Below are 115,343 nucleotides of genomic sequence, written 5' to 3' on the forward strand. Positions count from 1 at the left end.
TTTAAAATTTTTAAATTGTTAGGCTTTTTTGGTGTGCCCTTTTTTGCTTCACCTACAAAAATCCGAATTTAGAATTCTTTCTTTGTTTAAAACTCCCTGTCTAAATTCCTGTTTTTTTAAAGAAGGCTAATTTTTCAGCTAAAATTTTAATGAGTTTTGCAATTGCCTAATATAAATAATTCTCAAGAATCCTTTATCCTGTGTGGAATAACATTTTCATCAGTACCATCTTAGGGAGGCATTGGAATATTGCTTTTAATCTCTGATAGTTTTTAATAGATATTATTATTTCTGTAATTCCTCCTTTCATTTTTGTTTTATAAATTTAAAAGTTTTTTATTGATAATTTTTATTATCAAACCATTGATTTGTATAGATATATTTCATTAAAAAGAAAATCGAATTCTTGTTTTTTGATGGTTAAAGTAAAGTGTTTAATTGTAACCACTCCTGTTAACACTTTTCGTTGCAACAATATCTATACCAGTATTTAAAATATTACTCACAACTACATCGCCAAGTTTAATTGGAGCCCTAACGACTACCTTTTTTAAAACTTTCATACATTCTCCGAGCAATTCCTTTGGGATTGGCTTCTCTGATCTAACAGGTAAAGGTATTTTAACTCCATTTTCAATCAATACAGTTGTTGTTAATATCCTTTTAGGATGCTTAATTTCATCTTCAGCAAAGTTTTTACCTCTCGCACATTTATTTCCGGTTATTTCACTAATAATGTTTTCTTTAAAGATAACATCAATTTCACATTCGTTAGGACAAATTGTACATACCACTACATTATTATCCAATTAAATCCCCTCCTCAACATCTATGTATAGTTCTTCTGAAACCTTTGATATTATTTTCGGAGGTAAATTGAATTTAACCATTTTATTTGGCCTAAAATTCTCGGGTTTACCTTTAAATATTAAACCTTTAGAGGATTTTATGGTTAAACATCCATTATTCATAGGTCTGCTAACCCTAAAATAAACATTAACCAGGTTATCAATCGTATTCGTTATATATTTTGGAACTGTATATACCAAATTTTTCCCACACTTTAGTATAATCTCATTGCCACGCTCTTTTTTATTTTTTATAAATTCCACTGCTTTTTGTCCTGCAAGTTCACCTTCTCTACTAACATGATCTACTAAATCATGGACATGAAGAACATTTCCACAGGCGAATATTCCCGGTATGTTAGTTTGAAGATCATTGTCCACTAAAGGTCCATTTGTTCTTGTATTTAATTCCACTCCTGCCTTTAGGGAGAGTTCATTTTCAGGAATCAAGCCAACTGAAAGAAGAAGAGTATCGCAGTCTATCCTCTCCTCTGTGCCTTCAATTGGATTGAGTTTTTCATCTACCCTGGACACAACAACCCCCTCAATTCTGTCTTTTCCTATAATTCTTGTAACAGTAGTAGACAGATAAAGAGGAATATTAAAATCTTCAAGGCACTGCTTTATATTTCTCAATAACCCGTTGGGATAGGGCATTAATTCAAATACTCCAACGACTTCTATCCCTTCCAGTGTAAGCCTCCTTGCCATAATCAGCCCTATATCTCCTGAACCAAGTATTACAGCTTTATTTCCTATTTTCTGATTTTCCATATTTATATATCTTTGAGCTTGTCCTGCCATAAACACCCCAGCCGGCCTCGCTCCAGGTATCATTATGGCTCCTCTTGTTCTTTCCCTGCAGCCCATGGCCAGGATAACAGCGCCGGACTCAATTTTTAATAACCCTTTATCGTTAACAGCAGTAATCGCCCTGTCCTTTGAAATATTTATTACCATTGTATTTAAAAGGACATCGATATTCATTTCATTAACTTTATTAATAAACCTCTCAGCATATTCCGGTCCCGTTAATTCTTCCTTAAAATACTGAAGCCCAAAACCGGGATGTATGCACTGATTTAATATTCCCCCGAGTTCTTCATTTCTCTCAAGTATCAATACGCTACAATCTCCTTTTTTAGCCTCAATTGCTGCTGCAAGACCTGCCGGTCCACCGCCTATCACCGTAACATCATATTTCAGTTTCATTCTCTACTCTCCTCCTGTCCTTTCATTTTGCCAAAAATAAGTTTGGACTTTTCATTCTCCAGCAGTACCTCATCTTTAGGTATTCCAAGCTCTCTGGAGAGTATGGATACTATCCTGTGCTGGCAAAAACCGCCCTGGCATCTTCCCATGCCCGCTCTTGTCCTTCTTTTTACTCCGTCAACCGTTACTGCACCAACAGGCCTGTTGATTGCGCTTAATATTTCGCCCTCAGTTACTGTTTCACATCTACATATTACCCTGCCGTAACTTGGCTTCTTTCTTATGAGCTCATCCTTTTCCTCATCGGTAAGCTCACTGAAATCCAAAATCGGTGTCCTGTAGGGATTAAACGATTTCTTTTCCTTTAAATCAAGCCCTTCATTTGATAAGATATCTCTAACCATTTCAGCTATAGCCGGTGCTGATGCTACACCAGGTGACTGTATACCTATGGCATTTATAAAGCCCTTTACTTTTTTGGATGCTTCTATTACAAAATCATTAGTGTTTGTTTCTACAGGTCTAAGTCCTGCAAATTGTCTGATTAAAAACCTTTTTTCTATATCAGGCACTAAATGTTTGGCTCCATTTAAAAGCTCTTCAATTCCTTCTTTTGTCACTGAAATATCTTCCTTATCCTCCGTCATCCTTGCAGTTGAACCAACAATTATATTCCCGTGTACTGTTGGTATTACAACGATACCCTTAGTACGATTTCCTGGCAGTGGAAATAAAACCGTATTTAATTCAAATCCTATAGCTTTATCCATTACAAGCAGCTCTCCGAATCTTGGCTTAATTTCATAATCTTCAATACCAACAAGCTTTGCTATATAATCTCCGTAAACTCCTGCTGCATTTACTATAAACCTCGCCTGATATTCCCTGTTCTGTGTAGTAATGTTAAAAAATTCATCGTTTTTCGTAATGCCAACAACTTTTTGATTTCTATAAATTTTTACGTCATTTTCTGAAGCATTTTCAGCAAAGGCAATTGCAACCTCAAATGGATCTGCTATACCTGCAGTCGGCGCATAAAGAGCGTATTTTGCAGCTCTATTTACTCTTGGCTCGATTTTAAATATCTCATCCCTTTCTATTATCCTGAGGCCGGGAACTCCATTTTTTTTACCATTTTCATAGAGTTTATTCAAAACCTCAGTATCCTTATCCTCAAATCCCACTACCATAGAACCCGTGTTTTTATATTCAAATCCAAGTTCTTTAGCAAGTTTTGGATACATAAGTGCACCCTTACAATTAACCTTTGCCTTCATGGTAGACGGGTTTGGGTCATATCCGGAGTGAATTACTCCCCCATTACCCTTTGTTGTTCCGGAAGCAATATCCATATTTGCCTCTAAGAGCGCTGCCTTTAAGTCAAATTTTGAAAGCTCCCTTGCTATTGCAGTTCCTGTAATACCTCCACCAATGATAACAACATCAAATTTAAGCATTAGCCATCACCTACCCCATTCATCATAACCAGACCTGGGATGTTTTCCCTTCCCAGACTTGATAAATTTATATATTATATCGTGCTATTTTTTAAGCCATCCCTTTGAAAATTGAACCGCCTTAACCCAGTTGCTATAGAGCTCATCTCTCATTGAGTTATCCATTTGAGGATAGAATTCCCTGTCAACTTTCCAAAGTGACTTTATTTCATCCTCGTTTTTCCATATTCCAGAGCCTATTCCTGCAAGGTATGCTGCCCCCAGGGAGGTGGTTTCAACATCCTTTGGCCTAATAACAGTGCAGTTTAATATATCCGCCTGGAATTGCATCAGGAAGTTATTATTAGCTGCTCCACCATCAACCTTTAAAAACTTCAATTTGATACCGGATTTATTTTCCATTTCGTCAAGAAGGTCCCTTGTCTGATATGCCAGAGATTCAAGAGTAGCTCTTATTATATGTGCCTTTGTTGCGTTAGAAGTCAATCCTATTATCATCCCCCTTGCGTACATATCCCAGTGAGGTGCTCCAAGCCCTGTAAATGCCGGTACAAAGTAAACACCAGCATTGTCCTTAACGCTTTCCGCAATACTTTCAGTTTCACTTGATGCTTTTATCATATTTAAAGAATCTCTTAGCCACTGTATAGCTGAGCCCGCTGTAAAAATGCTGGCTCCCATCGAATACTTGACCTTATTGTTTATTCCCCAGGCTAATGTTAAAAGGCCTTTATCCGTGAAAACCGGCTTATCACCAGTAAACATAAGAGGAACACAGCTTGTTCCATATGTGTTTTTAGCTGTCCCTTCCTCAAAGCAAGCCTGTCCAAAGAGAGCTGCCTGTTGATCCCCAGCAATACCTGTTATAGGAATTTCATATCCAAACAAGCTTTTATCCGTGTATCCGAACAACCCAACAGATGGTTTAGCCTCAGGAAGAATATTTTCTGGAACCCCTAGTATTTGAAGCAATTCCTTATCCCATTCTATTGTATTTACATTAAATAACATTGTTCTTGAAGCGTTGGAATAATCTGTGGCATGGACTCTACCACCTGTTAAATTCCAGAGTATCCATGTATCTATTGTTCCAAAAAGCAATTCACCTTTTTCTGCTCTTCTTCTAACACCGAGAACGTTATCGAGTATCCATTTAATCTTAGATGCAGAATATACAGGATCTATAACAAGTCCGGTTTTTTTATTAAAAATTTCTGTATACCCTTTGTCTATAAGATCTGAGCATATTTCTGTTGTTCTTCTGCATGCCCATACAATTGAATTATATACGGGTTCTCCAGTTCTCTTGTCCCATATGGTTGTTGTTTCCCTTTGATTTGTAATACCAATTGAAGCAATATCCTTTCCTGTCATATTGGCTTTAGAAAGTGCCCTTTGAGCAACCTCTAGGGTTATTGTCCAAATTTCCTTTGGATCATGCTCAACCCAGCCTGGTCTCGGATAATGTTGAGTAAACTCCTTATATTCCATTGCTACTCTATCTCCATTGTCATCAAAAATTATGGCTCTTGACCCTGTTGTCCCCTGGTCGATTACAAGGATATGTCCTGGCATGTAATATATTCCCCCTTTTTAAATTAAAATAAATCCGTACAACCGCTAAAACTATTGTTCTTTATAGATTTCTATCGTACTCATAAATTATATTATGCAATTAATGTGCCATAATCATAAAAAAATGCAGCTATATTGAAGCCCTCAATTTTCAATATAGCCGCTTTTTTCATATTAATCGTTTTACAACTTCTTGGTACTAATTACCAACATAATGCTATATCTTACCATGGATAATAAACTATTTTATTCCTCCTCTTCATTTCTGCAAATTCCGTATTTTCTTGCCTTTGCCGCCACAGTTTTATGAGTAAGTCCAAGTGCTTTTCCTGCTGAATTAAAGCTTCCATATCTCTCCAGTGCCATTCTAATGATTTCTTTTTCGTAATCATCCCAAGTAAGAATCTCTTTATTTAAAATTGAGCTTAATAAATTTTCCTCATTTTCAGCTGCTTTATCACTTATGTACATTGGTAAATCTTCAATCCCAATTAGTGTCCCGTCGGCCAAAGTAACTACTCTTTCAATAATATTTTCAAGCTCCCTGACATTACCAGGCCACCTGTATGCAATCAATGCATTCTGAGCCTCAGAGGTAAATCCTTTTACATTTTTACCTAATTTATTATTTACCTTATTCAAGAAAAACTCTGTAAGAATGGGTATATCCTCTTTCCTCTCCCTTAACGGAGGAAGTAAAATAGGTATTACATTTAACCTATAATATAAATCCTCTCTAAACTCTCCATCAAGTACCATTTTCTCAAGATCTCTGTTAGTTGCTGCAATTACTCTTACATCAACTTTTATGGTTTCTTCTCCTCCAACTCTTTCAAACTCCATTGTTTGAAGTACTCTTAGTAGCTTTGCCTGCATACTCTTTTCCATTTCACCTATCTCATCTAAAAACAAAGTACCTTTATTGGCAAGTTCAAATTTGCCAAGCTTCTTCTTAAATGCCCCTGTAAATGAACCCTTTTCATGGCCAAAAAGCTCACTTTCCAGGAGGTTTGAAGGTATAGCAGCACAGTTTATCCTTATAAATGGTCCATTTGCTCTATCGCTGCAATAATGAATTCCTTCTGCAATTAACTCTTTGCCGGTACCACTCTCTCCCCTTATAATAACGGTTGCTGTACTCTTCGCTGCCTTTTGAGCTATAGCAAGTGCATCAAGAACTTTGCCACTTTTTCCAATAAATTTTTCATAAAACTGGTAAGGAGTTTTAGTCCTATGTAATTCCTGTTCAAGATATTCCGCCTTTGCTGTGACTTGATTCAATTTTTCAAGTAAAATTTGAACCTCATCAACGCTCTTAATCGCTGAAACTACTCCTGTCACTTCACCATCAACTATTATGGGACTTACATTTGCAACTATCTTTCGCCCATTTTCTTTTGTACATATGCTATCAGATATTCGTTTTCCTTCTCTAAGTGCTCTTATCCTTACCCCATTAGGAGATATGTCCTTTAAATTTTTTCCGATTAAATTGGTTTCTTTTTCATTTAGTATCATTAAATAAGCTGGATTAACATATGTTATATACCCTTCTCTATCGACAACACAAATGCCATCCTGTACATTTTCTAAAACAAGTTGAAGCCTTTGATGAAGCTCCTTCATCTCTCTTAACCTGTCGGTCATAGTTTCAATTGTTGATATATCCTCAAATACAGCTATGGCACCTTTAACATGCCCATCTATTACAATAGGAGTTCGGTTTGTAATAATAACTGATTCCCCTATTACCTGCTTGCATCCTATTTCCGGTGTTTTTTTTTGTCTTACTATATGCAATCTAGAATTGGGAATAACATCATATATTTTTTTGCCAATTGCATCCTTTGCTTTGACTTTCATTATTCTTTCGGCTGATGTATTAAAAATATTAATAATATCATTTTCATCTATCACAATTAAGCCATTTGCTATATTATTATAAATTTGATCAAAGGTAAAAGTATTATACTGTATTAGGTTGTCAACCTCGTTAATATCATCATCATTCCTCATCTGAAAGTCACTTTCTAAAAAGTCAATCATCTCCTCAACTGCCGCATCTGCTTTTTCTCCATCAGCAGAAATTATGATTTCATCTCCTTTTTTTATTTTTAGCAAAGCAAGAGGCATTAGTATTGTACCTGGTACATTATATTGGTTTTTGTATTTAAAAAACAAGGTTGTATTATATTTGTTTTGTAATTCATGAGCCTTTTGTACAACCATTGCTGCTGCACGTACATGAATTCCCTTTTCATGTTTTATTATTGCACTCCTCATGGAAATTCCCCCTATATTCCAAAATATTATTAAAATATATTAATCCTTATATATTTCAAATATATAAATAACAAACATCTACTACTGGAAATATAAGTTTATATACTTTATTTGAAATGCATATCAACAATTGAATCTTAAAGCTAATACATCATTCTATTTGAGATTCACTTTAATTAAGAAAATAATTTTGAAATGAAATTAAAAATATTTAAAATACTGGATACAGTGAACTTAGATTTATATATTTAAACTTACTTATACAAATTTTATATACAAAATTAAATGAAATATCTTTTCTTTTCATATGTTATATTAAAAATAAATTTATTACAAATCCTACCTTATTTGATTAAAACTAAAAACAGTAGCAAAATTTGATTTTTGCTACTGTTTTTAGTTTAATTTCAATATTTTATAGAATTTTATGAAAATTCATTTTTGTTTTTGCTAAACCTATCTTAAATACGACAACGGATTTACCGGAACACTATTAAACCTTATTTCAAAATGTAGGTGAGGACCCGTTACTCTTCCGGTTGCACCTACCTTTGCAATTGCCTGACCTCTCTTAACGTTTTGCCCTACACTTACAAGGCTTTTTGAAAGGTGTGCATAATATGTCTCCATTCCATTCCCATGATCTACTATTATCAGTCTGCCGTAGGTACCTCTGTAACCCGAAAAAACTACCTTGCCGCTAAGGGCAGCACTTACAGTTGTCCCAACAGGTGCAGCTAAGTCTATTCCTTTATGGAACTCTCCCCACCTCTGTCCGAAGGCTGAGGTAAAACGCCCCGATAGAGGCCATATAATCCCTGCGTACGCTGCATTACTTAAGGCCGACTTTGTAGAAGCGCTTCCTCTAGAAGTTGCTGTCCTAACGGATGTATCTCTATTTTGGACCTCGGAAGCCAACAGTTTGGCTTCACCTGGCAGTATTATTTCCTTTCCAAATTTCACATCATTTAAGGATGTAATGGAATTTATCCTTGCTATATCCTCCAGTTTAATTTTATACCTTGATGCTATATCCCAGAGAGCATCTCCCTTTTTTATTTTATATACAACACCATTTATTGATGGAAATTTTAGTTCCTGACCCACTTTAATGATATCATTTTTATCTATTAAGTTTGATTCAGCAATTGAATCTACACTAATGCCATATCTTTTTGCAATGGCTTCCAGTGTATCCCCCGATTTAACAGTATATCTGATGATCTCAGCCTTTTTACTTTTCTGATTTTGTGTGGACTCTTCCTTTGAACCTAGCTCTAATTCAGTTTTCGGCTGTGGTATTAAAGCTAACATTTGACTATTAAGATATACCTCAGATGTTTTTTTTGAAGAACTTATGGCAAATGCTAATGCTGTCACGGCTGCTAAAATTGCAGATATAAGCACAACTTTTTTAACACTTTTCATTTGTTTTCCTCCTCTATTCTGCTTACGAGGTTAGTTGACGGGTTAGGCCATAGAGTGTAGCCCTCTTTACGATTCACCCCAAAGGTAGGTCCCCCGTTCCAGTTTCCTGGATTCAGCGTTATCACCAATTCATAATTATTGGTATATGTAGCTTTAAAATTGAATTTTGTATACGTATAACTGTAAAGTAATGTTTTACAAACATCTCCTTTCTTTATATCATTAGCTACAAAATATAAAATACTACAAAATATTATAATACGCAAATATGTTATCCTATACTAACAATAAATATAAAATGAGTTATATTATTCCTGAAATAAAAAAGGATGGTTAAAGTTGTTTTGATTTAGAACAAATTTAACCACCTCTGGTATAGAATAGTTAATGACGCCCAATAGATATATTTCCATATATCTATTGGGCATTACTCTTTTGACTTTGACTGATTTTTAAATTTTTCTATTTATAATCATACTGGAAATCGTCGTATTCAAACTTTCCATTCTTAATTACTTCCTTAATCCAGTGACCAGACTTCTTAATTCTTCTGTTTCTATTATCCTTAAGATCAATTTCTACAAATCCATATCTGTTTCTGAAGGCATTCATAGGGGATACGTTATCAGTAAAGTTCCACATATGGTATGCGACACAATTTGCTCCCTCTTCAACTGCCTTAAAGAGCCATCTCAAATGGTCAGCAACATAGTCGATTCTATAGTCGTCCTGAATCACGCCATTTGCATCCTTGTGGGCTTCTTCTCCCATTACTCCCATTCCGTTTTCCATAACCATCCATTCTATGTTGTTATATCTATACTTTATGGTCATTGCTAAATCATAAAGTCCTCTGGCGTAGATTTCCCATCCCCTCGAAACGTTCATCTTGGCACCTGGCATTGACCAGTTTTCAAAGTAGTACTCTGCGCTAAACGGGATTTCTTCATTCCATTTGGAAGTTCTAGCCTTTACTCTTCTTGGGGCATAGTAGTTAATTCCAAGAATATCTATAGTATTATTCTTTATTAAGGCCAGTTCATCTGCAGTATAGTCAAACAGGCAGTTGTGCTTCTTTAATGTTTCTATAAGCTTTCCAGGGAAAGTTCCAAGTATGCATGGATCCATATAAATTCTATCTGTAAGAAGTTCTGCCATTTCAGCAGCTGCCTTATCCGCTTCGTTATCTGAGCGCGGATATGTAGGAGAGGCATTTATTATAATTCCTATTTTACCTCCATCATTATGGTATCCCTTTTCCCTAAAGAGCTTAACTGCCTTTGCAGTTGCCAAAACCTTGTTGTAGTTCCACTGCATAAATTCCTTGTAGTCTGACTTGAATGGATACCACATGGCTTCGGATATTCCAAGCATTGGAACTACTATTGGTTCGTTAAAGGTATACCATATTTTAACTCTGTCGCTGAAGGCTTCAAATACCTTTTCAACATACTTTAAGTAAAACTCTATAACCTTCTTGCTTCCCCAGCCCCCGTAATTTTTTATGAGGTAATCTGGAAGCTCCCAGTGTTCAAGGCAAATTATTGGCTGAATCCCCTTGTCTATAAGCTCATTTATAACATCATTATAGAATCTCAGGGCATCTTCGCTAACTTCAGCAGTTTCATAGTTAGTTATAAATCTGGACCAGTCAATTGAAGTTCTGTAGGATTGCAGTCCAAGTTCCTTCATTATCGCAATATCTTCCTTGTATCTTGAATAAAAATCAGTGGCAACGGCAGTTCCATATCCTTCATACCATCTTTCGGGTACAGCTTTATAAAAAGCATCTGCCCAGCTTATCTGATTTTCCAGCTTTCCCTTCCATCCCTCAGTTTGCCATGCTGAAGCAGAAGTACCTATCTTAAAATTTTTTGGAATGTTAAACGTTCTTTTTGCCATATATAATACCTCCTGATCAACTAACATTTCACATAATATTCTGCCCAGAATTTATTTTTATACTATTTTAAATAGTACACCCTTTTCAATGGATATTTCAAGCTTTTTATTTGAAATTTTACATATTTCATCTAAAAAGATATTGATTAGACATTATTTATCAACATACCATCTGCGATTTAAATCAACAATGAGCATAATAAAAACAAAGAATTCTTTAAGAGCGATGGATATACCTAATAATTCCCTGGGAAGAAATGAGTGGGAAATTAAAAAAGGAAATCATCCACATATCTGCATTCTTTCATCAAGAATGCAGATGCTCAAAAGAAGCCTTTTAACACCCCATTTCTCAAAATCTATTGCAACCACATCCTTTTCAATATATTTTACACGGCCATACCCAAAGGTTTTATGAAACACTCTGGTTCCAATTGAGATATTGATGTGCTGGCCCATGTTGTTGGTCTCTCTACTTTTACTTACTACCTTACCAATTTCTTCATTCGCTTTGATTATTTCCTTAACCACATTTATAAATTCAGAGCTTCGTATTCGCTTACTTCCACTTCCTTTAATATCAAAAAGATAAAGATTGTTTTTAGCCCTTGTTATTCCAACATAAAACAGCCTTTTCTCCTCCTCATACAGGCTGCTGTCCTTTTCTATACCTTGTTTTCTCATGCTTTCCTGGGTTGGAAATTGGCCGTCTATAACATCTATTAAATAGCACGTATCAAACTCCAGCCCCTTACTGCCGTGAATTGTGGTCACTGTAACTGCATTTTTATTTTTATTGTATTTCGATCTATCCATTATATTTTCAAGCTCACCGAGCCTTGCTATAAATTGCACTATAGATGTGGTATTTCCTGCAATATATTCAAGGATTGAAATTATCGTTTCAAGGCTTTGGAGTGAATATCCTTCCTCGGAAGCTCTTTTTAGATAATCTTTATACTCAAGCTCATTATATATAAAGTCTATTGCTGCACCCGGAGATTTATTCGATAGCTCTGAAAACTTACCCCTCAGGCTGTGGACCTTCCCTCTCTGACCAGGGGTTAAAAAAGGAACCATTAAGAGCCTTTGAAATATGGACAAATCATCTTCTGAATTTTTTATGTGATCAATTGCTGCTTTCGGAAGGTATGAATTAACCTTGTAATATATTCTTTCAAAGGAATCAACATCATGCTTATTAAGTGCAACATTGAGCATAGCTATGATGTCCTGTGCCACCCAGTGCCTGGACAGGGATACCTTGCTGTCCTTCATATAAAACTTAATGTTGTTTCTATCAAGGGCATCTATAAGCGGTATGGAGGACAAATTGTTTCTAAACAGAACAGCGTAATCATTTAGATTAGAGGCATTCTTAAATGAATCTATTATGTATTTTAACTGTTCCACCACACTTCCCACTTCTATTATTTGTACAGGGCTTTCATCCTCCCTCTCCGCCTTCATGTTTTTATCATATCTTTTTGTATTGCTCTTAATGAAATTGTTAGCAAGATTTACTATGTTTTTAGTCGATCTATAGTTCTTCTCCATAAAATATATTTTTGCATCGGGATATACTGTTTTAAAGTTCAGCATATAATCAGGTTCTGCCGCTCTGAAGCCATATATGCTCTGATCATCATCACCCACCATATAAAGATTGTTTGACGGGCTTACAACAAGCTGAACCAGTTTATTTTGAATCAGGCTTGAATCCTGCGATTCATCAACGGTAACATACCTGTACTGTCTTCTATAAAATTGAAGAATTCTGTCGTTTTTATTGAGTATTTCATAGGACATAGACAGCATGTCATCGTAATCTATATAATTATACCTCTCTTTAATCCTTTTATATCTATTGTAAATTTCCCTGAAATTGCTTATTTTAATCTGACTTTCACTTATCTCATCGATGTTCAGCATGGCGTTTTTAACATACCCTATGCTGTTTATAAGCTCATCCAGCCTGTCTTCGCCAATATACTCATTGTTTATTTCCCTGTATATGTTTTTTAATATTGAAACCTTGTTTATGGGCTGCGTTGTATCTTCTATTATATTGTACCTTCGGCCGCTAATTCTTTCATAGTTTCTAATTACCGATAGGGCAAAGCTGTGAATTGTTGAAAAGGTTATTCCTGCTGACACAGTATCCCCAAAAAGGTAGTTGAACCTCTCTTTCATATCTATCGCCGAGGCCTTGCTGAAGGTTAAAGAAAGGATGTTTTTAGGGTTGATGCCGTAAATTGACGTAAGTATACCAAGCCTCACTATAAGGGTTGTTGTTTTTCCAGCACCGGGCACTGCAAGCACAAGACATGGCCCATCCTTATGAAGGGCTGCTGCTTTTTGCTGTTCGTTTAAGTTTATATTAAATTTTTCACTTATGTATTTAAAGAACTTTTCGTACACAATATCACCTGTAAACAATATGTATAGTATTTTCATATCATATATTGTATTCTATCCTTGCTTTCTTCCTTTGTACTATATCAAAAAACGATTGAAAAATCCACTGCCATTACTTAAATACCATCTTTTATTTGTCTATAGAATTATGCTAATATAGTCTCGTAAACTGACAAAATTCTCTAGGATAGGAGTGTTAAATTGGACAATATTGTAAACAACCAGGAACACAGAAAGATACCCGTTATTGATAAAATAGGCTACGGCTCAGGGAACTTCAGTGTTGGCGTTTCCATGCAGGTTGTAGGCGCCTATTTAGTATTTTATTGCACTGCAATTCTTGGCATACCGGGAAGTCTTGTTGGTTTAGCGGTTAGTCTCAGCATCGTATGGGATGCTGTTACAGATCCCCTTATGGGATACTTTTCAGACATTACAAGATCTAAAACCTTTGGAAGGAGGCATCTTTACCTGCTTATTGGAGGTATTGGAATAGCCCTGACTAATTTCTTTTTATGGAACATCGATGCTTCTTTACCGGATCATATAAAATTTACTTTTATTTTTATAGATATACTGGCTGTTAAAACCTTTATGACTATTTTTACAACTCCCTATACAGCCCTGGGTGCTGAACTGTCTAACGACTACAATGAAAGAACCACAATACAGGGGATTAAAACTATATTCTTCCTATTGGGATTATCCTTAGTTTCTGTTATAGGCATGTATATTTTCTTTCAGCCAACCCATGAATACCCTGTAGGTCAATTAAATCCTAAAGCCTACAACCACATGGGCCTGTTTTCTTCAATAATAGTTGTGATTTTTGCGCTGATATGCTATTTATCGACTAAAAAATATATACCCCTGCTTAACCAGCCTGAAATTAAGAGCGACAACAGGCTGTGGATTTTAAACCTTGTTGCATCCTTTAAGTCAATATTTTCAAATAGCACCTTTAGATATGTAGCCTTTACATACATGTTTACAAACATCTCATCTGCCCTTCTAAGCAATATAGGGCTGCATGTTTTTACCTATACCTTCTTGCTTAGCAGCCAGCAGATTGCTGTTATCGTGGGAATTCAGCTTTTAGTAAGCATTCTGTCGCAGCCAGCATGGACGATTATATCTAAAAAATTAGATAAAAAGCCTGCCATGAACTTAGGCCTTTTCATTTGTATAGCTGCAAGCTTCATATTTCTTATAATGGTACTGCTAAAGGACTTTATAAAGGGAAGTGCAGGCTACTTCATACCCTTTGCAGCAATTGGGGGATTCGGTACCGGAGGATTATTTACTCTGCCCCTTTCAATGATAGCAGATATAATAGATCAGGATGAGCTAAAAACTGGCAAACGCTCCGAGGGCACTTATTATGGCTGCCTCACACTGCTATATAAATTCACCCAGTCGATTACCCTGCTTTTAATTGGATTCCTGCTGGATATTGTAAATTTTGATGCCAGCCTTCTGGTTCAATCTGAAGGCACCGTTGTAATTTTGGGGTTAATATTGGGAATTGGATCAATATTAAGCTTTGCAGCAGCATTTATGAGCCTTGCTGGATACAAGCTTAATAGAGAAAAGGTTGAACAGATTCAAATGCAGATCATGGAGGTAAAAAAAGCGAAAAGTATGAACATATAAAATACGAATATTACAATTGGCACTTTTTGTGCATAACCCCTTAAAGTGAACATGTTTAATGACTGCCTGTTTCACTTTAAGGGGTTATTTAAATGTTTGCCTTACCTTTATAAAATAATATATTCCATCTACTACAGCCTTTGCTCTGTTCTACTTATTATGTCCTCCTGGGTTGTCGGGTCCAGGGTTACAAACTGTGCGCAGTAGCCCGCTACCCTTACTATTATATCTCTGTATTTTTCAGGCTCCCTTTGAGCAGCCCTCAGGGTTTCTGTTGATATTATATTAAACTGCACATGCCATCCCTTCATGGCGATAAAGCTCTTAAGAAGTATTATAAACTTCTCAAAGCCTACTTCATCTGACAGAAGGTCTGGGGAGAATTTAATATTTAACAACTGTCCTCCTGTCATAAGGATAGTTGGAAGCTTTGTAACTGATTTAAACACAGAAGTCGGGCCCTTATAGTCAGTACCCTGTACCGGTGATGCCCCTTCAGCAGCGGGAGTATATGCCTTTCTTCCATCGGGTGTAGCACCTGTTACAGCTCCCATAGGCACATTGGAGGATATTCCTGATGTGGACAGTCCATAGTTTCCGCCTATAGGTCCCTTTCCATATCTTGTGTTTTTATATTTTGTTATTTCCTTTATATATGAGTTATATATATCCACTGCGATGCTGTCAACATAGTCTATATCATTGCCATACTTTGGAGCCTTTAGCATCAACTTTCTTATTCTTTCTCCCTCTACCCCTTCGAAGTTGGTATCAAGGGCCCTTTCGACTTCCTCTAGTGTTAAGATCTTATCCTCATATACCAGCTTTTTAAGTGCTGCAAAGGAGTTAGCTGCATTGGCAAGCCCAACCTGAAGTCCGGAAACGATATCGTATACCGCTCCTCCTTCCTTTGCAGTTTTTGCCCTTTCTATACAGTTGTCTATAAGGGAAGAGCAGAATATATCAGGATACTCGAGAAGATTTGTATCTGCAATTTTATCAAGGGCAACAGAAAGCTTTGTATAATATGCTATATTCTTTTCCCATGCCCTCCAGAGGCTTTCATAGTCCTTAAAATCCCTGAGCCTTCCATTTCCACTTAACAGTGTATGTCCGGTTCTTTTATCATAACCGTCATTTAAAGTTAGCTCAAAGACTTTAATTAAGTTCAAAAAACTCATTCCTGTACATCTGTAGCCCCACTTGCCTGGAACAGCCACCTCTACGCAGCCTACCATCGTGTAGTTAAATGCATCCCTGTATTCTACTCCCCTGTTTAGAAGGGCAGGTATTATTATTTCATCGTTGTGTATTGCAGGCATTCCAAAGCCCGTTGCTATGACCTCCCCACACTCCCTTATAAACTTCTCGGAGGTGTTAGAATGTACCCTGGCGGAAAGGTTAGGCTGGGTAAGCTTGGCCTCTCCAACGCTTTCAAGTATTAGGAAGCTAAGGTCGTTTACAGCATCTGAGTAATCAGGATTTGTACCCCCAATGGTTACGTTTTGGTAGGTCGGGTACCCTGCACCATAGCCAGAGTGGGAAGTTGGCCTTATTTTAAGTATTGAATAGAGCTTTATCCACAGACACTGAAGAAGTTCCTTGGCAAAGTCCCTGTCTATTATACCCTTTTCTATATCGTTTTTATAATAGGGATATAAATATTGGTCAACCCTTCCGAGGGAAGCTGAATGCCCGTTGCTTTCAATTTGTATAACTAAATGTATAAACCATACCATCTGCACAGCCTCATAGAAGCTTGTTGGGGGCTTTTCAGGAATTCTTTCGCATATTTTGGAAATGTTTAAAAGCTCTTCCCTTCTCCTTTCATCCTCTTCCTTTATGGATAACTCACGAGCTAGCTTTGAATATCTCTTTGCAAAATTTATTACACTTTTATTTGCTATTATCACAGACTCTAAAAAGGCCTTTTCCCTTAATGCATCGTTTTCACTTATGTCAACCCTTGAAAGTCGCTCTTCAGCCTCCTTGATTATACCCTCTAACCCTACTTTCAGGGCCTTTTCAAAATCAGGCACTATGTGGCCATCCCCCGATGTCATGTTACCCTCTCCGTGGATTACCTTGACCTCAGAGGCTTTTCTGATTTCCTCTGGCATTACGGCATCGCATTTATCCCTCAAGGTTTTTCCCTTCCAGTAACTTATAATATCCATTAGCTCATCTATATGCTCTTCTGGAAGATAAAAGTTGTCCCCTTCTCTTTTATCGAAGTTTCCCTTTTCCTTTAGCTCCTTCTCCATCCATTCCACTGCATATTCGGGAAAAATAGGAGCGGTCCTTTCTTCACATGCCTGATTTCCAACAATGAGTTCTCCATCTTTAATATAGATACTCATGTTTTCAAGTGTCTTTTCAAGTGCCCTTGCCCTTTTTATATACACAGGCTGGGCTTCATTTTCCTTATAGGCCTGGGTTACATATCTTGCCCTTTCAATACAGACCATTGGCCTCTGTGACATCACCGATTCTCTTAGTTTTTTTATTCTTTCACTTTTAATTTCGTAGGTTTTCATAATCTTTCCCCCCTTATCCACCTATTACACATTTAATTCCAGACTCTTCAACAATTTTCTTTAACCTTTCAATATATGCCTTATCCTGTTTTTCGATATCCTTAAGTTCATATTTTTTTTGCAGCCTTCTGTATTTATCAGCTCCCAGAGAATGATAGGGAAGAAGGTGTATCTCTTTTATGGAACACTCCGCTGCGAGTTTTATGGTGTTTTTAATGTTTCCCTCACTGTCATTTATATTAGTAATCAGCGGAACTCTTAATATTATATTTCCATGAACTGTCGAAAGCTTTCTCAAGTTTTCTAATATGAGTTTATTAGAAACTCCTGTAAACCTTTCATGCATTTCATTATCAGTGTGCTTTACATCAAAAAGTATGGTATTTGTATAAAGGCCTATTTTCTTAAGCTCCACAAAACTTCCATATCCACTTGTCTCTATAGCTGTGTTTATATAGTTATCCCTGCAGAGCTTAAGGAGCTCGAGCACAAAGCCAGAGTTCATCAACACCTCCCCTCCCGATACCGTTACCCCTCCCCCTGACTGCCTGTAAAATATAGTATCCTTTATGATCTCTTCAAACACCTCTTCAACAGTCATGATTTTCCCAGCGAGTTCCAGAGCTGACATAGGGCAGGCACTGGTGCATAACCCACATCCGTCGCACAGCTCCTTATTTATCTTGATACCTGTCTCTGTTTTCGTTAGGGCATTCTTTAGACAAGCCCTTACGCAGCTTCCGCATAGAATACATTTTTCGCTGCTGTAGAATAGCTCATTTTCTCTCCTCTGTGTTTCGGGGTTGCTGCACCACTTGCACCTTAAAGGACAGCCTTTAATGAACACTACAGTTCTTATGCCGGGGCCGTCATGTATTGCATAGTGTTCAATTTCACAGATTACAGTTTTCATGGATGGATCCCCCCCCCGCTGCCTGATTAGTCCTTACAGGCATGTTTTTATAAATTCAAGCAAAATTTATATTATTATTTATTATCATTTGTTTTCGTTTAATTTTATTTTATACCTCAAACTTTAACCAGTCAATATGATTTACATATAATTTAACGCGCTGCGCTACTCTGAAAATCCCATTGGAATAAAAGCAGAAAAAATATACAGATCGACGCTGCAATAAAAAATATATGTAATGAACAACTATAGGCTATTAATTAACCTGTACAGCGATTGGATTTTATAATTATTTACTATGTCGAAAATATGGTGTACAATAAAGTTAGTTGTATTTATTTTCTTTTATTATTAATTATTATCGTTTAAGGTGATTTAAATGTTTGCAGAAGAAAGACTCAATCAAATTTTAGATATCCTAAAAAGGGATGGAAGGGTTTTTGTTAAGGACCTCAGCGCCAGGTTCAACGTGTCTGAAGCCATGATAAGAAAGGACCTTCAGCGCCTTGAGAGGGAAGGGAAGCTTAAAAGAACCTACGGTGGTGCCATACTGGAAAGGAAAAAGGCGGAAAGTACAAGCATAGATGCCAGGTTGATAAAAAATATGGATATAAAGCTTAAGATAGCCGAAAAGGCCTACGAACAGCTTGAGGATATGGACATTATATTTCTCGACATATCAAGCATAAATTATCTTATAGCAAAACTTGTGGCATCAAGGGATAAGAAAATAACTATTGTAACTAACATGGTTGAAATAACCTCTCTTTTTACAAAAAATATCTATACCAGCCTTATTTGCATTGGTGGAGTGTATAATAAAATGCTTGGTGGGGTGGTTGGTTCTGCCGCCATTGAAAGCATTTCAAAACACAGGTATGATAAGGCCTTTATTGGAAGCTGCGGAGTTAACATATATGACTGCAGCATAAGCAACTTTGACCTTGAGGAGGGCAACACCAAAAAAGCCATTATTAAGGCTTCAAAGAAGGTTTATTTGGTCATGGAAAATGAGAAGTTTTTCTTTGACGGTTCCTATCGATTTGCAAACCTCAAGGATGCAGATTTCATCATCACCGAAGATAGACCCGAGGAAAAGATAATTGAATTCCTCGAAAAGAATAATATAGGAATAATTTAACTTCTTTTACTGGTTTTGGTTTTTAAATGCAAATATATAAATGAAAGGATGATTAAAATGCTTTATTTATTGGACACTGCTAATTTAGATGCAATTAAAAGGGCCTTTGATCTATATCCCTTAGGCGGTGTAACCACGAACCCCACTATTATATCAAAGGAAAAGAAAAATTTTCTCGATATATTAAGGGACATAAGGGAAGTAATAGGGAAAGATAGCATGCTCCATGTTCAAGCCCTTGGTACAAAGGCAGATGAAATTGTGAGGGAAGCAGAATACCTCTGTGAAGCTGTAGGGGGAAATCTGTACATAAAGATACCGGTAATACCTGAAGGCATAAAAGCAGTGAAGATGTTAAAGAAAAAGGGTATTAAAACTACAGCTACGGCAATTTTTACAGCTGAGCAGGCTCTTATGGCTGCTTCTGCCGGTGCTGAATTTGTTGCCCCCTACGTAAATAGAATTGACAACATAGGAGGCAACGGGGTGGGCGTTGTATCAGAAATAGTTCATCTATTCGATACCTTTGGAATGGATGCAAAGGTACTTGCAGCCTCCTTCAAAAACGTCCAGCAGGTTCACGAAGTTGCCCTCAATGGGGGACATGCTGTGACCGTAAGTGCAGATATAATGGACGGACTCCTTTATCATCCTCTAACCGACTGGAGCGTAAATCAATTTATAAAGGACTGGGAAGGAGCCTACGGAGAAGGGAAATTAACCTTCGATGTAAAATAAACCTTTCTATACATGTCAAAAGATGTCCAACTAATCAGTTAAAATAAAGGGGCTGTATCAATCAACCCCTTTATTTTATACATACATCCGTATCAAATGCAGAACTATTTAATTAACTGTACCTATTCAAATGTTCCTATTCTATATCCTCAAAGGGATTGAAATCTTTAACGGTCATTTCATCCTTTAGCTCTACTTTGTCACAATAAGGAATAAATACCTGTTGATCCTGTAATAATTTTATCTTCAGGTATAGTACAACCTTCTCAGTCAAGGTCTGGAATGTGTGTTCATCCGGGTTTTTGTTAACTTTAGTTTGATCCCTTTCAATGTCCTCTTCACAGATTTTGGCGAAAACTAATTCGCAGCGTACTTCTTCATTGAAGAATTCGAAATCCTGAAAATCCTGCTCAGTGCTTTTTTTGCCTAAAAGCTCAGGATCAAATATTTCTACCTCAGTTTGAGGGAATCTTTTAACAAATTGTGGGTATACTACGAATGGCACCTCTGTTACACATTCAAAAGGAACTTTTACTGTTGTATGTTTTATTCTTCCATTAATACCATTTTCATCAGCACATTCTACCGTAGAATACTCGATATTTTTTCTAAGAAATCCTCTAAGGAACAGTTTATTGGTTTTTGGTATGAGCTTACACTGCGTTAAAAATACATTCTTTTTTATTCTCTTAATATCTAAAGCTGGTTCCTCCAGTTTAATTGATGATTCAAAGTCAATCTGTACAGTAAATTCAGATAATACTACAGGAACTTTGACAACTGCCGGTCCTTTTATCGGGCATGGATACTGAGGCCAGTTCTTGCACTCTCCAAGAGTTCTTGGTTTTATAATTTTTGCATCACATGAAACAGGCTTATGGCAAGATTCATTAGCGACAGCAAACTCCCCCATTGTTCTTTCTGGCTCTGAAGCCTTTGAACTGGATGCAGCAGGACAGGAGCGATCATTGGTGCTCTCAGTTTCATCGAAATTTTTTTGGCCCATTATTTTCACACTGAGTATATCGGATTTACCAATATAGTCATTGGTGCTGGCTATTTCATTCATGTTTTCCATAATAACATCCTCCTATTATTATGATATTTATCTCTTTAATATTAATATATTTCTTTTCCGACAAAATGTTCCAATAACATTGAAGATATTTTTATTTTTAAGTAATTTAGTCGAATTATGCTATCCAGATTTCAATTAAAGATTTTTTTCATACCCATATTTTTAATACTTAAGCTTTAATAGCACTGCACATTAAGTAATTTCCATAATTTATGCATAAAAAGCAGGGCGGTTCATTCTTCCACCCTTTTAACAGGATAAGTGGAGGATAATCCGCCCCAAATGAATTAGCTATTCTTCATTGGCTTCTTTAACATCTTCCATTGGGTCATATTCTTTAAATGTCATGGCATCCTTATTATCTTTTAAATCGCAGTAAGGAATGAAAACCTGCTGATCCTGTAATAATTTAATCTTTAACAACAAAACAACTTTTTCGGTAAAGGTCTGGAAGGTATTTTCAAATGAATCACCTGATACAGGAGTTTGCCTGCCTTCTTCTTCCTCTTCGGCAATTTTAGCCCATACTAATTCACAGCGAACTTCTTCATTGAAGGGCTCGAAATCCAGGAAAGTCTGCTCATCTGTTCTCTTACCTAAAAGCTCAGGATCAAATATTTCTACTTCTTTTTGTGGTTCCCTTTTTGTAAATTCTGGGTAGCGAAGGAACTTTACATCTGTGCAGCATTCGAATGGAACTTTGCAAGTTGAATGCCTTATAGCTCCACTGATGCAAGAATTATCAGGCCTGCATTCTACCGTAGAATATTCAATATTTTTTCTAATAAATCCTTCAATCAAGAGCTTGTTAGTTTTGGGTATAAGCTTGCATTGTGTTAAATATACATGCTTTTTAATTCTCTTGATGTCGAGGGCAGGTTCTTCCAGCCTAACATCTGATTTAATACAGATCTGAACAACAAATTCAGAAAGCACTACGGGAATCTTTGCTACTAATGGTCCGTAATTTGGTCTTGGGTACTTCGGCCAGTTTCTGCATTCCCCAAGGGTTCTGTTGTCTATAACATCCGCCTCGCATTCTGGCAAAGGATTTATTTTATCAGGTTTTGAGCACATATTCGACATATTTGAAACCTCCTATTTTTGCATATTAGGGGGGATTTTTTCTTACACATCCCTATTCCTAGTAACATTATATTTGTTTTTCTTAAAATGGTTACAAATATTGTAGAATATTTATATTTTTTGTTGAATTATGTCAAATTTCATAATATAACTAAATATATCTAACTTGTGGCTTAGTTGTATTTATTTTTGTTAATAGTTATACCGTTCTGAGTTAATAAATAAACAGGATATTTTATTCCCCCCTTCTTTATAGAAAGGTAAGAATACAATATCCTGTTTCATCATTCTTTCCATCAATCTTAAATTAACCTGTTGTGCTAGCTCAGGAGCTGAACGGAGATAAAAAATATATGAAATTCACATTTTTCAAATCCCGAGCCTTAGAACTTCTTTGCTAAGCGTGCCGGTGAATGAAATATATTTTTTATCGCAGCGTCGATCTGTAAATTTATCTAGCGCAACGAGTTAAATTAACCTATTGTATCAGCTTTTTTAAAGCGGACAATTAGAACTCCTGAACATATATTTCCTAAAATATGTTCATAGCCGATAAAACTATGTGCTATTGGATAAACTGGATTTATCTTTATCTAAAGGAGTGCTGCAAATCCCGTATATGTTTACCTGCTGATTCTGCAATAGCTTTAACTTTAAAAACAATACCATTTTCTCAACAATGGTCTGAAAAGTATGTTCATGTGCAAGCTCATCATTAACCTGCGCTTCATCCTGCTTTATGTCCGATTCAAAAATTTTTACCTTCTCTATTTCACAAAACACTTTTTCTGTAAAATATTCACAATCAACAAATTCTTCCATCGAAATATTTTTATCGATAAAGTCACTCTTAAGCAGTTCTTCCTCTATGCGGGGATTTTTATTAGGTACATCGGGATAAACGTTAAAGTTCACCTTTGTAACACAATCAAAGGGAATATGCACCGTTGTATGTTTTATATTCCCACTTATGCTTTTTTCGCCTATACATTTAACAGCAGCATATTCTATATTCTTTCTGATAATTCCACTTATAAACAGTTTGCTGGCTTCAGTTACAAGCTTACATTGAGTTAAATGTACATTCTTCTTAACACGCTTAATTTCAAGTGCCGGCTCCTCCAATTTTATTATGGATTCAATGTTAATTTGAACCCAAAACTCCGCCAGGACAACAGGAATTTTAGCTACCAAAAAGCCATCCTTTCCAAGGGGCTTAACTGAAACGTTGCCGCATTCTACAAGGGTTTTTGCTTCACATACCTTTCCTTTATATTCATTTTTCTCCTCACTACCCTGATTATCTTCGCTTTTATTATCCGTTAAAAGAACCTCACTTTTTAAACCATCAATACCGATTTCATCAAGATCATCTACTTTTTCAATTCTTTCCTTCTCATTATCAATTGATTTAGAACGGGTCTGTTCATTAATAAGACTTTTCTTGTCATTATGTTTTCTATGCTTATGTTTTCCCATCCTTATTTCCCCCTACCATTTTTAAACCAAGGCATCAATAGTTTGCTGCAAAATTCTACTATTACTATAATATGCATAATATATACCATATGAAACTAATTTTTATAAGTATTTAAGTAATTCCTATATTAAAATACAAAAAAAACTCAAATCCTTCTATATAGATTTGAGTTTTTATAAATTTTAATCTCTATTTATGCCCCAATTCAGATATTAAATAGCTTCACTCTAATTATATCTATTCCTTATTTACTTCGTCTATATCCTCAAAGGGATTAAACTCCTTTACAAAATCACCTTCCTGCATATCAGAATCAACTGCATCATACCCGCTAACCTTTACCTGTTGATCCTGCAATAATTTTAGCTTTAAATAAAGAACAACCTTTTCCGTTAGTATTTGGAAGGTATGCTCATCAGGGCTATCCTTAATAGCTGTCTGGTCTTCTTCGATATCTTCTTCGCATATTTTGGCATAAACAAGCTCGCATCGAACCTCTTCGTTAAATATCTCAAAATCCTGAAAATCCTGTTCGGTGGCTTTTCTACCGAGCAGCTCCGGGTCAAACATCTCTATCTCTGATTGAGGCATTCTCGGATCAAACTTTGGATAAATCATAAAGGGTACCCGCGTAACACATTCAAAGGGGACCTTTACTGTTGTATGTTTTATTTCACCATTAATTCCATTCTTGTCAGCACACTGTACTGTGGAATATTCAATATTCTTTCTTATAAATCCTCTAATAAAGAGTTTATCGGTCTTCGGTATAAGCTTACATTGGGTGAGGTACACATTTTTTTTAATTCTTTTAATCTCCAGGGCAGGCTCTTCCAGCTTAATTACTGATTCAAAGTCAATTTGAACTGTGAATTCTGATAAAACTACTGGAACCTTGATTACTACAGGTCCTTTTGTAGCCCGGGGATATTTAGGCCAGTTTTTGCATTCTCCAAGGGTTCTTGGTTTGATGAGCTTTGCATTACATGAAGAAGAGCTATACTTTAAATCATTTACGTCAGTGCAATCATTAACATTTCCCATATTTGCAACCTCCTATTCAGTTATTCTAAAAAGCGATCTCTAATTACAATATATTCCCTCATATATCATTTTGTTCCATGATGCGTATGATTTTTTTATTTTTTGAACATTACCATCGAAGTATGTTATATCCATGAAATTAATAGTTTTAATTATATAGTATTATTATATTGTTAATACCCCATAGTGTTACAAAGCATCCCTAATGGCAGACATTGCAGCAACACTTTCTTCAAACTGGTATAAAAATTAATAATAATTGTTATCAAGAACTTTTTCCCATCTAAAACCTTGTATTTCATATACCTTAAGTATTGTTGTTTTAAGGAATATTGTGTCTAAAATGATAACAAGTTTGAGTAATATTTCATAAATTATAATTAGGTATAATTTTTTTCAGAAACTGTCAGCAGCACAATGCGCTACTTATATAGATAATTTTTTAAAAAGGAGTTGATTATAAGTGACACGCCGTCATAACATAAAAAAAAGATTTTATAACCCGTGGCTTGATGATAGAGATTACTCATCAGAAGAATTTTCTAAAGTAGATGATCTGGAAAATAAATCTAAAACAAGTAATAGCTCAAGCGGCTTAAATAAATCCCTGGAGTATATACCCTATAACGAACCTATTGAGCCAAATGACTTTCAAGGTTTCAACATCATTAAAGTTAATCAGTCCGACATAATATCGCATGAGACTGAAACCATAAATGATGAAACTCCGCCTGCAGCAGACTCCCGCGATGACTTAGTAGAGAATGAAAATGAAGCCGGGCCGGCAAATGTAGAGGAAATAGAAGATACACCCGATACCGCAGAAGTAGTTGAAGAAAAACTGATAGATGAACCAATGAACCTGATACAGGAAGATGTCAGTGAAGAGGTTGAAGAGAAAATAGTCAAAGAGGATTCAGAGGAGGCCCACGAGGATGTTGATATTATAATGGATAAAAATAATGATGACAGCGATTTAAAAGGGACAGAAATGCACTGTCTCATTGATAATACAGGTTATGCAGAAATGTTTGAAACGGTGGATGGAAGAGGGATTGCCCCTGGATACTTTGTAACCCTTGATGGAATAAAAGTAAGGAGATTTAGATATGGAGATAACTATGTACTTGGTGTTACAAGCGCTGCGCCTGGGGTGCTGTGCAATAGTGGAGAATATAGATGGAAAAACAAGTTCTTGACAGATGAATGGGGAAGAATCCAATATGAAGAAATAACCATCTCCGAAGAATTAAATGGGGATATTAAAGCATCTGAAAGGGTAGAAAGGAGGCCACTAATAAACAATAACTGGAACAGGAACACAAAATATGTTCCAAGGTCTAAAAGATCAGAATGGGTTTCAGTGGTTATAACAGGCAGAGTTCTCGTAAGGGATGATGGTACCTGCAGAGTAAATGGATACTGTCTGCCAAACGGAGAAGGAATTGCAACTTCCTGGTATTCTGGATTTAGAGTTTTAGAGCGCAGGGGAGCCAATCAAATAGTAATTTTAATTAAATAGATACGAAAATCAGAATATGATTCCATTTTAAAAAGGGGCAGTCAATAACCAATAATTTATTTATGTTATTAACCGTCCCCTTGTTAAATTATATCAAGTTTATCTTTATTTTCCTGAATTACTTCTATAAAAGCCTGAGCAATAACCGGATCGAATTGTCCACCACTGCACCTTTTTAGCTCTTCTACAGCCTCATCATATGTTTTCCTTGTATTGTAAGGCCTGTTTGAGGTCATTGCATCAAAGCTGTCAACCACCGTAAGAATTCTTGCAAGATATGGTATTTCATCACCCTTTAATCCACCGGGATATCCCCTTCCATCATATCTTTCATGATGATGTAAAATTAGAGGTATTACCTTCTTCAGGGAATCAACGTTTTTAATTATTTCTACCCCATTGGCAGGGTGCTGCTTGAGTGTTTCCCATTCATCCTTTGTAAGGGGCATCCTTTTAATTAGTATTTCCTTTGCAATATTTATTTTTCCTATATCGTGGAGATATGCACCATACTTTAACGTTTTCTTGTCCACATCGTTTAAGCCCAGTTTATCAGAAATCAGCCTGCAGTACATTACAACCCTTTCGGTATGCCCGTAGGTATATCTATCCTTTGCATTGATTACACTTATAAGGGTTTTTATGGATGTTATAAGATCGATATGCTCTGCTTCAATATCTTTCTTTAATTCCTCCAGAATAGAGTAGTAGCTCTCTACCCTGTTTTTGTTGAAGAATTTAGCTCTATAAAGGGCATCATCCGCACTTTTTATTAGCTCAACTTCGTTCTGGGCCTTGTGCGGAAAAGTAGATATACCAATGGATGCTGTAATCCTTCCGTTTGGTTGATTTTCCTCCCCAGGAAATTTCGTTTGCTCAACATCCCTTCTGATGACCTCAGCTATTGAAACAGCTTCCTTTTCAGTGGTATTTGGTAATATTACGGCAAACTCCTCCCCGCCATATCTAGCTACAATATCTTCTTTTCTAACATTTCTCTTTAAAATCATAGCGATGTTTTTAAGTATCTCATCTCCTGCCTGATGTCCGTAAAGATCATTGTAATGCTTAAAATAATCGATATCCATTAATATAATCGAAAGGGGATATCCTGAGCTTCTAGCCTTCTTCAGTTCATTTTTAAGGGAATCGTGAAAATATCTATGATTATATACTTGAGTTAGCCCATCTATATTAGCTAGATGAGAAAGTTTTTCCCTGTACTCATTTTCAACTTTAACATAATATCCTAGTGGCCATGCCGTCAGCATAAAGACTCCTATAAGAATTAAATCGTTTTCAAAATTTTTGTTTACGCTTTCACTTCCAGCATACGCCAGATCTATTGATAATACTATTAATGAAGATACAGATGCTAAAATTATTCCTTGTTTGATGCCTGCCTGTATTGTGGAGGTTATAATAATGAATAAAAACAGGAATTTATACTGGCTAGTATTTGCTCCAGATATAACTATTAATATTGAGAATATCAATATGAAGACTAAATTCTCTATCGTCTGGGCCGACTTAAAATGTTTCATTAGAAGATTTCTCTTGGATGAAAACGACCATAAACCAAATATAAGTACCATTATGCAAATTGATAGTCCAACAGAAAGAGAACTAAAATATTTTTCATTGGAATAAATTATGGTAGTACCATCATTAAAAAAGTGTGCGAAGATGATTATTCCACTAAAAAGTAAGGAAGCTAGTCTTACAATCGATACTATTTCATATATCTTTTGTTGTCTTTTATCCTCAATATGCATCATATTTTCACACCTGTTTCATGAATATTAAAAAGTAAGTAAAGGCCGGAAAATCGGCCCCTACTTTACTCTTCTCTTAAGGCTTTTGGCTCTTCAGGCTGGTAATAACCAAATACACATGCTGAAGCTGATGTTGAGAGAGCGAAAAGTGTAAACAATCCTGCTCCTAAAGTTACCATCAGCTTAGTAAATCTTTTTCCCATTCTTCTCCCTCCCCATAAACAAAAATGCTTTTCTAAAAAGCTCATCTATTGCTCCAAGCATTAAATGCCCTGTTTTCGTAAGGGTAAAAGCCTGCCAGATTACACCTATGTATATACAAAGGGCACAGGCTAATACAATTTGTATATCGTATATGTAATAAAGGGCATTTAATACTGCGGCAGCCAAGAACAAAAGATTAAGCATACATAAAGATTTTCTTTTCAATCTTCTCCTAGTTTCAGCTTTTTTTATTGGCTTTGCCGCACTATCCACCGGTGCCAATTTACTAACTATAAAATAGGATAGTGCAAAGCTTATTATTCCTGCTAAAGCAATTTGATAGAAATCCATAAAGCTAACTGCTGTATTTACAAGTATCCCAAGCAAGGTGGAAATTACTGCTCCAATGAGGGCACACCGATTGGGTGAGCTTGAATGGGCTCCTCCAGAATACTTTCTTAAAAGGCTTATCGATAGGGATATGACAAGCGCCTGTACAAGTACATTAAATATAATTCCAAAGGTAATTACCAATAATATGGACCAAACTGTTTGTATAAAAGCAAAGGCACCGTAGGCAATGATTTCCTCTCGTTCCTTATCCATGTTTAAAGTTGAAGATATTCCATATGCAAGTGCCTTTGAGACTCTTTCAATTAGAAACATGACTTTGTCCCCTCTTTGGTTTATTGAATACCCTGTAAAGCACAATAGTGGTTAAAGCAAAAAATATTAGGGAAGGTGAACTATATAAAAGTTTCATGCCAGGATCCTTAAAAACGTCTTCAAGCCTTATATTAAGGAAACTATTCAGTATAAAAACATTGAGCCATTCCGATAAAAACATAATTATAGTTGAAACCAATGCAGCTGATACGGCTTTAATAGTTTCAATTTTATTAATTGCTGAAGTTAATAAAATATGGATCATAATGATTATTATTGTGTGAACCCCAAAATGTATTGGCAGCATCCTGACTAAATAAATGGTTATCCCGAGAAGTAAAGCCGATATACAATATCTATCCCTATCAATGGCTTTCCTGCCTAATGCGTAGGAGGCAAGAATGAAGGCAAAGCCCTCAGGTATAGTTCTCAAGAAAAGCTCCAGCATCGACAATTTCAACATACAATTAATCCCTTTCTACATTTTCTTGTTTTTTTAGACTTCATATTAAATTATATCATCTAATTATACAAAACAAATATTAAAATTATTTTAATATTTGATATTTTAATACCGCGTTCAGCTGCATTAAGTTAAAAAAGCCAGATAGTCTGGATTTTCATTCTCCAGGCTAGATAGCATAAAAATTAAGCCTTATGCACTTCCCTTCTAAACGCATGCCTTTACATAGTTATTCCGCTAAATACACAAAGAATAGGGGACGGCTGCAACAATTGCTTTTTATGCAAAAGTTGTGAACCGTCCCTGGTTTATTTCCTCTTGATATACGTGTAAACAGGAAGCCCGAGCAGCGTTATTATTATTCCATATACTGCATGTGCAGTATTTGTAAACAGCATGCTGATTATAATATACAACCCCCCTGCTATTCCTATGATAGGAACGATGGGATATAGTGGCACTACATAAGGCCTTTCTAAATGCCTGTGCTTTGACCTTAAAATAAATATGCCTGCCACTGTCATAACGAAGAATATCCACATAACAAATACAGAAAGATTTGTTAGCGTATCAAAGGAACCGCTTAGAATATATGTTGATGCAATTATTACCTCAAATAAAAACATATTTAAAGGGGTTTCAAACCTATCATTGACTTTTCCAAAGAATTTATAAAAGGGGAATAATCTATTCTGAGCCATTGCAAAGGGTATTCTAACGCCAGTCATTAAATAACCGTTCAGTGCTCCGAATATTGAAACCATTATTCCCGCTGCTATTATGCCTGCTCCTACATTTCCAAATAAAATCACTGCAGCATCTGATGCTGGCTTGCTGGAGCCTATAACGTCCTGTAACGGCATAATGTTTACAATGGCAATATTGATTAAAATGTATACTGCTATAGTAATTGCAAGACCTAATATGATTGCCCGTGGAAGATCCCTTTTAGGGTTTTTAAGCTCCCCCGCCATGTTGCCTACGCCAATCCATCCGTCATATGCCCACAGGGTTCCAAGTACAGCTGCACCAAAGCCTGCTGCCCCTGCAGAACCAGTGGATACAGTATTTGAAAAGCTATGGGCCTGTCCTTTAACTAAACCAAAAACTATAATTGCAAAAATAGGTATGAGCTTTCCAACGGTAGAGATAAACTGAACCTTACTTCCAATCTTTGTTGATATAATATTCAGAAGCATTATGAAAAACATAATAAATATTGCCAGTATTTTTTGATAAATCCCTGTAATTGGAATAAAATACGTTGATTGAGTAACAAACACAATTGCAAGGGCTGCAGCTACTCCTGGAACATATATGAGGGCCTGAACCCATCCAAACAGAAATGCCCACCTCTCACCATAAAGCTCTTTTAAATATACAAATACCCCACCTGTTTTGGGTATTGCAGCTGCGATTTCTGCTGCTGTAAGAGCTGATGCCATTGTAATTAAACCGCCAATTACCCAGGCTAAAACTCCGGGTATAGGTGCTCCTGCATTTTTAAATACTGTAGATGCTTTAAAAAATATGCCTGCCCCTATAACCACTCCTATAACCATAGTTATAGCTTCCGGCAATCCTACTTCTCTTTTAAGGCTTTTAGAGACACTAACATTACTATTCTTCTCTTTTACTGCTTCCAAAGTTATACCATCCCTTCATTAAATTTTCCTTTCAATCTACTTAAAAAAACTACATAACTGATGTGTTTTATCAGTAAGCCGCTTCCAACCTCCTTGCGTTCTCCAAGTAAACATTTATACTCATATATACGAAAAGGACATTGAGTAAAATAACGTAAAGAAAGCATAGCCGCTACCTTACTCACTGCCCTGTCATTTGAAATTTTCATAAATACATATTAAACATATAACTTTATTTTATTAGCATTTAATGCACCAGTCAATGAAATTTTCATCCATTATGGTTATAGGTTCCAAATTATAATATTGCGTTTGTAAAAAATAAAATCTCATATATAATTTAATTAGAAATATTTAATGGAGGGGATAATATGATTCCAACGCCTCATATCAACGTTAAGGAAAAGGGCATAATTGCCGAAACAATACTCCTTCCAGGAGACCCATTGCGCGCAAAATTTATCGCAGATAACTATCTGGAAAACGCCGTTCAATTTAATGAAGTTAGAAATATGTTGGGCTTCACCGGTATATATAAGGGTAAAAGGATTTCGGTTATGGGTACAGGAATGGGCATGCCCTCGATAGGCATTTATTCCTATGAATTGATTCACTTTTATGGAGTTAAAAATTTGATACGCATAGGCTCCTGCGGCTCACTACAGGAAAACGTAAAAATCCGTGACATTGTAATAGGCATGTCCTCATCTACCGACTCAAATTTTGCACAACAGTACAATTTACCAGGTACCTATGCACCTACAGCATCCTGGGAGTTGTTAAAGAAAGCCGTTGATGTGGCAGAAAGAAAGGGAATTGAAGTTAAAGTAGGGAACATTCTCTCATCCGATGTATTCTACGGAGATGACCCTGAATCATGGAAAAAATGGGCTAAAATGGGGGTTCTGGCTGTAGAAATGGAAGCAGCTGCTCTTTACATGAATGCAGCACGTGCAGGCGCTAACGCCCTATGTATTTTGACCGTATCAGATTCGCTCGTTACACACGAGGCAACCTCCTCGGAAGAAAGGCAAAAGTCCTTTACCCAGATGATGGAGATAGCTTTAGAGCTGGCATAGCTAAGTGGTTATTTCTTAGTTAATCGCTATACATAAAAACTTTTGCAGGAATGGTGATACATATGAAGCAGGTAATTATGTTCACTATGAAGTCCTGTCCTTACTGCAGGCAGGCTTTTACGTGGATGGAGGAACTAAAAAAGGAAAATCCAGAATATTCCAATATTGATATCAATATAATAGATGAAACCCTTAATCCAGATGTAGCAAGCCAATATGACTACTATTATGTACCAACCTACTATGTCGACGGCGTTAAGATTCATGAAGGAGCCGCCACTAAAGAGATAATCCGCACAGTGTTTGAAAAGGCTTTGAGATAAAAGAAACATAAGGCTGGAGATACAGTAAATGTTGTAATAATTAGGAATAAAAGTAGAATAAACTTAAAATTGACCTTTTCTGAGGATAAATAAATTCCCAAAATTAAAAGAAGGGCTGAAGATAAGTTCAAAAATATGCAAGCTTATCTTCAGCCCTATTTAACTTTTATCATAATTCTAATCACATAAAGACTTACTTACATCAAGATTAAAATTGTAAATGAAATTAATAATTTTATATATTGCATTAATAGCTTTACAATGTTAAAATTAGTTCGCATAAATATTCTAGATAATTTGTAATTATGCGTATTGATAACAACAAAAAGGAGGTATTAATGTGTCTAGTAATGTAGAAATCCCAAAAAGAAAGTTTAATGTTCCACATACTTTCGTCATCATATTTACCATACTTATTATCGTTGCCCTTGCAACATGGGTAATTCCCAGTGGCGAATATGATAGAGTAAAAAACGCTCAGGGAAGAACAGTAGTTGTTGCAAATTCATTCCATTTTATTAAAAGCGTCCCAGCCGGCATCGGTGACCTCTTTATGGCACCACTTAAGGGATTTACATCAAAGGCTGAAGTTGCAGGATTTATACTTATAGTTGGCGGTGCCTTTGCCGTAATACAAAGAACAAATGCAATTAATTCAGGAATTTTAAAAGTTGTAAAAGTCCTTAAGGGAAGAGAAATACTTCTTATCCCGATTGTTATGACACTATTTTCAATTGGCGGCGCAGTTATAGGTATGGCCGAAGAAACAATACCCTTTGCTGTAATATTCGTTCCACTGGCTTTAGCCCTTGGCTATGATTCTATTGTAGGAATGAGCCTTGCCTTCGTTGGCGCAACCGTTGGATTTTCATCCGCAATGTTCAATCCTTTCACAGTAGGTATTGCTAAAGGAATTGCAGAAACCCCAATAAAGGCAGGACTTATGTATAGAACAGTGACATGGGCTATATTCACTATTATAGCCATAGCCTTTGTAATGTGGTATGCAAACAGGGTTAAGAAAAATCCAAAGCTCAGTGTTATGTATGAACTAGATCAGAAAAGAAGGGAAGAGCTTCATCTAGAAAACAGTATGGAAGAAGAATTTAAATCCTCCCATGCTGCGGTGCTTACAACTCTTCTTCTAGGTATTGGACTTATAATTTATGGAGTATTGAAGTATGAATGGTATATAGGTGAAATTGCAGCAGTATTCCTTGGAATTGGAATAGCTGCAGGTTTAATAGGAGGCCTTTCCTTAAACGATATCGCCGAAACCTTCATACTTGGCGCAAAGGATTTAATTGGGGCTGCAATGGTTGTAGGACTTGCAAACGCAATTGTTACTCTTGCAAACGAAGCCAAGATTATGGACACAATACTCTATGGACTTGCAAAGTTTATAGAGCCTCTTCCAACACTTCTATCAGGATACGCAATGCTTATAGTTCAATCCATTATCAACTTCTTCGTTGGTTCAGGAACTGGACAGGCTGCCCTAACTATACCTATCATGTATCCTCTTGGAGAACTTGTTGGAATAAGCAGAGAGACATCCATTTTAATATATCAGTTTGGTAATGGATTTACTGATCTTATTTTCCCAACCTCAGGAACATTAATTGCAACACTTGGTCTTGCAAGAATACCATTTGAAAAATGGGCAAAATGGGTATCTAAGGTATTAGTAATGCTATTCATACTTCAGATTTTATTCATAACACCTGTTATACTTTTCCCATCCCTTTTGAATTAAAAATTAACATCAAAGGAATAAGAAGTTTTTTCTTACTCCTTTAAATAAAGGAGGACATAAGATGGATTTAAAGAAGGTTATTCAAGATAAATTGGATACTATTAAGTCTTTAAGGATTAAGCTCCATGAAAATGCTGAGCTTTCATATCAGGAGTTTAAAACACAAAAGATAATTATGGATTTTCTAAATGAGCTTAATATTCCAGCCGTTAAAATGGCGGAAACAGGTGTTGTTGGAGTTCTAAACGAAGGAAAAAGCTGTATAGGAATAAGGGCCGATATGGATGCTCTTCCGGTAAATGGAGTTTCCCACGCCTGCGGGCATGATTACCATATGGCTGTTGCCCTTGGCACAGCACTGGTTCTTAAAGAATTGGGCTTTGAAAAATGCGTTAAGTTTGTATTTCAGCCTGCTGAAGAAGCAGAAGGTGGCGCTCTCCCTATGATCAATGAAGGGGTTCTCGAAAACCCCACAGTAAAATATATGATCGGGTACCACGTATGGCCAGGCCTTCCTGTTGGAAAGATAGAGGTTGGAAAGGGCGCTTCAATGGCATCGGTGGATGATTTTAACATAACCTTTAAGGGTATAGGCGGCCATGCAGCAATGCCCCATATCTGTAAAAACCCTATTTTCCCTGCTATGGATTTAATCCAGGCTATAACAATGAAGTCCAGAATAGAAACTGATCCCCTAAACAGCCACGTAATAACCTTCTCTTCCTTTAACGCAGGAACTACCAACAACGTAATACCCGCTGAGGCTGTGGTTAAGGGAACAGCACGTACCTTTGACAACAAGCTTAGAAAAAAAATACATGAGGATATCGTTGCCCAGGCAAAGCTGTCTGCAGAAAAGTACGGCTGTGAAGCAGTTGTTGACTATATAGTTCAATATCCACCTGTTATAAGCGATGATGCCCTTACAGAGGAATTTATAGAGGTATCAAATAAAACCCTTGGAAGTGAAAATGTACTGCCTCTCATTAAAACCTTTGGTGCAGAGGATTTTGCTTTCTTCGCAGAAAGGGTTCCATCAGTGCACTTTAGACTTGGAATATCAAATGGTATAAAGGGCAACCACCCACTTCACTCACCCTACTTTGATGTTGATGATGATGCAATTTTCTATGGTATATACACTGTGGCAAGCTTCGTTTTACACCTTGCAGATAGAGTATAAAGGATAATTTCTGTTTGTTATTCAATATTTAACCCCCGGTTATTAGTTTTACCGGGGCTTTTTTAAATTCCTATAATCTATTTGGAAATTACATAATCTTTTATTAACTAGCCCTGGAACTAACGTGCATCTTTGGCTTCAGACTGCATGACATGGATTTTAAGGGTATGATGGTTATGTCAATATATCAATCACTTTTTCCCTAATGCATTTTGTAATTCCATAGTATTGGTGGCACCTTACCACATATTTACCAAGGGCACCATCAATGCATCTTGAATCATCTATAATTACAAATTTTTCTACATTCTTGTCTGAATTTTCCTTGAGCCACATCATTATTTCTTCTTCCCGGGTAAGCCAGACTGAACCTCCATGATCGAAGGGAGTTACACCAATGACCCTATTATCAAGATTGTATTTTCCCAAGTTTTTCATAAGATTTGACCAGTATTCATCTCCCTCTTCTCCACAACCATATCTCCACGTTGATGAGATAACAATATATGCATCAGTCTTGTCAATTATCTCCTTCAGGTTCTCCATTGCTGCGGGATCAAAATTAAACTGCATTCCATATTCAAACTCTCCATTGTTTCGTTTGATCTGTTCCTCCATATATCTTTCAGTATTTAGTACACCGTTTATATCTAAAAATATGATTTTCAATTTAGGCACCCCCTTAAAGTGTATTCTTCTTTTAAAATCGCAATTATTTAAAAATTTTTATATAATGTTTCTGAAGATGATATTCGCTTACTAATATTTTATTATCACAGCTTATTATAAAAGAGAACTAGCATAACAAATTAATTATATAATAGCTCCGTATGAAACAAAATTCACCACAATATTATGAAAACAGTTTCTAAATTAATCTGTCGTTCCAGTTCAAGAACTAAAGCGGAGATAAAAAATATATGAAATTCACATAAAGCGGGCAACTAGAAGTTCTTGGCGAAGGGATGCAGAAAAATCCTAGAACTTTCGTTTGTTTGAGTTGGGCGAGTTTAACGAAAGTTCTTGATTTTTCAAATCCCGAGCCTTAGAACTTCTTTGTTAAGCGTACTAGTGAATGAAATATATTTTTTATCGCAGCGTCGGTCTGTATATGCTTTCCACTTATAATCCAATGAACTTTTCAGAGTAGCATATCTCCAAAATACAAATGAGGCAGGAAAATCCTGCCTTTTAACCTAATACAACTTCAACGCTGTGGAATTTTTCATCATCCACAAGCTTTATCGTCTTATCACCTAGGACAACTCCATCCATTTTAACTTCCTTAACACCACGGTTTACCCCAGCCGGGTTGCTTACATTTATTATATAATCAGTCTTGTTGTATTTATATCTTATCTTAAATTCCTTCCAGTAGGATGGAATGCATGGGTCTATTATGAGCGAACTTCCCTTCTTTTTAAATCCCAGTATTTCTTCAAGACCTACTTTATACATCCAGCCGGAGGATCCGGTGTACCAGGTCCATCCACCCCTTCCAACGTGGGGTTCTACAGCATATACATCTGCCGCCATAACATAGGGCTCAACCTTGTACCTTGCACAATCAAGATCAGTCATAGTGTGATTTATCGGATTTATTAAACTGAAAAGGCTGTAGGCCTTATTGCCATAACCCATCCTGGCGAAGGCATATACTACCCATGTTGCTGCATGGGTATATTGTCCTCCATTCTCCCTTACTCCAGGAACATAGCCTTTAATATATCCAGGGGAAAGATCCCCTTTGTCAAAGGGAGGTGTAAACAGTTTTATTAGACCCTCATCCTCCATAACAAGATAGTTTTCAACGGAATTCATAGCCTTTTCAGCCCTCTTATGATTTCCAGCACCGGAAATAACTGCCCAGCTCTGTGCAATGGAATCTATTTTACATTCGCTGTTTATTGATGAACCAAGGGGCTTTCCATCATCAAAGTAGGCCCTTAGATACCATTCTCCATCCCATGCGTTTTTCTCAATTGAATCAGCAATATATTGAACTATTTCTTCATATCTTTCGGCCTTTTCTTTATCATTTGCTATTTTGCATAGTGGAATAAATTTCTTTAATGTATGGCAAATAAACCATCCAAGCCATATGCTCTCACCTCTGCCTTTATTGCCAACGGTATTCATACCATCGTTCCAGTCCCCTGATCCCATAAGAGGAATTCCATGTTCACCAAACTTTAATCCCCTCTCCAGGGCTCTTATACAATGCTCATAAACAGTTGATTTTTGTTCCGATACTTTAGGGACACCATACCTTTCATCCTCCTTTTCACCAAGGGGGGCATCCTCAAGGTATGGAACCTCAAGGTACAATATATCTGTATCGCCAGTTTTTTCTACATACTCTGCAGTAACATAGGGAAGCCAGAGCAAATCATCGGAAAACTTTGTTCTTATTCCTTTTTCACCTGCACCTGGGTGCCACCAGTGTTGCACATCCCCCTCAACAAATTGATGAGCGCAGTGGAGGATGATCTGGTTTTTAGCTATTTCAGGATAGATATTCAAAAGGCTCATTACATCCTGAAGCTGATCCCTAAAACCATAGGCACCGCCTGATTGATAGAAGGCGGATCTCGCCCATATTCTACATGATAGGGTCTGGTATAAAAGCCATGTATTCATTATAATGTTAAACCTATCATCGGGGGTTGCTATCTGCAGCCTGTTAAGAAGCTCATCCCAGACACCCTTAGCCTCTTCAAGGGCAGCTTTACACTTGGTTAAATCTTTATACTTCATAATAAGCTGAGTTAGATTATCCATGCTTTTAACCTGGCCCAACATGAACACTAATTCCTGCTCATCATCCTCCTTTATACTAAGGGATGTTTGAATAACGCAGCATGGATCAAAACCTGTTCCGTATTGTTTACTAAGGCCTTCATACCCTAGTGCCTTAGGGCTTTTAAAGTCTCCAGCGTTTCCTACAAATTCAAGCCTGTTTCCTGTAAAGCTTTTAACCTCAAGGGATGAGGAGATAAAGGCAATTCTGCCAGGAAAATCTGAATTATAGGAATTTTGTACTATAAAGGCGCCCAGGTTTTCATCAAATTGTGTTATAATATGTTGCTGAGTAATCTGGTCTGTAACTCCAAGAACAGGCCTTATGTAGTAATATAGTGAAAGCCTTCTCTCTGTACCCGAAACGTTTTTAAGCTTTACGAGTGAGAGCTTGACAGGTTCATCCCTTGTAACAAAAACAGTAAGCTGCTGCTCTATCCCATGGCTTGAATGTAAAAACCTCGAGTAGCCCAATCCATGGCTTATGACATAACCTTCCTTTTCACGCACTGGAAGGGGAGTAATTGTCCATATCTCTCCAGTTTCATCGTCCCTTATGTATATTATTTCGCCTGGAGGGTCAGATACAGGGTCATTTGACCATGGAGTAAGCTTGTTTTCCCTGCTGTTTTCAGACCAGGTAAACCCACCACCTGTATCAGTTACTGTAAAACCAAAGTTTTTGTTTGATATAACGTTGATCCATGGTGCAGGGGTAAAAATATTATCTTTAAGGATAATTGTATATTCCTTATTGTCATTGTCAAACCCACCATAACCGTTGTAATATAAGAGCGGCGAATACATAAGGTTATCCGGGTAATGGCAGGGTATTTTACTTGCCTTAAGTATATTTTGGGCCTCCTTCGCTTCAAAATAGGTTAATTGTTTTTTAATGCTCCCCTCATCAGCGTTTATAATAATTCTCGATGCTGAATAGAGTAAAATTCTATCCTCTTCAGGCATTAAAGCTGCATTTCTTACGAATATACCTCCAGCCCTGTCAATAAGCTCCCTTCCATGGCCTGCTGAAACTAAATCCCTTATGAGGTTTAGAAGTGGTTCAAAATAATCGCTTTCATCTTGATTTAATATCACAAGGTCCACCTTTAATCCCCTTGAACGCCAGTATTCATGGGCCCTTAGCATGGTTTTTACACCCTCTATACTCTCAGCTTTGCTTATAGTTACCAGAACAATAGGTAAGTCTCCTGATATTCCATATGCCCATAGGCCAGGCTGACCCTTTCTATTCCTCATGATATATTCTTCATACCTTTTCTTAACCGGACTTATAAAAAGTATGTGTGATATTAAAGAGTTAAATATTTTAGCGTCGGACTCCTTAAAGTTAAAGTAGGAATTATCTATATTTCCCCTTAGATAAGCGAGTTCAAAACTTCTCTCAGCATTTAAAGGGTCTGAGTATTTTTTGCACAGCTCTATTATAGAATTTCTATTTTCAGCAGCTCCTGTGGTATAGTATAAAACTGATGATTTTCCGGGAGCTATTTTAACTTTTTTTCTTATACTGAATATAGGATCCAGCACTGCCCCAACGGTATCCGTAAGTGGATGGGACATTCCCCTGGGATCCTTAAGGTTTTGCCCTCTTCCTATAAACTTATACCTGTCCGTTTCAAAATCCAGATCGCCTATGCTTTCCACATCAGCGGAAAGGGTATGAAACGCCCATAGTGTTTTTTTACCTTCTTCCCTCGGCCTCCTCGATGCAATGATGCTGCTAAAATCTCTTAAGGCTTCAGTTCTTACAAAAAGATTGTTGAAGGCAGGGTGTGCTATATCCGCCATATGTGGTGAAAGTACGGGCTCCAAATAGCTGGTACATTCAATTGTTGCATCTTCAGAACCATGATTGAATATAGTAAGCTTCCTGACCTCGCAGTTATCCTCAGGTGATACACACACCTCCATATGGGTTTCTATCGAACCATCAATCCGTTCAAACTTGGCTTTATCGCTGGAGAAAATAACCTTATATCTATCAGGTATGGCGTTTACAGGTTCAATGGTTGACGACCACACTTTATTTGAATTTACATCCCTTAAATATATAAAGGTTCCATATTTTTTAGATGATAAATCCTCTCGCCATCTGGTAACCATGATATCCCCAAGTTTGCTGTAGGAATAGCCAAAATTGGAAACCATGATGGAGTACGTTCCATTTGAGAGTAAATGGCAGACAGGGATAGGAGACTCGGGCAAACCTAATTCCCTTACATAATTAAACCCTTCGTATTCCTCAGTCTTAAATGGAACAACATCCTCTTTGATTTCCTTTGTTATTATGGCTCTTACAGGTATCCTTTCCTGAAGTAAAAACTCACCTGCACGTACTGCCGGGTCGGAATGAAATCTTTTTACCAGTATATTGTTGTTAAAATAGTTATTAAGGGCTGTTATAATCATACCCTGGTGATGGGCCATGAAGCTTTTTACAACCGCATATTTCTGACTGCGGGGCATTCTTTCCGGTGTAAAATCAACGGATTCATAAAATCCATACTTTCCCTCAAGATTATATTCTGTAAGCTTATGCAGGTTTAATAGAGCATCCTTTGGACTAAATGGCAGAGCGAGTATGGTTGAATATGGTGATATAACCATATCCTTTACAAGCCCTCTTTTAAGCCCTAAATCAGGCACTCCAAAGGCTTTATACTGATAATTTAAAATGTGGTCAAAACCATGGTAGCCTGACTCCGAGGTTCCCCATGGCACTTTTCTGCTTCTGCCATATTTGATCTGTGCATTTATAACTGTAGAGTAAGTTTCACCTAACAGAGTATTTTTGTAAGTTCTCATTATTATAGGCGGCATCAGATATTCAAACATCGTTCCGGTCCATGAGACAAGGCTTCTATAGCCATCAATATCAACCAGAGACCTTCCAAGCCTTGACCAGTGTGAAGGTGAAACCTCCCTTTTTGCTATGGCAAGATAGCTTGTAATCCTGGCCTCTGAGGCAAGAAGGTCATAATATGAATTTATAAGTTTGTCATTTGAAACATCATATCCGATTGAAAAAAGTTCTCTCTTTTTGTCATAGAGGGACTCAAATTTCATGTCAGCGATTAGTTTCTCTATTCTAAATATCAATGAATCTATAAGGCTTATCTGATTTTGAACTTTCTCAACATCATCATCTGCATTATTTTTATGCAGTAGTTTTTCATGGTGTTCCTTTAACCCTTCCTTTAAAGTTATGTAATACCCCATTAAATTGCCGCTGTCAACTGTTGATATAAATTTCGGCATTAATACTTCAAGGGTTCTTGTATCATACCAGTTATACAGATGCCCGTTCCATTTTTCCATCCTTTCAATGGTACCTATGGTTTTATCAAGTTTTTCAAGCATTTCTGATGTCGTTATATACCCAAGATCCCTTGCAGATAGAATAGCCATAAGTAGAAACCCTATATTTGTAGGGGAAGTTCTATGTGCAACCCTCTCAACGGGCTCCTCCTGATAATTATCAACCGGCAAATAGTTGTTCTCCTCATTTGCAAACTCCTCATAAAAATTCCACGTTTTCCTCGAAATTCTTCTGAGGAATTCGTTATCTTCATCGGACAATTCAATTTTAGGTTCTGCTGCAGGCTGGCTTATATAATATGCAACAGCTGGAGACAGGGCCCAGACGATTAATAGGGGTATAATCGCAATAAGGTTTTCCCTTCTAAATACAAAGGCTACAGCATATAAAACAGCTGATTCGATTAAAACAGGATACATCCTGTTAATATAACCTTTAAAATCATTAGACATATTTTTTTCAACTTCTGCAGCGGTAACCCATTCCAGCAAGTTGCGTTTTGATACAAAAACCCTGTATAAAGACTTTAAAGCTGCATCCATCATAATATAGCTGTGATAGGGTAAAAAAATGAAGTTAAGCAGGCATTGATAGAACGCAGCTTTAAACCCATAAATAAGGTCTCCATTTACCCTTATTCCAGGACAGTTGTAATATTTTAATGCAAGATAATCAGCAAGGTTTAAAAGTATAGGTAAAAAAACAGTTAAAACAGCAAAACTGAGCCACAACGAAGGTGTTCCGGGAAGGAATAGAATTCCTGATATTATTACCAGCATTAACGATGTTGAAACAAGGCTTCTTCTAAGGTTATCAAAAAGCTTCCACCTTGAAAGGAGGCTTATGGGATTTTTTATTCTTTTGCCATATCTGTTCTTTATATATGGGAAAAGCCAGCGTATTGTCTGCCAGTCTCCCCTTACCCACCTGTGAAGTCTCATAATGTAGGAACTGTATTTTTCTGGATAGCCATCAATGAGCTCTATATCAGTTGCAAGCCCTGTTCTTAAATAGCTTCCCTCAATAAGATCATGGCTTAAAAGGGTATTTTCAGGAATAGCTTCATCAAGGGCCTTTATGAATATATCGATGTCGTAAATTCCTTTCCCTGTAAAAATGCCTTCATGGAACAAATCCTGATACACATCTGATACAGCAGCTGTATATGGGTCAATGCCGCCTGAACCCGCAAATATCCTTGTGAACAGGGATTTATTTGTGCTTACTATATTGATTCCGATTCTGGGCTGAATTAACCCATACCCTTCTATGACTATTCCCTTTTTATCATCAAATACAGCTTTATTAAGGGGGTGAGATATGGCCCCAATTAAAGACCTGGCCCTGCCTATTGGAAGAATGGTGTCTGCATCAAGGGTAATTACATATTTAGCCCTCTTCAGGTTTTCAATATTTCCAGTGATTGTTGAGAAAGTAGTGTTTTTATCACCCTTAATGAGCCTGTTAAACTCTAATACTGCACCTCTTTTTCTGTCCCATCCCATCCATCTTCCCTGCCTGTCGTTATAAATCCTTCTCCTGCATAAAAAGTAAAATTTATTGTCCCCATATTTTCTATTGAGTTCCTCAATCATATCCCTTGCCGTATTTAGAATATCCTCATCTTCATCATTAAATTCACTGCCGCTGTCCTTTAAATCGCCTACAAGTGCAAAATATATATTATCTTCATTGTTTGCCATGTAAGTTACTTCAAGGTTTCTTATAAGCTCTATGACTCTTTTCACATTTGGAAGTATTGTAGGAACTATTATTATAGTAGTACATTCTTCAGGTATTCCATTTCTAAGCTCAAGTTTAGGTATAAAATCGGGCGTTTTTAAATGGGTGATAATCCAGTTTGTAATTGTTACAGCTATCTCACTTGAAGGAATCAGGGCTATAATCAAAGTCAACGCTGCAATCAACAAAGGGGCCTTAACAGCACTTGTATACGAATATAAAGCCAATCCCAGGGATAGAATAGCTGTAATTATGGCTACAGGTAAAACGTACACAGCAAGAACATTCTTCTTTAATCCCGAAGGATTTTTTTCAATGTCCCTTATCAGATAAGTCCTGCCCTTTCCAGCAAGATAATATCCAACATGGGATGAAGCCTTGGAGATATCCTCATATTTTAACGTACAATCAAGTGCGGTTCTTGCAACCTGAATTTCAGAAACTTTATACCTTTCAGCGATTTTTTCTACCTGCCTCCTGTAATAGTTTCTTGATTCAAAATCCTGTTCCATGTAATAACCGGAAGGGTCTTTGCGCAGAATTCCTTCCACATGGGATAGTGACTCAAAAATCTCATTAAAATCAAGTGCCGATATAAGCCTGAGGCTCGTTATGCAGTTGCCTATGGAGATTTTCAGGGCGGCCTGTTCATTATGCTCATGTTTTATTACTTCTTCCATAGAAGTATTAAACTCGTGAAGCCTGTCATCTATATATCTAAAAAGTTCTTCTTCATTAACCTCAAGGCTCTTGATAAATCTTGAAAGCCTCTCAATATATGCATAATTTATCGAATCCATGCTGGTAAAGGTTTTTTTAATTTCGTTGAAAATTTCATTATGATCTTTACCTTTAAATCTTTCAACGTTACTCCATTCCTTATGAATGTCACTAATGACCTGGCAAATGTCTGCTATTTTTTCAACAAGGGCTATTCTAAGCATTGTTGATATGGACCACAGCTCAGCCATGGAAAGGGGCTCTATGGTCTGATATGCTTTTATAAACTCGATAATCTGCTTTTTATCTAATTTACCATCCGTATGATTTATAAGCTCAAGGCAAATTGCAAAGGTTCTTGGATAACCCTTAAGAGAACCGCTTTGAATCGTCCTGAGTTTTTTTAAAAATCTTCTGCTGCAATTTGCCATTATCCATTTAACCTGTTCTTCAATAATGTAGTAGTTGTCAAGAAGCCACTCTGAGGCAGGGCAGAGGGACTTGTTATTTTTTGCTCTATCTTTGAGAAATCTGTATACTCGTGATATCCTAATAAAATTATTATCCAATCTATTAAGAATTAGTTTATTATACTCTCCCTGCTTTGATACAATATGGTCTTTAGCTATATTTTTTCCATGGAGATAAAGTTCATGGGAGTTTAGAATCATATGCTCTGCCACCTCTTAAATCATTTATTATTTATTATAAAGTTTAGTTTTTCCTTTACCTGGGCTGATAGCTCCTCTGCAAACTCCTGACAATAGCCCTCCACAAATATATTAAGAACCGGGCGGCTATTGTCTGGAAGAATTAATGTCCAGCCCTTTTCGGTATTTAGTTTAATGCCCTCAAAAAGCTCAAGTACATCATTATTATTCTCATCTATTAACTGCCTTATAACCCTTCCCCTTTCTTCAAAGCTGCAGTTAACTTCTTCCTTACACATATAAAACTCTGGAAGTTCATCAACAACGTCGAAAAGGGATAGAGAATTTTCTATCAAAAATTCAGTAATTTTACCTAATGCAAGTGCAGGATCGAAGTAAAGCAAATACTGAAGGTATACATACTCGTTTGTATCACTCAAATAAAGTAGCTCGTTTATAAAATCAGAATTCGATGCTTTTGTCCTCTTTACCCTTGCATTAAAGGTCTTGGCCATTTCATCTATTATCATTGTAGATGTATGTGGTATCACCAGGGTATTGGCATTTTGTTTAAGGGCAATTAAGGATGATAGTACTGAATACTTATCCCTGTCTATAACCCTCCCTTTATTATCGATTAAAACAATACCATCGGTGTCAATAATGGAACAAATAAGATAGGGCTTATCTTTGATGTCATTGACAATTTTTTTAGCATATTCCTCAAGGCTGGAGTGTTCTTTAAAGGTATAATCACAATGAACCCTGCAGCCAATATCTTTAAGGAATAAAGATACTATATCCAAAGCCCTATCATCAGCTGAAGCTAGAAATATATCAGGAGATTTTGATTTTATCCTTTCTATATTCTTTATTTGTAATAAATTATTGAGCACATAAAGGGATGAGAAATTTTCAACCCTTATAATATTTCCAAGTTCAGAGGCATTACATCTTTCAAAATCCTGTCTGGTAAAAAGATGTTCAATTTTCTTTTCTTTATTACGCTCTATATCCCCACCCTTAATATTTAAGAATTGTATATAAACCTTGTTACCGTTGTCACTGTCACTTGAGATGTGAATACCACCTCCGGCTTTATAAAACCTTGTGGCATATCTACTTACAAATAGGGGTATGTCATCTATGTTTATAACCTTAACTCCAGAGGACAATATTCCTGATGCCAGTGATTCCTTAATAATGCCTGCCGGCTTTGATCCATCTGAGCTTATAACCAGTGGAAGATCTTTACCCATAACAGACGCAAAGGCCGAACCTAAAAGGGATGCAAATTCGGGAGTGACATCTATGTTGATTTCCCCACTAATTCCTCTATCATCAAATGTTAGTCTTGAATATTTTGTCCCCCATACAAGATTTTTATCAACGATTGAATGTTCCTTTATATATTTATTGGGCCAGATTTTTATATCAGGCTTCACTATAACACAGCTTGATATGTTGGTTTCACTGCCGGTTACAGAACCTTCAAAAAAGTTTACAAGTTCCTTTGTAACCACCTTGCTGCAAATTATTGAACCTCTGATCTGGTTGTTTCCACCAATTCTATTAAAGTCCCACAAAACGCTGTGTTTTATTGAGGTATTTTCGGATACAACAGTGTTATTTCCAATGATTGAATATGGGCCTATGCTACTGCCGCTCTTGATTAAACAATTGCTGCCAATGTAACAGGGGCCCTTTAATACAGCATCATCGCTTATTATGGTATTTCTTCCAACCCATATACCCTTCATCTTTTTTACAGCATCAAGTTCTACATCTACCTTTCCGTCAAGTACATCAAAATTAGTTTGCAAGTAGGAATTTAAATCGCCTATATCACACCAGTATTCATCAGTTATGTATCCAAACATAGGAACGTTGTCATTTAATAGCCGTGGAAACAGGTCTCTGCTGAAATCGAAATTGTCACCCTTTTTATAGTAATTGAACACCTCCGGTTCAAGTATATATATGCCTGTATTTATAGTGTCGCTAAAGACCTCTCCCCATCCTGGCTTTTCAAGGAATCTAATGATCCGTCCCTCACTGTTTGTTATTACAATTCCGAATTCAAGGGGAATGGATTCTCTCTTAAGTACAAGGGTAGCCTTTGAACCCTTGGATATATGATATTTGATGGCTTTTTTCAGATTAATATCGGTCAAAGCATCCCCGCTTATAACAATAAAAGTATCGTCTAAAAACTCCTTTGCATTTAAAACGCTTCCACCGGTTCCAAGGGGTTTTTCTTCTATGAAATAGGTTAAGTTAACTCCAAACCTTTTTCCATCTAAAAAGTAATCTACAATGGAATCAGGAAGGTAATAAAGCGTTGAAGCGATGTCTTTTATATCATGTTTTTTTAAAAGATTAATAATATGTTCCATCGTAGGTTTTCCGGCTACAGGAACCATTGGCTTTGGAATAGAGCATGTAAGGGGCCTTAGCCTTGTTCCTTCCCCACCGGCCATTATAACTGCCTTCATATTCGTCACCTCTCTTAAATTAGTTTTTATAAGTACAAACTGTTTTATGCAATTTTGATATAGAATAAAATAAGAGTTCTTCCTAAGCGATGTTCAAAGGGTTCCTGTGAAGGGTAGGAAATGTTATTAAAAAAGGTGGAAGACAAAACTGTCTTTCACCTTTTTGACTTTATTAAATTGGGGACATATCTTCTTTTTAGAAATGTCCCCTTTTCCTTTACAATTTCCAATCTATAAACTAACTTTCTATCTTACTATCCTTTTAAGAGCTTCTATGTCCTTAATCTTTACCGATTCCCTATGGAATTCTATTATCCCTTCATCTCTCATCCTGCACATCTCCCGCGATAATGATGGACGGGATACATTTAAAAAATCAGCTAGTTCGTTACGATTTAGCGGCATCCTAATTACAGCTGTGCCAGCCTTTTTATATTGTTCAAGAAAATATGCGCTTATCTTGCCCCTAATGCTCCTAATTGTCAGATATTCAACCTTTCTGTTTAACATATATGCCTTTTCAGATATTATGCTTAACATATTTGAGATAAGGATGCTATGACTTGCGCACGATGTCTCACACCTTTTCGCAATCTTTTCATGTGGTATAAACATAACTTCACATTGCCCCTGTGCCATAACAGTTGCCGGCCAAACTCCTATCCCTGAAAATGCAGCTATCTCCCCAAACATCTCACCTGGTCCGATCACAGACATAATAACCCTGTCTCCTGCAGCGTTCTCCTTAAACACAGTCGCCTGGCCGAATAGAATTATCCCAATTTCCTCAAGCTTTTCTCCAGAAATAACTATATTGTCATTTTTTCGGTAGCATTTCACCTTTGGATTCATGCAGTGGAATATAGCATTTATATCATCAGCGCTCATTTCCTTAAACAGTATGCATGAAGACAACTTCTTCAACCATTTTTCAAACATTTTTATCCACCACCACTATGGTAACATAGGTTACAGACTTTCTCATAAGATTTTATTATAATATTTATTAAAACGCAATACAGGTCGGATTTAATTGGGGAGGTTATATACTATGAAAAGAAAAATTGTAAAGATCGACGAAGAAAAATGTACTGGCTGTGGTATCTGCATCGACGCCTGCCATGAGGGAGCGCTTCAACTAGTAGATGGAAAGGCAAAGCTTGTATCCGAGTCATACTGCGATGGACTAGGAGCATGCCTTCCTGAATGCCCTGCAAATGCAATAACGCTTGAAGAGCGCGATGCTGCCGAATATGACGAGGAGGCAGTTAAAAAGCATATGGAATCAAAGAACAACCATACACATCAGAAGCTTGCATGTGGATGTCCTGGCACCCTTGCAGTGTCGATTAGGAAAAGTTCTGATAAATCAAGCAGGCCAGAGGCAAATACCATTCCTACCAAATCACAGCTTAGGCAGTGGCCCTGCCAGATAAGACTTGTACCGCCGAATGCTTCATATTTTGAAAATGCCCATCTGTTAGTGGCTGCTGACTGCACGGCATATGCATATGCAAACATTCACAATGATTTCATGGTCAATAGGATAACCATAATAGGGTGTCCAAAATTGGATGATACAAATTATGCTGAAAAATTTACAGAAATATTAGAAGCCCATGAAATAAAGAGCATCACTGTGCTTCGAATGGAGGTGCCCTGTTGTGGAGGCATCGTGAATGCAGTTAATCAGGCCCTTTTAAACAGCAGCCGGATGATCCCCTTGCAGGTTGTTACAATAGGCGTTGACGGAAACATCATGGAAAAATAATAAAAAATATTGATCTCTCCCCATCCTTCATGCATTTATATCCTGAAACGTATTCAACGTGAAGGCGGGAGAGTTTATCCTTCAACCTATATTTACAACTGAAAACATCTAAAATCAACTTGTTGTGCTACTCTGAAAAGCCCATTGGAATAAAAGCAGAAAATATCTACAGGCCGACGCTGCGATAAAAAATATATTTCATTCACCAGCACGCTTAGCAAAGAAGTTCTAAGGCTTGAGATTTGAAAAATCAAGAACTTTCGTTAAACTCGCTTCTCTCAAACAAACGAAAGTTCTAGGATTTTTCTGCATCCCTTCGCCTAGAACTTCTAGTTGCACGCCTAATGTGAATTTCATATATTTTTTATCTCCGCTTAGGTACTGCAAAACGTTAAGGTAAATACAAAAGCTTTCTTGGCTTAAATTTAGATTATTACTATTGAAACTGTTTTCATAATCTTGTGGTGAATTTTGTTTCATGCCGAGCGAGTTTTGTTGTTTATAAAGAACTAGCACAACAATTTCTATTTATGTATAACTATGATAATTTTCATATATATAACAAAATAGAAATTCCCTCTTCATTTTTTAGCAAATCTATTTCTAATCATAATAATAATGCATAATATTAAAGGAATACCTATCTGAAATGGCAGATGGAGATAAATCGGAACTAATTTTAATCCTATCTCAAGGTGTTCAGGTACGTTGCTTGCAATGTTTAGGGAGGCTACAAAAACGGTTATACCTACAAAGATAATAATAAATCTTTTTTTTATATTCAATATATCCTGCATTCCACATATGGCTGCAAAAGTAAAAACTGCAATTTTAAAGAATCCTCCAACTATCAACAAAGTAATTGCAATGGAGTCCAGCCTTTGAATAAAGTTACCTATGCTCACCTTGCCCAAACTTTTCAATAGGGGAAAGGTTGCATTTTCAATAATTGTCGGACCGAGAATGCTGATGTTTAATGCGATTATAGAACTTAAAATCAATCCACTCAGCATTATGGCTGCTTCTCCAACTTTTAACACCTTCCCAGGGCTGCCTAAATTCGAGAAAAACATCATAAAAACCACAGTTTCCCCGAAGGGAAATGTCAGCGTTACAGGAAATGCTGTTGTTAAAACAGGCTTCCATCCCTGCTCAAGAATAGGCAGGAGGTTTTCTCCCTTTGGCAAGCCTGCTGCAAATGCTAATAAAGGGAAAAGAAATCCAAGAAACATAAAAACAACGAAAAAAATTTCTCCTGACCTTCCCAGCACCTCAATACCTAGATAACTGCCATATGCAACAACCAGCATGATAAATAAATTCGCTGCAGCAATAGGTGTTTCCGGAAGTGCAGTAGTTACAAGCAGCTCCCCAAAGTCCCTTAAAACTCTTGCAGCTATATACATGAAATAAAATATATATAAAAGTGCCAATGCCTTGCCCGGTATCTTTCCCAAGCTCCTTTGCAGTAAAATAGAAAAGGAAAGCTCAGGATAATTTTTATAAATATAATGATAACTCAAAAATAGGAAGCTGCCGCCAACCATTCCAAGAAGGATTGCCAGCCAGGCATCCTGCTTTGCTTTTGTCCCTACCCCTATAACAATTGCGCTGCCTAATTCAAATAAAACCATAAGTGAAAAAAGCTGAGATGAAGTAATCTTTGGTTTATGTGTCATAAATAGCCCTACCTCCATTCAGCGTCGAAGCTATCCAGTAAAAATGATGGATGAAGACAATCTTTGATTAATACATATAAAACCAGGTAGTTATATCCTATTTGGCAGCATAGACCATAGAAAATGCTTCCCTTTAAGCAATTATTGCTATGACAACAGGAGTTATCTGCTTCATTCTAATTTACTTCTTACTTTTTGTCTGCTCGGGTGAGTTGGTTATGGTACCTGTTCGCCTGATTTTTGCATCTACGCTGACATCTACAGATAGCCTTTCGAATTCTTCATTCCATTTTTCCTTTAACTCCTTCCAAGCCTTTGGGTTTTCTCTGCGGATGGTTTCTCCGAACCCAAATATATCGCTTCCCAAATTCTGTGCCTTTCCTATGGCCAATTTCTTTTTCTCTTTTACAACCTCCTCTAAAGCATCTTCTATTTGCCTGATGTTTTCAGGTTTTGTTAAGTCTAAATCACATTCCGATTCCCCTATATTTCCCTCCATACTGAGCTCCACCTTTGCCTTCGGCTTTCCATTTTCTATCTTACCCTTTATATTGGATTTTGTTCGTAAAACCTCAACACTTAATTTACCGCCCCCGGGACATTCTACGGTTGTAATTGTGCTCTTAACATTCCCCATAACATAGTTATATCCCAAACTCTCTTCCTCGCTAAGCCAGCCAACCAGCCTATCCTTCTTAAATACAGCTAAATTACCAATTCTCTGAATAGATGAAAGCTTGGAGCTTTTCAAGTTTTCAAGAGTCATTCCTGTGTCCGCATTTCCTGATAATGTTATTCCAGTAAGAACTGGATTTTTACCGTCACTTGTAAAATCATTAGTTAGTTCGTCTAGCTTCACTGCGTGTGTGGATGACCATGATTTTTCTGATATCTCAAGGCCCTGGGCAATTTTATTGGCTGGTATTTTTTCCAGTTGAGTCAATACTTTCAATACTGATTCTGCTTTCGTATTTTTAGCTGCTAATATATAAAAATCTATTCGGAACTCTGAATCCCTTGAAAGAAAATCTATTATTTTTGCAATCCCATCCCTTGCTAATTCTTCTCCCAGTACAACGACTCTAATATGAGATAAATAAACCCTTCTTGGAGATTCAAGGGTTATGCGGCGCAGCGCCTCAAAAACCGTTTTTCCTGTAGCGCTAAAAATCACAACAGGAGAACGCTGACCAGTTCCTTTTTCTGCAGAGATTTCGCTGGGATTTATTACCTCAACCGTGACCTGGTACCCATCGCCACTCTTATCAATACCTATTGCCGATGCAATGGCAAGCTCATTTAATTCTCTCTTGCTCCAGCAGCCGGTAAGAAAATTTGTAAGCATAATTAACGTTATTATTAGAGCCATCCCTTTCTTCATACGTAAAACTTCCTTTATTTAAAGATACCAATCATCATTTCTACTTTCTATTCCCAGGATTTCTCCCTCGTACAGCATCATTGCCTCTAATAAAGTTAGGACGCTTGAAAACCCCAAAGCGAGGCAGACGAACCATTGCATCCTTTTGATCCTGCATTATTAAAGGAGCCATTGGAGACATATAAGGCACTCCAAAGGAGCTAAGGCCGCATAGATGAAGAACCATTGCGATTAAACCAAGGACAATTCCAAATAATCCAAATGTTGAAGCTAATATCAAAAACAAAAATCTGAGAATTCTTATTGACATCGCCATATTGAAGGCCGGAGAAACAAAGTTGCTAATTGCAGTAACAGAAACAACGATAACCATAGCAGGTGAAACAATTCCCGCCCTAACCGCCGCTTCTCCAAGAACCAGTGCCCCTACAATGGAAATAGCCGATCCAACGGCCCTTGGAAGCCTTATTCCTGCCTCACGCAATATTTCAAAGGAGATCTCCATAAGCAAAGCTTCTACGGCTGCAGGAAATGGCACCCCCTCCCTCTGGGCAGCTATGCTTACCAAAAGGGTGGTAGGTATCATTTCCTGATGAAAGGTTGTAGCTGCAACATAAAAAGAAGGTACCAGCAAAGCAAGAAAAAAACACATAAATCTCAATAGACGGATTAGGGTGCTTATATCAAAACGATGATAGTAGTCCTCAGATGCCTGAAAAAACTGTATGAAGACAACGGGAACCAACAAAACGAAGGGAGTGCCATCCACTAAAATCGCAACGCGGCCCTCAAGTATTGCCGATACAACCTTATCCGGACGTTCTGTGTTATATATCGTAGGAAAGAGGCTATAGGGTGCATCTTGAACAAACTCTTCAATATATCCGCTTTCCAGTACTGCATCTATGTCAATGCTGTCCAGGCGCCTGTGTACTTCCTGAACTACCCTGTCACTGGCAACTCCCTTTATATATGCAATAGAAACGTCTGTTTTTGTTCTACGTCCTAATCTCCTTGTTTCTATCCAGAAGTTAGGATCCCTTATTCTTCTTCTTAAAAGCGCCGTGTTAGTTCTTAATGTTTCTGTAAAACCGTCCCTTGGACCCCTTACCACACTTTCTGAGCCTGGTTCCTCGATTCCGCGATCGGTCCATCCCTTCGTGCCAATGGCCATCCCACGCGAAACTCCATTTATAATCACAATGGTATCTCCCGATAGCAGATGGAGGAAAAGTTCATTAAAATCCACGATTTCCTTAACCTCGCCAGCTGGAAGAACTGCCTTTTTTAATACTTGAAGTTCATTTTCCTGCAAAAATACAGTCGAATCCAGCTCCGCTTCTCTTAAATTCAACATCAGGGCTTCAAGTATAAATCTTTGCACAATGTTTTTATCTATTAGACCATCAACATAAACGATGCCTATGTGCATCTGACCGTATTTCCCCGCATAAAATTCCCTGACAACGATATCCGAGCTATTACCAAGGGTTTCCTGGATTCTCTCCAGGTTTTCCTTAAGATCCTGAGTTAATGAATTACCCGAACTTTTTATAACTTCATTTTTTTGATTCGAATTAGGCTGTTTTTTCTTATAAGAAAGCTTTTTATAACTCATAATAAAAACACCTGCATTTGTTTTTTATAGTTTTTACTGATACTTTGATATTTATTCAAAAATAAGTGATCTGGAAATCTCTGAAAAAGTACATGCTTCAGATTGGACATATGTAATATATCAGATATAAAAAGCAGAATTTTTATGTTGATTTTCAATCCCCTCTCTCCACATTGCCGAGGAGTAATATAATCTATTATTTTCCGTTATTCCAGGATTCAAGGTAAATCCAGCGGCTCTACTTTTTGCTGTCGAATTTATTTTTGCTTTAATACAATTTGATAACTTCTATTTTTCGTACAGTCCCCTTGAAAAACCCTCTAAAATATTGTATAAATTTTGTATACTGACCAGTCAGTTTAGAATAAGGAGGAATTTTTATGACGCTACTTCAAATTCCCAAGGATGAGCTTAAAACATTATGGAATAACAAAATTAAAATAGTGGCCATAGTTGCTATAATAGCAATTCCGTTATTATATAGTTTTCTATATTTAAAGGCCTATTGGGACCCATACGGAAATCTTAAAGACTACCACATAGCTGTGGTCAATATGGATAAAGGTGCTGTCATGGAGGATAAAACTGAAAACTTCGGTAAAGACATTATTGATAAACTTAAAGAAAGGCAGGATATTGGCTTCGAATTTGTAGACAGTAAAACCGCCCAGGCTGGTCTTGAAAATGGCAAATATTTTGCCGTCATTGAGATACCAGAGGATTTTTCCAAAAGGATTGTTAGTGCCAAGGATGGAAATGTAGTATATCCTTCCATTAATTATTATTCAAACAATAAGAAGAATTATATAGGAACTAAGATTTCAGACAGTATTAAAGATCAGATATTAAAGGAAGTAAGGGAAAGTATATCAAAACAGTACGGAGAGATTGCTTTTAGCACCATAAATGACCTGAAAGATGGTTTAAAGGATGCATCCTCTGGAAGTGACAAGCTTCTAGAGGGAAGTAATACGCTTCATAATGGAATTGAGACTCTCTCAAAGGGATTAAAAGATTTTGAGAGCCAGGTTCCTGGCCTTCAAAGTGGCACTTCATCCCTCTCTGAAGGAGCAGACAGCTTAAATAAAGGGTTAAATGAGTTCAATTTAAAGCTTCCTGCCTTATCGGATGCAATTGATCAGCTTCATAGTGGGGCCGATTCCCTTAATGAAGGGTTATCGTCCACAAATGAAGGAGCCACCCATCTTGTTGAAAAGGCAAAAAGCTTAAAAGATGGAGGCTCTGCTTTAATCAATAACTATGAAAATAATTTACTTCCTGGATACTTACAGCTGTCCCAGGGTCTTAAGTACGAAGCAGATAATTTAAATGCTGGAGCGCTTCAGGTTCAAGCGGGAGTAAACTCTCTGATTTCATCAGTTGTCCAGACTCAAGCTGCCCTGGATGAGGCTCAGAAGTATCTGCAGTTATATTTAAAATCTCCCGGCGGAGCCCAAGCTATGGCTGATCCAAATATGCAGGCTTTTTTATCAGTCATGCAAAATATATCAAACAGCAATAGTGACGATAAGATAAAGGACCTTCAAAATGAGTTAGATGATTTGATTAAGGGAACTTCAAATTTATCAAACCAGCTTGATATGAACAGGGCTGACTCTGCAGTATCAACCTATTATGCAGGGCTTAAGGATTTAAAAGTAAAGGGCATTTTACCATATACCTTTGGAGTTAACCAATATGTAGATGGTGTTAACAAACTTGCCTCTGGTATTGGTACTCTTTCGCAGGGGGCCTCAAGGTTAGCATCCGGGTTAGACAGTCTAAATGAGAATATGTTCTCCCTGTTAGACGCATCAAACAGTTTATATACCGGCTCATCCATCTTAAGTAAAGGTATCCATGAATTAACCTCCAAAATGCCCTCTTTAGCCTCAGGGGTAGGGCAGTTGTCTCAGGGTTCGCAGGATCTTACCCGGGGCATAAGCACTCTGAGGGATGGTATAAAGGAGCTTAATTACGGTTTAAAGGATGGGGTAAAGAATGTTGAGAACAATATTAAGTCCTCAAGCAAGGACCTGGGAGAATTTATAGGAAATCCCGTAAAGGTATCCGAAACTAATGTAAACCCTGTAGATAACTACGGTTCAGGCCTTGCGCCATATTTTCTCCCCATATCCTTGTGGTTGGGTGCAGTGTTTATGCTTCTTATAATTAAAATTAAAAACGAAAACTATAAAACCTTAAACAACCTGCAATTAACAATTGGAAAATATATCCTCTATGCTCTTATAGGTATTATACAAGCTGTTTTATTGGGAGGAATAGTTTTATTACTCGGGATAAAGCCCTCAAATTTACCGCTACTTTTTGCCTTCCTGATGTTAATGGCCCTGTCCTTTGATTCCATAATATACTGCTTCATAAGCCTGTTTGGGCTGGCCGGGGAAGGAATAGCCGTAATACTTCTGGTTCTACAGCTTTGTTCAGATGCAGGTACCTTCCCAATAGAAACTCTGCCCCAATTCTTCCAGAATATAAGTCCCTATCTGCCATTTACCTATGCCGTTGAGGCAATAAGGGAAATACTCTTTGCTAGTACATTAAATGCCTCAATAATAGTTAAGGACTCGGTAATTACAATGCTCTTTGGATTGGTGTTTATGGTTATAAATATTATTTTCATAAGAAAAGGTGAAGCGATAAATAAATCTATAGAAGACAGGCTTGCCGCATAATGATATTTTAAAGGGTGACTCCTATTGAAGAAGTCACCCTTTATATGTTTATTGTTAAACGTCAAAATAAAACATGTTAATTTTACATGAAAACAGCATGGATATTTTTTCTCCCTTTGGCCGTGCCCGGCACCTTTATTTATGTATTAAAATTTCTTATATAACTATCCTATACTATGCACCAAGATTATATTCAGCTATTATTTCTATAGGTTTTAATTGAGGAAATTCATAATTATCCAGCGGTATATCCTTAAGAACGCCGATAATTTCATGGAAGTTGTTTACAAGATTTAATCCCCTCTCTTCAAGCAAGTGTTCAAGTGAGCGGTTTTCCCATTCAACCCATTTTACATAGCTGGATCGCTCCTTTAGGTAAGCCTCAAACCCATCATATTTACAAGCCTCACTAAGTATTTCATCACAAATATAAAAATTACATACATAGCTTCTATATTTTACTGGTAAAGTGCAGCCTGAACCTGGTTTGATAAATGGGCATGCTCTAAAGAAAATGGACTTATCTTGCACAGCATACTGGTTCGACTGCCTGCTTTCCATATACTTTTTATAGCCTATTTCATCAAAATAACCTTTTGCATGAATATAATAGTTATAAACCTTTACCTCAGGAAGGGTAAGTATTTTGTCAAGTATCTTCAATCCTTCTTCACTTTTTGTCATTTTATGAATATCATGAAGTGTAAACTTTGGAAAATACCAACAGCATCCTCTATCCTTTATGCTGCAAAGACTCTTTCCAAAAACGCTGCTGCAATTGCTGCATGAACTACAAGCATATTGAGGAATATCCTGATCAAATTTTAAATAAATTTTAACCATATTATTCCTCCTGTTCCATATATAAAGATATTTATATATCTTTAATTATAGACGTGTTTACAGTTAGAATATAAATGGTAAAAATAGTAATATTACATCAAAAAGAAGCCCTATGTTGAGTATAATGTCAAAAATGTTTTAATATCTTAATGCTATTTCATAATTTATCTACTTTTTCATAGGTATATGATTTTGTCAATTAATGATATTATTTTACTTAAAATGAATTTTGCTTCCCAAAACCGCTACAAACTGGTTGAATGGAGCAAACTCTCCTTTATTCCACCTTAAATATGTCTCAACAAACCCCAATGTATCCGCATTAGATCTTCCTATAACCCTTTGTACTGCAATAAGTTCATATACTTCATCCCTCTGAATATCAATCGGATACAATCCCCCAATAGAAAGCACCCATCCCACAAAGGGGGCTTTTAGCCTGCCATTTTCGTTATAACTCTCTGCAAGATTCTTTCTTTCATGACAGGATATGTCTATCGTGTATTTCTTATTTAGATTTTTACTTACGATATCTACCTTATAGTAATCCCTGTATATTACATTATACTTATACTCTTCATTAAATTTTTCAAAGTCAAAGAGTTTCTCCCACCTGTTATTTAGAAAGGAAAATACATAGTTGAAAGTAAATCCACCACTTCCTCCGGAGTCTATGCTTATTAAAATGTCATCAACCTTATCCCCTGTAAAATCTCCAAGAAAAAGGGTTGGTCTATAGCCTGCATTTATATTTAGAGGTATTTTGATATAGGCATTGGTTTTGGTATCGTACAATGCAATTGCTATGTTATTCGAAAATGCGCTTTCCTCACCGTAAGGTTTGTCCCCTACAATGTAAACATCTTCAATTATCCCGTCTCCATTTATATCTCCCTGCTTAAAGTCAAGTATATAGTAACCTCTCCCATTAAAATACATCATCTGCCTGAGGTTGTGGAAAGGATAGTGCATATATTCCACCTTCAAATAACATCCTATACTTATATAATATGCTGCATCTTAAAATATGGGCTTACTAATATGGCAGAGGTTTCACATTACAAAAAGAATTCATACATGCCGTATTTCACATCATTGAACAGATCTGTGTCATCTGTAAGAATTACTTCAATATTAAGGGGTTTTGTTATATCCTCAAGGGCTAAAAGTACATCCTGCTTTTCAACGTATATTGTTTTTGGAATAATCTTTAAATTTTCCATTGTCTCTATAAATTTGTCCTGTATCTTTTCCAAATATTCGTCCTTTGTTGATATGTCAAAACCTATAACCTGGCCTGTTTGGCCTTCAATTACAACGACAACAGCGGGGTAATATGGCCTGTCACCTTCTGCCACAGGTTGAGGGGAGTAAAACCAATCCACTGCCCACAAACCTTGTTTTGATTTTGCCTGTTTCTTTAATCTCTTTAATTTAATTTCGTTATCATATATTGGAACCATCACAGGTTTTCCTTCAACCTTTAACTCTATGATTTCATTTTTCCAAGTTAAATTTCCATTATTTTCTTCAGGCACTCTAATTAAACACTCTGTTTCATTATTCATAAGAAAATGCGGATTGTCTTTACACTCCAGTGCAACTTCCATCGCCTGATGAAGTATAACCGTCAAGAATCTTACCTGATAGGAGTTTAAAAACCATGGGAAGTATCCCGGCTCAAAGGTTCTAAATGCTGGCCATTCATTTTTACCTCTAAATTTATATCCAATATCCTTTATTACCTTTAAATCCTGTTTATCAAGGTATTCCCTGTTTTCAAAGGATGCCATGAGGCACTTTTGCACATGCATGGCCTCCGGGTTTCCTTCGTACATCCCGCTCTGAATTGCTAAATAGCTATCCAGTCCCTCGGAACCAATATATGCAGCAAGGGCATATACCTGCCCAAGTTCCCCCATTATGGAGCAGTAAGCAACCTCCCCATCTTCAGGGTTTTTAACAGCAAATAGATCGGCACTGCTCATCCAGTTCCAGGGCTTTAAAGTTTTAAATTCCATTGCTGCATCATACAACTTTCTCCACTCATCGCTTAATACCTTAGGAATATCCATGTTAACTCATCCTTCCATTTTTATTATATTTACCATTATTTACATTTAGCAAATAGATTATACCATGTTAAATTAACGTGATGTGCTGGTTATTGAAGGGTTTCATAACCTAACTATAGTTTTCAACAAACCAATCAATTAGCTTCCTTGCAGCACTTCCTTTAGCAGGTATGCAGGGAAGTTCATCTGCCCTATACCATCCTGCATCGCTTATTTCAACTCCATCTACTTCAATTTCTCCGCCGTCATATTCTGCTGTAAAGGCAACCATAAAGGAATTTGGAAAGGGCCATGGCTGACTTCCAAAGTATTTTATATTTTTAACTCTTATTCCCACTTCCTCTGCAACTTCCCTTCTTACACAGTCTTCAAACACTTCGCCGTATTCCAAAAATCCAGCTATTACGCTGTACATGTTTGAAGAAAAATTTCTATTGTGGGCAAGCAATATCTGATCATCCTTGACAATTGCCACTATTATCGCTGGGGAGATGCTGGGGTATGTAGTAAACCCACAGTTTGGGCATATTTTTGCCCTTTCATCGGATTTTCTTTCATTCAGGCTGCCGCACCTTCCGCAGTATTTATGTGTTCTATCCCAGTTTATTATCTGCATTGCCCTGCTGCATACCGAGAAAGTTTGCTGATCTAATATACTTAAAAGAAATCTTGGTTCCTTAAATACAAATTTTCCATATTCAGCATTTCCTCCTGATGCATCTGCCGCAAAGCATTTTATACTATCGAAGGTTCCAATATACTCACTTTCTGTATACTCAATATTAAGCTTACAAACATCTTCGTAATTTGGAAACACTACTTTACTATCTATAATTTTAACAAGTATCTTATCTCCATTTAAAATAAACCACATGTCTTCACTATTTTTATTTAAATCAGGATTAAAACCAGGTACAAATCTTAAGTAATCGCCGCTTTCAATCATAAAAACTCCCCCTCGTATTAAATATTCTTATGGGAATCATTCCCTGTACTACAAAATTTTTTCATATCTATTCTACCATCTTCTTTAAAAGTTACCCCTTTTCTCGAGAAAAACTCTCTGGATATCGATACTTCCAAATTCATGACATGGACTAAGTTCAAAAACTATTCAAAATGTTTCCCTTAGTATATAGTAATAATCTTATAATAACTATTATATCAGACTTATCCTTCATGAAAACAACACAATAATAAAAATACATTTTAGTTAAAAAATTCATCTTCATAAATATTCCTTCCATATTTGTAGAAAATATATATATATGATAGTGAGATTTTTAGCATATGGATTTGCAGGCTGGTGCATTGAAATATTATGGACAGGGCTCGGCTCCCTTCTAAGTGGGGATATAAACTTAACGGGATATACTTATCTATGGATGTTTCCAATATATGGGCTTGGGATTTGTCTGGAACCTGTTCATGATAGAGTACGGAATTTGCCGGTTTTCATAAGGGGAGGTGTCTACACCATAATAATTTTGATTATTGAATACTCAACCGGCGCCCTTCTGAGAGAATTACTTGGGGCCTGCCCCTGGGATTACAGCGGCACCCCCTTTTCTGTAAACGGTCTTATAAGGCTGGATTATGCACCGGCATGGTTTGTTACTGGGCTGCTTTTTGAAAAGTTTCACGACGCATTGATTTCCATGCAGTATTTAAGAAGAATATAAGTTCCTGCAACACCCAGCTTTTTAATTTAACTTGTTGTGTCAGTTCCTTTACAAACAAGCTAAGATAAAAAATATATGAATTTCACATTTTCAAATCCCGAGCCTTAGAACTTCTTTGCGCAAGCGTAGTTGTGAGAGCAATATATTTTTATCACAGCGTCTTTTGAAAATAAAACTAGCTCCGTATGAAACAAAATTCACCACAATATTATGAAAACAGTTTCTAAATTAATCTGTCGTTCCAGTTCAAGAACTAAGCGGAGATAAAAAATATATGAAATTCACATAAAGCGGGCAACTAGAAGTTCTTGGCGAAGGGATGCAGAAAAATCCTAGAACTTTCGTTTGTTTGAGCTGGGCGAGTTTAACGAAAGTTCTTGATTTTCAAATCCCGAGCCTTAGAACTTCTTTGCAAAGCGTGCTGGTGAATGAAATATATTTTTTATCGCAGCGTCGACCTGTAAATTTATCTGCTTTTATTCCAACGGGCTTTTCAGAGTAGCACAACACGTTAATTTAAAATCAGGATTTTTTATTTAAACATTAAGTAATTAAGTAATAAGCTCCGGTTCTGTGTGTTTTACAGAATCAGAGCTTAAAATGTTCACACTGTAATTAGTCTTTATAGAAGTTATTCACTTAAATTCTATCTTTGATAATTGAATACTTCTTTGCTAAATCCTCAATAACGTTCAGGGCCCTGTCCAAATGCTCCTTCTCATGTGTAGCCATTAAGCTTATTCTTATTCTTGATAGCCTCCTTGAAACTGCGGGATACAAAACAGGGTTAACATATATTCCAGCATCATGCAAATCCCTGCACATATTCTTCACTTTCAAATCATCCCCGATTATAATTGGAAAAATGGCTGTCTCAGAATTTCCGATATCAACGCCAATACGAAGCAGCCCTGACTTGAAATACCTTATATTGTCCCACAGCTTTTCCCTAAGTTCCGGCTCCTCTTCAATTACGTTCAAAGCCTCAATTATGGATGCCGTAGATTGTGGTGTCTGTGCAGTAGAAAACATGTAGGATCTTGCATAAAAAGATAAATATGTAATTATCTCCTTAGTGCTGGCTATAAATCCTCCAACTACTCCAACTGCCTTGCTAAAGGTACCTGCAACTATATCCACTTTTCCTTCGATGTTAAAATGCTCGGGAGTTCCTCTTCCATTTTTACCTATAACCCCTGTAGCATGGGCCTCATCCACCATCACCAGAGCTCCATAGGCATGGGCAAGCTCCACGATCTTATCCAGATGGGCAATATCTCCATCCATAGAATATACCCCATCAACTATAACAATCTTTGTTCTGTATTTATCCTTTACCTTTTTTAAAACCTTCTCCAGAGAATCCATATTGTTGTGTCTAAAAAACTCAACATTTTTTCCTTTACATCCATCAATGACACTTGCATGCACTAACATATCGAGTATTGCAACTCCGCCTTCTCCTAACAGGGCAGATACAGCACCTGCATTTGAACCAAAACCGTTTGTAAATATAATAGCTGATTCGCACCCCTTAAACTTTGCTATTTTCTTTTCTAATTCTGTGTGTAAATCCAGTGTTCCCCCAAGAAGAGGCACACTTCCTGCACCTGTGCCATACTTTTTAATGGCATTTATACCTGCTTCAATTGTTCTTGGATGTTTGGTAAGGTTTAAATAATCGTTAGATGCAAAATATATCATTTCCTTTTCCTGTTTGGTCCACGGGTCAATAACCTTTATTACTGGCCCTGAGCCGCTTGTGCTTACTCTTTTGTAATTTAGATGCTTAAGCCTGTATGTGTCCTCGTAATACTCATAAAACTTGCGGCAAAGCTTATCAATACCTTCATCTCCCTTATTCAAAAAATCTGCAAGTGTATATTTTGTTGAATCCATCATACTTAACCCTCTCCTTTATAAAACTTTTTAACCCCAGTGCTTGTTACATTTAAAACCTCAGTTCCGGCTCCGTTAATACATAAATAAGATTACCACCATAGCTTTAATGCAATTAAATATTATATTTAAACTACAGCCGTGCCTTTTAGCATATTTTATATTTTACTACAACATATAATGTTTTGTAAACGTTTAACAAATAAACCTTTTTATTTCTCTATTTTTATATTATTGAAATAGATTATGCCTTTAATTGAGGTAATAAAAAGATGGTGTCCCAATTGCTTAAAAGACACCATCTTTTAATCTTAAATCTTAATAAAAAGGCAATCAACTTTATATATTTTACTTCATAAGGGCCTTAATATGTGTTACAAGGGGATCTGCAACTGTACCAACGACTATCTGGAAGTTGTTTGAACCCATTTTTAGAATTCCTGTTGCTCCAAGCTCCTTAAGCCTTAACTCATTAACCTTTGAGGCATCCTTTGCAGTAAGTCTTATTCTTGTCACACATGCATCTATTACACTTATATTTTCCGTTCCACCAACAGCTTCTAGAATTTGTGCTGCTCTCTCCTTAAGTTCCTCATTTCTAAGACCTGAAAGCGCTGCAGATTCCTCCTCCATCCTTCCTGGAGTTGGAAGATCAAATTTCTTAATTACATAAAGGAAGAGGAAATAGTAAATAACAGCAAATATCAAACCTATTAGAATCATAAGTATCGGTTTGCTTGCAATGCCGAAACTTAGAATATAATCAATGAATCCCGCTGAAAATCCAAATCCCAATCTGATTCCAAGGGCTGTTGTTAACGCAAGCGATATGCCTGTCAATACTGCATGTGAAAGATAGAGAACTGGTGCAAGGAACATGAATGTAAATTCTATAGGTTCAGTAATACCTGTTAAAAATGACGTAAATGCAACGCCAAGGAGCATACCTGCAACTGCTTTTCTCTGTTCCTTCCTGGCGGCTGAAATCATAGCAATGCAGGCTGCCGGAAGTGCAAACATCATTATCGGGAAGAAACCAGTCATGAATATTCCAGCCGTTGGGTCCTTTGCAAAGAACCTTGTAAGGTCTCCAGTTACAACCTTACCTGCAGCGTTTGTAAATTCACCAAACTGGAACCATACAAATGAGTTAATTACATGATGAAGGCCAAATGGGATTAAAAGCCTGTTTAGAAATCCAAATAGTCCTGCACCTGCTGCCCCTGAATTGGCAATGGCATTCCCAAATGAGCTAATTCCATTTTGAATGAGAGGCCATATATATCCAGCAAGTACTCCTATTATAAGTGTATAGAAGGACGTGATGATTGGAACAAATCGTTTTCCTCCAAAGAATCCAAGAAAATCTGGAACCCTGATGCTCTTATATTTGTTATATAAATAACCTGATAAAACACCTACTATGATACCTGCCAATACACCCATGTTAATCTTTTCATTGAATGTACCTGCTACCTTTGTTAAAACAAAGTAGCCTACTGCTGCAGCAAGTCCTGCTACCCCATTGTTCTCATCGGCAAAGCCTATTGCAATACCGATGGCAAACAGGAGTGCAAGGTTGCCAAAGATTGCGTCTCCTGCAGCAAACATCCATTTAATATTAAATACGTCGTCAGCCCCAAGCCTTAAAAGCAAAGCTGCAGCAGGGAGAACCGCAACTGGAGTCATAAGTGCTTTTCCCAACCTTTGAAGTTGAGATAAAAACTTGTTGTTCATAGAACCCCTCCTAAAAATTAAATTTTTTATCTGATATTTCTATCAGATTTTTAACTACCAACATAAAATATTTTAGAAAACAAAAAGAGCTAAAAGGTTACCCCTTAAACTTTTTCCCGCTTAAGATACACACCGATAACCTATTAATATGTTTGAAATTTACGTTTTTATTTAATATATATGAAAATGCTTTAAACATTATTACAGCAATTGAATAAAATGAACTCTTCAAACAAGCATTAATGTTTAAAAATTTTCAATATACAAAATGAATTGTAATACAGAATTCCTTCTCAAGCATACCTATTACTGAGTAATATTTTAAGGAGGTTCTCTCATCATGAGAAAAGACTATTTTTTCAAAACTCTCTCAATTCTTTTATCGTTACTGCTAATTCTCCCTGGACTCCATATCAAAGCTAACCCAACAGACCCTGTAAAGCCCGGATGGCAGGATGAAAAGGCCCAAAGAGGCTGGATTCAAAGTAAAATTCAACATATGACCCTTGAAGAGAAGGTAGGTCAGCTCTTCATGATTCATGTTTATGGAAAAACTCCAACAGATCCAAACTATGAACAAATAAACATCGCAGCAAAACGAGGAGGCAAAAACTTTAAGGAGGTAATTGAGAAATATCATATTGGCGGGATTATCTACTTCAATTGGACAGATAACATAGGAACTCCCGTTGATGTATCCCAGGTAAATGCTCTTTCAAATGGAATTCAGAAAATCGCAATGCAGCAGAGAATGCCAATACCTCTACTTATAGCAACGGATCAGGAAGGTGGAATAGTTGCAAGAGTAACAGAACCTGCAACTGTTTTTCCAGGTAATATGGCATTAGGTGCAACACGTTCATCGGAATATGCATACAAGAGTGGGCAGATTATGGGTAAGGAGCTTAAAGCTCTGGGAATCAATATGGATCTGGCACCTACACTGGATGTCAATATTAATTATGAAAATCCTGTAATCGGTGTGCGCTCCTATTCAGAAAACCCGGATTTAGTTTCAGAATTAGGAGTATCTCAGGTTAAAGGTTTCCAGGATCAAAATGTGATTGCTACAGTAAAGCACTTCCCGGGACATGGCGATACAAATGTAGATTCCCATTATGGCCTTCCAATTATTAATCATGACCTAAATACACTCAACAATATAGATTTAAAACCCTTTAAGGATGCTATAGCAGCCGGAGTAGATGCAATAATGACAGCACATATTGTAGTCCCAGCACTTGATAATTCAGGACTACCTGCCACACTTTCAAAACCTATATTAACGGATTTATTACGAAATAAGCTTGGCTTTGATGGCGTTATAATCACAGACAGCCTCGGAATGTCTGGGGCAAATGTCGTATCTCCAGAAAGGGTTCCCGTTGAAGCCTTTAAAGCCGGTGCCGATATACTGCTTAACCCTCCAGATGTCGATTTTGCTTATAACGCAGTCCTAAATGCTGTTAAGGGTGGTGAAATATCTGAAAAACGCCTGGATGAATCAGTATTTAGAATTTTAAGAGTTAAAATGAAAAGAGGTCTTTTTACAAATCCTTACTCAGATTCAAAGGAGACTTCAAATATAGGCACAGAGGGGAATTTAAGGATTGCAGAGGAGATAACAAATAAAAGCATTACATTAATAAAAAATGAAAACGGTCTACTTCCTCTAAAGAAGGAAACAAAGGTATTTGTCACCGGGCCATCCCTTGGAAATCCAGTATTGCTTTCAGGTTTGCTCTCCAGCGCTGGATTTACAAGCAGTTATTTCAGCACCGGCACAACCCCTACTCCTTCTCAAATCGCTACAGCGGTGTCTAATGCCACAGCTTATGATGTAGTAATCGTTACAACTTACACAGCAAATACCAACAAAGGCCAGCAAGATCTTGTTAAGTCACTTCTTAACAGTGGAAAGAAAGTAATTATAGCAGCCATGAGAAATCCATATGACATTTTAGCGTTCCCTGAAGTAAATGGGTACATTGCCACCTATGGTAACAGGGCAATTTCCACAAGGGCCCTTCAAAGAGCGTTAATCGGTGAGATAAATCCAGTTGGAAAGCTTCCTGTAACAATACCTGGATTATATCAATATGGCCATGGGCTTAGCTATTGATTTTATTATTCTGCCTCATTAGTGTTATATAAAATTTGATTTAGCGTGTAATTATGTATCAAAAATTATACGTATCTTATTAAGTTAAAAAATGTGTTGGTTCTATATTGAAAACGATATTGAACCAACACATTTTAATCACTTATAAAATGTGATTTAAAAATGAAGTACCATTATCAGGTCTTTTCACATTGAAATATTCTGAAACCGTAGCTCCTACATCAGAAAGGGTGTCTCTGTGCCCAATGTATCCAGTTTTTACTTGTTTGCCGTATACCAATATTGGCACATTCTCCCTTGTGTGATGGCTGTGACCTATGGTTGGGTCATTTCCATGATCAGCCATTACTATGAGAATGTCTTCATCCTTCAACATATTCATCAATTCACCTATATACTTATCAGCTATTATTAACCTTTCTGCATATCTTTCAGGGTTCTCTGCATGTCCAGCAAGATCTGTTTCCTGAACATTTGTACATATAAATCCTTTATCCATTGAATTAAATTCCTTTATAGTAAGCTTCATTACCTCTTCTGTATCTATGCAGGAAACGCTCTTTCCATAATCATTTGAGACAATATCTGCTACTTTTCCAAGAAGAGTAACTCTTATTCCTGCTTTACCAAGTATTGTTGGCACTTGTACTTCCGGGTCAATTCCATATCCTAAATGAATTACCTGATATCCGTTATTATAAACTCCTGATTTTGGAGCATTTATCCCAACAAATTTTCCTTCCTTCTCTTCTACTGCATTTAAAATATCCTCCACTTTTACACCTTTTCCGCCAAAAGGTATTACCCTTGATACGTTTACTACACTTCTTACAATCTTTCCAATCTTTAAAACTTCGCTATAGGGAATCAAATCTAATGCTGCAGTTAAATTATATATTTGCCCTGGATCTGCCTCAAGATTATCTCCAACTGTTACGCAGCCGTTTACAAGAAGAAACTTAAGCTTGTTTCCTTTATATTCAACATCATATCCTGCATCCTTTAATGCCTCATAAACCCTATTTATGCATGCTGAAAATGGCTCTTTTATAGGTTTTTTGGGCTTTGTTCCCATAATTTCCTGATGGCCATAGAAGGTATCGGCCCCAAAATGTGCAAGACTTGAGGTACCATAGGTTGCATTGGGATTTTTCTTCATATATTTTGTTTCTTCCCCAAGAGCATTCATAATTCCCATCTTCTCAAGATTAGGAAGCCTTAAGTCAGGTATTTTATCAAGTATATGCTTAAATGTATTTGCTCCAACGTCCTGAGGTCTTACAATCCTTGCATCGTCCATATATCCAACTCCAAAGCTATCAAGAACTACAACAACAAATCTTTTCATTAAGCTCACCTCCTGATTAGTCTTCCGAGGCTATCGTAAATTCCTGCAATCTCCACTCGTCCTGAACTGATTCCCTTAACCACTGCTACTTCACTTCTTGTTACAAAAATCTGTGTCCTAAAGCTTAGAATAACAGTTTCTCCAATATTTGCGTTTTCCTTAAGACATATATAATAATCGATACTGTTCGAATCCGGCATCTCAACTTCAACCCTTTTCATGCTTTCCATACCCTTTCCTACGAGGGCACTATGCATGTGGGATCTCCTATAATGTCCTCCTCCATAACAATAGCTTGCATTGCCTAAGTTATGTGAAACCTCACTGACGTAAACGATAGCTGGTATTTCAACTTCATCCTTTACAGCATGAATTGGCGTTGTCCCAACAAGGCCATGACCTGGCTCTCCATGTGTTCCCCCAAGTTCTGCAATTCTCCTTATGTTGCTTGTACATGTCGCAGATGGTGTGTTAATTTCCTTCAATATAATTTTAAAATTCTTCTCAAGAACTTCCTTAGCCTTTAAAATCGTTTTGATATTGTTAGTTTCCTTTATGCTCTGCGAATCTGAGTCATAGAGGAAGCAGGGGAATGAAGTTATGCCGTATATATTAACATTTGGCAGCTTAATTATTTCTCCTGCTTTTTCCACCAGTTCATCTATATAAAATCCTCCGTACTGGCCAGGATAAAAAGTATCATCTTTGTCTATAACTCTAAGCATTATATTCTGATTTATTCCAAGCTTTGCAGCAATATCGGATATCTCCTTTGCCTTCTCAACAGAATACACTGTTATTACTTCAGGTCTTTTTAAAAGCATTGATTCAATTTTATTGGATGGCACCTGAACTAAATGCCCTACATGTCCTATCTTTATACCTGAATCGTATAAAATATCTGCTTCCCTGTAATCTACTGCAACAGCCCCTTCATAGCCTAAATCCATTAGTTTTCTTGATACGTACGGATTTCTTCCAAATTGTTTAGTCATAAAATAAAGTTTAATGCCGTATTTATCCGCTTCATACTTTATCGCCTTTGCGTTACTTATAATTGCATCCAGATCAAGTATATATGTGTCAGGCTGAATTACCCCTTCCTGATGCAATTTAAAGGCAGCTTCAATTAACGCTGGATTTCTTCTTAAAGTTACATCCAAAAACATACTCTCCCTCCTTCCTTACACAACTTTTTCGATTGCTTCCCTTAATATTCTAATTATTGTATCAGCACCTGCACGCATTGGGTTTATTCGTATCATTCTTTCCTCAAGTGTCTTATCAGCCTGTCTAAAGGTTCCTGAAACTCTATAAAACATTGGAACAAATTCATATTTTGACTCTGCGCCAACTGGGTTTGGAGCTGCACCAAGCTTTTCTGCTTCCTTTAACACTTCCCTAGCAATTGGAGCTTCAAGCTCAACTAAGAGAACCTTGGACTGTGCATTGGCAAGAAATGCTTTTTTTACACCCCTTATTTCTCCTCTATTTAAGCGTTCCACAAGTTCATTATTAACCTCCGCCTGTATTGCAAGAGCTACAGGAGCATATATCAATCCTCTTAAAACCTCCATAGCTTCATGTCCCTGAACCTGTCCTCCACCTGAATAATTGGACTTTATAATTTTCTCGATATATTCTTTCTTACCAACAACGCATCCAATCCCTTCCGGACCTAGAAGTTTAAACAGTGAAAATGCGGAAATGTCTGCCCCGCACTGAACTCCTATATTTCTAACCTTCATAACCGCATAGTTGTCATCCGTAATAATTGGAATGTCATTTGAATATTTCTTTATCATATCAATAACTTTCTTCATAGCATAGCTATCATCTATCTTCTGTCTTGTATATTGAATTAAAGCCCCATCTACCTTATTTTTGTCTAATGCTTTTTTTATTTCCTCCTCACGATTAAAATCTGCCCTTATGATTTTAAGCCCCATACTCTCAATTGTAACTGCAGTAGTAGGATATATTGGTGCATCGTGTATTAATAGAGTATCTCCGGGCTTTATCATGCTATATAGTCCCCATCGTATTGCTGCTGTTCCCGCCCCCCTTACTAAAACTGCAGCTTCCTGATTGAAAAATTCAGCCAGCACCTTTTCAACCTTAAGGGTTGTTGTTGGTTTATTAAATCCTGGTACTACCCCTAAATCCCCTAGAGACAATATTTCTTTTCCTTTGAAATATTTTGTTATGATATCAACCAATCTAAACTGAAGCCTTTTTGCTTCCTCAATCGTCATAGATTCCAGTGGATAAACTTTCATATTTCTCACTTCCTATTCAAAAAATTTTACTGCATTTTTCCTCAGCATATTATCGATATCCCTCTGTGTTATTCCATTCTCATTAATATAGGGAATGAAATGATCAAGTAAATAACTATATCCTAATCCTCCCCTGGATTTCAGATGAGATTTTCTTGTAATATCCATGGACATTAATACTCTGTTTGAAAGGCCTCTTTTGCATATTTCCCGAAGCATTTCAAGCCTTTTTTCTTCCGGCACATAATTTGTCTTACCTATAGTATCAAAGGCTACATACACTCCCTGCTCTATCATTCTTAGGATATAATCAATATCCTCTGATAGATCAACATGTCCTATTATCACTTTATTTAGGTCTACCCCATGTGATTTTAGAAGTTCTATCTGTTCAAGACCTGATGTACCAAGAGTAGTATGGGTTATTATTGGCCTTCCAGTTTCAATATGTGCTATAGAAGCAGCTATAAATACCTTTTCTTCAATCGTGGTAATCGTATCTTTACTTGTACCTATTTCTCCTATAATATCCGCCTTAACCTCTGTTCCATCTATCCCTTCTGTTATCTCCTTTATCATAATATCTGCCAGTTCCTTTTCTGATAAATTATATACCTCCCTTGGTAAAAAAGGCTCCTTATAATATCCCGTTGAAAATATTATGTTTATGCCTGCTTCCTCTTGAACCTTTATTGCATACTCAACATTTCTTCCCATCCCTCTGTTCGTTACATCAACTATATTGGAAACGCCTCGTTCCTTCAGTTCTTTTAGCTCCTTTGTTGTCTCCCTCATGGTGTCGAGCCTGCAGTCTAGATCCTTTTTTGCACCTGATAAATCAATTGTTATATGCTCATGTATATAGGTAATTCCTTCTTTTAACCTCATTTTTACACCCCTTACAAAGAAAAAATTATATCCTTATTTTCCCTTAAGTATGATTCTTTAAAATATCTGTAGTAAAGATCAGGAAGGCTATAAATGTCTTTTAGATTTTCTACTACACTTATTGCTGCCATCCCTTCCTCTAGTCCTTCCTTTGATGTAATCACAATTCCAGAAGCTACTTCGTTAATAGGTAAAGTAATACTTGTTGCATTTAACATGTTTGCTATTTTAACCATGTATTTTCCCGATTTATTCTGAACTGATTTTGCAAAACTTCCTAAAGTTCCAAATACTGAATCTCCAAGTCCAAGGATATCTATAGGTCCTTCACACGTTATGACCATATCATAGGCTTTAAAAATTTCATTCATTCTTTCTATTGAATTCTCTCTATTCTCAAAATCGGGAAACTCTTCTTCCCCGATGGTTATTTTCATATCCATTAACTTACTTAGTACAAGGTCTAATTTTTCCCTCATGTCCTTTCCGTCAGGTAAAGTAATTTCTCCTTTTTTGCATATGCAAACCTTTATATTTTCAAAGCGTATAACTTTTTCTTTAACATCAAGCATTGTAAAAATACTCTCTTTAGCCAGCTCAAAGGAATGGCTTATTACCCCAATACCTGGAACAAACTTTATTCCATCTGTAGATACTCTGTCTATACTGCCTTTAAGCCCCATACCCTTTGCCATAATGGAACAGAGATTTAAACTAAGTGCAGGTGCAAGAACCGAACCTCCTCCATCTGTTCCTATTCCTATATCATTGATACCATATAATACGTTTAATGCAGTTGCACTTGAAGAACCTGTCATAGGCCTTAGGGTTAGAGGATTTATTAATCTGTCATCTACTGCCCTTCCCCCTTCTGACATAAAATCTATTGTATGCCAAACGTATTTTCCTTTATCTATCAGCCTTTTTATATATTTTTTATTAATTTGGCCTGTATTTTTAATTCCTATCGTAATTACCGTATCATGTTTCATTAAAATATCTTTAACTTCAAGTAATGCATCTTCATTCAACTTTTCAACTGTTTTTTCTAAAAGCTTTGATGCCTTAATTGAGCCTTTTGCTACCTTTAAAAACTGATTTAATTTATACTCGTACACCTTCCTGCCTCCTAAATAAGTGCTGTTTTTAATTTAAAATGGAGGCTGAAAGCCTCCATTTTTATTTAGCTGCTGGTGGTAAATATAATCCAATAATATAAAGTACATTTATCATGACTCCAACAAGAATTGCCCCTATTGGGCCTACAGCCATGTTTACAATAGGCTTTTTTGAGCTTTGATTTAATACATATAATCCACCTACTACGAAGAAGCCAAGTCCTGGTGCCATAGCATTTGCTGCCATCATACCACCCACAAGTAATGCAACTTCAAGAAGCTTGGACATTGCTGTTCTTATATTGTCTCCACACTTTCTTACTCCAGGGAACTTGTCCAACAACTTGGCAAGCTGGTCAAGAAGCAATACTTCAACCACTATTACCGCTGCACCTAGCAGGGCTGCAAGAAGTAAATTCTTGGAAAGTATTCCCACTACGAATACAAAGGTCATTCCTACAGGTCCATATACACCTGTTGCAATAGCTGTCGTTGCAACAAGTGGAATAAATCCTATACCTCTAGCAAAAGCAGTAAGTGCCGCTTCTACATTCTTTCCATTTGCTAAAAGATTCTGGGAAATTGGGTCCCCTGCAAGTATGGACTGGCTTGTAGCTGCAGCAACAAGCGCTCCTATCAGCGCAAGATATGGAATATTTTTCCTTATCTTTTTAACTCTTTCGCTAAATAACGCTGTTAAATCAATTGAAACGGCATTTGGATCTGTTTTTTCACTTGCAGCAAATATTATCATGACAATCATACCGGCAAGCAGTGCCATTCCTTCAGGGTTGAAAGTAACTTTTGCTGTTCCTACGTTAAACTTCCCATAGTACTGCACAAATTGCCTTACTAGAAATGAGATGATAAGGGTTAATGCTCCCTTTTTAACTCCATACTGATATCCAACAACAAGCGCAGGGAATGCTGCAAAGGCTGCAACGATTGGAGTACCGACCTGTCCAAGCTGAGACAAGAAATTTACAGGAAGTTTACCAAATGCATCAACAATAAATTTTAATCCATAAAGAAGACCTAAACTGTAAACTGCACCAACAATACCTGAAATTATAAGTCCCTTTTTGCCCTCTGGTGCCCAAGTACCAATAATATCTGTTCCAAGTAAAATACTGTGAATCAAGATAATTGTTGCTGTAATGGACATAGGAATTCCAAAACCAATAACTAGTCCAAAACCTAATGCAAAGCTTGTTACTGCAAGAGCCTTTTTATCCATTCTACCTTCAAGATATTCGGGAACTATAGGCCTTAAACCGTCGTTAAATACTGCAACCCCCTTGTTAGCTAGAATTGATGCTAGTACACCAATTAAGGTAACCAATAAATATTTCAATACTTCATTCATAAATTATCCCCCTTAGAAGAATTATTTTATTTAAGTATTTCATTCATAATAACAGGTATTACCTGATCCATGTGCTGTGGTGTAAAACCAAATGCTTTCTTACCACTTTTTACCTCATTTATTATTTCTTCATTGCTTCTTATTTTTCCAGGCATTGAAACAGTTGCGCACAGTCCCATTCCAAGAAGTGCTATTGCCATAGCTAATGCACCGCCCCCTCCCGTATTGCATGCCCCGAAATAATAATCTGCCTGATTAGTCTTTATTGCCATTGCTGCCTCTATGTCGGACTTTACAGTTACTGAAACATTATCACCTCCTATTTTTCTAATAAGTTCTGCTACTTTCTCCTTTTCTATCTGTCCGCCAACAACAATTCTAAGCATTTTGCCTCCCCCTTTATAAATTTCTATTTTTTAAACTTTTTAGGAACAACTTATAATATAATTTATGAGAGCTAATTAGCCTACATTAACTAATATTTGCATGTGTTATTAAATTGTATATTTTCACTTTCGAATAAAACGCAAAGGTGCATCATTATAAATGTTTTTTCACTTTCAGGAATTTCTATATTTAGTTCTTTTTCAAGCAGCTCAAGAAATTTTTCACTACTTGTAAACCTGCTGCTGTTTTTTATTTCTTCATATATGGTATCGTTAATATCTTCCACCATCTCACCTTTTTTAATTCTTTCAAAAGCAATAGCGAGATGTGTTATGAACATTGCTCCATTTTCTTCAGTAAGTTTTATGTTTAATTCTCTTTCAAAGATTTCAATAACCTTTATGATTGCATCATAATTTTCCAGGCTAATCTGGTCTGCATCCTTTAGTATTTGCAACCTAATATTTAAATCCATGCCTATCCTCCTAATGTACATTATTTTGTATATTTAATTTAAAAAAATTAGTAGTTTGGAATAAGCTCACCTCTTACCACTTTTCTTTGATATTCTAATACTTCTTCGCTATTAATAAATTGCTCAAATATTTTCTTAATTCCATAGTTATTTTTATTAACTACGATAACTGCTTCTGTATCTTCTCCATTAAAGTCATTATTTTTTAAAGGATAATGTTTGATATCCAGTTTTCTTTCCACAATCTCATCTATATTCCATATGGCTGCATCAATTTCTCCTGTAGTAAGTTTCAATATTAACTGGCTATATGATAAATCGATAAGGTTTACTTTCTTACCCTTGCACTGCTCCAAAGTAAGAAGATAATGATCAATGGAACTTTTATCTATTCCTACTTTCATCCCATCTTTAATAGTGTTATCATTTGAATCTGAGAATATAATTACATGCTCATTAACATAGCTGTATTTTCCGAACTCCACTGCTATATCAACTTCTACTCCATTTTTTATACTATAAAGGGCAGCTAGTTTTGAAACTATGGCAAAATCATATCTTCCATCTTTTAAAGCTCTAATTCTAGTTTCTGCTCCCCTCATATAAGCTATGCTGAAGGGGAATTTTTTATGGCTGGCTACTTTGTATAATCCTGTAGCTAAACCTTCATAGAGCTTCGAGTATGGCAAGGGCATAACGCCTGTAATTGTTCCAAAATCAGTAAACTCCCAGAGTATTTCATAGTCTATACTGCTTATGAAAGTCCCTAAGTGTCCCCTTGGTTCAAGCCTAATAGCTTTATATTCTTCAAGAAGCTTTATTGCAGACTGCACTGTTCCCCTTGCCGTTTTATATTTATAGGAATATTCCGCAATAGTGCTAATACGGTCCCCAACATTCATTGTTATGAATTCCCTTGCTAGTTTCATAGCAACAAGACCATTTTTTTGTAGTAATTGTGTTTTAATGCTCATTTAATCACCTTAATATACAATTTTCTGTACTTTATAATAACATTTATCTTTAGGCATTTCAATATATTTTTCGTAATATTTAAAATTATTTAATTATTTATTAGATATGTAAACAGCATTCTATACTTTTAATTTTATTAAAGTTTGCTAGCTTCCTCTTTATCCACAATAATAGTCACATCTTAATGCAGATGTAAAATCGAAGCAGGGACTTCAGGAGAAATTTTCCCTTTTACAGTTCGTGCTATAGCATCAGACTTTGCAATACTGCTAGCTAGAAGAATCATTATCTTTGAATGCATTATAGTTTTTATCCTCATACTTATAGCCTTTTTTGGTACTTTATCAATAGAATTGAAAAATCTAGAATTCGCCCCAATAGTGCTTCTATCAAGATTTACAAGGTGGGTTTTCGCCTCAAAATTAACGTCCGGTTCATTAAATCCTATATATCCAATTATCCCTATTCCAAGAATCTGAATATCTATCCCACCGGCTTCTTTTATTTTTCTCTCATAGTTTAAACACTCTTGTTCTATGTCCTTTGCGTACCATTAGGTATATTAATATTCTGGGTTTAAATATTCTATGTGGCTAAACAGGTTTTTCATCATGTAGTAATAATAACTTTGTAGATTTTTTTCCGATTCCATAGTATTCATCCAGGTTAAATGTTTTAACTCTCGAAAAATCTATTTCTTTATTATTGTACATTTTAATTGATTCTTTATACATTCCTAATGGTGTATCCCCCGTAGCTAGTCATAAAATGCTGTTTGGTTTTAAAATTATCTAGTTTGCTATAAAAGTAACTACTTTTTTTGTAGCAAATACGTTTGTATATTCTTGTTTAAACTCAATATACAATTTTCTGTATTCTCATAATAACATTTATTTTTACGTTTTTTCAATATATTTTTATAATATTTAAAATTGCTTAACTTTTTGTGAAAACTATGAGTTACAAACAGAAACGGAAACTCGGAAATCAGCAGCTGAAAGGTATACAATTTATTAACCACTTCCAAACCATCGCAATCTATATGCGTTAATCGCAGTATCACCCAGTTTGTTCATAAGCTTATAATTGGCATAGGCACCAACTGCTGCACCTATGCCTGGAACGAGCTGAAGCATTTTTGCAACATCGATGTAATCCCTGTATTCCTGTTGAAAGGTTTTCCAGTCGAAGGAGTTTAAATCCCTGGGAAGTTCATGTACTCTTTTCTCCCAGTCCAGTATTTCATAATAAACCTCTCTCCTTCTCATTTCACTTGAAAAGGCCAGCTGGAAAATATAAAGAATATACAACCTTTCCTTATAGTCTTTTACATCAAAACCATATAGGCTTGCCGCATCAAAGAGGAATTTCATCTTAAGGCTCAATAGAAGGGGAAAATCAGTTAATCCAAGTATAATACCTCCAGCCCCGGTTCCTGCGCCGCTTACTGCAGCAGCTTTTTTATAAAAATCTATTTTATTCCTTACCTGCTCCTCCCTCTCCCGCAGTGAGCCAACTATTAATGGTCCCTTTGTAATATACTCAGAGCCGATGATAACTGCCTTTACCATGTTCTTTATTGCTACAGTAATAACCTCATGAAATTTTTCAGGTATTAAATCATTTATTTTATTTTGCACTCCCTTTGTAAGCCTTCCTGTAATAGATGGCCTTTTGCTCATCTTCTTCTGCCAGTATTTTAGTTCCTCTAAGGCTTTTTCTTCATACAAATCCATATCATTACCTCACAAAACACTATTTTTCTATTTCCATAATCCTTTATATTTTTCTTCTGTCCTATTATATCCTTTTAGTTTAAAGCTTTATTCACACTATCAACAGTATCTATTTAAAATATATCTTTAAATAATAACTAAATCAAATATATAAATTAATACGTTGTGCTATTTCACAAACCTTCTTAGACTGTGCGAATCCGATGCCATAGAGTTTCTTTGCGAAGTGCAGTAGCGACTGGAATATATTTTTTATCACAGCATCGGCCTGTAAATTTATCTATCAAAACGAGTTAAATTAGCAAATTTCTTATTCCTAACATCTGATAGTGCCTTTACATTTCAACCATTCTAAATGATTCTGGTAGGAATAGGTTTTAAAGCCGCTATAAGTTTATATCTCAACATTAAGCTAGTAACAATAATAAATTAAACCTATCCTTTTATGTCAATTGTTCATAAATATTGGTAAAATACAATTTTTAATGTATTTTGAAGAAATCATAAGAATTATAGCTTATATTGTGTTTTTTAATTAATTTTTTGTCTTGACTTTACAAGAGCATAAATTTATGTTATCATTCTTAATAACAATTATTCATTATCTTCTAAAACTCAATATCTTTCAGAGTTAGCATTTTATGCTTTCTTTTAAACAAGTCTTTAATTTTATCTATCTTTCAACTTTAAGCCAATTGGTTTTAAGATCGATCTTATTGAAACTCTGTGGGATCATTTCATTATTCACAAATGATTATTAGAATCTGTCTTAATGAATTCAGACCTAAATTTTACCTGTTATAAAAGGCTTGTTTCATTAACTTTCCTATTAAAAGTCTGTTTCTCATGTGCTGCCTTTACTTCTTTCAATTTCTATGGGATCCCCTTTCATAAGCTCTTTTAAGGCAGTAAATTGCTATTTAAAGGAGGTAGATCAATGATAGAATTCAAGAATGTAAAAAAATCCTTTAAAAACAATGAAATCCTTAAAGGAATTAACCTTAAAATCAATAAGGGTGAGCTTGTTGTACTCATTGGACCCAGTGGATGTGGTAAGACAACTACACTTAAGATGATAAATAAACTTATAAATCCTACATCTGGAAAAATACTCATAAACGGAAAAGACATAGCTAACGAAGATACAATAGAACTTAGAAGAAACATAGGATATGTAATTCAGCAGACAGGTCTCTTTCCTCATATGACAGTTAGAGAAAACATTGGTCTTGTTCCTTACCTAAAGAAATGGCCAGAGGACAAGATTAGGAAAAGAACCATTGAACTTTTAGAACTTGTTGGACTAAAGCCCGATGAGTATATTGATAGATACCCCGGCGAACTTAGTGGTGGACAACAGCAAAGGATCGGCATTGCACGAGCATTTGCGGCAGACCCTGAAATAATCCTAATGGACGAGCCTTTCAGTGCCCTTGACCCTATAACAAGAAACCAGCTTCAGGACGAATTATTTAATCTGCAGAATGAGCTTAAAAAGACAATAATTTTTGTTACCCATGATATAGACGAAGCTCTAAAGCTTGGAAATAGAATATGCATTATGAAGGATGGAAATATACTTCAATTCGATACTCCTGAGAACATTCTAAAGAATCCTGCCCATGGATTTGTTGAGGAATTCGTAGGAAAGAAAAGGATCTGGAATCAGCCAGAACTTATAAAAGCAAAGGATATTATGATAGAGGATCCTATAAAGACTACTGGAAAAAGAACTGTTTTTCAGGGAATTGAAATGATGACATCAAATCAAGTTAACAGTCTTATGATTGTAAACAAAGATGGGAAACTTGAAGGAATAGTAACATTGAAGGATATCAGAAAGTCTCAGGATAACAACTTAAAGCTTGAAGATATAATGGAACAAAATATAATATCAGTTAATGTTAATGATTCCATAGTAAACATATTGGAAAAAATGAATGAAAATAATGTAGGATATATTCCAGTTACAGATAGTGAAATGAGACTTGTTGGCCTTATTACAAGAAGCAGCTTATTAACTGTCCTCAGCAGGCAGTTCCTTGATGAGGAGGTGGCTAATTAATGCTAAAAGAGTTTTTAGATTTTGTATTAAGTAGACAGGATCAAATATTAAAATTGTTATCTGAGCATATCACGTTAACTATATTCGCCGTATTACTTTCAATACTCATAGGCATTCCACTCGGTATATTAATAACAAGAATTAAGAAGCTTTCAGGACCTGTAATAGGAGCTGCAAACATAGTACAAGCAATTCCAAGCCTTGCCCTTTTAGGTTTCCTTATTCCGTTTCTTGGAATAGGAAGCAAACCTGCAATAGTTATGGTATTTCTTTATTCTTTGCTTCCTATTATTAAAAATACCTACACAGGCCTTACAAACATAAATCCTGACATGCTTGAAGCCTCAAGGGCAATGGGAATGACAGGCAGCCAGATCTTAAGAATGGTTCAGCTTCCACTAGCACTTCCTATTATCATGACGGGCATAAGAATATCTGCAGTTACAGCGGTGGGACTTATGACAATCGCTGCCTTCGTTGGAGCAGGGGGACTAGGATACATGGTATTTTCAGGTGTGCAAACAGTTAATAACTATATGATTTTAGCTGGCGCTATTCCTGCATGTATACTTGCCCTTTTAATGGACTTTATTATTGGAAAGGTTGAAGGTGTTGTAACACCCCAGGGAATCAAAACAGGAGACAGATATTCAAAGACTAAAAAAAGCAGTCACATACCAAAAAAGGTTAGCGCTGCTATTGCAGGAGGGTTGGCAATCATTCTAATTGCTGGAATTTTGACATCCATTGGTGGTAAAAAGGATACCATAGTAATAGGTTCGAAGGACTTCAATGAACAGCTCATACTTGGAAATATGATGGCTATACTCATCGAGGAAAACACTGATTTAAAGGTTGAGAAAAAATTAAATTTGGGCGGTACAAACGTTGTATTTAGCGCTTTAAAAACAGGAGATGTCGATTTATATGTTGAATATACAGGTACAGGCCTAGTTAACATTATGCAGCATGATGTTGTAAACGATCCTGATGAGGCATATAACATTGTAAAGGAATATTTTGATAAAAACTACAACCTTAAATGGCTAAAGCCCCTCGGATTTAACAACACATATACCCTGGCAGTTACAAAGGAAACAGCTAAAAAGTATAGCCTTGAAACCTTCTCAGATCTTGCAAAAGTTAGCGATAAGCTTATTTTAGGTTCTACAATAGAATTCTCTACCAGACCTGATGGGTATCCTGGATTAAAAGAAGCCTATAACATGAATTTTGGTGATGTTAAAGCTGTAAATGGAGGTCTTAGATATACAGCAATCAACAGCGGTAAATCACATGTTATAGACGCCTTTGCAACAGATGGGCTATTGAAGGCCTTTGACCTTAAAGTTCTAAAGGATGACAAACAGTTCTTCCCACCATACTTTGCAGCTCCACTTGTTAGAAAGGACACTCTAAATAAACATCCTGAAATTGAGGGAATTTTAAATAAACTTTCAGGGCTTATAAACGATGATGTTATGAGGGATCTTAACTACAGAGTAGATAAGCTAAATGAAAAACCTGAAGATGTGGCAAGGAATTTCCTGAAGGAAAAAGGATTAATTAAATAACAAAATTAAATTATTAAGAATTTATTAAGGAGAGCATACATCGTTTTGTGTAAATACATCTATGTATGCTCTCTTTATTATAGTTACTTAATTCTTTATCCACACAAATTCATATGGTGCTAAAGCCAGCTCTCCATCTATCTTTCTTCCTGTTAAAATGTCTTCTCCTTTGAAGTTTCCATTTATTTTTACTTCCCTTGAGTCCACATTAACAACAAATGTTATTCTTTCTACCGTTTCTTTGTCTTCCCTCTCAAGGGCAAATACCTTATTACCTAAATCAAGAACCCTCTGGGGAGCATATGGTGAAAAGGGGCTTTCCTTCTTTCGTAGGTTTATCATTTTTTTCAAGCCGTTAAATATTGCCTTCCTTCTTTCATCAGTTTCAAGCTCAAAAGCTATGCGGTTATACTCCAGTTTTTCACGGTTGATTCTACGGTTTATGCCTGATTTTTCTAATCCTTCATAGTCATTTCTTGATCCTAAAAGTGAATGATAATATATTGCTGGAACCCCTATTAATGATAATAGTATGGAATGGGCAGCAAGCATCTTTCTTACCTGTAATTCTAAGGTAGTGTCCTCATTCTTGTTTATCAGAGCATCCTGATAGTTTATGTTAAGTTCATATATTGACTGGCTTCCATCGGTGTTGGTTTTATAGGATACACGTCCACCATTTTCTATAACCTTATCAATAAGTAATTTCTTTTCTTCCTCTGTTAATATTCCCTCAGTTGGGCGCATTCCTATTCCATCATGACTTGCTAAGAAGTTAAAATAGGTAGCCTCATCTGAGACTTTGCTTATGGTTTTTGACCACTCTGTAAGCTTTGAAGAATTATGGGTTGTTAGGGTAAATAATACAAGGGGCGGCAGTGAAAACTGATACACCATATGAGCTTCATTTTTACCATCTCCAAAATAACTTATGTTCTCCTTATGAGGCACATTTGTTTCAGTTATTATCTGGGTATTCCTCTTGAAATAATCAAGTAAACCTCTCCACAGCTGGATTACAGCATGGGTTTGAGGAAGATGCATACATGTTGTACCTGATTCCTTCCAGAGGAAACCTATGGCATCCAAACGGATACTTGTTGCACCTCTATGGGCATACGTAAGTATTATGTCCGTCATCTCTAAAAGTACAGGAAAATGGCGGAAATTAAGATCCACCTGATCCTCGCTAAAAGTAGTCCAGGCTGTTTTTACTCCATTTTTTCCTTTATATTCATGGAAAAGCGGAGAGATCCTGGGACGAATAACCTTGCTTGTATCAAAATTTTCATCGTATGGAATAAAATATTCCTTATATTTTTCATCATCATTTAAATAGCCCTTAAACCACTCACTGCTTTTTGAAATGTGGTTTGCAACAAAATCAAACATCAATCTGTAATCCTTAGATAAGCTCTCAATATCCTCCCAGTCTCCTAAATCTTCATTTATTTTTCTATAATCAACAACTGAAAATCCATCATCGGAGGTGTATTCAAACATTGGAAGAAGATGAACATCAGTTATTACATCACCTACATAATTTTTTAGAAATTTGTGTAAGGTTTTTAAAGTTGGCATTCCCTTTTCATAAATGCTGTCCCCATAGGTAATTAAGTAGACATTCTCCTGTGAAACAGGAAGGGCCCTATCCCAATTTGTTTCTTCCCATTTGCTTATCAGTAAATTCATTTCGTCCAGGTAGCTTTGTTTATATTCTTCTCCGTAAATGAGCTTTAGCTTATCTTCAATTAGCCTAATAAGTTTATTTTTATCCACATCCTTCACTCCTTTATCTTAAGAGTCACATAACCCTTTGGTGGAATTTCAACTCTATCCTTGACGGCTTCTTTTTCATCCTCATAAAGATTTGTTTTAACTATTTTCTTTATTTTATCCCCATGAATAGCTACAGATTCAATAGTATCCGAAGGATTAAATAAACGTAGAATTACTCCGTCCCCTTCATAGGCCAGCTTACATGTACTCATAAACACCCTGTCATTATCCACATGGAATAACGAATAGTTTCCTGGAAGACCTTCTTTGTGCATTGGTATTTCAAATCTCTCCAGTCGTTCTTCAAAGGTATTTAAGTTTTGTTTCTGGTATGATGCATAGTGTTCAATGTATTTTTCAGTTATTCTAAATAATGCTTGCGGATTAAACCTTTCATCACTAAAATATACTGCATATTCAAATTCTAGTTTTTTCATCATCTGAGCGTCAGGTGTATAAACCACCTTATTATTTATACCCGATGCACGGCCAGGCCTCCACAATAAGTCATCCTTTCCAAGGACCCCAACACTTCTAAATAGAGTCAATGCCAGTTGGCCGTTTTCTAAAGCTTCATACTCCTTTATTCCCTTTGTAATAAGTGCAAAGGTTGATCTTTCATCACTCAATGCCGCAAAGTTTTCTAAGGAATATATTGGTACCGGAGCCTCTGCAAACTTCCTTTCCCTCCAGTCCTTCAAATAGGGATTGATAGTGCTGTGCTTTATTGCACTGAAGCCCTGATCGGCATAGGAATACTCAGGATTTATTATTGGAGTTTTAAATAAAACCCTAAGTCTGTGGTCCTTTATATTGTTATTAACTACGTGCTTAACCCTTATAAACTCCTCTTCCCTTCTAAGTTCAAGGATTGTTAATACTTCAAATTCAGTGGTTCTTTCCTCTGTCTTTCTTTCCTCCAGATCCTTAGACAATACAGCCCTGTGTACCATTACCATCCTCTCTGCAATGGAGCCCTTTTCCACCTTTAAAAGATGTGAATCCTTAATTATTAATGGCTCATCACCCTTAAGTGGTGAAAAGTCATAGGAATCTCCATCATCTGCTGCATCTTCAAAGGTCATAAAGTCTTCAATCCTTTGCCCTGACTTTTTATGAATTAATATCAATTTGCCCTCATTAAATACAACTTCATAATATTTATTTGTTATTGTATTTTCTCCCTTTTCCTTCAAGATAGCTTCTTTGTTTTCTCCCTCTTCCTTTATTATGAGGGTCGTGTATCCCATAGGCGGAATATTATTCATCTCCATATTGATAACAGAGCGATAATATCCAGGAAGCTCTATTTCCTTTTCTCCTTCTGCAGTTACAACTATCTGTTTTCCTCCACTTAAGTATGACTGATTAACTATATCAAAGGCTATATTCTTTCCATCCAGAGTTTCAATGGAGAATCGAGGCTCCTTAGTGAATATAACACTTTCTATGATTTCCTTTATAGCTAAAGGCTTTGTATTAAATACCACAAGTATATTATCCTTATTGATATTTTTACTTATGGCATAGGTTAACTGCTTTTTTAATATGTTTAGCAGTCCATCTGCGATGTTATTTACCTTTGTCAAGCGGTCAATGATATTTCTGTTTGTGTCATCTGAGTTGCATCCAGCTATGCTGTCATGAGCATGGGCGTCAAACATCATCTTCCACATATTATCAAGCCATGCCTTTGGATATTTCAATCCAAGGCTTCTTCCTATTACTGCCAGCGGCTCAAGGACACAAAGGATTTTATTTTCGACTAAATTGTTTAATTTCTTGATATCGTATCTCTGTGAACGGATAGTATTGTGAATTCTGGATTTTTGCGGAGCTATCAGCTCACCTTCTATTTCATTATTAAACCTTCCTTCCTCATTCCATGTTTCCTTCATGAATGTTTCATAATCGGAAAGAAGGAATTCATAATCTTCTTCCCTTTTATTTAGTTCCTTTATAATTTCCGGAAAAGCTTCACGTACAAGTACCTGATCTCCACCCGCTGGAAGGAGCAGGTTGTCCGTACTCTTATTCATGGCTGAAAGCTTCTTAAGAATTGGGAGAAGCTTTTCAGTTACATATTCAGTTTGGGAGGAGAGAAATTTCCCCGGCCCATAACCTAAGAATATGTTGTTTGCCTTCACTTTCTCTCCATCCGGTGATTTCCATATAAAGTTTAGATCTCCATTTAACTGGTCTGTATAGATACCTCTCTGAAGTATACTGTATTCTATGTCAAATCCTTTGAATATGGATGGTAAATAGGCATTCTGTCCAAATATATCAGGTAAATAACCTACCTCCATGCAGTGTCCCATTGCTTTTCCGATTCTTGTTCCATATAGCAGATTCCTTATGATGGATTCTTTATTTACCAATAAGGAGTCAGTTTGTGTGTACCACGGTCCGACAAATATACGCTTATCCCTAATTAGCCTCTTTAATCTTTCCTCTTCCTCCGGACAAATTTTCAAGAATTCTTCTACAATAGATAACTGTCCATCGAAGACATATCCAGTATATTCTTCATTGCTCTCCAGCACATCCATTAAATGTAGGAGGTTTTCGCAAAGAAGAACATTTGAATCCTCTATTGTAAAATACCATTCTCTATCCCAGTGGGAATGTGGTACAACATAAACTTTTTTTACCTGATTCATTTTTTACCTCCATTAAGCTGCGTTTCTTTTTTTGTTTATTTCTACTTTTCATTTTCCCTTCTTTTTAACATTACAAATCTAATAAATATATTGGCAAATGCTATAAATAGCGTACCAACTAAAAGTCCTACAATGTATGCCCACAGATTTTCAACCAATGGCCATCCCCATACTGCGGGAAGCGGAAACCACTGAACTGCCCCTAATGAAACTGCTGTAATTGATCCAAGTATTGCACCAAGTATATTTATTGGTATTGTTATAAGCGGGTTTCTAAGCATAAATGGTATAGCACCTTCGCTTATAGCAATAAGTCCAAGTAATATGGATGTTCTACCTGCTATTCTCAAGTCTTCATCAAATACATGGCGTCCAACTACATATTTATCTAAAACAGTTGCTAAACCTAATCCTATTGGTGGTATAACTATTGAAAGTACACGTGGAGTTAACGGGAATATTTTATCTGCAGCAAGTCCTATTGCAATGGCACCTGCCGCCTTATTTATTGGACCTCCAAGGTCAAATGCTGTTGCTGCTGCAATTATCGCTGATAAACCAAGTGTTCCTGCAGCTTGTGCTTGCTTTATTAAATTTCTGAGTGTTAAGTTTAATCCTCCAAATACAGGGTCAACAATATAGAAATTTAATAGGAATATTGAAAGTACACTTATTCCTGGTATTATGAGCATCGGTTTCATTGCGCTTAAGTTCTTTGAAAGCTTTATCCTTTCATTCAGGAATCTTGAAATATATCCTGCTGCAAGCCCTAATATAAGTGCTCCAAAGAATCCTGATGGTATACCATCCTTAACTCCCCAGAAGGTGAAATGAAGTCCTGCTGCAAATGCACCTCCGATAAGCCCTGAAACAATACCTACACGGTCAGCTATAGCATAAGCAACATAGGCTGAGAAAATTGGATACATGAATTTAAAGATCATTCCACCAAAGGCATCAAGAAAGTGTAATATCTTTATAAGTTCATTCGGGCTGGCCGCATACTTTGCATCTCCAATTTCCTTTACTATTCCAAATGCCATTGCTCCAAGCTTACCAATACCTATCATAAGACCGGCGGCTACTATTACTGGAATCATATAGGATATGCCTGTAAGAACTGCCTGGGACATTTCTGAAAGAATTCCGCCCTTTTTCGTACCACTTTCTGCTATAACTTCTTCCTTCTCCTCAACAATTCCATCGGGATTAGTTAGAACCTTATTTATCAGTGCCTTTGCATTCTTCAGAGGTTCTGCAACCTTTGTTCTTACATAGGGTTTTCCATTGAATCTTTCTACTTTTTTTGGTGCTATGTCAGTTGCAAAGATAACTCCATCTGCCTTTTCTATTAATTCCTTTGTATGCGCATTTTCTATTCCATTTGCTCCCTGTTTTTCAACAATCACTCTAACTCCCATTTCCTTTCCTGCCTTTTCTAAGGCTTCAGCTGCCATATAAGTATGGGCTATACCTGCTGCACAGGCTGTAATTGCAAGAACAGTTTTAGAGTACTTAAGCCCTTCTTCCTTTCTTTCGTTATTATAATCAAGGGCTTCTATAAATTCCTTTGCATTTTTGGCTTTCCTTAATCTGTTTACAAAATCCTTATTCATTAATGCTGTGGAAAGCTCTGCAAGAAGCTTTAGATGTGTTGACCCTGCCTCTTCCTCTGGAATTGCAAGCAGGAATACAAGCTCTACTTGATTATTTTGGCTTATACTTTCCCATGCTGATATTTTATTCTTCAAACGTGCAACTCCAAAAGCAGCTCTTTTTACAGCCTTTGATTTACCATGGGGAATTGCAAGTCCATCCTCAAGGCCTGTAGGTGAATGCTTTTCCCTCTCCATAACAGCCTTTAAAAATTCTTCCTTTGATGTAATGAAGTTTTCTTTATAAAGAGCATGTACAATTTTTTCAATAACTTCTTCCTTTGAAGAAGCTTCTAGATCTAAAAGAATGAGTTCTTCCTTTGTCATTCTCTGAAGATTCATTTTGATACTCCTTTCTACCTATTTGAATTTTAAGACTCTTCAAAAGCCTCTCAATTATTTTATAGCATAAACGAATTAAAAATATTTATACATTCAGCGTACAATTTTACTTTTTATCGATTTTTGCTATAATCATTAATGATATTGTAACTCAAAAGGAGCAAGCAGTATTATGAGTAAACTATTAAATCGTTTTGCTAATGACCTTCCTAAACTTAGCCATGCAGAAAAACATGTATTTTATTATATTGAAAGCAATATTGAAGAGGCTAAAAAGCAATCTCTTACAGAGATGGCTGAAGTAAATAATGTAAGCACTACTACTATCGTCCGCATGTGCAATAAATTGGGACTTTCCGGTTTTTCTGAATTAAAGTATATATTAAAAGATATAGAACAAAATAATGTTTCTTCTGAAAGTAGTTTGTTAGACAACATAAAAAATAATATAAACCTCACTCTATCAAACTTAAACATCGAAACTCTACATTCTCTTATAAGACTTATGATAAGCTCTAAAAAGATTGTAGTTGTAGCCGTAGGGCTTTCAAAAACTATAGGAGAATATTTTTCCAAACTTTTAATGCAGATAAACAAAAACACACTATACGTTTATGAATCCCACATAATAGACCTTCTTCCAGGGATGATGAATTGGGATGATCTGGTTATCTTTATATCCAACAGTGGAGAAACAAAGACATTACTTTCAATAGCTGAAAAGCTAAGCTATCGAAACTATAAAACTGCCGCAATTGTGAATGCTGCTGACTCTACACTTTCAAGGCATGTTACATTGTCCATAAATGCACATTCCAACAAAAGCGAATATAGAGGATACGACATTACTCCAAGATCTACACTGCTTTTACTTATAGATATAATTTTCGGTATGTTCTTAGAGGCTAAAAACAAAAATAAACAAAAATAAACGAAAATAAACTCAATCTAAAAAAGCTGTCATTTTGATGGCTGCCATCAAAATGACAGTTATACATACTGAAACAACGCTATTTTGACTAGAAACCTATTCACCTCTTATGTGCTCAAACTTAATTGTCCGCAATGAAATATCATATTGATATTTCATTTGTGTCCAATCTCCTGTCTATGTAAAGTCTCTTTGCCAACCTCATATAATCCTTTACTGTGTTCAGTAAATACTCTTTGCCATAATTCAATAATTGTCTCCCAACAACGATAATCTTATCTCTTTAAATCCTAAAGCATAACGATATAAAATTGCTTGACTATTTCAAAATGTTATGTTAGAATTTTCACAAAAGGTAAATTATTTAATAAGTAACATATAATTATTATAAACTCAAAAAAAGCCTAAGCATTTTTTTTACAATAATATGTTAAATAAATAACATAAAGTATGTAATTTTTTAAAATCAAATCGTTAATTATGGACAAATATAAATGCGTAAAGGTATTTATCCAATCTTAGGGGGGTAAATTTCCTTGTGATAAAATACTATTATTAAAATTTGTTATACAACTTCCATCTACTTCAGATAGAATGCTTTTTTCCAATTGAAGAAATTGATTTATTGCCATATACAGGGATTAAGCCTGCATTAGTTCCTACTTCCTGTGAAAAAATATACGACTTTTATTTAACACAAGTAAAGGTTTATGCTGGTTTTTATTGTTACTAATATCACAAATCAGATTTTTATTTTTAAATAACTATAATAATTTATTTAAATTCAGAAGGGAGAGATTTTCAATGAAGGGTTTTGCAATGCTTGGTATTGGTAAGGTAGGTTGGATAGAAAAAGAAAAACCTACTCCTGGACCATTTGATGCCATTGTTCGTCCACTGGCAGTAGCACCATGCACCTCAGATATTCATACAGTATTTGAAGGAGCCATTGGTGAAAGACATGATATGATTTTAGGCCATGAGGCAGTAGGAGAAGTAGTTGAAGTTGGTAGTGAAGTAAAGGATTTTAAACCAGGAGATAGGGTAATTGTTCCAGCCATAACACCCTCCTGGAGAACACTTGAAGTTCAACGCAATTATCATCAGCATTCGGAAGGAATGTTAGCAGGTTGGAAATTCTCAAATATAAAAGATGGTGTATTTGGTGAATTTTTTCACGTAAATGATGCAGATATGAATCTTGCACATTTACCGGAAGGAATTTCTTTGGAAGCAGCTGTCATGCTAACCGATATGATGACTACAGGCTTCCATGGAGCAGAATTAGCAGAAATCGAATTGGGTTACTCTGTTGCAGTTTTGGGTATAGGAGCTGTAGGCTTGATGGCTGTTGCTGGTGCAAGGCTAAGGGGTGCCAGCAGAATAATAGTTGTAGGCAGCAGACCAGTTTGTGTTGAGGTTGCAAAGGAATATGGTGCTACAGATGTTGTAAATTATAAAAACGGCCCAATTGATGAGCAAATCATAGAATTAACAAACGGCGAAGGCGTAGATGCTGCTATTATTGCTGGAGGTGATTCAGACATATTAGCTAGTGCAGTTAAAATAACAAAACCTGGCGGTAATATATCCAATATAAATTATTTTGGCTCTGGAGAAGTATTGCCAGTTCCAAGACTTGAATGGGGTTGTGGTATGGCCCACAAGACCATCAGGGGAGGACTATGCCCAGGTGGAAGATTAAGAATGGAAAAGTTAGCAAACCTCGTTAAATATAAACGTGTTGATCCTTCCAAACTTGTTACTCATGTTTTCCATGGTTTTGAAAATATTGAAAAGGCTCTAATGCTTATGAAGGACAAGCCAAAGGATCTTATAAAACCTGTAGTTTTAATAGATTAGAAAAATTATGTTTTTATAGCTTACTAAAAACCCGGTAGTATTTATACTGCCGGGTTTTAGTTTAATAAAGCAGTAAGGCTAAGATGTCACAAGGGCTTGCTGAATTGCATCTTCATCCAAGTTAAGGCTAAGCCTTCCTTGCTACGTTTTTGGTGGCTATTACATTTACTCCTGTGTTAAGGATGTTTTCAACTATAACCTGTCCTGCTTCAACAGGAGCTTCCACCTTCACTCCCTTTAAAGCTCTTATACATTCATAAATCTTATCCTTTGGTATATCCCTTTCAGTTTTAACTGAAACCATAGCCTCTGCTCCATTTATAACCTCAAGGGTTGTGGTAATTATCCTTGTGGGATTTGTACACTCCTTTACGGCGTAATCCTCTCCCTTTTTGCAGGAATGGCCTGAAATTTTTATAACACTTCCATTCTCCACTAAAACCTCAAGGCTGCATCCAAGGGGGCATCCTATACAAATAAGCTCCTTCTTAATCATATACTACTCCCCCTCAACCTTAATCGTTATTTTCCTAATATCAGTCCTATCCTTGAAAAATGCCGGCTTGAGCCTTATCGTTTCCATCTCTCCGGGGGTTAGTATCCTCTTTTTAAGGTGCATAATCCTTACGTCATCAAAATATACAGATATATATTTATCCCTATAAACATTTGAAACTCTAAATCTTACGTCTACTCCATCACCAAGGTTTCCTGTATGAACCCAAACAGGAACAGTGTATCTTACTCCTTCACCTGCTGTAAGTTCTACTACTTCCCCCTTCTTTTCATACATTCCCTTTACATATCTGGCTGCATTTTTACCCGCTTCCATACTCTCCATAGTTACGAAGTCAACAAGGTCATGGACATGAAGAACGTTTCCGCAGGCAAATACCCCTGGAATCTCTGTCTCCATTGTTTCGTCAACCATTGGCCCTCCCGTATTACCTGAAATTTCAATATTCGCCTTCCTTGTAAGCTCATTTTCAGGTATAAGCCCAACTGATAGTAAAAGGGTGTCACAGGAAACAAACTCCTCAGTACCCGGTATGATATTTCTATTTTCATCAACCTGGGCAACGGTAACCCCCTCTACCCTTTCCTTTCCCTTTATGTCAACTACTGTATGGCTGAGTTTTAGTGGTATGTTGTAATCATTTAAACACTGGACTATATTTCTTTTAAGCCCACTTGAGTATGGCAAAAGCTCATCCACTTCAACAACCTTTGCCCCTTCAAGTGTCATCCTCCTTGCCATAATAAGCCCTATATCTCCTGAGCCTAAAACCACAATTTTTTTACCTGGCAAATATCCCTTTATATTCACATATTTCTGTGCAGTTCCTGCAGTTAAAATGCCTGCACATCTCGAGCCTGGAATATTGAGGGCTCCCCTTGGCCTTTCTCTGCAGCCCATTGCAAGCACGACGGCCTTTGCCTTTATTTCAAGTAGGCCGTCCTCCTCGTTTACTGCGGTAATTATTTTGTCCCTATTGAAATCTATTACCATTGTATTTAGCTTATAGGGGATGTTTAACTTTAAAACTTTATCTATAAACCTTTTAGCGTACTCGGGCCCTGTAAGCTCCTCCTTAAAAATGTGAAGACCAAAACCGTTATGAATACACTGGTTTAATATTCCTCCAAGCTTATCTTCCCTTTCAAGAATGAGAATATTTTCTATTTCTTCCTCCCTGGCACTTATGGCAGCAGCAAGCCCTGCCGGTCCTCCACCGATTATTACAATATCATATTCCTTCATCTAGAGCGCCCCCTTATTTAATTAATGCCTTCCTTGTTTTTCTCAACCAATATGTTTGAATGCCCCCCAAACTTTGTAATATCAGTTATTGGCTCATTAAGCTCCCTTGAGAGTATATCGACTATCCTGGTTGAACAAAAACCTGACTGGCATCTTCCCATTCCACATCTTGTTCTTCTTTTGACTGCATCAAGGGTTCTTGCACCAAGCGGCCTTCTTATTGCCTCAAGCACCTCTCCCTCAGTAACGGTTTCACACCTGCATACGATTTTTCCATAGGAAGGATTTTCTTTAATAATTTCCCTTCTTTCATCGTTTGTAAGCTCCCTGAACTTTTTAATGGCCTTTCTTATGGGATTAAAATCCTTCTTCATTTCTGGATTAAGCTTTTGAATTACAATTCCCTCAACCATTCTGGCAATGGCAGGTGCACTTGTAAGTCCAGGTGATTCTATTCCTGCAGCGTTTATAAAGTTTTCTGCATCATCGGCCTCCCCAATTATAAAATCCTCCTTTGTGCACCTTGCTCTAAGGCCTGCAAAGGAAGTGATTATTTTATCCGTTGGAATGCATTTCACACTCCTTTTGGCAACTCTTAAAACCTCGTTAAGTCCCTCTCTCGTTGTGCTCACATCCTCCTTATCCTCAACATCAACTGCATTTGGTCCCACGAGAAGGTTTCCATCTATTGTAGGGGCTACAAGTATTCCCTTACCAAGGGCAGTTGGAAGCTGAAATACTGTGGTTTTAACCATATCCCCAACGGATTTATCAAATACACAGTACTCCCCTCGCCTTGGAATTATCTTTATTTTATTCTTACTTACCATGTTATTTATCTCATCGGCGTAGACTCCTGCAGCATTTATAACCATTTTCGTTTTAATCACTTCATTTATAGTCTCAATCTCATAAAAGTTTTCCTTTTTAACTATGTTTAATACCCTCGAATTTAACTTAAACTCTACCCCGTTTTCTGCTGCATTTTCAGCAAGTGCTATAGTCATTTCATATGGACAAACTATTCCTGCCGTTTCAGCATAAAGTGCTGCAACAACCTCATCTGAAAGATTTGGCTCCATCTTCATAAGTTCATCCTTATAAATTATCCTAAGCCCTGGTATTCCATTTTTCCTTCCCTGGTCTAAAAGCTTTTCAAGCCCCTTAATTTCTTCATGGCTGAAACATATTACGATTGAACCGTTTCTTCTAAATGGGAATTCAAGTTCCTCCGCAAGCTTATCATACATTGGATTACCAAGTGCATTTAGCTTTGCCTTGAGGGTTCCTGGCTTTGCATCGTAGCCTGCATGTATAATTGCACTGTTTGCCCTTGTGGTACCACAGGCAACATCGCTTTCCTTTTCCAAAACACAAATATCAAGCTTATACCTTGCAAGCTCTCTGGCAATTGAACACCCTACTACTCCAGAACCAATTATTGTAATATCAAACATGTAATCCCTCCCCATGCAAAAGGCCATTATTTAAGAACTCAGGTCCTTAAATAATGGCTCTCCTGTACTTGGCCTTTATTTAAAATCTATTAAATATTATCATATATATAATTATTACAAAATAAACTTAGAATAATCCATTAAATATAAGTGCCCCTACTAATCCCCCGAGTATGGGAGCTATAACTGGAATCCAGGCATATCCCCAATCTGAATCTCCCTTTCCTGGAATAGGAAGTACCGCATGGGCTATACGCGGCCCAAGGTCCCTTGCAGGATTAATTGCATAACCAGTGGGTCCGCCAAGTGCAAGACCTATTACCCAGATTAAGAGGCCAACTGCCAGCGTTCCAAGGCCATCTGCCATCTTAACAGTTCCAAGCCCTAGAATGCCAAATACAAGTATGAAGGTTCCTATGAATTCTGATATGAAGTTTGCACCTGTGCTTCTAATTGCAGGACCTGTACAGAATACAGCAAGTTTTGAAGCCTTATCCTCAGTTGCCGACCAGTGTGGAAGATAATGGAGATATACAATAACTGCACCAAGAAATGCACCTATCATCTGCCCAGCTATATAAGTTGGAACCTCTGCCCACGGGAACTTTCCTATGGCTGCAAGTCCTATGGTAAGGGCCGGGTTAAAGTGAGCACCGCTTATCCCACCGAAAATGAATGCAGGAATTGCAACTGCAAATGCCCAACCAGTAGTTATAACTATCCATCCACTACTATTACCCTTTGTCTTTCCAAGAACTACGTTGGCAACAACACCGTCGCCAAGAATTATAAGTATCATGGTACCTATGACTTCTCCCAGAAAATGTGACATCTATACCCCTCCCTGATTTAACTTTCCTTATACCATCCAAGTGACCTCTTAACCGCTTCATGCCATCCCCTGAGAAGCTCTTCTCTCTTTTCGCAGTCCATTCCAGGCTTAAAGGATCTTGAAACTGCCCAGTTCTGTGATACTTCCTTCTTATCCTTCCAATAACCTACTGCAAGCCCTGCAAGATAAGCAGCACCAAGAGCTGTTGTTTCAATAACTTCCGGCCTGTCAACCTGGACACCAAGTATATCTGATTGGAACTGCATTAGGAAGTTGTTAGCACATGCTCCACCATCGACCTTAAGTGCCTTAAGGCTGATTCCTGAATCCTCTTCCATGGCCTTAAGCACATCGTAGGTCTGGTATGCCAGTGATTCAAGGGTTGCCCTGATTAGATGCTCCTTCTTAGCCCCTCTTGTGAGGCCAACTATTGTTCCCCTTGCATATTGATCCCAGTATGGTGCACCGAGGCCAACAAATGCAGGAACCACATATACACCATTTGTATCCTCAACTGCAGTTGCATATTTTTCTGACTCGGGAGATGTTTCTATTATTTTGAGTTCATCTCTGAGCCACTGAATTGCTGCACCTGCAACAAATATACTTCCTTCAAGCGCATATTCAACCTTTCCATCTATTCCCCAGGCTATGGTAGTTAAAAGGCCGTTCTTCGATTCAACTGCCTTTTCTCCTGTGTTCATAAGCATAAAGCATCCTGTACCATATGTGTTTTTAGCTGTTCCAGGCTCATAACATGTCTGTCCAAACAATGCCGCCTGCTGATCTCCTGCATCTCCTGCTATTGGAATTTCAGCACCAAAGAGTGAAGGGTCAGTATATCCATAAACGCAGCTTGATGGTTTAACCTCTGGGAGCATTGCCTTTGGAATATTTAGTATTTCAAGAAGCTCTTCGTCCCACTTTAAGTCGTGTATATTGAATAACATAGTTCTTGATGCGTTGCTGTAGTCAGTAACATGTACCTTACCCTTTGTAAGGTTCCAAATAAGCCATGTATCGATATTTCCAAACAGGAGATTTCCCTTTTCAGCCTCTTCCCTTGCACCTTCTACATTATCAAGTATCCACTTAACCTTTGTTCCTGAGAAATATGCATCAACTATGAGGCCTGTCTTTTCTCTAATCTTTTCTTTAAATCCCCTTGATACAAGATCGTCGCAAATAGGAGCCGTTCTTCTGCACTGCCATACTATTGCGTTGTAAACAGGCTGACCTGTTCTCTTATCCCATACAACAGTTGTCTCCCTTTGATTGGTTATTCCAATGGCTGCAATATCTTCAGCTGTAATGTTAGCCCTTTCGATAGCTCCCTTTGCAACTTCATACTGGGTCTTCCATATCTCCATAGGATCATGTTCAACCCAGCCAGCCTTTGGATAAATCTGTGTAAATTCCTTCTGATCAACTCCTACGCTAAGCCCCTTTTCATTGAAGAGGATGCATCTTGAGCTGGTAGTCCCCTGGTCAAGTGCCATTATGTACCTGGCCATTTCTAAATTCCCCCTTAAAATATATTGGGCAACGAAAAAGCCGCACTTAAGCAAAGTAAAACTTAACTTAAATACGGCTCTCTTTTCTCAGCCCTAATATATATATATTAGGGCTGAGAAAAATTTATTCGGAATTTTTAAAATATTATGTTTTATAAATCCCATAAATTCGTGCTGCTTGTTGATACCGCAATGGCACCCATAGAAAGGCACTCAAGTACATCCTTTTTAGTTTTTATAAGTCCACCTGCTATTATAGGAAGTGAAACCCTGTCTTCAATTGAATTAATTATTCTGCTTGCAATACCGGGCAATACTTCTATTGCATCGGGCATATGGTCCTTCATATTTTTAATTCCCGTATCCAGCGAGAGGGAGTCTAATATAAATATTCTTTGAATTACTATAAGTCCAAGGTTTCTAGCATGCCTTACATTGCTGACCTTTGTTGTTATAATTCCATTCGGATTAGCCTCTTTTTTTATGTACTCAAGACCAAGTGCATCACCCTTTAACCCCTCTATCATATCGATGTGGATGAATATTATTTTACCTGCTTCCCTGAGCCTGTTACATATGCCCTTTATATTAAGTAAATTCCCATAGAGAACGAAAACTATTTTAGGCTTTCCACTGCATGCATCTTCCAGTTGAGCATCGTTCCTTATTGCTGCAATAACAGGATTTTCAACTAAAATTTCCTCTAAATCCTGCATAAATCCCCCACCTTTATTTTTTTCTTATATTATTTACTACTTTTTCTAGATAAATATAACATTAAAGTTATAGCTTTACAATATATCTGGATAAAATATTCAATATTGTTCATGTGATTCCATAGCCATTAAATCAATTTTAATAACATCTTCCATATTCTCAATGAAAGCATCGAGTTCTATATTACAGTAAAAACCCGGCTCTACTTTAGGAGCCGGGTTTTTATATATTTATCAATAGGGGGGTATTTATGCAAGAAGTAACCTATCGCTTAAATCATCAGGATGTGTCTTTTCAAATAATTTCAAAAGGCTTTCTTTTGTCAGTCCCTTCTTTTTGTCTCCTTTGATATCAAGTATTATACTTCCCCTGTGCATCATAATAATCCTGTTTCCAAGGTCTATTGCATGGTGAAGGTTATGGGTTACCATAAGGGTAGTTATCTTTCTACTTTGAACTATATCCTGAGTTATCTCTATTATTCTCTCAGATGTTGCAGGGTCAAGGGCAGCTGTGTGTTCATCCAAAAGAAGTATTTCGGGATCTGACATTGTAGCCATTATAAGGGATAGTGCCTGCCTTTGCCCTCCGGACAAAAGCCCAACCTTCACATTGAGCTTATCCTCAAGTCCAAGATTAAGCTGAGATAAAATTTCCCTAAAGTGGGATATATTCCTTTTTGAAACCCCAAAGGTTAGCCCAAACCTCTTTCCCTTGTTAAAGGCCATTGACAGATTCTCAAGAATGGTCATCGAAGGTGAAGTCCCCATTGCAGGGTTTTGGAATACTCTTCCTATAAATCTTGAACGTTTAAACTCAGGAAGATTTGATATTTCCTTTCCATTTAAAACTATTGAGCCTTCGTCCACCTCAATTGCTCCTGATATAGCGTTTAAAAGGGTTGACTTTCCTGCTCCATTGCTGCCAATTACTGTTATAAAATCACCTTCATCAATGTTTAGGGACAAACCATTTATAACAACGTTTTCGTTAACCGTACCCCTGTTATAAACCTTACGCAGATTTTGCATTTGCAGCATTTGAATCCCCTCCCCTTGATATTACACGCTTTAAAGTAGTCCCTATCCTCTTATTGCTTAATCCAAGTGCAATGACAACTATTATAGATGTTATAAGCTTCAAATCCGTTGGAGGGAATCCAAGCTCTAAAGCAATAGAAGTGCTTGCCTTATACATAATAGCACCTGCAAGAACCATTGTAGAAGGCGAAATCAATGAAAATCTTTTTAAAACGCTCTCTCCAAATATAATGGATGCAAGTCCCATTACAATAATTCCGCTTCCCATTCCAACGTCTGAAAACCTCTGATACTGTGCCATTATTGATCCTGAAAGGGACACAAGTCCATTAGAAAGTGCAAGGCCAAGTATTTTAATTAACCCTATATCTATTCCAAGGGAGACTACAATGCCCGGGTTGTCACCAGTTGCTCTTAAAACAAATCCAATCTTTGTTTTAAGAAACAAATCCAATATTAGCTTTACACCTATTGCAATAACTAAAACTATAACTATTTTAGGGCTGCTGCCTGTAAATATAGTTTCTTTGTTAAAAAAGGGAAGGTTTGCCTTTCCCATTATCCTCAAGTTGATGGAATAGAGCCCAATCATCACTAAAATACCTGAAAGCAGGTTTGTTATTCCAAGTTTTACGTGTAAAAATCCTGTTACAGCACCTGCCAGTATCCCTGCAAGTAATGATAGTGTGCAGGCTGTTATTGGATTTATGCCCTTTACAAGGGAGGCTGCCGTAACAGCTGCTCCAAGGGCAAAAGTGCCGTCCACCGATAGATCTGGAAAATCCAGTGTTCTATAGGTGATATACACCCCAAGTGCCATTATTCCAAAAATAAACCCCTGCTCCAGCACTACACCTATAAGTCCTGACATGCTACTTTCCTCCTTTAACAAGCTCCGCCTTATCCTTTAATTCCTGTGGAATTGTAATTCCAAGCTTATCAGCAGTTTCAGTATTGATTATTAGCTTTGTATCCTTAAGGGTAGTTACCGGCATATCCTGAGGTCTCTTGCCGTTTATTACTTCTACTGCTGCAAGACCTGTCTGGAATCCAAGGTTATAATAGTCAATACCTTCTGTAGCAAGAGCTCCTGAATTTACCATGCCTGCTTCTGCCGCTATTACGGGGATTTTAGCCTCAACACATTTACTTGATATCAATGCCATTGATGATGCAATAACGTTGTCAGTGGGAGCGTATAAAACATCTACTTTCTTTAAAAGAGCCTCAAGCGCCTGAGAAATATCATTAACGTTTGTAATTCCTGAGGTTACTATCTCAAATCCAAAATCAGGTGCTATCTTCTTCGCCTGTTCCGCCTGAACCTCCGAATTACTTTCACTTGTATTGTATAATATACCTACCTTTTTTGCGTTTGGAACAAGCTTTTTAATGAGTTCAAACTGTTTCTCAATCGGGGCTGCATCGCTCGTACCTGTGACATTCGTCTCTGACTTTTCCATAGATTTTACAAGCCCTGCAGATACCGGATCTGTAACAGCTGTTATTAATATTGGAATGTCCTTTGTAGCGTTAAAAGCAGCCTGTGCAGCTGGAGTTGCAATTGCAAGTATCATATCCTTTTTCTCTGAAACAAAATTTTGAGCTATGGTCTGGGAGGTTGGAATGTCTCCCTGAGCGTTTTGAAAATCTATCTCTATATTATTGCCATCCTTAAAGCCCTTTGATTTAAGTGCGTCGATAAAACCTTTCCTTGCTGAATCCAATGCAGGGTGTTCCACAAGCTGTGAGATACCAATTTTGACGATTTTATCTTGTGTTGAATTTGATGAACCAGATTTAACTTTACTGCAGCTCACCATAAGAAATGAAGCTAAAAGAACAATAAGAGTTGTGATTTTGAAAATGTTTTTACCTACCATACTACCATCCTCCTAAAAATTTTATATAATAAAAAAACCCTCCAGAGGAGAGTTTATAAACATATGGATCAATATCCCATGAGGGGAGAGCTATCTCCTTCTATACTGCTAAACTACCATACTACATTTGAACCTATACTACAAAACTACACCAATACCTTCCAAAGTGTTATTTAAATATAATTATATAACCTTTATGTTCAAAATTCAAGTGTATTTTTATTAATTTTCCGGAATTGATCTATGGCCAAGCCCTATAACAACCTCGTTTAAGTGAAGAAGGCCAATACTCATAAAAATACATACGCTTATATGTTCTCCACACCTTGCTATACCTATTTTGCCTCCAACGTTAAGACCATTTGCCTTTGCAGCTACCTGCATTATTGCCTCCCTGGCGGCACCTGCAACAGCGCCGTCGTGTACATGGCACTCCTTTGTAATTCCACTTCTTCTTGAGGCCACAAGAGCTCTTTCGATTATCTTTGGTATTGAAGAGATGAGATCCCCTCCAAAATCAACTGCAGCAGTCAAGATTCCCTTTTCCCTAAAATCCTCAATTAGCCTTTGTTCATCTTCCCTTGAGGATATAGCCATTTTAATCGACGCCTTTGCGATATCAATGCTATCCCACTTCATTTTTCCACCTCCGTTTTTATTCAACAGTTTAATTATACAATATTTCCATTAAACATTTTGCATTTTTGGTTAATAAATTATTTCAAACAATAACAAAAGAGCCCGAAGGCTCTTTTAAAACAATTACTATTGATATATGAAATTATGAGTTGATTATAGACATCTTATTAGATTTGCCATCTCAATAGCCGTAACTGCTGCATCATAACCCTTGTTTCCAGCCTTTGTTCCCGCCCTTTCAATTGCCTGCTCTATTGTATCTGTAGTAAGTACCCCGAAAACGACAGGAACTTCCGTTTCAAGGGATACACTTGCAATTCCCTTTGAAACTTCATTTGAAACATAGTCAAAGTGAGGAGTTGCACCCCTTATAACAGCCCCCAGGCATATAACTCCATCGTACTTGCCTGACTTTGCCATTTTCTTTGCAATAAGTGGTATTTCAAAGGCTCCAGGAACCCATGCAATTTCAATGTTATCATCATCTACTCCATGTCGCTTTAAAGCATCGATGGCACCTGATAACAGCTTGCTTCCAATAAACTCATTAAATCTTCCAACTATTATACCAAACTTCAAACCTTGGGCAACTAATTTTCCTTCATAAATTTTCATTTTACTTTGCCTCCTTAAAAACTAACATATGTCCCATTTTTTCTTTCTTTGTTCTTAAATAGTATTCATTTCTTTCATTATGGTTCATTTGAATAGGAATCCTTTCAACTATTTCAATTCCATAGCCTGAAAGCCCTGAAAGTTTCTTTGGGTTATTGGTCATAAGCCTTATTTTTTTAACTCCAAGGTCAGCAAGTATCTGCGCCCCAATTCCATAGTCCCTCATATCCTCAGGGAATCCAAGTGCCAAGTTTGCCTCAACTGTATCAAGTCCCTGGTCCTGAAGAGCATATGCCCTGAGCTTATTAATAAGTCCTATACCTCTCCCCTCCTGGCGCATGTACAAAAGAACACCTCTGCCTTCATCATTGATTTTCTTCATTGCAGCTGCGTACTGTTCTCCGCAGTCGCACCTTAAGGAACCGAAGGCATCTCCAGTTAGACATTCTGAGTGGACTCTTACAAGCACAGGTTTTCCATCTGAAACATCACCCTTAACCAGAGCAACATGATGCTCACCGTTTAAAATATTTTCATATCCAATTATTCTAAATTCACCGTATTTAGTTGGCATATTTGCCTCTGCAACACGTTTTACCAGGACTTCGTTTTTTCTTCTATAGGCAATTAAATCAGCAATGGTTATCATTTTAAGATTATGTTCCTTTACATATTCTATAAGCTGAGGAACTCTCGCCATTGTTCCATCTTCATTCATAATTTCACATATTACCCCTGCAGGATATAACCCTGCAAGCCTTGCCAGGTCTACTGCAGCCTCAGTATGTCCTGCCCTTTTTAAAACTCCACCTTCCCTTGCTTCAAGTGGAAAAACATGCCCCGGCCTTTTAAAATCCCTGTAAGTTGCTTTAGGGTCTAATACCTTCTGTATTGTAAAGGCTCTTTCATAGGCCGAAATTCCTGTGGCAGTTTCAACTGCATCAATTGAAACTGTAAATGCCGTTCCATGTGAATCGGTATTTTGAACAACCATTGGGCCAATATTAAGTTCCCTAAGCCTCTCTCCTATTATAGGCATACATATAAGCCCCCTACCGTACTTTGTCATAAAGTTTATGGCTTCAGGGGTTACCATTTCAGCTGCCATTAGAAGATCTCCCTCATTTTCTCTGTCCTCCTCATCAACAACAACTATCATTTTTCCATTTCTAATGTCTTCAATGGCATCCTCAATTGTGTTAAACTTGTACATTTAGTTCACCTCACATTTTATATAAATCCATGTTCACTTAGAAAATCAATGTCAATGTCTTTTTTGGCATTTGAAGGCTCTTTAAACAATAAAAACCTTTCAACATATTTTCCAATCATGTCGCATTCAAGATTTACCTCATCACCTATGTTTTTTTCAATAAGGGTAGTTACAGCCTTTGTATGGGGAATAATTGATACCTTAAACATATCGCAATCAACATATGCAGCGGTCAGGCTTACACCATCAATTGATATAGAGCCTTTATAAACAACGTATTTTAATATATCCTGAGGGGCAGCTATGGATATCCATAGGGCATTGTCTTCCTCCTCAAAGTTTTTAATGACTCCAACACCATCGATATGGCCGCTGACAAGATGTCCTCCTATCCTGTCACCAACTTTCAAAGCCCTTTCAAGGTTGACTCTGCTTCCCCGCATAAGATTCTTTAAATTACTTCTTTTCATGGTCTCAGCCATAACATCAACTGTAAAGCTGCTTGAATCAAAGTCCGTTACTGTAAGGCATACACCGTTTGTACTTATACTATCCCCTATCTTTACACCTTCAAGTACCTTCTTTGCCTTGATTTTAATAACAGCTGATTTTGAGGATTTAATTACAGACTCAACAACACCTACCTCCTCCACCAATCCTGTAAACATATCAATTAACCTCCTTAGAAATTCACAAAATGTATCCTTCTATCATGATGTCCTCACCAAATCTATAAATTTCCATATCCTTCAGTATAATAGCATCCCTTACTAAACCTATGCCCTGTCCACCTACAGGAGTTTTTGCTTCCCTTCCCCCCAATATTTTTGGTGCTATAAAGAAGTTAACTTTATCAACAATTCCTTCCCTCAGAGCAGCAAAATTTAGCGTTCCTCCTCCCTCTAAAAGAACGCTGTCTATTTTTCTTTTCCCCAACTCCTTCATCAAATAACATAAGTCAACTTTATCATCTTTTGGAGGAGTCAATATAATCTCTGCACCAGTTTCCTGAATGGCTTTTATTTTATCCTTGTCTATAAACTCAGTAGCTGCGATTATTGTTTTTGCTTTTGAATTTCCATGTAAAACTTTTGCACTCAAGGGTATTCTCCCCTTGCTGTCAACAACTATTCTTATCGGGTCAATTCCATCAGTATCATCGAGTCTCGTTGTTAAAAGAGGATCATCATTAATAATTGTATTTATACCCACCATAATTCCGGACACCCTATGCCTGAGCCTATGGACATATCTTCTTGATAGTTCATTTGAAATCCATTTTGAATCTCCAGAATATGAAGCTATCTTACCATCCAGTGTCATGGCAGCTTTTAAAATGCAAAATGGAATCTGAGTTGTTATATACTTGATGAAGATTTCATTCAGTTTTTTTATTTTGTCTTCAAGCACTCCCACTTCAACTTCTATACCATTGCTTTTTAAAATTTCTATACCTTTTCCTGATACAACAGGGTTAGGATCCATCATCCCTATTACTACCTTTTTAATCCCCTTTTTAACAATAGCGTTGGCGCAGGGTGGTGTCTTTCCATAATGGGAGCATGGTTCTAAAGTAACATACATGACGGCTCCACTAACATTTTCAGTGGCACTATTGAAGGCGTTTATCTCAGCATGATTTTCTCCATATTTTTGATGATATCCCTCGCCTATAATTCTTCCGTTCTTTACTATAACTGCTCCTACTAAAGGATTCGGTTTTGTAAACCCTTCACTTTTTTTTGCAAGCTCTAAGGCCCTTTCCATATATTCAATATGCAAAATCTCACCTCCGAATAAAAAATAGCCCTGAAGTCTTAGCTTCAGGGCTATTTTTGTACAAGATATTATTCTGCTGTATAAATATAAAAAACATACAATTTCTCGTACACCTTCTTCCATCCAGACTTTAACTGTCGGCCCCGGAGTTTCACCGGATCATGCCTTTCGGCTCGCGGGCTTTACCGCCGGTGGGGACTTACACCCCGCCCTGAAGGTAATATTAATTTTTATAATTAAAGCCTATCACCATCAGCATTAATTGTCAATATATTGACCAGTTTTTTCTCTTTTCTTAATCAAATCCATCATGTGTTTTGGAATAAACTTTCTAAGCCTTTCAGGCAGTATATTCAAATCTTCACTTGTAATGCCTTTCATAAAAATCAGCGAAACAAAATATACATATTCTCCTAAAACAATACAAATCAATGCAGGCACAGCATATGAAATATATCCACTGCTAATGAAACTTATAACATAATGGAGTACAGTATAAATGCCATATATACCAATTCCCATTATGCCAGATGCTATTGCTGGCCTAACGGCGTAAACAAATACGTTTGTTTTATTGTTTATAGTCTTAACAAGTATTATATTCCCAAGCACCAGAGGTATGAGATAGTATATCGTATTTCCAATTATGGCACCAAGGATGTTTATATCTGGTATCGCAACGACAAAATAGTTAGTTATTATTTTCCCTGCAATTCCTATTATAAGAAAGGAAGAAACCAGATAAAGTCTTCCAAGCCCCTGAAGTATTGTGCTGAATACCTGAACGGCTGACATAAGCACCAGGACATAAGCCCCATAAAGCATTACATAGGATCCACCGCCAAACTTCATAAGCCTGTAAATGGGGTAGCTTAGAATGCTCAGCCCAACTGCAGAGGGAATTGATATTAAAAAGCAGGTTTTAAACGCCATTTCTATTTTATCTATGACCTCATCCCTATCGTTTCTTGCAGCAGCTGCTGCAATTGCAGGAAGAATTGCCACAGATAGGGAAGTAATTATTGCATTCGGAATTCCTATAAGCTGATTATATTTGGTTAGAAAACCAAATAGCTTTGTGGCCTCTGATTCTAAAAAACCTGCATGCAGAAGCCTTGCTTTCGTGTTGCTGAGGTCTATTATATTTCCTAGATTGTACATAAGCGTATATGCTGACAGGGGTATGCTGCAATTTAATATCCTCTTAAATAATTGCTTATTTGAATATCTCTTAACCGATGGGTCATGCATTCTTACAATTTTTGACTCTTTATTCTTTCTATATAAATGTACAAGAAATAAAGATGTAAAAAGGGCTGCTATGGAAGTTGCAAAGGCTCCTCCCCCGACTGCTGCTTCCAAACTGTGCCTTATAAATGCATAGGCCAGAATCAGAGTAAATACTATATTTATAACCTGCTCAATTACCTGCGAAACAGCTGTGGGAGCCATATTGCCCCTTCCCTGAAAATATCCCCTATATGATGTATTTATTGTGGAGAAAAATATCGTTGGAGCCAGTGCCAGCACCCCTAAATATGACCTTGGGTAATGCACTGCAGCTGCAATGGATTTTGCAAATATGAAAAACAAAACTGAAACTATAAAACCCAGACATATCAGCAGCGCTCTGGACATTTTAAATACCTTTACAGCATCCTTATAGTTTCCAACTGCCGTAAGCTCCGATACAAGTTTTGAAATGGACTGGGGAAGCCCTGAGTTTGTCACTGCATAAATTACAACAAATATCTGGTAGGAAGCAGCATAAACTCCATAGCCTTCATCCCCTAATATTGCAACTAGCACAGGTAAATATAAAAGGGACAACACCTTTACAATTAGTACTGCTACGGATAAATATGCAAAACCACCTATTGTTGATTGCTTCTTCATATGAAACTCCTCGTTTTTCCTTAATTCATTGGTATCCACTATATTTTATCATTCGCTTCAATTATTATCAATAAAATGAAAATTCATCTTAACCTCCACATTGCTTTATGTCATTTTTCAATTTCTTGAATATTATATCTTAGAGAAATGACAGGAGGTTTAATATGATATTTCAAGAAGTAAGCTGGATAAGAATCAACAGCCAAAAATTTTGCCCTGCCTTAAGGAAGATCGCCCTTGAATGGTATCGATCCTTCAGGCATGTTCCATGTTTTATGCAAAACTTCTTTAAGTGGTTAAAACAGCGTTATAAAAAATATAATGTTATCGTTCAAGTCGAAAAAAATCATGCCAGTGCCTTTTCAATTATGTCCCTGGCGTCATCAACAGGATGCAGGATAGAAAAGGAGCTTCCTTTGATAAACTCCTTCCGTACCAGAGTTAATGCAAAAAAACTTAGAAAACTCGCTGAAAATAGAGGTGTAAAAAAGATATGGCTTGATGGTGAAGTACACGCTGTACTTGATACGGCCTCAAGCGTTATAAAGTCTTCCACACTATGGAAAAGCGGCATTACAGGAAAGGGTATTACGGTAGCAGTACTTGATTCAGGAGTCTATAATCATCCAGATCTTAAGGGCAGAATAATTGGCTTTGTAGACTTTATAAAAAATAAAAAAACTGCATACGATGACAATGGCCACGGAACCCATGTTGCAGGCAATATAGCCTCAAGCGGAAAAAGTTCAAACTATAAATATCGCGGGACTGCACCTGAGGCAAATATAGTTGGGGTTAAGATACTAAATAAAGAGGGATCTGGCAGCTTTTCAACTGTTATTGAGGGAATTCAGTGGTGCATAGACAATAAGGATCTTTTAAATATAAGGGTTATGAATTTGTCCCTGGGAAGCCCCCCAATGCAGTCTTATAAGGATGACCCTGTATGCCAGGCAGTTGAAAGTGCGTGGAAAGCAGGGATAGTGGTATGCGCTGCAGCAGGAAACAGCGGCCCCGAGCCAAACACTATAAACTCCCCTGGAATAGACCCATTAATAATTACTGTGGGAGCATTAAACGACAACAATACAATACCGGCCTTTGACGACGTAATAGCCGATTTTTCAAGCCGTGGCCCCACAATAGATAACCTTCAGAAACCTGATATTGTAGCACCTGGAGTTGATATTATATCCCTTAGAGTACCCGGCTCACTCATTGATAAACAGAATAAGAGTGCAAGAGTTGGAAATCTCTACACTTCTCTGTCCGGGACATCAATGGCAACACCAATATGTACCGGAGTTGTATGTCAGATGCTTCAGGCAAATCCATCCCTTACCCCCGGTGAGGTAAAGGAAAGGCTTATTAAAACCGCCATTCCTGTTTCAGGTGTAGACAAAAACTCCCAGGGTGCAGGAATCATAAACGCAGAAGAAGCGGTAAAATAGAAATAAGAATAGCCTGCATAGACATGGGCAGGTTATTCTTATTTCTCTGCTTCTATCCTTACATCTTATTATATTATTTTTCCTCAAGTGTTCCAATTTTTTCATCAACAATCAAAACAATTAGCTCAGTATTCTCAGGCCTTTTATCCATTATGGTTGTATTGCTGAATATATTCCAAGTGTCTCCATATTTCTCCTCCATCCCTGGAATGTTGCATTCTTTATAATAACATGCTTTCAAATTATACTTTCAAATTCCATTTGAACTAAGAGTCTTTTTTATATATAATGATTTTATGTTCTTCTAAATTGTTCATGTATTTATAATATTTTTATTTAATTCCAATAAATTCGCATATCTTCAATCTGTACAAAAAACAATGTTTTAAAACTCTGCTTCACTATCTTTTACGGAGGGATGGTTATGAAATCAAAGGTATATTTTTACAACATGAGGGCTTCCAAGGCTTCCCAGGCTATTCCCAAAAAGATTGCAAAGCTTTTCGATGTTGCTGGTTTTAAAAACATAATTAAAGAGAATGACCTTGTTGCAATTAAGGTTCATTTCGGAGAAAGAGGAAACACAGCTTTTATAAATCCCGTATATGTGCGTCAGGTCGTTGATAAGGTTAAAGCAAATGGAGGAAAGCCATTTTTAACCGACTCAAACACGCTGTATAAGGGAAGTCGTGCAAATGGAGTTGACCATTTGGTTACTGCAATTGAAAATGGGTTTGCCTATGCTGTTGTAAATGCTCCTATTGTAATTTCCGATGGAATATACAGCAAAGATTCCATGGAGATTGAAATCAATAAAAAACACTTTAAATCAGTTAAGATATCTTCAAACGTAGTTCGTGCCGATTCTATGATCGTTATGTCTCACTTCAAAGGCCATGAAATAGCTGGCTTTGGAGGAGCTATTAAAAACCTTGCTATGGGATGTGCCCCTGCCGCAGGAAAACAGCAGCAGCATTCAACTGTTCAGCCAGTGGTTGGTGATCACTGCAGGGCCTGTCAGATGTGCCTTAAAAATTGCCCTGCTGACGCAATAACAATGGTAGACGGTTCAGCATATATAAATCCTGAAAAATGTATAGGCTGCGGTGAATGTATATCAATTTGTACCTACGATGTAATAAAGCCCCAATGGGGAACAGCTATGGACTCCTTCATTGAAAGAATGACGGAATACGCATACGGTGCATATTCATGCAAGAGGGATAAAATAGCATTTATAAACTTTGTTATAAACGTTACTCCTCTATGTGACTGCGTTCCATGGAGTGACGCCCCAATCGTACCTGATATAGGTATACTTGCATCCTTTGACCCCGTTGCAATAGACCAGGCAAGCTATGACCTTGTGAACCAGCAGCTTGGCCATTCCCACAGTGCACTTGGTGACTGCGGACATGGCCTTAAGTCGGGGGAAGATAAATTTAAGGCCCTTCATCCGGAAACCAGAGGAGAAATGCAGCTTTCCTATGGAGAGGAGCTTGGCATGGGCTCAAGGGATTATGAATTAATTGAACTTAAGTAAGAAAAAATCTCCGTGATTAAATCGCGGAGATTTTTTTCCTCCATTCATCATTCCGGCAAGGATATCGTTTATGTCAACCTTAGACATTCTTTATAATACTGGTCTTGTTTGAAAATTCCTCTCCAGAGGGATACAACGCAATATTCCTTGTCTTCATATTAATTCGCCACAAATCAGCTAAGACGTTGAACCTTCACTCCCTGCATCAGATACGAAAAAGTTCTGTACACAAGCGTAGTTGTGAGAGCAATATATTTTTATCACAGCGTCTTTTGAAAATAAAACTAGCTCTGCATGAAACAAAATTCACCACAATATTATGAAAACAGTTTCTAAATTAATCCGCTTTTCAGTTCAGGAACTAAGCGAAGATAAAAAATATATGAAATTCACATAAAACGGGCAATTAGAAGTTCTAGGCGAAGGGATGCAGAAAAATCCTAAAACTTTCGTGACTTAAGCAAGGCGAGTTTAACGAAAGTTCTTGATTTTTCAAATCCCGAGCCTTAGAACTTCTTTGCAAAGCGTGCTGGTGAATGAAATATATTTTTTATCGCAGCGTCGGCCTGTAAATTTATCTGCTTTTATTCCAACGGGCTTTTCAGAGTAGCACAACGCGTTAAGTTAATTTACCGTTCCCCTAAGTCCGATCTCATCTGCTACCTTTTGCATTCCTTTTATGGTTTCCCCTATAACGTAATCGAGTTCAAGACCAAGCATTGCTGCGCCCTCTTCGATTACTTCCCTCTTTACTCCTGCCGCAAAGCTCCTCTGCTTCCACTTCTTTTTAATGGATTTTACCTCAATATCCATGATGCTTTTGCTTGGTCTAACAAGAGCTGCAGCAGCAATAAGCCCAGTAAGCTCATCTATTGTATATAATACCTTCTCCATTCTCTCTACCGGTTCAACATCTGAACAAAGCTTCCACCCGTGGCTGACTATGGCCCTTATGTACTCCTTTGGCCAGTTTTCCTCTTCGAGTATTTCCTTGGTCATCGTACAGTGTTTGTCGGGATACATCTCATAATCAAGATCGTGCACAAGCCCAATAATTCCCCACTTCTCTACATCTTCGCCAAAAAGATTTGCAAAATGTCTCATAACTGCTTCAACAGCAACAGCGTGGCGTATGAGGCTTTCATCCTTATTATATTTTTTCAAAAGCTCAAAGGCCTCTTCCCTTGTAGGTATCTTTTGCATAAGCCATAACCCTCTTTCCTTAGTAAATTTTACTATATATGATAGTAATGGTAAAAGGGATTGTCAAGTTTTTTATTCCAGCCTGTTATTATGCATCCATCACTAATTCCTGAATGCTCTTTGAGTTATAATTTAAACTAACATTAATATTATTTTAAAAAATTTATTTTAAAGGTAAAGACCTATCCTAAAGCTTCGATAATATTAAAGAGATGCATATATATATGTCGATACACGCAAAAACTAAGGGGGAAATTTTATGAAATGGTTTAGAAACCTAAAAGTAAGGCAAAAACTTATACCATCTTTCTTTTTGGTCATATTGTTCTTACTATCTATCGGACTTGAAGGTATAATCAATATGCAGAGGATTAACTCTAACGGAAGGGTTATAGCTGACAGCTATCTCGCATCCCTTGAAAATATAACTAATATAAAACAAAATATTCTTGAAATGCGCGCAAACATTTCAGAGGCACTTAACAGCCAGAATAAGGATAATCTTAAAGAGTACGAAAATGCAATAAATGCCTTAAGCAAATCTAATGAGGATCATTTTACAGCATTTGAAGCTATACCATTTTCCTCAGAGGATGAAGAAAGGATTTACAAGGATGAGTTTAAGCCCTATTATGATAAGTATAAATCTCTTCAAAAAAATATTATGGACGCAATAAAAAATGGAGACTATGCTACAGCCTATAGCCTTTATACTGGTGACTATAATTCTCTTAGAAAGAATGTTGAATATAATTTGACAAGAATAATAAACGTAATACTCGCAAATACAGAGGAGATTAAAAAGCAAAACGCCTCTATATTTAATTCATCACTTATAAATATGATTATAATTATTTCAATTGGAGCTATTTTGTCCATAGCCCTTGGAATAATTATATCAAACCTCCTTGCAAGGGAGGCCAAAAAGGTTTTGGCCTTTGCTGAGAGCCTTGAAAAAGGTGATCTTACTCAATCCATATCATCAAACTCCAGGGATGAGCTTGGAATAATTATTAATTCACTTAATATGGCTGCAGCAAATACCCGAAATCTTATATCTGAAATAAATATGAGTTCAAACGAGCTTGGTGCATCCAGCGAGGAGTTGTCCGCATCGATTGAAGAGATTTCATCCCAGATGGCAGCTGTAAACGAATCCTCAAAGCAAATATCCCAGGGTGCTGAGGAATTGAGCTCATCTATACAGCAGATAAGCACTTCCATGGAGGAAGTAAGGGGAACTGCAAGTGATTTTGTTGAAAGTGCAAAGAGTACAATAGAGTATGTTGAAATGGTTATGAAAAACGCAAGGGAAGTAAAAAATAAGGGAACAGGATCCATGGAAAATTCAAAGAGAATCATGCAGGAACAAAGGGAAAATATATTAAAATCAATTGAAGAGGGTAAGGTTGTAGAGCAGATAAAGGTTATGGCTGAATCGATTGGAAACATAGCTTCACAAACAAACCTCCTTGCCCTAAATGCTGCAATAGAGGCTGCAAGGGCTGGAGAACATGGAAGGGGCTTTGCAGTGGTTGCCGATGAGGTACGAAAGCTTGCGGAGCAGTCTGCACAAACTGTCTCCAGCATTCAGGAGGTTATACAAAGGGTTTATGCAGCCTTTGTCCACCTTTCTCAAAGCGCTGAAAGCGTTATAAACTTCATGGAAACAAATGTAACAAACGACTATGAACTTCTCATACAAACAGCTGAGGCCTACGAAAGGGACTCTGAGTTTATGACATCATACTGGCATGAAATAGCAACTGCGTCCAAGTCAATGCTTGAATCCATTGACCAGATAAACATGGCTATTCAAAACGTGTCAGCTACAACACAGCAGTCAGCTGCAAGCTCTGAGGAAATACTTTCAAGCATTACTGAAGTTTCTACTGCCATTGAAGAAGTATCGAAATCTGCACAGAGTCAGGCTGAGCTTGCCGAAAAGCTGAACGGTTTGGTTCAAATATTTAAAATACAAAATAATCAAGAAGCTGAATAATAATTTTATTCAGCTTCTTCACCATCTGCCTGGCATAAGCTATTCATTAGTTTTTATAGCATAATGAATTAAGATATTCGTTAGTCAGAGTTGTTAATAGGATATGACTTTTTGCTATAAGCCAATACCCTTTTCTGGTATTGGCTTATATTTTTTCTCCATCAAACCCCATTCCACAATTTTTATGATATACCTGCATAATCCACGAAAAGTAAAGATATATTTAAATAAATGGTAAATATTATAAAAATTATATTTTTCTTCTAAAATAGAAGATTGTAATTATCTCTACTATGTAATATCATTTTTATATAGCACAATGTAGTATTTTATACTACATTGTATAAAAGAGGCATGAAAGCAATATGATTTCGTGTTTCCATGGAATGGCTTAAGTTTACTCGTATCATTAATAACAAAATTCAAATAAATTTATGGGAGGTTATTTTATGTTAACGTCACTTGCGACCCTTGCAACTCCTATGCTCATCATACTTGGCGTAATTGTTCTTTTATGGCTTTTAGGCTTTAGGATAATCCCCAGCAACAAGATAGGCATTGTTGAAAAATGGTGGTCTCCAAAGGGTTCCTTAAATGAGCAGATAATAGCCTTAAATGGAGAAGCCGGCTACCAACCTGAAGTATTAAGAGGTGGTATTCACTTTAAAACTCCTCTAATGTATAAGGTTCATAAGGCTCCACTTGTTACTATACCCCAGGGTCAAATAGCCTACGTATTTGCCCGAGACGGTAAACCCCTTGAGCCTACACAAACCCTGGGAAGGGTAATCCCTGAATGTAACAACTTCCAAAATGTAAAAGCCTTTCTGGAAAAGGGTGGACAGAAAGGTCCTCAAAGAGGTATCATCCGTGAAGGAACCTACGCTTTTAACCTTGCACAGTTTATCATAATAACTGAGGACAAAACCTACTATCTTCCTATGGGTTCCCACTCAGAGGAAGTTACCATTAATAAAATGGCAGCTCTTTTAAAGGATAGGAATGGATTTACCCCTATAGTAATTAAAGGTACTGATGACAAGGTCGGAATCGTTACAGTTCATGACGGTTTGTCCCTTAACAGGGATGACATTATAGCTCCAACCGTTGGTGATAATCCAGAGGATCCTGATACCTACCACAACAACTTTCAGGACCCTGAAAAGTTCCTAAGGGCTGGCGGGTTTAGAGGAAGGCAGCATCAGGTACTAGTTGAAGGTACCTACTTTATTAACAGGCTTTTTGCTACGGTTGAGCTTATTGATAAGACTATTATTGATGTAGGTTACGTTGGAGTTGTTGTATCATATATAGGCCCCAAGGGTATTGATTCAACAGGTGATGAGTATAAGCATGGCGAACTTGTTGAAAATGGATATAGGGGCGTTTGGAGAACTCCCCTAATGCCAGGTAAATACGCCTTTAACACCTATGCGGGAAAGATTATAAAGGTTCCAACAACAAACATCATATTAAAATGGATAAGCAATCAGAGCGGAAATCATAGATACGATGAAAACCTTAAAGAAGTAAGCCTGATCACCAAGGATGCCTTTGAGCCATCCCTCCCTCTTTCAGTAGTTATGCACATAGATTACAAAAAAGCTCCCCTTGTTATCCAAAGGTTTGGCGATATCAAGATGCTCGTTGACCAGACCCTTGATCCAATGGTGTCTGCTTACTTTAAAAATATAGGTCAAACTAAAACCCTTATACAACTTATACAGGAACGAAATGAAATTCAAAATATTGCTTCAAGTGAAATGATGGAAAAGTTCAACCACTACAACCTTGAACTTGAGGAAGTACTAATAGGAACACCTTCAGCCTCCGTAAATGATGATAAGATAGAGATTATTCTAAAGCAGCTAAGGGATAGACAGATAGCATTAGAACAAATTGAAACCTACTCTCAGCAGGAAAAGGCAGCTGCCAAGGAAAGGGAGCTTAGGGAAGCTGAATCAAAGGCCACACAGCAAAAATACCTTACAGAGTCTGAAATAAATATTCAGATTCAAAGTAACCAGGGTAAGGCAGAATTCCAAAGGTCCCTCCAGGAAGCCTTAAAGATTAAGACCATTGCAGAAGCAGAAGCCGAAAAGGAAGCAAGGGTTGGTATTGGTAAAGCTATTGCAATTGAAGAGCAGGTTAGAGCTTACGGCGGCCCACAATATCAAGTTCTCCAGGATATAATGAATAAGTTTACCTCAGCCATTGAAAGATCAAAGATAGACATAGTTCCAAAGACGGTTATATCAATGGGACAAGGAGCTTCCTCTGTAAACGCCTTTGAAATGCTTCTTAGTTTAATTATTGGCGAAAAGCTTGGAGTTAAGATTGATGGCACAGGAGACAAGGTAGAAAATACAAGGGTTAAAGAGATTAAGGACCTCATATTAAAAAGCCTTGAACAAAACAATGAGAAGAAAGAAACTTCCGATGAAATAAGCGTTGAAACCATGAACCAGGTTGCTCCATCCAAGGAGAAGTAATAAAGAAGGCTGTCATTCAAATATTTCAATGACAGCCTTCTTTATACATTTCATTCATTGGATTTAACAACATCCCTGTTCTTTAAAAAATAATCTATTCCTGAAATAATCGTTGCTATCAGCGCAGCATATATGGCAATAGGAGCTAATGTGCCTATGAAGTTATTGAAAATTTTTGCCTCTGAACTTGAAAAAACGCTTATAAAGGTATGATCAAGATTTAAAAGGGCTATGATTATTGCTGCAATCTGTGTTGTTGTTTTTAATTTTCCCCATTTACTTGCTGCGATAATTCTGCCATTTGCCATCGCTAAAACCCTTAAGCCCGTTACCGCAAATTCCCTTGCGATGATTATTATAACTATCCATGCAGGAAGCATTTTATACTCCACAAGGGATACAAGAGCAGCTGTTACAAGCAACTTATCTGCAAGGGGATCCATGAACTTCCCAAAGTTTGTTATCTGATTCCTGCTTCTTGCTATATATCCATCAAGTTTATCCGTAGAAGCCGCTATTATAAAAACAATAGTTGCTATCGGAACACCAAAGGATATTCCTTTTATGGATATAAAAATCAGAAAAACAGGTATTAAAAAAACCCTTGCTATGGTAATTTTATTTGCCAGATTCATTATGCACCACTCCTATCAAATTTTATATTTCGCAACCAGCAGATCAAATCCATCAATTTATATACAATATATTATATATTATAGATATAAAATAACTTAATTTCCAGTAATTAATATTTATGATAATACATTTATTTCCTATTCGATAATACATTACTATAAATATTTATTCCATTTTATTTTGCTCATTTATTATGTTATTATTTTTACTCGTTGTGCTAGATAAATTTACAGACCGACGCTGCGATAAAAAATATATGAAACGAACTATTTTAGCGAGCAACTAGAGGTTCTTAGCGAGAGGACATCTGAGAAGCCGAAGTAGAGTTCGTGGTGTTTGAGCTAAGCGAGTTTTAAAAGCTTACTTGGCTTGTCAGCTGTCCCGAGCTTTAGAACCTCTATGCGCAAGCGTAGTTGTGAGAGTAATATATTTTTTATCACAGCGTCGATCTGCATATTCTTTCTGCTATTATTCCAATGGGCTTTTTAGAGTAGCATATTTTAATAATACGTTATAAAGGGATGATGTTCCCGTAGATTAAATCAGAACGTCATCCCTTTAG

The 115,343-nt window shown here is 36.9% G+C and carries 83 protein-coding genes, 1 pseudogene and 2 riboswitches; of the genes and pseudogenes, 20 read left to right on the plus strand and 64 right to left on the minus strand.

The annotated features are described in order from the left end of the window. Window positions 1-434 precede the first annotated feature (434 nt). The 8 genes from EDD71_RS05550 to EDD71_RS05585 form a co-directional block, all read right to left on the minus strand. The gene (locus EDD71_RS05550) at window positions 435-809 is read right to left on the minus strand and encodes a DUF1667 domain-containing protein (protein ID WP_133627763.1); all 375 of its coding nucleotides are present in this window, start codon (window positions 807-809) and stop codon (window positions 435-437) included. Continuing rightward, window positions 810-2,054 carry an NAD(P)/FAD-dependent oxidoreductase gene (locus EDD71_RS05555; RefSeq protein ID WP_166636357.1) on the minus strand — a complete coding sequence of 415 codons (1,245 nt, stop codon included), beginning with the start codon at window positions 2,052-2,054 and terminating at the stop codon, window positions 810-812. Between the two features lie 2 nt (window positions 2,055-2,056). Continuing rightward, window positions 2,057-3,517 (minus strand): NAD(P)/FAD-dependent oxidoreductase, encoded by a 1,461-nt coding sequence (locus EDD71_RS05560; RefSeq protein ID WP_133627765.1) that lies wholly within the window; start codon window positions 3,515-3,517, stop codon window positions 2,057-2,059. A gap of 84 nt (window positions 3,518-3,601) precedes the next feature. Continuing rightward, window positions 3,602-5,092 carry a glycerol kinase GlpK gene (glpK, locus tag EDD71_RS05565; protein WP_133627766.1) on the minus strand — a complete coding sequence of 497 codons (1,491 nt, stop codon included), beginning with the start codon at window positions 5,090-5,092 and terminating at the stop codon, window positions 3,602-3,604. Between the two features lie 246 nt (window positions 5,093-5,338). Beyond that, window positions 5,339-7,375, minus strand: coding sequence for a sigma 54-interacting transcriptional regulator (locus tag EDD71_RS15915; protein WP_133627767.1), 2,037 nt, complete (start codon window positions 7,373-7,375; stop codon window positions 5,339-5,341). 456 nt (window positions 7,376-7,831) lie between these two features. Then, window positions 7,832-8,803 (minus strand): M23 family metallopeptidase, encoded by a 972-nt coding sequence (locus EDD71_RS05575; protein WP_133627768.1) that lies wholly within the window; start codon window positions 8,801-8,803, stop codon window positions 7,832-7,834. A gap of 4 nt (window positions 8,804-8,807) precedes the next feature. After that, window positions 8,808-8,931: riboswitch (cyclic di-AMP (ydaO/yuaA leader) on the minus strand. Window positions 8,932-9,265: 334 nt separating this feature from the next. Then, complete coding sequence (locus EDD71_RS05580) at window positions 9,266-10,705, minus strand: glycoside hydrolase family 1 protein (RefSeq protein ID WP_133627769.1); 1,440 nt, start codon at window positions 10,703-10,705, stop codon at window positions 9,266-9,268. Window positions 10,706-10,987: 282 nt separating this feature from the next. Further along, on the minus strand, window positions 10,988-13,162 hold the full coding sequence (locus EDD71_RS05585; RefSeq protein WP_133627770.1) for an ATP-dependent helicase: 2,175 nt from the start codon (window positions 13,160-13,162) through the stop codon (window positions 10,988-10,990). Window positions 13,163-13,324: 162 nt separating this feature from the next. On the opposite strand from EDD71_RS05585, the gene EDD71_RS05590 reads away from it, so the two are divergent. Next, entirely contained in the window at window positions 13,325-14,776 is a 1,452-nt protein-coding gene (locus EDD71_RS05590; protein WP_133627771.1) for an MFS transporter, read from the plus strand. A gap of 131 nt (window positions 14,777-14,907) precedes the next feature. On the opposite strand, the gene EDD71_RS05595 is transcribed toward EDD71_RS05590, so the two are convergent. Further along, complete coding sequence (locus EDD71_RS05595; RefSeq protein WP_133627772.1) at window positions 14,908-17,313, minus strand: glycyl radical protein; 2,406 nt, start codon at window positions 17,311-17,313, stop codon at window positions 14,908-14,910. Between the two features lie 13 nt (window positions 17,314-17,326). Next, window positions 17,327-18,226 (minus strand): glycyl-radical enzyme activating protein, encoded by a 900-nt coding sequence (locus EDD71_RS05600; protein ID WP_133627773.1) that lies wholly within the window; start codon window positions 18,224-18,226, stop codon window positions 17,327-17,329. Between the two features lie 379 nt (window positions 18,227-18,605). Between EDD71_RS05600 and EDD71_RS05605 the strand changes: the two genes are divergently transcribed. After that, window positions 18,606-19,367 carry a DeoR/GlpR family DNA-binding transcription regulator gene (locus tag EDD71_RS05605; protein WP_133627774.1) on the plus strand — a complete coding sequence of 254 codons (762 nt, stop codon included), beginning with the start codon at window positions 18,606-18,608 and terminating at the stop codon, window positions 19,365-19,367. A 57-nt stretch (window positions 19,368-19,424) separates the two neighbouring features. Then, window positions 19,425-20,105: a fructose-6-phosphate aldolase gene (locus EDD71_RS05610; protein ID WP_133627775.1), complete on the plus strand. Its 681-nt coding sequence runs from the start codon at window positions 19,425-19,427 to the stop codon at window positions 20,103-20,105. A gap of 136 nt (window positions 20,106-20,241) precedes the next feature. Here the strand turns inward: EDD71_RS05610 and EDD71_RS05615 are convergent, their stop codons facing one another. From EDD71_RS05615 to EDD71_RS05630, 4 genes are all read right to left on the minus strand, one after another. After that, window positions 20,242-21,183, minus strand: a complete 942-nt coding sequence (locus EDD71_RS05615) for a CsxC family protein (RefSeq protein WP_207669287.1) — start codon at window positions 21,181-21,183, stop codon at window positions 20,242-20,244. Between the two features lie 291 nt (window positions 21,184-21,474). Further along, complete coding sequence (locus EDD71_RS05620) at window positions 21,475-22,269, minus strand: CsxC family protein (protein ID WP_133627776.1); 795 nt, start codon at window positions 22,267-22,269, stop codon at window positions 21,475-21,477. A 558-nt stretch (window positions 22,270-22,827) separates the two neighbouring features. After that, on the minus strand, window positions 22,828-23,748 hold the full coding sequence (locus EDD71_RS05625; RefSeq protein WP_243116412.1) for a CsxC family protein: 921 nt from the start codon (window positions 23,746-23,748) through the stop codon (window positions 22,828-22,830). Window positions 23,749-23,986: 238 nt separating this feature from the next. Then, a complete protein-coding gene (locus EDD71_RS05630) occupies window positions 23,987-24,793 on the minus strand; it encodes a CsxC family protein (RefSeq protein ID WP_207669288.1) in 807 nt (268 codons plus the stop codon). A 463-nt stretch (window positions 24,794-25,256) separates the two neighbouring features. Here EDD71_RS05630 and EDD71_RS05635 point away from each other — a divergent pair, with 463 nt between their 5' ends. Then, window positions 25,257-26,315, plus strand: coding sequence for a peptidase G2 autoproteolytic cleavage domain-containing protein (locus tag EDD71_RS05635; protein WP_133627777.1), 1,059 nt, complete (start codon window positions 25,257-25,259; stop codon window positions 26,313-26,315). A gap of 83 nt (window positions 26,316-26,398) precedes the next feature. Here EDD71_RS05635 and EDD71_RS05640 read toward each other — a convergent pair whose 3' ends face one another. The 5 genes from EDD71_RS05640 to EDD71_RS05660 all read right to left on the minus strand — a co-directional run bounded on the left by EDD71_RS05640 (window position 26,399) and on the right by EDD71_RS05660 (window position 31,069). Then, the gene (locus EDD71_RS05640; RefSeq protein ID WP_133627778.1) at window positions 26,399-28,093 is read right to left on the minus strand and encodes a diguanylate cyclase; all 1,695 of its coding nucleotides are present in this window, start codon (window positions 28,091-28,093) and stop codon (window positions 26,399-26,401) included. A gap of 62 nt (window positions 28,094-28,155) precedes the next feature. Then, entirely contained in the window at window positions 28,156-28,293 is a 138-nt protein-coding gene (locus EDD71_RS05645; RefSeq protein ID WP_133627779.1) for a cyclic lactone autoinducer peptide, read from the minus strand. Then, window positions 28,274-28,960 carry an accessory gene regulator ArgB-like protein gene (locus tag EDD71_RS05650; RefSeq protein WP_133627780.1) on the minus strand — a complete coding sequence of 229 codons (687 nt, stop codon included), beginning with the start codon at window positions 28,958-28,960 and terminating at the stop codon, window positions 28,274-28,276. Before EDD71_RS05650 ends, EDD71_RS05645 begins: the two co-directional genes overlap by 20 nt. Then, window positions 28,947-29,423 carry a hypothetical protein gene (locus tag EDD71_RS05655; RefSeq protein ID WP_133627781.1) on the minus strand — a complete coding sequence of 159 codons (477 nt, stop codon included), beginning with the start codon at window positions 29,421-29,423 and terminating at the stop codon, window positions 28,947-28,949. The genes EDD71_RS05650 and EDD71_RS05655 overlap by 14 nt, the downstream gene beginning before the upstream one ends. Before the next feature lie 308 nt (window positions 29,424-29,731). Next, window positions 29,732-31,069, minus strand: coding sequence for an APC family permease (locus EDD71_RS05660; RefSeq protein ID WP_279233008.1), 1,338 nt, complete (start codon window positions 31,067-31,069; stop codon window positions 29,732-29,734). Between the two features lie 371 nt (window positions 31,070-31,440). On the opposite strand from EDD71_RS05660, the gene deoD reads away from it, so the two are divergent. From deoD to EDD71_RS05680, 4 genes are all read left to right on the plus strand, one after another. After that, on the plus strand, window positions 31,441-32,148 hold the full coding sequence (gene deoD, locus EDD71_RS05665) for a purine-nucleoside phosphorylase (RefSeq protein WP_133627782.1): 708 nt from the start codon (window positions 31,441-31,443) through the stop codon (window positions 32,146-32,148). A gap of 62 nt (window positions 32,149-32,210) precedes the next feature. Then, window positions 32,211-32,471, plus strand: coding sequence for a thioredoxin family protein (locus tag EDD71_RS05670; RefSeq protein WP_133627783.1), 261 nt, complete (start codon window positions 32,211-32,213; stop codon window positions 32,469-32,471). 340 nt (window positions 32,472-32,811) lie between these two features. Continuing rightward, window positions 32,812-34,227 (plus strand): YfcC family protein, encoded by a 1,416-nt coding sequence (locus tag EDD71_RS05675; RefSeq protein ID WP_243116413.1) that lies wholly within the window; start codon window positions 32,812-32,814, stop codon window positions 34,225-34,227. A 61-nt stretch (window positions 34,228-34,288) separates the two neighbouring features. After that, window positions 34,289-35,410, plus strand: a complete 1,122-nt coding sequence (locus EDD71_RS05680; protein WP_133627785.1) for a M20 metallopeptidase family protein — start codon at window positions 34,289-34,291, stop codon at window positions 35,408-35,410. A gap of 174 nt (window positions 35,411-35,584) precedes the next feature. Here the strand turns inward: EDD71_RS05680 and EDD71_RS05685 are convergent, their stop codons facing one another. The 4 genes from EDD71_RS05685 to EDD71_RS05700 all read right to left on the minus strand — a co-directional run bounded on the left by EDD71_RS05685 (window position 35,585) and on the right by EDD71_RS05700 (window position 48,099). Beyond that, the gene (locus EDD71_RS05685) at window positions 35,585-36,079 is read right to left on the minus strand and encodes an HAD domain-containing protein (RefSeq protein WP_133627786.1); all 495 of its coding nucleotides are present in this window, start codon (window positions 36,077-36,079) and stop codon (window positions 35,585-35,587) included. 522 nt (window positions 36,080-36,601) lie between these two features. Continuing rightward, a complete protein-coding gene (locus tag EDD71_RS05690) occupies window positions 36,602-44,686 on the minus strand; it encodes a glycoside hydrolase family 94 protein (RefSeq protein WP_133627787.1) in 8,085 nt (2,694 codons plus the stop codon). Window positions 44,687-44,706: 20 nt separating this feature from the next. Further along, window positions 44,707-47,160: a sugar phosphate nucleotidyltransferase gene (locus EDD71_RS05695; RefSeq protein ID WP_133627788.1), complete on the minus strand. Its 2,454-nt coding sequence runs from the start codon at window positions 47,158-47,160 to the stop codon at window positions 44,707-44,709. Between the two features lie 246 nt (window positions 47,161-47,406). Beyond that, window positions 47,407-48,099, minus strand: a complete 693-nt coding sequence (locus tag EDD71_RS05700; RefSeq protein WP_133627789.1) for a Crp/Fnr family transcriptional regulator — start codon at window positions 48,097-48,099, stop codon at window positions 47,407-47,409. 112 nt (window positions 48,100-48,211) lie between these two features. Between EDD71_RS05700 and EDD71_RS05705 the strand changes: the two genes are divergently transcribed. Further along, the gene (locus EDD71_RS05705; RefSeq protein WP_133627790.1) at window positions 48,212-48,931 is read left to right on the plus strand and encodes a 4Fe-4S binding protein; all 720 of its coding nucleotides are present in this window, start codon (window positions 48,212-48,214) and stop codon (window positions 48,929-48,931) included. A gap of 581 nt (window positions 48,932-49,512) precedes the next feature. On the opposite strand, the gene EDD71_RS05710 is transcribed toward EDD71_RS05705, so the two are convergent. The 3 genes from EDD71_RS05710 to EDD71_RS05720 form a co-directional block, all read right to left on the minus strand. After that, on the minus strand, window positions 49,513-50,610 hold the full coding sequence (locus EDD71_RS05710) for a GerAB/ArcD/ProY family transporter (RefSeq protein WP_133627791.1): 1,098 nt from the start codon (window positions 50,608-50,610) through the stop codon (window positions 49,513-49,515). A gap of 181 nt (window positions 50,611-50,791) precedes the next feature. After that, window positions 50,792-51,991, minus strand: coding sequence for a Ger(x)C family spore germination protein (locus EDD71_RS05715; protein WP_207669289.1), 1,200 nt, complete (start codon window positions 51,989-51,991; stop codon window positions 50,792-50,794). A 40-nt stretch (window positions 51,992-52,031) separates the two neighbouring features. Further along, entirely contained in the window at window positions 52,032-53,609 is a 1,578-nt protein-coding gene (locus EDD71_RS05720) for a spore germination protein (RefSeq protein ID WP_133627792.1), read from the minus strand. A 380-nt stretch (window positions 53,610-53,989) separates the two neighbouring features. Between EDD71_RS05720 and EDD71_RS05725 the strand changes: the two genes are divergently transcribed. Beyond that, window positions 53,990-56,305, plus strand: a complete 2,316-nt coding sequence (locus tag EDD71_RS05725; RefSeq protein WP_133627793.1) for a YhgE/Pip domain-containing protein — start codon at window positions 53,990-53,992, stop codon at window positions 56,303-56,305. Between the two features lie 174 nt (window positions 56,306-56,479). Here the strand turns inward: EDD71_RS05725 and EDD71_RS05730 are convergent, their stop codons facing one another. The 4 genes from EDD71_RS05730 to nudC form a co-directional block, all read right to left on the minus strand. After that, entirely contained in the window at window positions 56,480-57,148 is a 669-nt protein-coding gene (locus EDD71_RS05730; protein ID WP_133627794.1) for a hypothetical protein, read from the minus strand. Window positions 57,149-57,361: 213 nt separating this feature from the next. Continuing rightward, window positions 57,362-58,120, minus strand: coding sequence for a VCBS repeat-containing protein (locus EDD71_RS05735; protein WP_133627795.1), 759 nt, complete (start codon window positions 58,118-58,120; stop codon window positions 57,362-57,364). Window positions 58,121-58,206: 86 nt separating this feature from the next. Then, the gene (locus EDD71_RS05740) at window positions 58,207-59,223 is read right to left on the minus strand and encodes a DUF7309 domain-containing protein (RefSeq protein WP_133627796.1); all 1,017 of its coding nucleotides are present in this window, start codon (window positions 59,221-59,223) and stop codon (window positions 58,207-58,209) included. Window positions 59,224-59,332: 109 nt separating this feature from the next. Beyond that, window positions 59,333-60,169: an NAD(+) diphosphatase gene (gene nudC / locus EDD71_RS05745; RefSeq protein ID WP_133627797.1), complete on the minus strand. Its 837-nt coding sequence runs from the start codon at window positions 60,167-60,169 to the stop codon at window positions 59,333-59,335. 322 nt (window positions 60,170-60,491) lie between these two features. Here nudC and EDD71_RS05750 point away from each other — a divergent pair, with 322 nt between their 5' ends. Continuing rightward, entirely contained in the window at window positions 60,492-60,905 is a 414-nt protein-coding gene (locus EDD71_RS05750; RefSeq protein WP_133627798.1) for a putative ABC transporter permease, read from the plus strand. A gap of 639 nt (window positions 60,906-61,544) precedes the next feature. On the opposite strand, the gene EDD71_RS05755 is transcribed toward EDD71_RS05750, so the two are convergent. Further along, entirely contained in the window at window positions 61,545-62,807 is a 1,263-nt protein-coding gene (locus EDD71_RS05755) for an aminotransferase class I/II-fold pyridoxal phosphate-dependent enzyme (RefSeq protein WP_133627799.1), read from the minus strand. A gap of 345 nt (window positions 62,808-63,152) precedes the next feature. Next, complete coding sequence (nagE, locus tag EDD71_RS05760) at window positions 63,153-64,541, minus strand: N-acetylglucosamine-specific PTS transporter subunit IIBC (protein WP_133627800.1); 1,389 nt, start codon at window positions 64,539-64,541, stop codon at window positions 63,153-63,155. A gap of 340 nt (window positions 64,542-64,881) precedes the next feature. On the opposite strand from nagE, the gene EDD71_RS05765 reads away from it, so the two are divergent. Then, window positions 64,882-66,663: a glycoside hydrolase family 3 protein gene (locus EDD71_RS05765; RefSeq protein ID WP_133627801.1), complete on the plus strand. Its 1,782-nt coding sequence runs from the start codon at window positions 64,882-64,884 to the stop codon at window positions 66,661-66,663. A 142-nt stretch (window positions 66,664-66,805) separates the two neighbouring features. On the opposite strand, the gene EDD71_RS05770 is transcribed toward EDD71_RS05765, so the two are convergent. The 11 genes and pseudogenes from EDD71_RS05770 to EDD71_RS05820 form a co-directional block, all read right to left on the minus strand. Beyond that, window positions 66,806-68,011 (minus strand): phosphopentomutase, encoded by a 1,206-nt coding sequence (locus EDD71_RS05770; protein WP_133627802.1) that lies wholly within the window; start codon window positions 68,009-68,011, stop codon window positions 66,806-66,808. Between the two features lie 5 nt (window positions 68,012-68,016). Beyond that, window positions 68,017-69,180 (minus strand): YhfX family PLP-dependent enzyme, encoded by a 1,164-nt coding sequence (locus EDD71_RS05775; RefSeq protein ID WP_133627803.1) that lies wholly within the window; start codon window positions 69,178-69,180, stop codon window positions 68,017-68,019. A 15-nt stretch (window positions 69,181-69,195) separates the two neighbouring features. Further along, window positions 69,196-70,290: an aminotransferase class V-fold PLP-dependent enzyme gene (locus tag EDD71_RS05780; RefSeq protein WP_133627804.1), complete on the minus strand. Its 1,095-nt coding sequence runs from the start codon at window positions 70,288-70,290 to the stop codon at window positions 69,196-69,198. A 12-nt stretch (window positions 70,291-70,302) separates the two neighbouring features. Further along, entirely contained in the window at window positions 70,303-71,178 is an 876-nt protein-coding gene (locus tag EDD71_RS05785) for a phosphotriesterase family protein (protein ID WP_133627805.1), read from the minus strand. Between the two features lie 11 nt (window positions 71,179-71,189). Further along, window positions 71,190-72,296: an amidase family protein gene (locus EDD71_RS05790; RefSeq protein ID WP_133627806.1), complete on the minus strand. Its 1,107-nt coding sequence runs from the start codon at window positions 72,294-72,296 to the stop codon at window positions 71,190-71,192. A 61-nt stretch (window positions 72,297-72,357) separates the two neighbouring features. Then, window positions 72,358-73,662: a YhfT family protein gene (locus tag EDD71_RS05795; RefSeq protein WP_207669290.1), complete on the minus strand. Its 1,305-nt coding sequence runs from the start codon at window positions 73,660-73,662 to the stop codon at window positions 72,358-72,360. 26 nt (window positions 73,663-73,688) lie between these two features. Further along, on the minus strand, window positions 73,689-74,048 hold the full coding sequence (locus EDD71_RS05800) for a DUF2620 domain-containing protein (protein ID WP_133627807.1): 360 nt from the start codon (window positions 74,046-74,048) through the stop codon (window positions 73,689-73,691). A gap of 89 nt (window positions 74,049-74,137) precedes the next feature. After that, window positions 74,138-74,524, minus strand: coding sequence for a PRD domain-containing protein (locus EDD71_RS05805; RefSeq protein ID WP_133627808.1), 387 nt, complete (start codon window positions 74,522-74,524; stop codon window positions 74,138-74,140). A 47-nt stretch (window positions 74,525-74,571) separates the two neighbouring features. Further along, window positions 74,572-75,498 (minus strand): GntR family transcriptional regulator YhfZ, encoded by a 927-nt coding sequence (gene yhfZ, locus EDD71_RS05810; RefSeq protein WP_207669291.1) that lies wholly within the window; start codon window positions 75,496-75,498, stop codon window positions 74,572-74,574. Between the two features lie 182 nt (window positions 75,499-75,680). Beyond that, window positions 75,681-76,290, minus strand: a pseudogene (gene nagB / locus EDD71_RS05815) (glucosamine-6-phosphate deaminase); the annotation flags it as partial. 222 nt (window positions 76,291-76,512) lie between these two features. Further along, window positions 76,513-77,235, minus strand: a complete 723-nt coding sequence (locus tag EDD71_RS05820) for an EcsC family protein (protein ID WP_133627809.1) — start codon at window positions 77,233-77,235, stop codon at window positions 76,513-76,515. A gap of 937 nt (window positions 77,236-78,172) precedes the next feature. Here EDD71_RS05820 and EDD71_RS05825 point away from each other — a divergent pair. Both EDD71_RS05825 and EDD71_RS05830 read left to right on the plus strand, forming a co-directional pair. Then, window positions 78,173-79,300: an ABC transporter ATP-binding protein gene (locus tag EDD71_RS05825; protein ID WP_133627810.1), complete on the plus strand. Its 1,128-nt coding sequence runs from the start codon at window positions 78,173-78,175 to the stop codon at window positions 79,298-79,300. After that, a complete protein-coding gene (locus tag EDD71_RS05830) occupies window positions 79,300-80,874 on the plus strand; it encodes an ABC transporter permease/substrate-binding protein (protein WP_133627811.1) in 1,575 nt (524 codons plus the stop codon). The genes EDD71_RS05825 and EDD71_RS05830 overlap by 1 nt, the downstream gene beginning before the upstream one ends. An 87-nt stretch (window positions 80,875-80,961) precedes the next feature. Here EDD71_RS05830 and EDD71_RS05835 read toward each other — a convergent pair whose 3' ends face one another. From EDD71_RS05835 to EDD71_RS05845, 3 genes are read right to left on the minus strand one after another with little or no spacing between them, the layout of a single operon-like run. Further along, a complete protein-coding gene (locus tag EDD71_RS05835) occupies window positions 80,962-82,653 on the minus strand; it encodes an alpha-amylase family glycosyl hydrolase (protein WP_133627812.1) in 1,692 nt (563 codons plus the stop codon). Between the two features lie 5 nt (window positions 82,654-82,658). Next, entirely contained in the window at window positions 82,659-85,316 is a 2,658-nt protein-coding gene (locus EDD71_RS05840) for a glycoside hydrolase family 38 N-terminal domain-containing protein (protein WP_133627813.1), read from the minus strand. Between the two features lie 41 nt (window positions 85,317-85,357). Beyond that, window positions 85,358-87,313, minus strand: coding sequence for a fructose-specific PTS transporter subunit EIIC (locus EDD71_RS05845; RefSeq protein WP_133627814.1), 1,956 nt, complete (start codon window positions 87,311-87,313; stop codon window positions 85,358-85,360). A gap of 172 nt (window positions 87,314-87,485) precedes the next feature. Here EDD71_RS05845 and EDD71_RS05850 point away from each other — a divergent pair, with 172 nt between their 5' ends. Further along, window positions 87,486-88,244, plus strand: a complete 759-nt coding sequence (locus tag EDD71_RS05850) for a MurR/RpiR family transcriptional regulator (protein ID WP_133627815.1) — start codon at window positions 87,486-87,488, stop codon at window positions 88,242-88,244. Between the two features lie 804 nt (window positions 88,245-89,048). Beyond that, on the plus strand, window positions 89,049-90,107 hold the full coding sequence (locus tag EDD71_RS05855) for an NADP-dependent isopropanol dehydrogenase (RefSeq protein WP_133627816.1): 1,059 nt from the start codon (window positions 89,049-89,051) through the stop codon (window positions 90,105-90,107). Window positions 90,108-90,234: 127 nt separating this feature from the next. Here the strand turns inward: EDD71_RS05855 and EDD71_RS05860 are convergent, their stop codons facing one another. From EDD71_RS05860 to EDD71_RS05930, 15 genes are all read right to left on the minus strand, one after another. Continuing rightward, window positions 90,235-90,603, minus strand: a complete 369-nt coding sequence (locus tag EDD71_RS05860) for a DUF1667 domain-containing protein (RefSeq protein ID WP_133627817.1) — start codon at window positions 90,601-90,603, stop codon at window positions 90,235-90,237. A 3-nt stretch (window positions 90,604-90,606) separates the two neighbouring features. After that, on the minus strand, window positions 90,607-91,869 hold the full coding sequence (locus EDD71_RS05865) for an NAD(P)/FAD-dependent oxidoreductase (RefSeq protein ID WP_133627818.1): 1,263 nt from the start codon (window positions 91,867-91,869) through the stop codon (window positions 90,607-90,609). Window positions 91,870-91,886: 17 nt separating this feature from the next. Further along, the gene (locus EDD71_RS05870; RefSeq protein WP_133627819.1) at window positions 91,887-93,326 is read right to left on the minus strand and encodes an NAD(P)/FAD-dependent oxidoreductase; all 1,440 of its coding nucleotides are present in this window, start codon (window positions 93,324-93,326) and stop codon (window positions 91,887-91,889) included. Window positions 93,327-93,453: 127 nt separating this feature from the next. Then, entirely contained in the window at window positions 93,454-94,158 is a 705-nt protein-coding gene (locus EDD71_RS05875) for an MIP/aquaporin family protein (protein WP_133627820.1), read from the minus strand. A gap of 17 nt (window positions 94,159-94,175) precedes the next feature. Next, window positions 94,176-95,672, minus strand: a complete 1,497-nt coding sequence (glpK, locus tag EDD71_RS05880; RefSeq protein ID WP_133627821.1) for a glycerol kinase GlpK — start codon at window positions 95,670-95,672, stop codon at window positions 94,176-94,178. Between the two features lie 152 nt (window positions 95,673-95,824). Continuing rightward, entirely contained in the window at window positions 95,825-96,388 is a 564-nt protein-coding gene (locus tag EDD71_RS05885; protein WP_133627822.1) for a glycerol-3-phosphate responsive antiterminator, read from the minus strand. 249 nt (window positions 96,389-96,637) lie between these two features. Next, on the minus strand, window positions 96,638-97,429 hold the full coding sequence (locus EDD71_RS05890; protein ID WP_133627823.1) for an ABC transporter ATP-binding protein: 792 nt from the start codon (window positions 97,427-97,429) through the stop codon (window positions 96,638-96,640). After that, window positions 97,404-98,300, minus strand: coding sequence for an ABC transporter permease (locus tag EDD71_RS05895; protein WP_133627824.1), 897 nt, complete (start codon window positions 98,298-98,300; stop codon window positions 97,404-97,406). Before EDD71_RS05895 ends, EDD71_RS05890 begins: the two co-directional genes overlap by 26 nt. A 1-nt stretch (window position 98,301) precedes the next feature. After that, the gene (locus EDD71_RS05900) at window positions 98,302-99,312 is read right to left on the minus strand and encodes an ABC transporter substrate-binding protein (RefSeq protein WP_133627825.1); all 1,011 of its coding nucleotides are present in this window, start codon (window positions 99,310-99,312) and stop codon (window positions 98,302-98,304) included. Between the two features lie 222 nt (window positions 99,313-99,534). Further along, the gene (locus EDD71_RS05905) at window positions 99,535-99,951 is read right to left on the minus strand and encodes a HutP family protein (protein ID WP_133627826.1); all 417 of its coding nucleotides are present in this window, start codon (window positions 99,949-99,951) and stop codon (window positions 99,535-99,537) included. A gap of 153 nt (window positions 99,952-100,104) precedes the next feature. Then, window positions 100,105-100,566, minus strand: a complete 462-nt coding sequence (gene ribH / locus EDD71_RS05910; RefSeq protein ID WP_133627827.1) for a 6,7-dimethyl-8-ribityllumazine synthase — start codon at window positions 100,564-100,566, stop codon at window positions 100,105-100,107. Between the two features lies 1 nt (window position 100,567). After that, window positions 100,568-101,779: a bifunctional 3,4-dihydroxy-2-butanone-4-phosphate synthase/GTP cyclohydrolase II gene (locus EDD71_RS05915; protein ID WP_133627828.1), complete on the minus strand. Its 1,212-nt coding sequence runs from the start codon at window positions 101,777-101,779 to the stop codon at window positions 100,568-100,570. A gap of 17 nt (window positions 101,780-101,796) precedes the next feature. Beyond that, complete coding sequence (locus EDD71_RS05920) at window positions 101,797-102,447, minus strand: riboflavin synthase (RefSeq protein ID WP_133627829.1); 651 nt, start codon at window positions 102,445-102,447, stop codon at window positions 101,797-101,799. A 22-nt stretch (window positions 102,448-102,469) separates the two neighbouring features. Next, window positions 102,470-103,561 carry a bifunctional diaminohydroxyphosphoribosylaminopyrimidine deaminase/5-amino-6-(5-phosphoribosylamino)uracil reductase RibD gene (gene ribD / locus EDD71_RS05925; RefSeq protein WP_133627830.1) on the minus strand — a complete coding sequence of 364 codons (1,092 nt, stop codon included), beginning with the start codon at window positions 103,559-103,561 and terminating at the stop codon, window positions 102,470-102,472. Between the two features lie 104 nt (window positions 103,562-103,665). Continuing rightward, window positions 103,666-103,781: riboswitch (FMN riboswitch) on the minus strand. A 35-nt stretch (window positions 103,782-103,816) separates the two neighbouring features. Next, the gene (locus EDD71_RS05930; RefSeq protein ID WP_133627831.1) at window positions 103,817-105,454 is read right to left on the minus strand and encodes a putative polysaccharide biosynthesis protein; all 1,638 of its coding nucleotides are present in this window, start codon (window positions 105,452-105,454) and stop codon (window positions 103,817-103,819) included. A gap of 164 nt (window positions 105,455-105,618) precedes the next feature. Between EDD71_RS05930 and EDD71_RS05935 the strand changes: the two genes are divergently transcribed. Further along, a complete protein-coding gene (locus tag EDD71_RS05935) occupies window positions 105,619-106,905 on the plus strand; it encodes a S8 family peptidase (protein WP_133627832.1) in 1,287 nt (428 codons plus the stop codon). A 73-nt stretch (window positions 106,906-106,978) separates the two neighbouring features. Here the strand turns inward: EDD71_RS05935 and EDD71_RS15510 are convergent, their stop codons facing one another. Continuing rightward, window positions 106,979-107,146, minus strand: coding sequence for a hypothetical protein (locus tag EDD71_RS15510; RefSeq protein WP_207669292.1), 168 nt, complete (start codon window positions 107,144-107,146; stop codon window positions 106,979-106,981). 183 nt (window positions 107,147-107,329) lie between these two features. Between EDD71_RS15510 and EDD71_RS05940 the strand changes: the two genes are divergently transcribed. Further along, the gene (locus EDD71_RS05940) at window positions 107,330-108,448 is read left to right on the plus strand and encodes a DUF362 domain-containing protein (protein ID WP_133627833.1); all 1,119 of its coding nucleotides are present in this window, start codon (window positions 107,330-107,332) and stop codon (window positions 108,446-108,448) included. Window positions 108,449-109,072: 624 nt separating this feature from the next. Here the strand turns inward: EDD71_RS05940 and EDD71_RS05945 are convergent. Beyond that, window positions 109,073-109,651: an HDIG domain-containing metalloprotein gene (locus tag EDD71_RS05945; protein WP_133627834.1), complete on the minus strand. Its 579-nt coding sequence runs from the start codon at window positions 109,649-109,651 to the stop codon at window positions 109,073-109,075. 259 nt (window positions 109,652-109,910) lie between these two features. On the opposite strand from EDD71_RS05945, the gene EDD71_RS05950 reads away from it, so the two are divergent. Further along, the gene (locus tag EDD71_RS05950; protein ID WP_133627835.1) at window positions 109,911-111,653 is read left to right on the plus strand and encodes a methyl-accepting chemotaxis protein; all 1,743 of its coding nucleotides are present in this window, start codon (window positions 109,911-109,913) and stop codon (window positions 111,651-111,653) included. Window positions 111,654-112,102: 449 nt separating this feature from the next. Further along, entirely contained in the window at window positions 112,103-114,145 is a 2,043-nt protein-coding gene (locus EDD71_RS05955) for an SPFH domain-containing protein (protein ID WP_133627836.1), read from the plus strand. A 50-nt stretch (window positions 114,146-114,195) separates the two neighbouring features. Here EDD71_RS05955 and pgsA read toward each other — a convergent pair whose 3' ends face one another. Further along, window positions 114,196-114,780, minus strand: coding sequence for a CDP-diacylglycerol--glycerol-3-phosphate 3-phosphatidyltransferase (pgsA, locus tag EDD71_RS05960; protein ID WP_133627837.1), 585 nt, complete (start codon window positions 114,778-114,780; stop codon window positions 114,196-114,198). Between the last annotated feature and the right edge of the window lie 563 nt (window positions 114,781-115,343).

Origin of the sequence: Fonticella tunisiensis, assembly GCF_004364155.1 — a bacterium.
In the GTDB taxonomy this organism is placed as follows: Bacteria; Bacillota; Clostridia; order Clostridiales; family Caloramatoraceae; genus Fonticella; species Fonticella tunisiensis.

Excerpts from the sequence above, each read along its gene's own strand:
- EDD71_RS05560 (WP_133627765.1), bottom strand. The coding sequence starts at position 3,517 with ATGCTTAAATTTGATGTTGTTATCATTGGTGGAGGTATTACAGGAACT.
- glpK (WP_133627766.1), bottom strand. The coding sequence starts at position 5,092 with ATGCCAGGACATATCCTTGTAATCGACCAGGGGACAACAGGGTCAAGA.
- EDD71_RS15915 (WP_133627767.1), bottom strand. The coding sequence starts at position 7,375 with ATGAGGAGTGCAATAATAAAACATGAAAAGGGAATTCATGTACGTGCA.
- EDD71_RS05575 (WP_133627768.1), bottom strand. The coding sequence starts at position 8,803 with ATGAAAAGTGTTAAAAAAGTTGTGCTTATATCTGCAATTTTAGCAGCC.
- EDD71_RS05580 (WP_133627769.1), bottom strand. The coding sequence starts at position 10,705 with ATGGCAAAAAGAACGTTTAACATTCCAAAAAATTTTAAGATAGGTACT.
- EDD71_RS05585 (WP_133627770.1), bottom strand. The coding sequence starts at position 13,162 with ATGAAAATACTATACATATTGTTTACAGGTGATATTGTGTACGAAAAG.
- EDD71_RS05595 (WP_133627772.1), bottom strand. The coding sequence starts at position 17,313 with ATGAAAACCTACGAAATTAAAAGTGAAAGAATAAAAAAACTAAGAGAA.
- EDD71_RS05600 (WP_133627773.1), bottom strand. The coding sequence starts at position 18,226 with ATGAAAACTGTAATCTGTGAAATTGAACACTATGCAATACATGACGGC.
- EDD71_RS05605 (WP_133627774.1), top strand. The coding sequence starts at position 18,606 with ATGTTTGCAGAAGAAAGACTCAATCAAATTTTAGATATCCTAAAAAGG.
- EDD71_RS05610 (WP_133627775.1), top strand. The coding sequence starts at position 19,425 with ATGCTTTATTTATTGGACACTGCTAATTTAGATGCAATTAAAAGGGCC.
- EDD71_RS05615 (WP_207669287.1), bottom strand. The coding sequence starts at position 21,183 with ATGGAAAACATGAATGAAATAGCCAGCACCAATGACTATATTGGTAAA.
- EDD71_RS05620 (WP_133627776.1), bottom strand. The coding sequence starts at position 22,269 with ATGTCGAATATGTGCTCAAAACCTGATAAAATAAATCCTTTGCCAGAA.
- EDD71_RS05625 (WP_243116412.1), bottom strand. The coding sequence starts at position 23,748 with ATGGGAAAACATAAGCATAGAAAACATAATGACAAGAAAAGTCTTATT.
- EDD71_RS05630 (WP_207669288.1), bottom strand. The coding sequence starts at position 24,793 with ATGGGAAATGTTAATGATTGCACTGACGTAAATGATTTAAAGTATAGC.
- EDD71_RS05640 (WP_133627778.1), bottom strand. The coding sequence starts at position 28,093 with ATGATGCATATTGAGGATAAAAGACAACAAAAGATATATGAAATAGTA.
- EDD71_RS05645 (WP_133627779.1), bottom strand. The coding sequence starts at position 28,293 with ATGGGAAAAAGATTTACTAAGCTGATGGTAACTTTAGGAGCAGGATTG.
- EDD71_RS05650 (WP_133627780.1), bottom strand. The coding sequence starts at position 28,960 with ATGTTTCTAATTGAAAGAGTCTCAAAGGCACTTGCATATGGAATATCT.
- EDD71_RS05655 (WP_133627781.1), bottom strand. The coding sequence starts at position 29,423 with ATGTTGAAATTGTCGATGCTGGAGCTTTTCTTGAGAACTATACCTGAG.
- deoD (WP_133627782.1), top strand. The coding sequence starts at position 31,441 with ATGATTCCAACGCCTCATATCAACGTTAAGGAAAAGGGCATAATTGCC.
- EDD71_RS05670 (WP_133627783.1), top strand. The coding sequence starts at position 32,211 with ATGAAGCAGGTAATTATGTTCACTATGAAGTCCTGTCCTTACTGCAGG.
- EDD71_RS05680 (WP_133627785.1), top strand. The coding sequence starts at position 34,289 with ATGGATTTAAAGAAGGTTATTCAAGATAAATTGGATACTATTAAGTCT.
- EDD71_RS05690 (WP_133627787.1), bottom strand. The coding sequence starts at position 44,686 with ATGATTCTAAACTCCCATGAACTTTATCTCCATGGAAAAAATATAGCT.
- EDD71_RS05695 (WP_133627788.1), bottom strand. The coding sequence starts at position 47,160 with ATGAAGGCAGTTATAATGGCCGGTGGGGAAGGAACAAGGCTAAGGCCC.
- EDD71_RS05700 (WP_133627789.1), bottom strand. The coding sequence starts at position 48,099 with ATGTTTGAAAAATGGTTGAAGAAGTTGTCTTCATGCATACTGTTTAAG.
- EDD71_RS05705 (WP_133627790.1), top strand. The coding sequence starts at position 48,212 with ATGAAAAGAAAAATTGTAAAGATCGACGAAGAAAAATGTACTGGCTGT.
- EDD71_RS05710 (WP_133627791.1), bottom strand. The coding sequence starts at position 50,610 with ATGACACATAAACCAAAGATTACTTCATCTCAGCTTTTTTCACTTATG.
- EDD71_RS05715 (WP_207669289.1), bottom strand. The coding sequence starts at position 51,991 with ATGAAGAAAGGGATGGCTCTAATAATAACGTTAATTATGCTTACAAAT.
- EDD71_RS05720 (WP_133627792.1), bottom strand. The coding sequence starts at position 53,609 with ATGAGTTATAAAAAGCTTTCTTATAAGAAAAAACAGCCTAATTCGAAT.
- EDD71_RS05725 (WP_133627793.1), top strand. The coding sequence starts at position 53,990 with ATGACGCTACTTCAAATTCCCAAGGATGAGCTTAAAACATTATGGAAT.
- EDD71_RS05730 (WP_133627794.1), bottom strand. The coding sequence starts at position 57,148 with ATGGTTAAAATTTATTTAAAATTTGATCAGGATATTCCTCAATATGCT.
- EDD71_RS05735 (WP_133627795.1), bottom strand. The coding sequence starts at position 58,120 with ATGCACTATCCTTTCCACAACCTCAGGCAGATGATGTATTTTAATGGG.
- EDD71_RS05740 (WP_133627796.1), bottom strand. The coding sequence starts at position 59,223 with ATGGATATTCCTAAGGTATTAAGCGATGAGTGGAGAAAGTTGTATGAT.
- nudC (WP_133627797.1), bottom strand. The coding sequence starts at position 60,169 with ATGATTGAAAGCGGCGATTACTTAAGATTTGTACCTGGTTTTAATCCT.
- EDD71_RS05750 (WP_133627798.1), top strand. The coding sequence starts at position 60,492 with ATGATAGTGAGATTTTTAGCATATGGATTTGCAGGCTGGTGCATTGAA.
- EDD71_RS05755 (WP_133627799.1), bottom strand. The coding sequence starts at position 62,807 with ATGATGGATTCAACAAAATATACACTTGCAGATTTTTTGAATAAGGGA.
- nagE (WP_133627800.1), bottom strand. The coding sequence starts at position 64,541 with ATGAACAACAAGTTTTTATCTCAACTTCAAAGGTTGGGAAAAGCACTT.
- EDD71_RS05765 (WP_133627801.1), top strand. The coding sequence starts at position 64,882 with ATGAGAAAAGACTATTTTTTCAAAACTCTCTCAATTCTTTTATCGTTA.
- EDD71_RS05770 (WP_133627802.1), bottom strand. The coding sequence starts at position 68,011 with ATGAAAAGATTTGTTGTTGTAGTTCTTGATAGCTTTGGAGTTGGATAT.
- EDD71_RS05775 (WP_133627803.1), bottom strand. The coding sequence starts at position 69,180 with ATGTTTTTGGATGTAACTTTAAGAAGAAATCCAGCGTTAATTGAAGCT.
- EDD71_RS05780 (WP_133627804.1), bottom strand. The coding sequence starts at position 70,290 with ATGAAAGTTTATCCACTGGAATCTATGACGATTGAGGAAGCAAAAAGG.
- EDD71_RS05785 (WP_133627805.1), bottom strand. The coding sequence starts at position 71,178 with ATGAGGTTAAAAGAAGGAATTACCTATATACATGAGCATATAACAATT.
- EDD71_RS05795 (WP_207669290.1), bottom strand. The coding sequence starts at position 73,662 with ATGAATGAAGTATTGAAATATTTATTGGTTACCTTAATTGGTGTACTA.
- EDD71_RS05800 (WP_133627807.1), bottom strand. The coding sequence starts at position 74,048 with ATGCTTAGAATTGTTGTTGGCGGACAGATAGAAAAGGAGAAAGTAGCA.
- EDD71_RS05805 (WP_133627808.1), bottom strand. The coding sequence starts at position 74,524 with ATGGATTTAAATATTAGGTTGCAAATACTAAAGGATGCAGACCAGATT.
- yhfZ (WP_207669291.1), bottom strand. The coding sequence starts at position 75,498 with ATGAGCATTAAAACACAATTACTACAAAAAAATGGTCTTGTTGCTATG.
- EDD71_RS05820 (WP_133627809.1), bottom strand. The coding sequence starts at position 77,235 with ATGGATTTGTATGAAGAAAAAGCCTTAGAGGAACTAAAATACTGGCAG.
- EDD71_RS05825 (WP_133627810.1), top strand. The coding sequence starts at position 78,173 with ATGATAGAATTCAAGAATGTAAAAAAATCCTTTAAAAACAATGAAATC.
- EDD71_RS05830 (WP_133627811.1), top strand. The coding sequence starts at position 79,300 with ATGCTAAAAGAGTTTTTAGATTTTGTATTAAGTAGACAGGATCAAATA.
- EDD71_RS05840 (WP_133627813.1), bottom strand. The coding sequence starts at position 85,316 with ATGAATCAGGTAAAAAAAGTTTATGTTGTACCACATTCCCACTGGGAT.
- EDD71_RS05845 (WP_133627814.1), bottom strand. The coding sequence starts at position 87,313 with ATGAATCTTCAGAGAATGACAAAGGAAGAACTCATTCTTTTAGATCTA.
- EDD71_RS05850 (WP_133627815.1), top strand. The coding sequence starts at position 87,486 with ATGAGTAAACTATTAAATCGTTTTGCTAATGACCTTCCTAAACTTAGC.
- EDD71_RS05855 (WP_133627816.1), top strand. The coding sequence starts at position 89,049 with ATGAAGGGTTTTGCAATGCTTGGTATTGGTAAGGTAGGTTGGATAGAA.
- EDD71_RS05860 (WP_133627817.1), bottom strand. The coding sequence starts at position 90,603 with ATGATTAAGAAGGAGCTTATTTGTATAGGATGCCCCCTTGGATGCAGC.
- EDD71_RS05865 (WP_133627818.1), bottom strand. The coding sequence starts at position 91,869 with ATGAAGGAATATGATATTGTAATAATCGGTGGAGGACCGGCAGGGCTT.
- EDD71_RS05870 (WP_133627819.1), bottom strand. The coding sequence starts at position 93,326 with ATGTTTGATATTACAATAATTGGTTCTGGAGTAGTAGGGTGTTCAATT.
- EDD71_RS05875 (WP_133627820.1), bottom strand. The coding sequence starts at position 94,158 with ATGTCACATTTTCTGGGAGAAGTCATAGGTACCATGATACTTATAATT.
- glpK (WP_133627821.1), bottom strand. The coding sequence starts at position 95,672 with ATGGCCAGGTACATAATGGCACTTGACCAGGGGACTACCAGCTCAAGA.
- EDD71_RS05885 (WP_133627822.1), bottom strand. The coding sequence starts at position 96,388 with ATGCAGGATTTAGAGGAAATTTTAGTTGAAAATCCTGTTATTGCAGCA.
- EDD71_RS05890 (WP_133627823.1), bottom strand. The coding sequence starts at position 97,429 with ATGCTGCAAATGCAAAATCTGCGTAAGGTTTATAACAGGGGTACGGTT.
- EDD71_RS05895 (WP_133627824.1), bottom strand. The coding sequence starts at position 98,300 with ATGTCAGGACTTATAGGTGTAGTGCTGGAGCAGGGGTTTATTTTTGGA.
- EDD71_RS05900 (WP_133627825.1), bottom strand. The coding sequence starts at position 99,312 with ATGGTAGGTAAAAACATTTTCAAAATCACAACTCTTATTGTTCTTTTA.
- EDD71_RS05905 (WP_133627826.1), bottom strand. The coding sequence starts at position 99,951 with ATGAAGTGGGATAGCATTGATATCGCAAAGGCGTCGATTAAAATGGCT.
- ribH (WP_133627827.1), bottom strand. The coding sequence starts at position 100,566 with ATGAAAATTTATGAAGGAAAATTAGTTGCCCAAGGTTTGAAGTTTGGT.
- EDD71_RS05915 (WP_133627828.1), bottom strand. The coding sequence starts at position 101,779 with ATGTACAAGTTTAACACAATTGAGGATGCCATTGAAGACATTAGAAAT.
- EDD71_RS05920 (WP_133627829.1), bottom strand. The coding sequence starts at position 102,447 with ATGTTTACAGGATTGGTGGAGGAGGTAGGTGTTGTTGAGTCTGTAATT.
- EDD71_RS05930 (WP_133627831.1), bottom strand. The coding sequence starts at position 105,454 with ATGAAGAAGCAATCAACAATAGGTGGTTTTGCATATTTATCCGTAGCA.
- EDD71_RS05935 (WP_133627832.1), top strand. The coding sequence starts at position 105,619 with ATGATATTTCAAGAAGTAAGCTGGATAAGAATCAACAGCCAAAAATTT.
- EDD71_RS05940 (WP_133627833.1), top strand. The coding sequence starts at position 107,330 with ATGAAATCAAAGGTATATTTTTACAACATGAGGGCTTCCAAGGCTTCC.
- EDD71_RS05945 (WP_133627834.1), bottom strand. The coding sequence starts at position 109,651 with ATGCAAAAGATACCTACAAGGGAAGAGGCCTTTGAGCTTTTGAAAAAA.
- EDD71_RS05950 (WP_133627835.1), top strand. The coding sequence starts at position 109,911 with ATGAAATGGTTTAGAAACCTAAAAGTAAGGCAAAAACTTATACCATCT.
- EDD71_RS05955 (WP_133627836.1), top strand. The coding sequence starts at position 112,103 with ATGTTAACGTCACTTGCGACCCTTGCAACTCCTATGCTCATCATACTT.
- pgsA (WP_133627837.1), bottom strand. The coding sequence starts at position 114,780 with ATGAATCTGGCAAATAAAATTACCATAGCAAGGGTTTTTTTAATACCT.